Here is a 115343-nt window from a genome sequence, read left to right as displayed (position 1 = left end):
AAGGAGGGTCGATAAATACGAGTGAAAACTCTTGCTGATTTTTTTTTAAAAAGTCGATGGCGTTAGCTGACAAAATTTCGATATTGCTCGCTTTTAACAGTGTTTTGTTAGCGTTTAGTTGTTGCGCCGCTGCTTTATTGAGTTCGATAAAGGTAACTGACTTAGCACCGCGTGAAAGTGCTTCAAAACCTAAACCGCCTGAGCCGGCAAAACAGTCTAAACATGTCGCATCTTGAATGTAGGGTATTAACCAATTAAAAACCGTTTCTTTGACTCGATCAGTCGTTGGACGCAGACCATCAGCCATTAATACCGGCAATTTTCGACCGCGATGTTGACCAGCAATGATACGAATATGCCCTTTTGCGGCATTTTTATTTGGTTGTTTTTTGAGTTTGCTCATAACTTCAACAGCTTTTGTTTTTTGTCGGCAGGTAAGGTGATACTATATCGACAATTTTATCCTTGTTTGGTAGCGAATACCAACTGAACTCATGAATAGATTAACGATTTAAGTTCGTGCTATTCATTAAATTAGTGCTGTAATACATTTATGTCGAAGAAAAAAGGTATGTTTTCCTGGTTAGGTCTTGGGAAAAAAGAACAAGTTGCTGCCGTTGAAACAACGGAAGAAAATACGCAAAACATTGAATCTAATGATGCTGTTACTGAAGTCGATTCAGCAGCAGAATTAGCGGGTATTTCACAAGATAATACTTGCGAAGAATTGCCTATTGAACAAACTGCTGCAGAGCCAGAGCCAGAGCCAGAGCCAGAGCCAGAGCCAGAGCCAGAGCCAGAGCCAGAGCCAGAGCCAGAGCCAGAGCCAGAGCCAGAGCCAGAGCCAGAGCCAAAACTTGGCCTTTTTGCCCGTTTAAAGCAGGGCTTAACCAAAACACGGCAGAATCTTGGTGGTGGAATTTTTAGCTTATTCCGCGGCAAAAAAATTGACGAAGAGTTATTTGAAGAATTAGAAACACATTTGTTATTAGCTGATGTGGGTGTTGAAACAACCACTAAAATTATTGATTCATTAACTGAATCAGCATCTAGAAATCAATTAAAAGATGCCGAAGCTTTGTATGACTTATTAAAAACTGAATTGAAAAAAGTGATTGAGCCGGTCAGTAAACCTTTGGTTGTTAAATCAGAAAATGGTCCATTTGTGATTTTGATGGTAGGTGTCAATGGCGTCGGTAAAACCACCACTATTGGTAAGCTAGCGAAGCAATTTCAGGCTGAAGGTAAATCGGTAATGCTAGCTGCTGGTGATACCTTCCGTGCCGCCGCTGTTGAGCAGTTGCAAGTATGGGGCGAACGTAATGATATTCCGGTAGTGGCACAACATACTGGAGCTGACAGCGCTTCAGTAATTTTCGACGCTATTAGTGCCGCTAAAGCGCGTGGTGTCGATGTACTGATTGCCGATACTGCAGGGCGTTTGCAGAATAAAGGCCACTTAATGGAAGAGTTAAAGAAAGTGGTTCGGGTAATGAAAAAGTTAGATGTTAACGCACCACATGAAGTGATGTTGACGATAGACGCAGGCACAGGGCAAAATGCCTTGAGTCAAACCAAATTATTTGATGAAGCAGTAGGTTTAACCGGTTTAGCATTAACAAAATTAGACGGTACGGCTAAAGGTGGCGTGGTTTTCGCTGTTGCTGATAAACATGCCATTCCAATTCGTTATTTGGGGGTTGGTGAAGGTATTGATGATTTACGTCCGTTTAATGGCGATGATTTTATTGATGCACTATTTACCGAAGAAAATTAATTTATTCACGCTTTGGCATAAAAAATTAAACAATAAGAATAATAATGATCCGATTTAATAACGTTAGCAAAACATATCCAGGAGGATTCCTAGCACTGAAACAAGTGAGCTTTGCTATTGCTCCTGGTGAAATGGCGTTTTTAACCGGACACTCGGGCGCAGGCAAAAGTACCTTACTCAAATTAATGAGTGTGATGGAAAAGCCTAGCGCTGGTAGCATTGAAATTAATGGTACCGAATTGTCATCAATAAAGTACCAGCAAATACCCTATGTGCGTCGTGGTATCGGCATGATTTTCCAAAACCATAATTTACTGATGGACCGTACGGTATTTGATAACGTCGCTCTACCTTTGGTTATTGAAGGTTATAGTCATAAAGAAACTCGTAAGCGCGTTGAAGCTGCGCTTGATAAAGTACACCTTGCTAGCAAACTTAAATGTTTTCCCTATATGCTTTCTGGTGGCGAACAGCAGCGTGTTGGCATTGCCCGTGCCATAGTTAATAAACCACCAATTTTATTAGCCGATGAGCCAACGGGTAACTTAGATCCTAAATTATCATTAGATATTATTCGTTTGTTTGAAGAGTTTAATGATATGGGCGTCAGTGTCTTAATTGCCACTCATGATTTAGGCCTGATTGCGCGCATGAAGTATCGGACGCTAACCTTAAAGCAAGGTCATATGATAACAGATGGTATTATCGATGGCCTGCAAGCAGATGGTGATACATATGGAAACTAACCATACTCGCCATAGTAATAGCCAACTAGGCTGGACAGGTCGAATTACTGCCTATTTTATCCGTCATCTACAGCAGGCTATCGGCAGCTTAGGCGATTTATGGCGCACGCCATTTACCTCGATAATGACGGTATTAGTTTTGGGGATTAGCCTAACTTTACCTGCTACATTACACCTTTTTGTCAAAAATACTAAAACGGTTACTGAGCAATGGGACTCAGCCTCTGAGATCACCTTATTTTTGAAGTTATCAACGTCAAATAAAACCGCGCAAAACTTTGTCCAGCGAGTACAACTTTACCCTGAAGTCGATAAGGTTGTTTACATTTCTGCAGAGCAAGCATTAAGTGAATTTAAACTTATTTCAGGCTTTGGACAGGCGTTAGAATATTTGGATGATAACCCACTACCTGCCACTGTGCTGGTAACGCCGACTAAGCGTTTTAGCCAAGCGCAATCGGCACGTGAGCTACTGATAAAGCTAGAAAAAGAAAGAGAGGTTGAACAAGGCAAGCTTGATTTGGAATGGCTGACCCGATTGGAAGCCATGGCTGAACTGATTGAAGATATAGTGCTCGGTATCGCCTTATTACTGTGTTTATCTGTGGTATTAATTATTGGCAATACCATTAGATTAGCAATATTGAACCAAAAAGACGCTATTGCCGTGATGAAATTAGTTGGTGCAACTGACAGTTTTATTCAGCGACCATTTTTATATGTTGGTGTTTGGTATGGTGTGCTAGGAGGCCTAATTGCTGGCGTTTGTGTTGCCATTTTAGCTAGCTATTTTTCCGGTGCGTTAGCGCAGTTAACAGATTTGTATCAAAGCCAGTTTGTGCTAGCGGGTTTATCTTTTAATGAATTTATGTTGTTGCAACTAGTGGCGGTAGGATTAGGTTTACTGGGCAGTTTTATTTCTGTTCGTCAGCATATTCGCGCTATTGAGCCAACGGCAGACTAAATATTGTCATAGTTAGGATCTTTAACGATCCCAACATCATCTTGTTATTTCTATTGATTTTCACCTCGGTGACAAATTTTAACAAATTTTTGATAGAAAATTCGAAAGAGAGTATTGTTTCCCCCTGTCTTCTAAGCTAATGTTGGCGTATTAAATCGCGATATGATGGAAAGATATGTTATAATCGCGAGCTAGGTTAGATAAAGAGGTTATTAAATGAGTGATACAATGCAAACAATGGCACTAACAGTTCCACAAAGTGGCAGCATTGAAACATACGTGCAATCGGCGTACAGCATTCCTATGCTGACGGCTGAGAGGGAGCATGAATTAGCGACTCGTTTATATTCAGAAAATGATTTACAAGCGGCACAAGAACTTATTATGTCGCACCTGCGCTTCGTGATACATGTTGCTAAAGGTTATGCTGGTTATGGTTTACCACAAGCGGATTTAATTCAAGAAGGCAATGTTGGGCTGATGAAAGCGGTTAAGCGTTTTAACCCTGAAGTTGGTGTACGTTTAGTATCGTTCGCAGTACATTGGATCAAAGCTGAAATTCATGAATTTGTTTTGAAAAACTGGCGTATTGTTAAAGTGGCGACAACAAAAGCGCAACGTAAACTATTCTTTAACTTAAGAAAGAATAAAAAGCGCTTAGGTTGGTTTAGCAATGATGAAGTTAACAATGTTGCTGAAACGCTCGGGGTCAGTACCAAAGATGTGCTTGAAATGGAATCTCGTATGAGTAACCAAGATCAGGCTTTTGAGCTCTCTACTGATGATGACGATAATGTTGGTGCCGGTAGTTACTCGCCAGCGCAATACCTTGAAGACAAGCAATCAGATTTAGCAACCGAAGTTGAAGATGAAAACTGGGAACAGCATGCTAACCAAAGGTTAAGTAATGCATTAGTTGGTCTTGATGAGCGTAGCCAAGATATTATTCGTACCCGCTGGTTAGCTGACGATAAGTCTACTTTACAAGAACTTGCTAACAAGTATGACATCTCAGCAGAGCGTGTTCGTCAATTAGAAAAGAATGCCCTAGCGAAATTAAAAGGTGCTATGGCGGCATAATTTGGCGTCTAAATAAATAGATTTGAAGAAACCGGCTATTGCCGGTTTTTTTATGGGAAAAATTCAGCCCTATGTCACTTTAATTACCGTAATTTGTTAGTGAACTGTAAAGCTTTAACGCTATTTAACATCGTCATGCCAGCCAATATAACTCTCCAACATTAAATAACAAACTATGTTTGCCGTTATTTTACTTGGCTTCTAGTATTGTTTTGATGTTAAAAACGCTGGTATTGTCACCGTTTTGCCTGTTTTTGTAGGTAAATAATTATGGCTAAAGTGACATATGTGATTAATCACACAGATTAATTTCAACTCGGGTCTAGCCAAATAATTTTATTTTGTTAGACTAAACGTACAAAAATAATACTAATAAAAAGATGGAATTTAGATAATGGGACCGAGGGCGAAGGATAATATCCACGCGATACGCCAACTTCCAAAATTAAAGTCGTTACTGAAAAAGTATCGGCAACTTAAAGCCATGCAGTCAGGTTTATTACAGCTGTCAGAATTAGCCAGCACAGTAACCGATATGGATGCGTTTTATCATGCTCTTGAATCCGTCATTAAAACCTTATTAGTCACTGATAGTTTCCACATAGCCTTATTAAATCCTGCCGAGGATTTGCAACTTAGCTATTGCCATAATCCCGTTGAAATGAGGTTACGAGAACATGTTGATCTTGCCAACTGGCGTAAAAGCCTGACCGGTTTAGTTTTACTGCAACAGCAACCTTTACATTGTTCAGCAGAGGAACGCATGGCGCTTGCCAAAGCCGAGAAGATCGTATTATATGGCTCGGTATGCGTGGATTGGTTAGGTGTACCACTGATGCGCGGGCAACAGGTTATCGGTGTTATTGCCTTGCAAAGCTATGATGAAAAGCTGCATTTTTCAGAGCGTGACTGTCAAATTCTAGAATTTATCGCCGAGCATCTGGTGACCGCGATCGATCGTGTACGTAGTCGAGAGTTATTAGAATCGAGTATCAGGCAACGGACCTTGAAGTTAACTGAAACAAATCAGCAGTTACAACAGGAAATTGTTGAACGACAGTTAGCGGTAAAAACTCATCAAGTGCTACTCAATATTTCTGAATTAACCGCTAAAACGCAATTAATTGAACATTTTTACCAAGCGTTGCACCACGAAGTTAATAAATTGCTAGCGGCAAATAACTTTTATATTGCTTTGTTATCTGAAGATAAAAGTGAATTAGAGTTTCCTTATTATTGTGATGAAAAAGTCGCTCCGCCGAAAACGAGAAAATTGAGTAATGGTTTATCTGAGTTAGCAATTAGCACAGCAAAGCCAGTGCTATTAACGGAGAAAACGGTTTATACCTTAGCTGCGCAAGGTGAGATAACCCAACGTGCTTTTACGTTATGTTACCCTGAGAATGAATTACCTCAAGCTTGGTTAGCGGCACCTTTAACCGATCAAGGTGAAATTTTCGGTGTTATTGCCATACAGCATTACCAAGATGAAAAAGCCTATAAAAGTAAAGATTTAGAGTTGATGCGTTTTGTTAGCCACCATATTGCGGTGGCCATTTTGCGTCATAAAACCCAGCAGCAAGTACTACAAAGTAATGAAGCACTCGAACAGGTTATTAATAAGCGTACTCAGGAATTACAAGCTACCAATCTTAATTTGCGTATGCAAATCGAAGAACGCCGTAAAGCTGAAGCACGTTTGTACCATGAAGCTCACCACGATGCCTTAACACAATTACCGAATAGAGCGATGTTTTCTGACCGATTAACTTACTCTATTCGACATTTAAAACGTCACCCCAACCATAGATTTGCCGTGTTATTTATTGATTTAGACCGTTTTAAAATGATAAATGATACCTTGGGACATCATGCTGGTGATCAATTCTTAATCGAGATTTCACAGCGTTTGCGTGAGTGTGTGCGTGATAATGACATACTCGCTAGATTGGGCGGTGATGAATTTGTCGTGTTATTAGATTCGTTGCAGTCAATTGAAGATGTTGAAGAAATTGCCTCTCGGATCATTAGCTCTATTGAACAACCTTTTGAATTAGAAGGTCACACCCTGTATTCGAATGCCAGTATTGGTATCGCGCAAAGTCGGGTCAGTTATAAAGACGCCAATGAGATCCTTCGTGATGCTGATGCGGCTATGTATCAAGCGAAAAGTTTAGGTCGCGGGCGTTATGTATTTTTTGATGACAGTATGCGTGAGCAACTGATTGCCAGTATGACCTTAGAGCAAGAATTAAGGCAAGCCATCAAAAGTAAGCAATTTGAGTTACATTACCAACAAATTTCCGATTTAACGTCAACAAACACCTTAGGTTTTGAAGTGTTATTACGTTGGCAGCACCCAACCAAAGGCTTGCTTACGCCAAGCGAATTTCTATTTATGGCTGAAGAAACCGGCATGATCTTGGAAATTGAAACTTGGGTGATTGAGGAAGTATGCTTACAACTAAAAGCATGGAAGCAATCCTGTGAATATCAACATGCCTATATTGGTGTAAACCTTTCCGGTCGGCACTTAACTCAGGCAAACCAGTTGGCAAGGCTGATTGAGTTAATTAATGCAAATACCATTGAGCCTGAGCGACTGATCTTAGAATTTAATGAGTCTGCTTTTGCGCGTCATACTGAATTAGCGTTAAAAGGTTTACGTAAATTGAAAGAATTTGGTGTTAAGTTAGCGCTTGATGATTATGGCGCTGGACTTTCGTCTTTTAATTTTTTACATAACTACCCTTTTGAGTTTATCAAGCTTGACCGCAGTTTTGTTCGGACATTAAATCATAATGAAAAGAACTTATCGCTGGTGAAAGCCTTACACGAATTGGGCACTAATTTCGGCTATCGCTTAGTTGCAGAAGGTATCGAATCAGAAGAAATGCTGAAGAAGTTGCAAGCCGTTGGTTGCGAATTTGGTCAAGGCTATCATATCAACCGCCCTGGAAAGATGGTTAAAGAAAAAGTTGAAGATAACGTGATAGAGATGTATCGCGCTTAGGCTAACCAGCAAACTAAGATCCTGATATTGGCTTAGCCTTTGTGGAAAAAGCCTTCAACTCGCAATGCAATACCTGGCGTCGTGCTATAGTTTTCTTGTTCGGGAAACTCTAAAAATGGCTCCACTTCAAAAAACAACCAGTCACGTAAGGCATTAAATCGATAGCGATAACCTAAGGTGTATTTATCAATAATAAAACCGCGCTCGCCATTGCGCTCTCCTTCTACCTGCATACTCCAGACTGAAGCCGTTGTTTCATTAATTTGTTTAAGTTTATAAAAACCATGTTTCCAGCGAATACCGCTAAAGGCGGCAGAGCCACGGATACTATAGTTAATACGAAATTGAGATTTTTTACTTAACTGATAGTCATACTCAAGTAATAATTTGGCACCTAAGCCATCATCAAGATAATAATATACTGAAGGCTCAACTAAAAATCCTTGCCTTTCACCAATATCAAGGCTGCGTTTATGCTTTGCTCGAAAAAATATGTCGCCGCCAGATATGCCGAGCCGATAGTTCATCAAACGGTTTTTACTTTTGTCTTGGGTATAGTTGAGCGCTAATGAAAATTTTTCATCTTCGGTTTGAGGATTAGTATTTGCAGATTCTAGTGGTAAGTTGTTGAGTTCATCATCGGTTTCATCTGACAATATTAAACTGGCTTTATTTTGCAGATGTGGCAGCTTAACCCTGACGCGAAAGCGGGTTTTAACTTCACTCCAGTCGCGACTTTTCGGCAACCAAGCAAAGCGAATTTTTGCGGTTGTGGTGGGTAATTGCTGTTGCTCACTATCATTTGCGATAAAAAAGCTATCAAACCATTGCGCAGACTGGAAAACGGAATCGGAAACCGTTTCATGCAATCCTTGCATCCAGTGATCATCTTTTTGTTCAGTAGACTTATCTGCTTGTTGTGCGTCATATGCCAATACTGGAATTGCAAATGCAAAGTAAAATAAAGCTAGGCTATACAGCCAACAACATAGATTTTTACAATACATTCTTATCAAAATTTGTTTTACCTCATTATTTAGCATATCAGTTGGTGATTTTTTTTCTATAAACTTTATAATGAATTCAATTAAATTATAGGGGTTTTTTATGGGTGGTATAAGTATTTGGCAATTATTAATTATTGCAGTGATTGTTGTATTGTTGTTTGGCACGAAGAAACTACGTAACTTGGGCTCTGATTTGGGTTCAGCGGTAAAAGGTTTTAAAAATGCGGTAACCGATGATACAGCCAAAAAAGAAGACGAGACAGCTGATGCTGATAGCTTAACGGATAAGTCTGTTGAGCAAAGTAAGGTCGCGGAAAAAGAGAAAGACCAAGCCTAATGTTTGATATTGGCTTTTGGGAATTATTATTGATCGCTATTATTGGCCTAGTGGTACTTGGGCCAGAACGATTACCCGTGGCAATAAGAACTGTTCGTGGCTGGATGAATAGCATTCGTAGCTTTAGTGAAGGTGTGAAGAATGAACTTTCTGAAGAGTTGCGTATCCAAGAATTGCACGCCAATTTAAAAAAGGCCGAACAATCTGGCATGAAAGATCTTTCTCCAGAAGTGGCGGCTTCCGTTAAGTCGTTACAAGATGCCGCTGAAATGGTCAATAACCCGTATCAAACAGCTGAGAAAAAAGACAGTTCTGCAGAAGAAACTGAACAGCCGAACGATAATCAAATTGAAAAGCAGGATAAATGAGTTCAGCCGCGAAACAGAACTACACATTGTTTGATCATTTACTAGAACTAAGAACACGATTGTTACATGCCGTTTTAGGGGTATTGGTGGTGTTCTGTTGTATGATCTACTTTGCCCAAGATATTTATCAATATGTTGCGCAACCCTTATTAGAGGTAATGCCTACGGGTACGCAGATGATCGCGACGGATGTTGCATCGCCTTTTTTCACTCCGTTTAAATTGACGATAGTGTTAGCTATTTTCATCGCGATGCCATATATTTTATTTCAGTTGTGGTCATTTATTGCGCCGGGTTTGTATCAGAACGAGAAGCGCTTAATTGCACCGTTAATGTTTGGAAGTACATTATTATTTTATGGCGGTATAGCTTTTGCCTACTATATTGTTTTTCCAGTAGCATTTGCTTTTTTCTCTTCAGTTGCCCCTGAAGGTGTAACGATTGCAACTGATATCAGCAGTTACTTAGATTTTGTTCTAAAATTGTTTTTTGCTTTTGGTATGGCATTTGAAATACCGATTGCTATTATATTGATGTGCTGGACTGGCATGACAAGTCCGGACAGTTTACGTGCTAAACGTCCTTATATTGTTGTTGGCGCCTTTGTTATGGGTATGCTACTAACTCCTCCTGATATTATTTCACAAACCATGCTAGCAGTACCTATGCTGTTACTCTTTGAAGCAGGCGTTATTATTGCCTCTTTCTATCACCGTGAAGAAGAATCAGAATCAGAACCAGAAATAAAGGAAAAATAATAATGAAAAAAACACCCCTACTTTCAATTGCCTGTTTGGGCTTAGCATCAATGTCTGCTAATGCAGATACCTTAGAGACTGAATTGGCGAAATGTGGCCAAGTTAAAGATAGTTTAGCGCGATTGGTTTGTTATGATGATTTAGTTAAAACTGCATCGCTGCCAACTGTTAGTAAAAAACAATCAGTTGTTACAGTACCAAGAACTAAGACTGTACCTGTTACTGCTCCTGTCGTGAGTAAAGAAGAAAATTTTGGTGCCGAGCACTTGAAAAAGAAGAATGTTTCTGAAGAAGACCTACAGGTTGTGTTTGTTGTTGAGAAACTGAAAAAAGATCAATACGGCAAGTGGCGCTTTACTTTTAAAAATGGCCAACAATGGAAACAAACCGATAGCAATCACTTTAGAGTGAAAGTGGGTGAAAGTGTGATATTGAAAAAAGGCGTTATGGATGCGGTTTATTTGAAGAAAAATATGGTAGATTCACACAAAAAAATTCGTGTTAAGCGCGTTAAATAAAATCTTTGGTGTATTAACTTTTGATTGATATTGGCGTTAACTTAACCAATGCACGTTTTGATAAAGATCGTTTTGAAGTTATCGCGCGCGCTAAACAAGTAAACATTGGTGCCATGCTAGTTACAGGCACTAATGTAAAGGAAAGCCAGCAAGCCGTCTCTCTATGCCAGCAATACCCTGACTATTTATATGCGACCGCTGGCGTTCACCCACATGATGCCGATCATGTGGATGAAAATTATCTTGAAACTTTGGGCGAATTAGCAAAAAACAATTGTGTGAAAGCGATTGGAGAATGTGGTTTAGATTTCAATCGTAATTTTTCAACGCCAGAAAATCAGCAACGAGTTTTTAGAGAACAAGTTGCACTAGCGCAACAGCTAAAACTGCCTTTGTTCTTGCATCAACGTGATGCTTTTGAACCTTGGTTTGATATTTTGGCGCCACATATTGGTAATATCCCCGCCTTAGTTTCACATTGTTTCACGGGTAGCAAAAATGAGTTGCAACAATGCTTAGATGCGGGGATGTATATAGGTATTACTGGTTGGATTTGCGATGAACGTCGTGGGCAAGCTTTACGCGACATCGTAGCTATGATCCCATTAGAGCAATTGATGATTGAAACCGATGCGCCATATTTGACTCCTAGAACTATTCGCCCTAAACCAAAAAGTAGCCGCAATGAACCCAGTTATTTGCCCTATGTTGTTACTATGTTGGCGGAGCTTATCGGCTGTAGTGAAGCCGACTTGATTAAGCAAACGACGATTAATAGCGAAAAGGTTTTCAAATTAAGTGCCAAATATGAGTAAAATAATTTCGCTGGTGATTTTTGGTGCCATTTTGCTCTGTCCGGAAGTTGTGTATGGTCAAGTGGCGACAATGACCATGATTGCTGATGAAACTTCGCTATTGCCAATGTCAATGCATTTGCATCTGCAGCATACCTTTATAGGTAGTAGCTTAATTTTGACGCTAATGTGTTTTGCATGGGCTAGGGCCCTGCGTAGCTACAGTATGGGGCTGCTAGCATTATATTTTCCAATAAAATCATTGTGGATATTGGCCGATGGCGGTATCTCGATTATGGCGATATTTACCGATATTAGCTCGTTGTTGAAAATTGAAAACACCTTACTGGCAACGCTGTCTATGGTGGTCTTAATTAGCTTTACCGCTAAACTATTTGCACTTAAAAAGCATAACTATTTGCATAGCCTCTTGTTGCGTCGCTTGTCTTACCTTTTTGTACTAGTTATACCGATCAGCTACTTCTTAAGCCGCTTAGATATTTGGTTATTGACACAAGTATTAAGCAGTTTCGGTTTACTTGCGCTGTTATATGTCGCAAGAAAACAGCCAGAAAATAATGGCCCTCTGCCATTTATTTATTCTGTCATGTTGTTAGTGCAATTGAGCTTTAATTTTATTGGTTATGTCTTACACTATGGACGTGTCTCTGCAGAAATAATTAATTGCCTTGATATGTTGGCATTCTGGTTAATGGCAATTATGGTTACCTATATTATGGGCCGTCGTTACTTTGGGCATTTGCAAGATGAAAAACTGGCGCAACAGCGAGCTATTGCGAGCGCTACAGCCTCTAAAGAAGCACAAGAAAAATTGTTAGCTATGCAGCAAGAAGGACAAGAACTATTGGAAAGTCGAGTACAAGAAAGAACACTCGAACTCAATATAGCCTTGCAAGAATTAGAAAATGCTAATCACGAGTTACAAGAAAAAAACACCTTTGATGAGTTATCTGGGCTCTATAACCGTCGACATTATGATCAGAAAATATTGGCAGAATTTCGACGCAGTCGTCGCAACTTAACGCCATTGAGCATTATATTAGTCGATATTGATCATTTCAAAAATGTTAATGATAGTTATGGTCATTTAACAGGTGATAAATGTATTGTTGAAACAGCTAATATTATCAAATCTTTATTGCGACGCAGCACTGATATTGGTTGCCGATATGGTGGCGAAGAGTTTTGCTTAATTTTACCTGAAACAGATGCTCAAGGTGCTCTGGCATTAGCCCAAGAGGTGTGTGTCAGTGTTAGCCAACAGAAAATATTTAGTAATGATAACTTTATTGATTTGACGGTTAGTTGTGGTGTTACCACCTATCAGCAAGAGAAAGATGTCACGCCTGAAGCTATATTCGCGAGTGCAGACAAAGCACTGTATAAAGCTAAGCAAGCTGGCCGTAATCAAGTGAAAGTAAGTTTGTTACGCGAAACTTAAATTATTGTAGGAACGAAATATGAATAACACCTTTGGTCAATACCCTGCACGTAGAATGCGTCGTATGCGCAGTGATGATTTTTCACGACGCTTAATGTCAGAGCATCAACTTAGTGTTAATGATCTTATTTACCCTGTTTTCGTTTTAGAAGGCGAGAATCAACGTGAAGCCATAGCTTCTATGCCTGGGGTTGAACGCAAAAGTCTCGATCTTTTGCTTGAAGAGTGCCAAGAGCTTGTTGAATTAGGTATTCCAGCCATTGCTATTTTTCCGGTCACGCCAGCAGATAAAAAGTCTTTGATGGCTGAGGAAGCATATAATGCTGATGGTCTTGCCCAGCGTACTGTTCGAGCAATAAAAGCAAAATACCCTAACTTAGGCGTGATCACAGATGTTGCCTTAGACCCATTCACCACACATGGACAAGATGGCATTATCGATGATGAAGGTTATGTCTTGAATGAAGTCACCAAAGATATTTTGGTTAAGCAGGCATTGTCTCATGCGCAAGCAGGTGCAGACGTAGTAGCACCATCTGACATGATGGATGGACGCATTGGTGCAATTCGTCAAGAATTAGAAACACATCATTTTGTTAATACCAAAATACTCGCTTATTCCGCCAAGTACGCGTCAAATTATTACGGCCCATTTCGTGATGCTGTCGGCTCTGCGGGTAATATTAAAGGTGGCAATAAGTTCTCTTACCAAATGGACCCCGCCAATAGTAATGAGGCGATGCACGAAATAGCACAGGATATTCACGAAGGCGCTGATATGGTTATGGTAAAACCCGGCATGCCGTATTTAGATATTGTCCGCCGAGTGAAAGATAATTTTCAAGTACCGACCTATGCCTATCAAGTCAGTGGCGAATATGCCATGCACATGGCAGCCATTCAAAATGGCTGGTTGGCTGAAAAACCATGTGTAATGGAAGGGCTGTTAGCATTCAAGCGTGCTGGCGCTGATGGTATTTTGACCTATTTTGCCAAACAAGTTGCCCGTTGGTTAAAGGAAGAAGGTTAAACAAACTGAGTTAGGTCATTGATACTCAGTTATCGAACAGCAATGACCGTACTACATAGTGCGGTCTTACTATTTGCCCTATCGGGTTTATTTGGTAAGTGGTTAACGCTATCCCCTAGCCTGATAGTTTTTGGCCGAGCATTTTTTGCCGCCATTGCCCTCGCTATTTTTATTCGAATTATTAAACGCCAGTCACTAAAACTATCTCGAAAGCTTCTTTTTGCTATGGCCTTAACGGGCGGTATTTTAGCATTACACTGGTTAACTTTTTTCCAATCAATTCAAATTAGTAATGTTGCTATAGGCTTAATTACCTTTGCGACTTTTCCGGTCTTTGTCAGTATACTTGAACCGTTATTTTTCAAAGAGCCTGTTAGAAAAAATTCGTTACTACAAGCCTTACTTACCTTAGTTGGTGTTGCACTTGTACTACCTTTGCAAGAACTCTCTGTTAGTGTGTTAGAAGGAATATACTGGGGAGTATTGTCGGCACTGCTCTTTGCTGTGCTTGCCCTCTTAAATCGCAAGTACGTGCAGCAAGTTTCTGCTAAGCATGTTGCTTTTTATCAAAATTTATTTGCTAGTATTGTACTGTTGCCTTTCGTTTTGCTAGTTGATGTCGAGATAACAAGGACGCAATTATCATTATTGATAATATTAGGGGTAATATTTACCGCAGTTGCTCATACGCTTTACAATTTAGCGTTAATACGATTAAGGGCGGCAACCGTCAGTATCGCGGTATCATTAGAGCCCATTTATGGGATTGTCGCAGCTTACGTATTTTTGAATGAGCCGTTAACACTCCATATGGTCTTTGGTGTTACTTTAGTCATTTTAACGAATATTTGGTCGGCAAAAAGTGTCAGTTAATTATTGATCGTTAATGAAAAGTCTACGCTACTAAGATATTGATTTTCTTGCATCAACTCATCGGCAATTAGCGGGTGTTGAGCAAGCCAATTTTTTGGTAATGATAGCTGAATTGTTTGTAGGCAAACATTAATATGATAATCAGGTAGAGTGACATCTGCACGGCGTCGACACAATATAACTGCCAGTCGTAAAAGTATTAATAATTTTTTTGCCTTAACGGCTTTGGTAGCCGATTGCTGAACAAGTAAGTCGCTATCAATTTCACCTTTGTAAAGCGTCACAAACATAAGTAGTAATTGTCGATCAGGATAACTAAAGCCAGCCAAATCTGCATGGGCTAAGATATAGGCACTGTGCTGTTGGTGAGATTTATATGACAATAACAAACCAATTTCATGCAAATCACAACTGGCTAATAAAATTTCAAAAGCATTATCTTCGCTTAGCTGCCAAAACGGGGCTAAGTGGCTAAATAGCTTTATTACTTGTTGTTTTACACGACTTGCCTGATCTTTATCAATGTGAAATCGTTGTGAAAGCGCGTTTACTGTCCGTTGACGAATATTGGTTTGTCGGCTGTTTGCTAGCATTTCGTAAAGCAAACCTTCACGTAATGCGCCACTAGAAAGGGCCAAGCTTTTTATGGAAAGTTGTTGAAATAACGCAATGAGAATGGCTAGGCCACTGGCGATAACTGGACTGCGCTCTGGCGTTAAGCCTGGGATATTAATCTCTTCAATATTGTCAAAATTCAGTAACTGGTTTTGAATTTGGTACAAATAATCTAAGGTCAGTGTAGAAGGCTTGTGTTGATAAATTAATATCTCAGCCAATGCTTGCATGGTGCCTGAGCCACCTAATACGCACTGCCAACCAATATGGCAATACTCTTCGCTAATGGGGGCAATGATTTTTTCTGCCGCGGCTATGGCGTGGCAAAAGTTATCTTTGCTAAGTGTACCATTGGCAAAGTATTTCTGATTAAAGGTAACACAGCCAATGTTGAGACTAATGGCTTTTTTTACCTCAAAACCATGACCGGCAATAATTTCTGTACTAGCGCCGCCAATATCTAAAATTAGTCTTTTATCGGCGCTACAACTTGTATGGGCAACACCTAAATAAATATTCTCTGCTTCTTCAATGCCACTTAATAGCGTAATTTTATGGGCCAATATTTGCTCAGCTTGCACGATAAAGTCAGCCCGATTTTTGGCTAATCTCAATGTTGCGGTGGCAACGACACGAATATTTTTTGTTGGGATATCTTGCAGGCGTTCGGCAAAAAAACTTAAACACTTCAAGCCTTTTGCCATAACTGATTCAGATAAAACATTGTCGCTATCTAAACCAGACGCTAGGCGAACCTTACGTTTAACTTTGTCGACAACTTGCACACTATCGGCAAGTTGTCGGGTGATCAGCATATGAAAACTGTTAGAGCCTAAATCGATCACCGCATACAGAGGCGATAAAGTCTCTTCTTCGGTGAACGCCATTTACTAACGGTTCCTTTGTTGCCTATTTCCTGCACTACGGTTGCGATTTTGACCGCCATTATGGGGTTTATGACGACGTTGGCGAGGTTTAGGTCTAGGTAGATCAGTTAATAGTGCTTCATGATCATACTTACTGACCGGTAATTCATGTTCAATATAACTTTCAATTGCGGGTAAGTTAAAGACGTATTGTTCGCAGGCCAAGCTAATTGCATGCCCTGTTGCTCCTGCTCTACCCGTTCGTCCGATACGGTGAACATAATCTTCACAATCATCAGGTAAGTCATAGTTAAATACATGGGTAACTGCTGGAATATGCAAACCACGAGCAGCGACATCAGTAGCAACTAAAACATCTAACTGCCCTGCGGTAAACTGTTCTAAAATTTTCAAACGTTTCTTCTGAATCACGTCACCTGTAAGCATACCAACACGAATTTTATCGGCTTCAAGGTGTGCATGTATTTTTTCACAAACATGTTTCGTATTGGCGAAAATAATCGCTTTATCAGGCCAATCTTCTTCAATCAGTGTTTGTAATAAAGACATTTTATCTTCATTAGAAGGATAAAATAGCTCTTCGGAAATACGAATGTTGGTCTTTTGGTCAGGCTCAACCTCAACACTGTCAGGTTCATTCATATGTTCAAACGCGAGTTCTTTGACGCGGAAAGATAACGTCGCAGAAAATAACATGCTTAAGCGATCGCTGGCTGCCGGCATTTTTCCAAACATATAGCGAATGTCTTTAATAAAACCTAAATCGAACATACGATCAGCTTCATCAAGTACCACAGCTTCAATATTGTTGAGGTTATAGATGCCTTGTTTCAAGTAATCAATTAAACGACCACAGGTACCGATTAAGATATCAACGCCTTGTTCTAACTCTTGACGTTGACTTTCATAACCTTCGCCACCATAAACCACACCTAAGCGTAAGCCGGTACTTTTCGCCATTTCAATCGCGTCACGATGAATTTGAATGGCTAGCTCGCGTGTTGGCGCCATAATAAGGGCACGTGGCTGGTTGTGTTTTACGTCTTTCTTTTGCAACAAATGATGGAATGTTGCCGCTAAAAAGGCGATGGTTTTACCTTCACCTGTTTGTGCTTGACCCGCAATGTCTTTGCCGGCCAGTAGAATAGGAAGAGACTTTGCTTGAATTGACGTGCAATATTCAAAGCCCATAGATTCGAGACCAGTAACTACCGTTGGCTCGAGCTTAAGTTCAGAGAACTTTATTTCAGTTAAGTGTGTTTTTTTCATACCGCTAGCTTAACAGGTTACGCTATTTAATAGAAATGAGATTTAGTAAAATTGCCGGATATATTTGCTGTATTAGTTGATTTTGAAATTAAATGCCCATAACTGTTATATATGATTGTTGGTAATTCAAGATGATGAAGGTATAATCTTAACCAATTGGCATAGTGCCACCATTAATGGAGATATAAATGAGCGATAAAATTGTTCAGTTAACTGATGATAGTTTTGACTCTGATGTGATCAATGCATCAGGCCTTGTTCTAGTTGATTTCTGGGCTGAGTGGTGTGGTCCATGTAAAATGATCGCGCCGTTGTTAAATGACGTTGCTGAAGAATACGCTGACAAGGTGACTGTTGGTAAATTAAACATTGACCAAAACTCAAATACCCCACCTAAGTATGGTATTCGTGGTATTCCAACCTTGTTACTTTTTAAAGACGGTGTTGTTGCAGATACCAAAGTTGGCGCATTATCAAAGACTCAACTTAAAGAGTTTATTGATAACAACTTATAAGAAAAAGGTCCGATTTTCGGGCCTTTTTGTTTTTTAGTCAAAGATCAAGCATGTGATCCTTTACCTGTTTTGTTTTTAGTGCTAAGTTTAACATTCGAAAGAAAATAACATTTCAAAATCATACTCAAACAATCCTAAATTGCCAAACGGCACAGCATAACAACCTAAATAGTTTAAGAAACCCCCACTATGAATCTTACCGAACTTAAAGAAAAGTCTATTAGCGAGCTAGTAAAACTCGCAGAATCAATGAAATTGGAGCATCTAGCTCGTAACCGCAAACAAGACATTATTTTTGCTATTTTAAAAGCCCACGCTAAAAGTGGTGAAGATATTTTTGGTAGCGGTGTTTTAGAAATTCTACAAGACGGCTTTGGCTTTTTACGCTCGGCTGACTCATCGTACTTAGCTGGACCTGATGATATTTATGTATCACCAAGTCAAATACGCCGATTTAGTATGCGCACCGGTGACACTATTGCCGGTAAAATTCGTCCGCCAAAAGACGGTGAGCGATATTTTGCTTTATTAAAAGTTAATGAAGTTAACTTTGACCGTCCAGAAAACTCTCGTAATAAAATTCTTTTTGAAAACCTAACACCTATTCACCCAACCGATCGTTTAACGATGGAACGTGGTAACGGTTCGACTGAAGATATTACCGCTCGAGTATTAGATTTAGCATCTCCTATTGGTAAAGGCCAACGTGGTTTGATTGTTGCTCCGCCTAAAGCGGGTAAAACGTTATTATTACAAAACATCGCTCAAAGTATTGCTCATAACCATCCTGATGCTGAGTTGATGGTATTGCTAATTGATGAACGTCCAGAAGAAGTTACCGAAATGCAACGCCTTGTAAAAGGTGAAGTAGTTGCGTCAACTTTTGATGAGCCGGCTAACCGTCACGTGCAAGTGGCAGAAATGGTGATTGAAAAAGCAAAACGTTTAGTTGAGCATAAGAAAGATGTGGTCATCTTACTTGATTCAATTACCCGTTTAGCCCGTGCATATAACACGGTTATTCCTTCATCAGGTAAGATACTTACCGGTGGTGTTGATGCCAATGCATTGCACCGTCCTAAGCGTTTCTTCGGTGCAGCACGTAATATCGAAGAAGGTGGCAGCTTAACAATTATTGCGACGGCTCTGGTAGAAACCGGTTCTAAAATGGATGAAGTTATCTACGAAGAGTTTAAAGGTACAGGCAATATGGAATTACACCTTTCACGTAAAATTGCTGAAAAACGTGTATTCCCAGCCATTCACTTTAACCGCAGTGGTACTCGTCGTGAGGAGCTTTTAACTAAGCCTGATGAATTACAAAAAATGTGGATTTTGCGTAAAATTGTTCATGAGATGGGCGAAATAGACGCCATGGAATTCATGATTGATAAGCTTGCTATGACGAAAACGAATAACGAATTTTTTGATTCAATGAAACGTCAATAAACTCAGTTTTGAAAACTAAAAAATGCCAGCAATTGCTGGCATTTTTTATGTCCGATCCGCTTATTTGTTGATGACTTTTTTATAAAGACCATCAAACGATGTTTGCCAGGTTTTCCCTTGATCTTGACTAACCTGCCAATGCTGGCGAACAGAGCCATCTTCGTTTGGTGTCCAGCTGATTTTATTGATAGTAGCTTGTTGGTTTGCCGCGAAGGTTTTACCTATCATCACCATAGCGTTGTTTTCAATACCGCCTTGCAATTGCAATAATAACCCTGAGCTATCAGTCCAAGTTTGGTGCCATTGTTTTGTTTGTTGATCATAGATATTGAGACTTTTACCAACATAACCACTTGGCGAAGAGTACTCTTCCAAAATGGTACAGCCGTTGTTTATTTTGCTAATATTATTAAAGCGGATGATATCATCAGTGTCGCTAGTAACTTGCCAATGCCCGAGCCAAAAATCAAATGCTTGGTAGTTTTCATCGGTACAATTTGCCTGAGCACTATTTGAGTAAATAAAGAAAATAATTATCGCGCAAAGTATTTTTTTCATTAAGGTCTTTCCTTGTAATAAACTTTTCGTCTGCATTAGATTATATCTGTATGAAATTTATACGACAAACGGTACTGAATGATGTAGTATGCGCGTTTTTTAAAATTCATCTGCTGTTATTTTAACCGATTAAAGGGCGATTTATGCGTCGTGTTTCTATTTTTTGTTTTTTGGTATCGCTTTATGGTTATTGCACCGTTGCTTTGGCAAGTGAGCAAGAAGCCAATATTCGCATTAAAGTGGTGACAGAAGATACTTTTCCGGTGCAATACTTTGAAAATGGAAAGATGTCAGGTCCAGCGACAAAATTGGTAGAACAGGTGCTTTCTACCGCCGGTCTTAGGTATGAAATTGAAGTGTTACCTTGGGCTAGGGCTTATCATTTAGCATTAAATGAACCAAATGTTTTAATATATTCAATGGCTAAAACTACGCTTAGAACGCCACAGTTTAAATGGGTTGGACGCATAATGGCGTTAGAGTATTACTTATATGGTGCAGTTGATGCAAATATTGATTTTACAACGCCGATAAGTACGCTAGCTAAGTATCGGGTTGGTACTGTCCGTGATAGTGCTGTTGACCAATATTTAAAAGCCAACGGTTTTAAAAACTTAACCACAGTTATTAAAGGTACGCAGAATTTTCACCTGTTTGCGCAAAACCGTATTGATTTATTCCCCGCCAATCAATCAAGCTTTCAGGCTGTTTGCTTGCAGTATGCCTTTAACTGTCAAGCACTCAAACCAGTACATAAACTAGACATATCATCGGTAGATTTGTATATGGCGTTTAGTCAGCTTACAGAGCAGACATTGGTTGAAAAAGTCCAAATAGCCTATAAGAGTGTTATGGCACAACGAAAAGTATTACTAGAGCCTATTGATGAATGATTATAATTGGCATTAGGGTTTTTAGCTTTCTTCCCGTTATAATGCATGACAAATTTTTAGTCAAAATCGAATATGAAATATAGTGATTTAAGAGACTTTATCGATCAGCTTGAGAAATTAGGCCAACTAAAGCGTATTAGTCAGCCAATTTCGACTGATTTAACCATGACGGAAATCAGCGATCGCACCCTGCGTCAAGAAGGTCCTGCGTTGCTTTTTGAAAATCCCGTTGATAAAGATGGTCATCCACATGGTATGCCAGTGTTAACCAACTTGTTTGGTACACCTGAGCGTGTTGCACTTGCGATGGGGCAAGACAATGTTGCTGCCTTGCGCGATGTGGGTACGTTATTGGCGACCTTAAAAGAGCCTGAGCCACCCAAAGGTTTTCGTGATGCCATGGATAAATTGCCGCTATATAAACAAGTGCTAAATATGCCGGTTAAGGTCATTAAGAAGCCTGTTTGTCAGCAAGTGATTATCGAAGCTGATGATGTCGATTTAACTAAACTGCCTATTCAAAAATGCTGGCCGGGTGATGTTGCCCCTTTAATTACTTGGGGCTTAACGGTTACCAAAGGCCCGCATAAAGAACGACAAAATTTGGGTATTTATCGCAATCAATTATTAGGTCGAAATAAAGTGATCATGCGTTGGTTGTCACACCGTGGCGGTGCGTTAGACTTTCAAGAATTTAAAAAGGCCTTTCCTGGAGAAAAGTATCCAGTTTCTGTTGCCTTAGGTGCAGATCCTGCAACGATTTTAGGTGCGGTAACACCTGTTCCAGACACCCTATCTGAGTATGCTTTTGCAGGCTTGTTACGTGGTAGTAAAACCGAGGTAGCAAAATGTATCAGTAATGAACTTGAAGTCCCTGCCAGTGCTGAAATTGTACTTGAAGGTTATATTGACCCTGAAGAAACAGCTCCTGAAGGTCCTTATGGCGATCATACTGGCTATTACAATGAAGTTGATGATTTCCCAGTATTTACTGTCACTCATATAACACATCGCAAAGAGCCGATTTACCATAGTACCTATACCGGACGACCGCCTGATGAGCCAGCTATTTTAGGTGTGGCACTGAACGAAGTGTTCGTACCTATTCTGCAAAAACAGTTTCCAGAAATTCAAGATTTTTACTTGCCACCGGAAGGTTGTTCGTACCGTTTAGCTGTGGTGACGATTAAAAAACAATATGCTGGGCATGCTAAGCGAGTCATGATGGGGGTTTGGTCATTCCTACGTCAATTTATGTACACCAAGTTTGTTATTGTTTGTGATGATGACGTCAATGCGCGTGATTGGAAAGATGTGATATGGGCGATGACCACACGCATGGATCCAAGCCGCGACACTGTGCTAATAGAAAATACTCCAATAGACTATTTAGATTTTGCTTCGCCAGTGTCGGGTTTAGGCTCAAAAATGGGTTTAGATGCCACCAACAAATGGCCGGGGGAAACTGATCGAGAATGGGGCGAGCCGATAGAAATGACACAGTCAGTTAAAGACCATGTCGATGATATCTGGGATGAACTTAATATCTCTAAAAACGATTAAGTAATTTATAAAATAGTAATATACCTGCTAAATATTATGCGGGCAGCGATAAGGTAAAGAATTAAATGAATGAGATCACATGTCAGGTAGCAGCAATCACGCCGTTAACAGAATATGTTTATAAGGTACTGCTAAAGCCGAGTAAGGCTGTTGATTTTGCTGCTGGACAGTATTTAAATTTTGTTATGAGTGATGACGACAAAAGGCCATTCTCTATTGCCAGTGCACCGGGTGCTGAATTGATTGAATTACAAATTGGTGCCTTTGGCTCTGATAGTTATCCTATGCAAGTTATTGAACGCATAAAAGCAAACACAGAAGTTGCCATTGAAATGCCATTTGGTGGCGCACAATTACGTGAAGACAGTGTACGACCTTTGTTGTTAATTGCTGGTGGCACGGGCTTTTCATATATTAAGTCTATGTTTGAGCATTTAGTAAATCAAAATTCTCAACGTGAAGTTATTGTTTATTGGGGCTTACGTGATCCAAGTGCCTGTTATGAGCTTGATGAAACGGCAGCAATGATCAATAAATTGGCTAATGGAAAATTTATTCCGGTCATCGAAACCCCGCATGATGATTGGCAAGGGCAATTGGGTATGGTTCATAAAGTTGTGATGAATGATATCGACAATCTCGCTGATTATGATATTTACTTAGCAGGCCGATTTGAAATGGTTGGCGCCGTTCGCCAAGACTTTGTTAAACAAGGTGCATTAGTTGAGCATATGTATGCCGATGCTTTCGCCTTTATCTAAATTACAATATTAGATTTCTTAAATAGCAGCTGAACATGTGAATGTTCAGCTTTTTTATATTCAGGAAGCAAGTTCAGTTTTTGTTCCAGATAAAAACTAAGTACTGACATCTATTTAGGGAATGGCGTGGTTTTGTCTATATGGACACTATGTCGATGTGCAGCTAAACCTAGCACTACAAGTTAACAATATTTTTTTTTGCTTTTGCTAAGTAATCATTTGCTAACACCACAAAGTTATTAATTGGGCCATTTAAATTATTGGCCGAGATAAATAAATGCGCGCCAAGTGCTTGGTGTAATACTTGGCTATGATGTAGAAAAGCCGCTAAAGGCCCTTTAATGATTCGACCATTACTGAGTTGATAAGGCTCAAAGTTTATAATGCCTTGTTCAAGCGTGATCAGCTGATTTTTGATGCAATAATGGAGCAGTGGTTTTTGTTCGTGGATCATTCTGTTTGCCAAGCGCAGTGATATGTTGTCTGCAATCATCTCGATAGAATTTAGTTTAATGCCCACATAATTTAACTCATCCTTGGTAATACCAACGGTGTTTGTCACGCTATGTATATTACGAATTTGCTGCCAGTTAAACTGCCAATAACCATAACGGTGATAAAAGGTAAGTATGTCAGGGGTTACTATTAAGCTGTGTTTAGGCTCTGCGAGCTTAAGAAGGCCAATAAAAATAGTGACAAAACACGCCAGCAGCATAAACATTAACGGCAAGCGTGCCTGTTGCCAAAAATAACTGCAAAGTATTGCTACCAATAGTAAAGCGATAAAGCCCGATAAGGTAATGAACATGCCATGATGTCGAGCAATGGCTTTAATTTTTATGGTTTCTGTGCTGTTTTGAACAGGCGCTGTCATAACTTGTTGTTTAAAGGAAAACTGAACGAGTACTGATATATTACGCATATTTTGTCGCTTAAGATATAATGCACTACGCGAATAAGAATAAAGTGTTTATTCGTGGTTTAAAATAATTAATCAATAAATAAGGAATAGCTTTATGGCTAAACATAAACGAAAGCAAGCTCAGCAAAATAATGTTGAATGTGACTTAGGTCGAGGTGTTATTAAAGATAATTTTCTTGCGGCAATAGTCACTTCTAAACTTTATAAGCAACAAGTTGTTAGTGCTAAAAAAGGTAAAGGTTCATACCAGCGTAAACTAAAGCATAAAGGACAAGAGTCCTATTTAATAGCGGCATAAGTACGTCGTTATTAAATAGGGCTTTTAGATTAATATGCTATGGCTAATTTTCAACCTAACATTGTTGAAAGTCGCTAAAGTAGACAACTACATAGCACTCTTTCACCTTGTTATCTTTAAAATTAGCCTATAGCCGAGATGCTTAAAACTTCTCAATATTTATGTATGAATTCTTCGTAACACTTGATTGGCTTTTTCAAGCTGACTTTGTTGCTCTAAAACTAAAGCAAAGGCTAGCAAATCAACATTATCGTATTGTGAACCTTCAAGATTAACTAACGTATTAAAGGCTTTTTCTGCCAACGGCCATTGTTGGGAAAATACCGCAAAGTGAGCTACTAATGATAACCATAAAGCATTATGTGGGTCGCTATGTAGATGTTTTTGTGCCGCAGTAATTAGTTCGTTTGCTTGTGTTATCGGTAAATTTCTGATTGATTTTAATAACTGAGTATTTGCGCCTTTCTTAATTACAGGTAATAAGATTTTCGCCAATGGCTCATTAATATTGTTTTCTGCTAATACTCGACAATAGGCAAGTACCACAATTTGCTCTTGTTTAACTTTCTTCGCTAGTTGCTGCCAATATTGCATTAGGGCATTGTTATCGTGCTGTTTAATTTGGTTATTGAAAGCGCCATAAAATGCTAGTTGCTGCCATTGTGAAATAGTTTCGCTAGTAATTGCTTTTTGTTTCTTAGCCGCATTAAGTTGCTTAATAACATAATCAAAACGCTGCTCAATAAGACTTAAATCAATTTCCAATGACAACAATCGTGCGTCGTGACCAATGTGCTTATGATGTTGATCAATGACTTCTCGTGCTTGTTGATAATTTTGCTGACCGATCAGTAATTTTATTTTAATTAAAATTGCCTCTAAACCTGCTTCTTTCAAAGTATCAGTGCTTTTTTCTAGTAACGCTAAGTAATGCTCAGTATTCGGTTTTAAGGCTTGCTTTTGTGCGGCATCAGCAGCGACTAAATAGGCGATATGTTCTAATGACGATGCTTCAGCAGACTTAGCCAGTAAATGTTCTGATTGCTGGTAATCGCCCAGCACATAGGCGGCAATACCTTTGTTCAAATCTCTAAGTGCACGTCGACGACTGGCAAAGGCGATTTTGTTCCAAGCGGCAAAACTAAAATTTAAACCGCCGCGAAATACTTTTAGTGTAATTAGTAACGTGATAAAGGTTAGCACTAGCATGATAGAGGCAGTGACAACGGTAGATTCTATGGTTAAATCGCCCATCGCGATCAGAATATAGCCTTTTTCACCAATCAACATTGGGCTCAATGCAACGGCGGCAAAGATCAAAAGCAATAATAAAAGTAATCGTTTCATTACGCCTCCTCACGCTGTTCAGTCTGCGCTTCTTCATTTGACTGTTCTGGTGTCGATGGCTGTGAAGACTCAAGATCAACAGCGTCATCCTTTTTTTCAGCTGCCGGTATTATTGGTACAATATTACTAGAAAGTAAATCACGAATAGCGGCTAGTGACGCCAATTTATTTGGGTAGGAAACGTTGATAGTTTCACTTTTCAGCGCTAATAACGCTTCAGCAAAATTTTGATTGCTGGTTTCTGCCATATCAAAATAGTCGTTCAACCACATTTGTATATCAGCTAATGATTGACGATAAATGTCAGTATTGCCTTTACTCGCCGCCCATATCGCAGTTTGTAATTTTAAGTTTAAGTTCTCACGTAAATTTTGTTTAAATTCTGGAGATGTTAAAGGGCGTGCATTAACATTTTCTCTATTTATTGTGAGAAACATAGCAGCAAATCTTTTTAGTGTTTTAGTTAAGTTTTCGTACCAATCTTCAACATTGTCGGTTAATTCAAATTGAGAATAATCATCGTCATCATCCGGTAGAGATATTTTAGGGAAAGGTAACTGCTTACTTTGATGAGCAAGGGCCATTAATTTTAATATTACTTCATCGGTGTTTAACTTGGGTAGTAATTGTAAGCTAGCAATATCTTGTTGAATTATCTGACGTAGCGGTAAAAATTGTGGGTCATTGAGTTCCTGAATACGATGTTCGGCATCGTCTAGTAGACCGATAGCAGCGGTAGTATCTTTTTCTAACCATAAGCTGCGTGATGCCACGCGAATTAAATATTCCGCTTCGTGCAATAACCAATCGCTCGGTTGGCTTTGGCTTAAACTCGCCATTTGCTGTTTAAGTTGACTCAATTGTTGTTGAAGCTGAATTGTCTCGTTTTCCGTTTCTTTTTGGAGCTCGCTTTTAATAGTTGCTAATTGCGAACTACGGTTCTGCGTTTGCTGCTGTAATTGCTTACTTACTTGGGCTTGGTTTAATTGCAATTGTTTTTGGAATTCATTATTTAACTGTTGTGAAAATTGTGCTTTTTGTTGTTCATTCCAGTAGTAATGTCCGGCACTTGCGGCAATGGCTAATAATGCCATGAGTAGCGCAACAATTGCTGTTTTGGATAATTTGTTCTTTTGTTCAGTTGCGATGGTAGCACGCGCTTTTGGCGGCGTGGCTGCAGAAGTTTTTTTCACAGGAGTGGTACTCTTTTCACTATCTTTCTTTGGGACGGATTTTTTTTCATGGTCGCTGCCGACAGTTTTATTATCTTGTACGGCAGGTTTTTCATCAGCAACTGAAGGCGTTAGGCTAATTGATGCAGATAAACCTTGCTGATCATCGTTATTCGTCACTGAAGCGTTACTTGATGTCGCATTATCGTCAGATGGCTTATCTTGCTCTGATTTGTTTTTATCGCTCATGAACTGATCCTATCTTACATGTTGGCGCCGGCATTTTCGTACCATATTAACTTGTTAGCAGTTTACAAAATTTATGGTGGTTATATTTTTATTTAATAGCTTATAGGCTGAGTGTGAATAGTGCCTCGGTAATCGCTTGCTTATTGGCACCATGAGTATTAATCACACGCTTCAGGCCATGCTTTTTCGCTTGGTTAGCGATTCTGTTACTAGCAACGAGCCAAATACAATCTTGTTTCCAATAAGCGTCTGAATCTTTTATTAAGTTTACTATGAATTCGAGTAAAGCGTTACTGGTAACTAAGATACAATTTATCTGCTGTTGTTGCCACGTTTTGATGAGGTTAATCGATGAATTTCGCCAAACACGTCGATAACTTTCAAAATAATGTACAGATGCACCACGATTAGATAATTGTTCTGCGATTAATTCTCGACCGCCATCGCCACGAACTATCAGTACATCTTTAGCATCAACCTGCTGCAATGCGGCTAATGCGAGTAGACCTTCACTGTCATGTTGTATTGGGGTAATGGCATTTACACCAAGGGCTTTGAGCGTACGTTCAGTAGCACTACCAACGGCAATAACTTGTTGCGTTGACCATGAGGTAACAGGTAAGAGTTTATTGGCAAACTCAACGGCGGCAACACTGACAAAAATAACAATAGGTGTCGTTAATTGATTTTGTAGGCTGGTTAATTGCTCAAGTGTATCTTTAGCTTGGTAATCAAAAAAAGGTTGGCAATAACTGACAATACCTTGTTTTTTTAGGTGTTGTTGAAGCTCACGCCCAGCAGATTCCGGGCGTGTGATTAAAACATTAACATTATTGTTGGTCATAAACCTGACGAAGAATTTTATCAGCGCCATCAGCTAATAACGTTGCCGCTAGATCAGTACCTAACTGTTCAGCATCGGCAATTTTTCCGCGTACTTCGCTGGTTAGTATTTCGCTACCGTCAACCGCACCCACTAAACCACGTAAGAATACTTCTTGGTTTTCGATAATGGCGTAACTACCAATCGGTACCTGACAGCCGCCTTCAAGGGCTCGGTTCATTGAGCGTTCGGCAATTACGCGAATACGTGTTTCTTCACAGCCTAAGGGGGCTAATAAGTTTTTGATGGTTTCATCATCAGTGCGACATTCAATACCTACAGCCCCTTGACCATTTGCTGGCAGCATAACTTCTGGGGCAATATGTTCACGAATCCGTTCGGGCATTTCTAAGCGAATTAAGCCGGCAGCGGCTAAAATAATCGCGTCATATTCACCGTTATCAAGCTTTTTAAGGCGAGTATTCACATTACCGCGTAAATCTCGAATGTCTAAATCTGGGCGTAAGGCTTTTATCTGGCATTGACGACGTAAGCTTGAGGTACCGACAATAGCGCCTTGCGGTAAATCAGCAAAACTTGCAATGTTATTTGAAACAAAAGCATCGCGCGGGTCTTCTCGCGGGCAAATCACTTCTAAGCCTAAACCTGCTGGAAATTCTACCGGTACATCTTTCATTGAATGTACGGCAATATCAGCACGATTTTCTAACATCGCCACTTCAAGTTCTTTAACAAATAAACCTTTACCACCGACTTTGGCTAGTGGTGTATCAAGAATAATGTCACCTTTGGTGGTCATAGGGACTAATTCTACGTTAATACCAGGGTGAAAGTGCTCAAGCTGCGCTTTCACATACTCTGCTTGCCAAAGTGCTAGGGCACTTTTTCGCGTTGCAATACGAACTGTTTGTTGAGTCATTTCGGTTACCTTATATACTTATTTATTGTGCAGACAGGACAATAGTTTCTTCTGCTTGTTTGCTGACCGCGTCAGATAAGAACTGCCATAACTCATCACCGCCGCGCTTATCAAGCCACTGATCATTTTCAAAATGAAAGTGGTGACCGTTAAATTTCGTTGCTACCCATATTTCATGTAAGGGCGCTTGTTTGTTAATAATGATCTTAGTCGCATTTTTAAAGGTTAGGGTAAGCAAACCGCCTACACCTTCGTAATCGATATCACAACCGCACTCTTCAATGGCTTCTTCCACTGCCAGTAAAATATCATCAGCGGCTAAATTGTATTGACTATCATTCATTAACTATTCCTTTTTACCTAAGTGTTATGATTGTTTAATCTTTGCTTGGTAATTGTTGGTCATGGGATTATAAAACGTCTATCATGGGAAAAAAATCGAATAAATCAATTATGCGTAAACAAATTACAATTATTTTCATCAGTTTTCTTGGTTTAGCCACAATAGCAGGATGTGGTATTAAAGGTCCTTTATACCAAACTCCCGAGCAACAGCAAGAAAACTCGTCTAAAACAGATGATGAAAGCACTAAAAACTAGGAAATAGTCTCTTGGATTTTTTCAATCGTCAGCAAACGTCATTATTTGCCGAACAATGTCCGGTATCTGAATTAGCTCAAACATACGGTACACCACTTTATGTTTATTCCAAAGCTACCATTGAGCGTCATTGGCAAGCCTTTGATCAGGCAGCGGGTGAACGCCCTCATCTGGTGTGTTATGCGGTAAAAGCCAATAGCAATATTGCGGTACTCAATGTCATGGCACGTTTAGGCTCGGGCTTTGATATTGTTTCTAAAGGTGAATTGCTACGCGTACTTGAAGCCGGTGGCGACCCGAAAAAGGTGGTGTTTTCTGGTGTCGGTAAAACTTCAGATGAGATCGCTTTTGCGCTTGATTTAGGAATCTACTGTTTTAATGTTGAGTCAGCTGCTGAGCTAGACCGAATTCAACAAGTTGCTCAATCGTTAAACCTAGTGGCACCAATTTCTTTGCGGGTGAATCCCGATGTTGACGCCGGTACTCACCCTTATATATCAACGGGCTTAAAAGAGAATAAGTTTGGTATTAGTATTGAGCAAGCACCTGAGCTTTATGCGTACGCTGCAACCTTATCTCACATAAATATTCAGGGGGTTGATTGTCATATCGGCTCACAACTGACTGAAATTTTACCTTTTTTAGATGCGCTTGAGCGGGTGTTAAGTTTAATTGACCGATTATCAGCACAAGGCATTGTGATATCGCATCTTGATGTTGGTGGCGGTTTGGGGGTTTGTTACGATGATGAACAACCACCGCACCCAAATGAGTATGCAAAAGCCATTGCCGATAAGTTATCTGGACGAGCGTTAAGCTTAATTTACGAGCCTGGTCGAGCGATAATGGCCAATGCCGGAATTTTGGTAACCGAAGTAGAATATTTAAAAGCCAGTGAGGATAGGAATTTTGCCATTGTTGATGCCGCAATGAATGATTTAATTCGCCCGTCGTTATACCAAGCTTGGCAAGCGATTATTCCTGTTGAACAAAGATATGACGTTGCTGACCAGCAATATGATGTGGTTGGGCCAATTTGTGAAACCGGTGATTTTCTCGGGAAAGGGCGTAGCTTGGCGATAAAAGCGGGCGATTTATTGGCGGTGCGCAGTGCTGGTGCATATGGTTTTACCATGAGTTCCAATTATAATAGTCGACTGCGAGCAGCGGAAGTGATGGTTGATGGTGATAAAAGCCACTTAATTAGACAACGTGAAACCTATAGCCAATTGTGGCAAGGTGAACACCTGTTACCGTGATAGTGTGAGAACAAAGAGTAATGTTAGTAAATTTTTCTAAAATGCACGGCTTAGGTAACGACTTTCTGGTACTTGATAATGTCACGCAAAATGTTTATTTATCAAATGAGCAAATAAAACAACTCGCCGATAGAAATTTTGGCGTTGGCTTTGATCAAGTACTGGTTGTAGAACCGCCTTATGATCCTGATTTAGACTTCCATTATCGTATTTTTAATGCCGATGGCCGTGAGGTAGGACAATGTGGCAATGGTGCTCGTTGTTTCGCCAAGTTTGTGCGTTTAAAGAACTTAACCAATAAAAACAAAATTAAAGTCTCGACCCAATCAGGGAAAATGACCTTGTTTATTGAACGTGATGGTAATATTTCGGTCAACATGCCAGTACCGCAATTCGAACCGAGTAAAATTCCATTTACTGCCCAAAAAGCAGAAGGTACCTATATTTTACGTAGTGAAGAAGAAACTGTGCTGTGTGGTGTGGTGTCGTTAGGTAACCCACATTGCGTGTTAACGGTTGATGATGTAAAAAAAGCGCCAGTTGCAGAGCTTGGCAAAGCATTGTCATTCCATGAACGCTTCCCCAAACAAGCCAATATTAGCTTTATGGAAGTGGTATCGGCAGAATATATTAAGCTGCGCGTTTATGAACGTGGCGCGGCAGAAACCCTTGCCTGTGGTAGCGGTGCCTGTGCTGCTGTTGTGATAGGGCAAATGCAAAAGAAACTTAATCGACAAGTATTAGTTGACTTACCTGGCGGGCAATTGAAAATTTATTGGAAAGGCCCAGGTAACTCAGTAAAAATGACCGGCCCCGCTGTGCACGTATTCGACGGGCAAATTAATTTATGACACAAGATAAAAATAAATCTATGCAATCAAATGAATCTCCAATAGTTGAAAATGACATCAGTTTAACTGATGAATTAGTCGTAACCTATTTACAAGATCACCCAGAGTTTTTTAATCGCCAAGCTGAATTTGTTACGGAGTTGCGTTTACCTGATCATCAACGAGGTGCAATTTCTTTAGTTGAACGACAGTTGTCACAGCAACGACAAAAAATTCATAACTTAGAAGAAGAAATTACCCAACTGATGGTGATTGCTAATCAAAATGAGCAATTGTTTGCCCTGTACAGTGACCTATATTTGCGCTTGCTTGATTGTGCAACAGCGGCTGAATTATTAGATTGCTTGCATTTAGCAACCACACAATTGTTGTCGTTAGACGCCTTGAAACTTTGGTTGGTTAAGCCAACTGAAGTGGAGCATAGCTCGATTGTCAAAGCTGATTGTTCAGACGTTATAGAAAATAGGTTAACTAAAGACGGTTATTACTTTGGTCGCTTGCAACAAAGTGAACAAGAACTGATTTTCGCTGAGCCAACGCAAGGCTCTGTGGTTTTAGTGCGTTTAAGCCATCATGATGAAGAGATAGGGTTCTTAGCGATTAGTAGCCGAGATGCCGAACACTTCGACCCGCGAATGGATACTTTACTACTGAATCAATTTAAAAAGCTGGTGGCAAAACTTTTACATCAGCAGCTTTATTAGGCGATAGGCTGGTGAGGTTTTATCGTCGTTTATTGCCATTTCATGCGATTAGTTTTGATTTGGACGATACGCTATATAGTAATCATCCAATAATGTTAGCAACGGATAGCAAAATGGTTCGCTATTTTCCTCGGATATTGGCTGACTATGGCATCAACACGACTGATACGATATATAACTTTCGTTTTTGGTTTCCTTTTCGCCGACAAGCGATTGCGCAATGGCCACTGTTAAAACACGATGTTGGCTTATTGCGGCAAAAAAGCTATTTGCTTGGTGCGCTGTCGTTAGGTCTTAATAATATCGAGGCGGAAGAGTTTGCGAATGCGGCCTTGGCTTATTTTGTTGAGCAGCGTAGTAATTTTACTTTACCGCAGCAGACCCACGATTTTCTTACTTACCTTAAAAGCAAAAGGCCACTGGTGGCGATCACCAATGGTAATGTAGATACTGACAGAATTGGTATTGCACCCTACTTTACTCACCACTTTCATGCCTCGATTGAAAATCGTTTAAAGCCTGATGCTGATATGTTTAATAAAACCTGCGTTGCTTTGGCTATTAAGCCCGCGCAGCTTTTGCATGTTGGCGATTGTGGCAAGAATGATGTTTTGGGTGGTATTAATGCCGGTTGCCAAACCGCTTGGCTTAATCGGTATCATGTCGGCAAACCCTTAACGGTTTTACCAACCTTAGCGCTTGATCATGTTGAGCAACTCAGCAATATTGTCAGTTAGTACTCAGCAATTTGTAGCTTACATTTCGTATTTAATATCTTGTTATAAACAACAATAAAATTGCTATTAGCGTTATTAAAAAACTACTGAACTTGCTATGATATCGAGATATTTTTGTTATTAATTTTTACCTTTCTATGGATGTTTCCCAATTACTCGATTCGTTAAACGATAAACAACGCGATGTTGTTGCGGCACCTTTACAAAACATGTTGGTGCTAGCTGGTGCTGGTAGTGGCAAAACACGGGTTTTAGTACAACGAATAGCTTGGCTAATGAAGGTTGAACAAGCATCCCCACACAGTATTTTAGCGGTTACCTTTACCAATAAAGCGGCGGCTGAAATGCGTGCCCGTGTAGAGCAAACGGTTGACGGTAATGTTCATGGTATGTGGGTAGGTACTTTCCATGGATTAGCGCATCGCTTATTGCGTATGCACTTTCACGAAGCAAAATTGCCGCAAAGCTTTCAAGTTTTAGACTCTGATGACCAACTTCGTATGGTGAAGCGCATTGTGCGCTCATTAGAGCTAGATGAAAAGCGCTGGCCGGCGAAACAATTTCTTTGGTATATCAATGGTAAAAAAGATGAAGGCCTGCGTCCGCAACATATTGACACTCAATTCGATGTTACCGAAGAAATGTTTGTTAAGGTCTATCGAGTCTACCAAGACACCTGTGATCGTGCTGGCTTAGTCGACTTTGCTGAATTATTACTGAGAGCTCATGAGCTTTGGTTAAATAACCCCGCCTTATTGCAGCACTATCAACAACGTTTTTCTCATGTCTTAGTGGATGAGTTTCAAGATACTAACGCCATTCAATATGCTTGGTTAAATATGCTTGGCCAGAAAAGTGGCAATGTGATGATTGTGGGCGATGATGACCAATCAATTTACGGCTGGCGTGGCGCGAAAATAGAAAATATTCAACGCTTTTTACAAGACTTCGATGGCGCTAAAACCATCAAGCTAGAGCAAAACTATCGCTCGACAGCTAACATTCTAAATGCCGCTAACCAACTTATTGGTAACAATAATAATCGCTTAGGTAAAGATTTGTGGACCGAAGACGATGCTGGCGAAAAAATCTCTATCTATACTGCATTTAATGAAATAGATGAAGCACGTTTTATTGCTGGCCGCATTGCTGAGTGGCGAAAAAATGATGGCTCGCTTGACGATGTTGCCATCTTGTATCGTAGTAATGCACAATCACGCTTAATGGAAGAAGCGTTAATACAAGCGCAATTACCTTACCGCATCTATGGTGGCTTGCGATTTTTCGAACGCCAAGAAATTAAAGATGCTCTGGCCTACTTACGGATACTGAATAACCGAGATGATGACGCTGCTTTTGAGCGCGTTATTAACACCCCAGCTCGGGGTATTGGTAATCAAACGCTTAGCTTAGTGCGTGATGCCGCACGTAGTTTGGACTGCACGTTATGGCAAGCTTGTCAGCATATGATGCAGAACGAACAACTTAAAGGTCGCAGTGCTAAAGTTATTCAGCAATTTATTCATCTAATTGACCAATTAGAAGATGATTCATGTAACTTAAATTTAGACCAGCAAGCAAATTTTGTTATTCAGCATTCCGGCTTGAAAGCCATGTATCAAGCGGAGAAAGGTGAACGAGCGGAAGCTCGGATTGAAAACTTAAATGAGCTAGTGACCGCCTGTCAAACCTTTGAAGTTGACCCTGAACTAGAGGAAGAGCAAAGTGAACTAACGGCATTTTTAACCCATGCCGCGTTAGAGTCTGGCGAGTCACAAGCGGATGATTATGAAGCGGCGGTACAGCTAATGACCATGCACTCAGCAAAGGGCTTAGAGTTTCCGTTAGTCTTTATTGCTGGTTTGGAAGAAGGCATGTTTCCTTCGCAACAGTCAGTTGAAGATATTAGCCGCTTAGAAGAAGAGCGTCGCCTGTGTTATGTCGGCATGACACGCGCGATGGAAAAACTCTATTTATGCCATGCAGAAAGCCGCCGTTTATACGGACAAGAAAAATATCATAAACCGAGTCGATTCCTTAGAGAATTGCCAGACGAGTGTACCGAAGAAATTCGACTGCAGAATCAAGTGAGTCGACCGAAAACTACCGGACGCTTTGCATCAACAATTACCTTAGAAACCTTTGAGAATACCGGTTTTAAACTTGGGCAAAATGTTCATCATAAAAAGTTTGGTGATGGTGTAGTATTAAATTATGAAGGCAGTGGTGCGCAAAGTCGTATTCAAGTAAATTTTGCTGATGTTGGTAGCAAATGGCTTGTTGTCGCCTATGCTAACTTAGAAGCGCTGTAAAAATAACGAGGAAGTAGGATAATTTATGTCAAAAAAATTGTTAGTAGTGGAAGACAGTCGTCCGATAGCTCGTGTGATAAAACAAATTGGTGAAGCTCTGAATTATCAGGTAACCATTGCAACTAGCCTAGCAGAAGTGGAAGCGATACTGCAGGGTGGAGAAAGTGAATTTTTTGCCGCAACCATAGATTATGCGCTCCCCGATGCTAATGATGGTGAAGCTATTGCTTGTGTACTCTCACACGGTATTCCTGGTGTAGTTATGACCGGAAAAATGGATGAGTCAACACGACAGAAGATATTATCCCAGCCAGTTATTGATTATATTCCAAAAGAAAATAGCCAAGCATTTTTGTATTTAAAGCGTATTTTGCATTGGCAGTTAACCAACCAAGGTAATGGTATTTTAGTGGTTGATGATTCATCTTCCGCACGTAACCATATTGTTGAGCTCTTAAAACGCCGTAACTTTAATGTTTATGTTGCTGAAAATGGTGAGCGAGCGCTAGCAGTACTTGAGCAAAATAATGATATCAAGATGGTGATCACCGATCTTGAAATGCCCGTGATGGATGGCATTGAACTGACCAATGAAATTCGCAAACTCTATAACCGAGATCAATTGTCTATTATTGGTATTTCTGGTGCCAGTAACGGTGTTCATTCTGCACGTTTTATTAAAAATGGTGCCGATGATTTCTTAAGAAAACCATTTTGTCCTGAAGAGTTTTATTGTCGGATCACGCAAAATATTGAAAGCTTAAACAATATTGAGCAAATTCAAAAAGCGGCTAATACCGATTATTTAACGGATTTACCGAATCGACGCGCTTTTATTCGTGATGCGCAAGCCAATATTGCCGAGTTTATTGCTAATAAAACCCCGTATGCCTTAGCTATGTTAGATATCGACTTCTTTAAGCAAGTTAATGATAACTATGGCCATGATGCTGGCGATCATATATTAAAAGTTTTAGCACTTTATTTACGTAAGCATTTTGGCGCAGGCCTGATCGCTCGTTTAGGTGGTGAAGAATTTGCAATCTTGTTGTCGGGTTTAGATGAAGATCAATTGTATAACCGTTTAGACGATTTTCGTCGTGCAATTTCCGTGGCGCAAATTGCCTTTGAGCAGCAACAAATCACTTTCTCTGTGAGTTTAGGGGTCATCTTCAATAGTGAAGAAAGCTTAGCAAAACAAATGAGTTTGGCAGATGGCGCACTCTACTACGCAAAAGAAAATGGTCGTAATCAGGTCAGTATCGTTGGTGCGTTAGAAGAATCTTAGAGTCTTGAAATCATAGATAATTATGCTTGGTAATCATTATCATCAATGTGATCGTGACATACTGTGCGTCCTGAACATAAGAGTGCCTTAATGGCACTCTTTTTTCATTAATAAAAAATTAGCTAACAATCTCTTTTTGATGTTTTCTTCTTGCTTTAATCGAATCAAAACTAAACACCGCTAGTGCGGTCCATATGCAGGCAAAAGTGACTAACTTGGCAAGGTAGAGTGGTTCTTGGTAGTAGAATGTCGCCAAAATAAACATGATGCTGGGGCCTATGTATTGAAAAAAGCCTAAAGCGGATAACGTCATACGTTTGGCGGCAGCGGTAAAGCATAGCAAAGGCGCTGTTGTGACAATGCCGGCACAGATTAATATGGTGTTTAAAGACCATTCATTTAGCAACATGTTGCTAGTTGTGGTTTCTAAAAATAGCAGCCAATAGACCAACGCTATCGGTAGCATCATTAATGATTCGATCAATAAGCCAACGAAGGAATCAATGGGCATCTGTTTACGTAATAAGCCATAAATACCAAAAGTACCGGCCAACGCTAAGGAAATAATAGGCAATGAACCAACCATAATAAGTTGAATAATCACGCCAATTAACGCTAACGCGACCGCAAAGAGTTGCCAAGGCCGTAGGCGCTCACCAAGAAATATCACCCCTAAAGCGACGCTTAATAACGGGTTAATATAATAGCCTAAGCTAGCATCGAGTAGATGGTCGTTATTCACAGCCCAAATAAACATAAACCAATTAACGCCTAAAAAGGCGGCTGAAATAGTCAGGCGTAATACTATGCGAGGTTGAGAAATAACCTTGATAAAACTTCGCCATTTGTTTGATAGCAACACCACTAACAACAAAAGTATTGTCGACCATACCACACGATGAACAAGAATTTCGTCAGCGCTAATGTGTTGGATTAACTTGAAATACAGCGGCGCAATGCCCCACATTGTATAGGCACTAACGGCACTGATTATACCACCACGTAAGGCAGTTTGTTGAGTTGTCGGCATGAGGTTTTAATTAGTTGAGCATGACATTTTTGGGAACTGTCATGATACCACTAATCACTTAGGTAGCATATTCAGCTAGGCAGAATAATCAAGGATTCTTTAACCAACCATATAAGTGCCAGTACCAAAGGCGATATGATCGCCCTGCTCATTGTGCATTTCCATGCGGGCTACCGCGACTTTATTACCGCTGCGAATGATTTTTGCCGTGGCGATAAATAATTCACCACGGCCTGGCCTAAGAAAGTCAGTTCGTAAATCAATGGTGCTTAAACGGCTTAAGCTTTGTGAAATTATCTCAGGCGATAATTCTGGTAACTGACTTAAGATATTGGCAGCAGCAACGACACCACCTGCTAGATCAAGTGCTGAAGCCGTAACACCGCCATGGAGAATTTTCTGTTGCGGGTTGCCGATGAGCTTGTCATGCCAAGCGATACTCACCGCTGACTCTTGGGCATCAAAACGCGTGATTTCTAAGCCCAATAGTTTATTAAACGGCATCGCCTGATTCCAATACTCGGCAATCTGTTTGAATGTCTCTTCTTGTGTCATAAAATTCCCTTTGGAGTTGCTGAGTTAAAAAAGAATAACAATAAAAAGGGCGATTATGAAAATAATTCTCTGCACTGTGCACTGACTAAGGTAAAATATTGTCTGATTTCATTTATCGAAGACTGTCTGTTGCAAGCCATTTCCCCGACAACACTAACTGAAGCTTTGAAGCATCATTTTGGCTATCAAGCTTTTCGCCCTGGCCAAGAAGAAATTATTCAACAGGCATTGCAAGGTCGCGATAGCTTAGTGTTGATGCCGACCGGTGGCGGTAAATCTATGTGCTATCAGTTGCCGGCAACGATTATGCCGGGAGTCACTATTGTTGTTTCACCATTGATCGCGCTGATGAAAGATCAGGTTGATGGTTTGATACGGCAGGGAATTTCCGCAGCTTATGTTAATTCTTCACTTGATAGCGATACCATTAATGATATTTTTAAGCGCTTAGGACAAGGTGAGATAAAACTACTTTATGTCGCACCTGAACGTTTAAAAAACTACTATTTTCGACAAGGTTTGTCACAACTTAACATTAGTCTTTTTGCTATTGATGAAGCACATTGTATTTCACAGTGGGGCCATGATTTTAGACCTGCCTATACGCAACTGCATATGCTTAAGCAGAATTTCCCTAATATACCGGTAATGGCGTTAACGGCAACGGCTGACGTAACTACACGAAGAGATATTTTACAGCAACTTGCTTTGCACGATCCTTATATTCACCTTGATAGCTTTGACCGGCCAAATATTCGCTTTACCTTGGCGGATAAGTACCAAGGTGAACAGCAAATTTTGGGTTACATTAAAAAACGTAAAGATGAATGTGGCATTATTTATTGCAATAGTCGCTGGCAGGTGGAAAAGTTATCCAAATCATTGGCGAGTTCAGGGATTAATTGTGCTGCTTATCACGCGGGTTTAGAGCCAGAAATTCGTAATATTATTCAAGACAAATTTGCTAAAGATGATGTGCAAGTTGTGGTTGCAACCGTGGCATTTGGCCTAGGGATCAATAAGTCGAATGTGCGATATGTTATTCATTATGAGCCGCCGAGAACGTTAGAGTCATACTATCAAGAAATCGGCCGAGCCGGTCGAGATGGCTTACCCGCTGAAGCGCTGTTTTTACATGATGATAAAGATGTTGAACGGATCAGTAAGCGTATTGCTGAAGGAGAAAATGAAGAGCGAGTTAACGTTGAAATGCAGCGTTTTCAAGCGCTGCGTGGCTTTGTTGATGCGCAAACTTGTCGCCGCCGAGTCGTGCTAAATTATTTTGCTGAGTTTACTGAGCAAGGCTGTGGTAATTGTGATATTTGTTTAGATCCGCCCAGCCAATTTGATGCCACACAAGCGGCACAGAAAGTCTTATCTTGTGTTTATCGAATACAGCAAAGTGGTGATATTGAACATGTTATTGCCGTTTTGAGAGCTGACATTAGCAGCGAAAAAATTCGCCAGTTAGCACATGATAAAGTTTCGACGTTTGGTATTGGTAAAGACAAAACGCCGGGCTATTGGTTCTCTATTATCCGACAGCTAATTCATTTAGGGTATTTACAACAAGATATCGCGGCACAATCCAATCTGTGTTTAACACAGGCCGCAGGTTCGGTTTTAAAAGGACAAGAGCCGTTAATGTTAGCAGCGCCGCGTTTACAAAAAGCAAGTTATTGGCAACGAAATAAGCAAGGTAAAGTATACGATAGAGTGTTATTCTCAAAATTAAGATCACTACGTAAAGAAATTGCTGAGCTTGAAGATATTGCCCCTTTTATTGTTTTTAATGATGCAACGCTAGCGGAATTAGCGCGAGTGCAACCAGTTACCTCGGCCCAAATGCTGAATATTAGTGGTATAGGTGATACAAAACTTGCTCGTTATGGTGAGCCATTTTTATCCTTGATCAAACAACATTTGGTATAGGGGCTGTTGATCTTTCGAGATTACTTTTTCAGCATTTTGTTGGCTATTCATACAAGGCAGAGGCTTTGTCATGTGGTTATTCCACATAAAAAGGTGATAACGCTGTAAAAATGGTCAACAAATGTTGCCCGAAGGATTTGGCCAAAAGCGCTTTACTCTTTGTTGCCTACACGATGTTGGTACTTAGCGTGAGCAGGACGCGAAAGCTGTGAGTCGTATTTGCTTACGACTGCATGGACGCAGAAGGCAGGGCGACTCAGGAGATAAAGCCGAGAATGACTAGGCCACACACAACTCGCCGCGATTAAAACGCTTTTATCTCGAACAAAATTTAACCGCGAAAGATCAATAGCCCCTAGGTTTACAGAAACAAAAAAAGCGCTAATTAGCGCTTTTCTATCACAGCTGTGCTTAATGTTACTTAAGGCTTGCGTAGTATGCTGCAATGTTAGCAACGTCTTCGTCAGATAAAGCCATAGCCATAGGTGCCATTACTGGATCTTTACGGGTGCCCGCTTTAAAATCTTTTAATTGCTTAGCTAGGTATGCTTCTTTTTGGCCAGCAAGATTAGGATACATAGGTACTGCAGAAATACCAGCAGCGCCATGACATGCAGCACACATGCCTGATTTAGCTTTACCAGCAGCAGCATCGCCAGCGAATACAGGTGAAGCCATCATAACCGTAGCAGCAACAGCTAAAGTAAGTTTTTTCATAAATATTATCTCTCTTTGATAAATAATTTTAAAGGATCCTTACCTGATTATATGTAAAAAGTAATCAATTGTCCTTGCTTTTTTTGGTATCGTGCCAGTAAGAAATTTTATCTAATATTTTGTTGCGCTAGCACAAGTTTTAGCCAATAAAATAATATTAATAGGAATATAGCTTATTCATGAATAAAGCAGCTGAAATTAACATAGTCTCGTTAGAGTTAATTAGCGCTATGGTATTACAAATTCAATTTAGCTCTGATTGGTCAATGGAAGATTGTGAAACGCTCAGCGAAAAACTGTTAATGCTAACATCTGCTCAGGTCATTGAACGTGTTCAAGGTGCTGACTTGTATAGTGTTCGTGTGCAGTTTCAGCACTCAGAGTTATTGCTAAATTTTGAAGAGTATAGTCATTCGTGCTGGCTTGAATGTGCAACAGAGTATGACGCCGTGGGTCTGTTAGCAATCAAAGAAATATTAGTACAATCAACTGGATAACATGGAAAAGTGTAGAGAGATTAGCTTGGATAAAATATTGATCAGTAGTTGCTTTTTAGGCAACAAAGTTAGATACGACGGTAAAGATAATTTATTAACTGAAAGTGTTATTCAACGCTGGCAACGACAGCAGCGATTAGTGGTGATTTGCCCTGAGTTGGCCGGTGGTTTAGCCACTCCGCGAGCACCGGCGGAAATTCAGCATAAAACAGACATGAGTATTCAAATCATCACAGATACAGGTGAAGATGTTACGACCGCGTTTGAACGCGGTGCTAATGAAGCATTGCGTTTGTGTCAATTGCATGGGGTTCGTTACGCATTGCTAAAAGAATCAAGCCCTTCATGCGGTAGTACAATGATCTATGATGGCTCCTTCAGAAATAAAAAAATACCGGGTCAAGGTTTGACGACTCAGTTATTAAAAGCCCATGGCATCAAGGTTTATTCAGAGACAAATATGCAGGAATTGTTTGCTGACATGGCGGTTATTGACGCAAAGCTTTAGGTAAGAATGGTGCTTTAATTTTAAGGAAAAAGATTGAGCTATGCTTTGGCAATATTGACGTGGTTAGTGAGGTTGCTGGTCATATGATCAATAAGTTGTCTTGTTTTTGTGATGATAGCATTGGCATTGGTGGCAACATTATAATCACTTACACCAATACTTAGGGTCATTTGTGGTAAGCGAGTGCCTGATTTACTACTAACAAATCTTAACTTCTCGACACCTTGTCGAATTTTTTCCGCAATTTCGCCAGCAATACTGCGTTCAACGTCGGGTAATAATATTAAAAACTCATCACCGGCTGATCGCACAGGTAAACCGCTTTCACCAACGTAACTACTGATCTTATTGGCAACTTTTGTTAGTAAGACATCACTAATTAATGGACCAAATTGATCATTCAATTGTGAGAATTGATCAATATTAACCATGATCGCAGCCACTTGTTTATTTGGGTCATCTGACAACCAAATGTCTAAATGTTTACTCATGGCTTTACGGTTATATAACCCAGTTAACGGATCTAAGTAAATTTCTTTTTTAACATCGTCTAATTCAGTTCTTAAGGCATCTGTAGATTGCTGAGAGGCAAGTAACTGTTCGGTCAGTTGTTGCTGTTCTGCTTTAAACTTTTGGGTGGCATGACGTATTTGCTTGATCGCGGTGAATATTTCACGTTTGTTGGTCGACTTCAAATTGGCAATATTTTCATCTAGCTGGTTCACCAAGTGCTCAGTGCAGTGTGTAGATTTCTTATTATTGTTTTGCATGTCGACAAGCACTTCGTCGAGATCGTCGATCAGTTCACCATTAAGTGCGCTTTGGCCTAAAACAAACTGGCGGTAAACTTCCTCTAAAAAAAAGTTATCGAGTTTTTTACCCGTGACCAGTTGTTCTTCAATGGCGTTATTAAGCGCCTTCGAGCTTTTATTCAGATAGTCATAACTAACAGCGTAATTTATTGGCGTCGCGGGTATATGCCATAATTGTAATTGTTTTATGGCGGCATGCATTTTCTGTTCGGCTTGTACTATGGAATCATGGTACTTCACTATTCCAACCTTTAAACCTGACTATCTTCGTTTATTAAAGTAAGTATTCTCTAGTAAATTGTGCAAAAGTGCCATAGTTAAATACGCTAATTGGTGATTAAAACGCCATTTTTTAATATTAATTTGTAAATAATTTTTTGTTAAGCGAAATATCACTTAATACTTTATAAATACCTTTGTTTTGTTATGGTTATTAACTTTGAAATAGTTTTAATTGTTTATCGTTGGGATTTTTAATGAAAGTATTTTTTTCTATCGCCGTCATGGTGTTTTTTTTAGCGGCTTGTCAAACTAGTCATGTGCAAAAGCCAGCTGTAACGAGTGAACTTGACGAGGTGATCAGTGACTATCAATCTTTTAAAGATCATCAAAGTCCGTTCAATCAAGATCTCGCCGGTAAAACCAATAATCAGCTACCTGACTTGTCTCCTAGTAAGCTCGAACAACAGCACCAACTATTACTCGCTATATACCAACGTTTAACTGCAATAGATAATAAACAGTTAGATCGAGCCGCACAGATTAATTATTCCGTACTGTCTTATACCATTAAAAATCAGCTCGATAGTTACATTAATAAAGAACATTACATGCCGTTAACGGCAGAGTCTGGTTTTCATGTTTGGATCAGCCGTATTAATCAACAAGTCAGCTTTAAAACAGAGCAAGACTATCGCGACTATTTAATGCGATTATCAGCACTTCCGCAGTATTTTGCTCAACAAATGGCGTGGATGGATAAAGGTATTGCAGAAGGCATAACTCAACCACAAGTGGTGCTGATGGGTTTTGAAGACTCTATCAAAGCTTTTATCACAACTGATGCAACGACTAGCAGCTATTATCAGCCGTTTGTCACTATGCCAAAGTTGTTTTCAAAACAACTTCAAGAAGAATTAAGAATTGCAGCTGCCCAGATTATTTTACAATCAGTTATTCCAACATACCGTGAATATTATGATTATATGGTGGAAAAGTATCAGCCCAATGCACGGAAAAATATCGCGGCAGTTTCACTGCCCAATGGTGATAGCTATTACTTAAATAGATTACAACATTACACCACATTGCCAATGAGTGTTGAGCAAGTTCATCAAACAGGCGTGAAAGAAGTGAAACGTATTCGTCTTGAAATGGAGCGTATAATTGAGCAAGTTGGTTTTGACGGCAGTTTTGCTGATTTTGTTCAATTTTTACGTACCGATAAGCAATTTTACGCCACTAGCCCTGAAGGTTTGCTAAAAGAAGCATCATTTATCGCGAAGAAAATGGATGCACAACTGCCTAAGTTCTTTAAAACCTTACCAAGGACACCATATGGCGTTATAGAAGTTCCAGCCAATATTGCGCCTAAATATACCACCGGTCGATATTCAGGACCGTCCCGAGATGACCAACCGGGCAACTATTGGGTTAACACCTACCGATTAGATCGTCGTCCCTTGTATGTATTAGAAGCTCTGACATTACATGAAGCGGTGCCTGGGCATCATTTGCAAGGTTCAATCGCGCGAGAAATGGAGAACGTACCGAAATTTCGTAACAACACATATATTTCTGCGTTCGGTGAAGGTTGGGGTTTATATTCAGAATATTTAGGCATTGAAGCGGGATTTTATCAAAGTCCATACAGTGACTTTGGCCGTCTTACTTATGAAATGTGGCGAGCTTGTCGATTGGTTGTTGATACCGGTATGCACGCAAAAGGTTGGAGTCGAGAGCAAGCTATGGATTTCTTAGCCAGTAACACGGCTTTGTCATTGCATAATGTTAAAACCGAAATCGATCGCTATATTTCTTGGCCTGGGCAGGCGTTGTCATACAAAATGGGTGAATTGACAATTAAACGCTTACGTAAAATGGCCGAAGCGCAGTTAGGCGAGTCATTTGATTTAAGAGATTTTCATGATCAAATTTTGAAAAATGGCTCTATGCCATTATCTATGCTTGAAGAAATTATTACTGACTATGTTAAGGCGCGTAAAGCGCTACACATAACTGAAAAAGAAGAAAATAATTGATAGACAAAGGAAGGCACGCAAAGTTACCGATGGTTATGATGGCGAGCTGGTCAATGAAGACAAGCCCCCACTATATCTAAATTTGGCAGTCCCGCTATCATAGGTTTCCCCTTAGATCGGTAACTTTGCGTCTCCAGTTTTCACTGGGTTTGCCCTTGTCGAGCTTTAGCAGCTCAAGGACGATTATAGATAAAGAATTCTATTTGTAAACTAATTTTAATGTAATCTGATAGATTCTTGCGTTAACATATTAATTATTAGTCAAAAGTACTAAAAAATATTTAGTTGCAACGCCGAACTTTTTAGCGCAAAACTGCGCTATTTTTTAAAATGTATTACCCCAACTGAATGGTCTTAAATATTCAACATGGAAGTTTTTACTAAATGATAAGAATGTTGATGTGCATTATGTTGAGCTATTGGCTTGCTTTCGCTAGTCATGCGACGGCGCAAAGCGATAATAAAAATTATCGCATGTTGCTGAACAACTATTATGCTCAGGATAAGGAATCATTAATTTATCAAGATGTGGTAAAAGTTTCCCAAGCCATTGTCAATGATAGGAAAAACTATAGCCGAGATATGGTTGCTAAAGCATTTTCTCTGTTATCTGATATTGCTTTTAATCGTGGTGATTTGGCAGCCGCACAGCAGTTTGCCCAGTATGGTAGTGAGGTTGAAAAAATTGATGTACTAGTCAAACTAGATTTATTGCTCAAGGTCGCTCGTGGTTATTATTCCCAGGGAAAATACAGCCGACTTAGAGATATTTCACAAGAAATTGTTTGGATGGCCGAGCAAGCTGGCAATATGAATTTCCATCTACAAGCAAGAGCATATTCCGTGGTCGCGTATGCACTGAACGCAGATTATGCCTTGGCGACAAGTGAGCTAAAGAAAGTTGAGTTGTTGCTTGCGCAAAATCAGCAACGGGTAGCACAAATTGAATTGCTTGAAATTATTGCCGATGCGCATTTTTATTTGGCTGAGTATGACAATGCTACGCAACTTTTGAACCGAGTATTAAAGTTGCGTGTTGAAATGTCTAAAATGAAAGGCATTGCGAGAACATATCATTTACTTGCTGCAGCTTATTTTCAACTGCATCAGTATGATGATGCCTACCATGCTTATCGAGAGTCTAAGCAGTCTGCTGCCAAATATGGCCTAAATATTCGAGCTTCTTATGCTGAGCTTGGTTTAGGGCAAGTGTTATATCAGCAACAAAACTTCTCACAAGCTAAAGAGCATTTGTTTGCGGCTTTAACCATTTTTGAACGCTACAATTTGCCACGCACTAAACTCTCTGCACAAATTGCCTTAGCAAAGGTTCATTTTGCCTTAGATGAGTCAAAACAAGCTGTTCAACTTTTGCTGGCTGCGGAACAATTGGCGGCGACATTAGTCTTAACCCCTCAGCAAATAGAGTTATATTTATTGTTGAGCGAGCATTACCAAACAACTAATCAATTGCAGCATGTTATTGACGTGCAGCAACGTTACATTGAATTATATCAAGAGTTTAATTCCGATGTGAAAGTGAAAAATGCCATCGCGACGGTAGCCGATAATACCAGTAATCAAACTAGAAATTTAGCATTGAATTTAGCGGAAAAAAGTGAATTAAGCATACGCTTTGGAGAAAAATATCACCGACAAGAGCTGCAAATAACCCTCATGTCAGTGCTGTTAAGTGTTATTGTCGTGTTGTCTATTTGGCGACAGTTTCGTCGTTATCGTCAAAAATTATATCAAGGTTATGACGAAGTCGAATTACCTAATAATCAATTAGCACGACCAGTAAAGACTAAACATTGGTATCAACAGCAATATAAAATAGCGCGCAAATACCAATATAATGTTGCAATTGCTTACTTGGTGGTTGAAAACTGGCAAGAGTTAAAATTTCATTTCAGTAGCAAAACATTGGCAGATGTTTATCAAGCGATTGCCATTATCATTAATGAAAATTTAGATGAAGAGGATTACTCAGGTGAAATAAGTGCAGGAGAGTATTTATTTTTTTGCCCCCATCAAGATGTTGAGCAAGTACAAATTAAATTGACGCGTATTAAACAAGCAATAAATACTAGATTTTTTGCCAACTTAGGTGATTATTCAGTTAAAATTAGCTTTTCCGTTGATTCGCCCAATATCCAAGATATTGACCCCTATGTTTTCCTTTCGCGTTTAAGTGAAGGAATTAGTAAATAATTTAGCAAATAATTAAAGGTAGAGAATGATATTTTTTTTAGCGGTCATCGCAATATTTGTTGCGGTTAGTATATATTTCTTTTTTAAAGCAGAAAGTCTACAACGTGAAATTATTCTAATGAAAAGGGAGGTTTCAGCAGCCAAAAAAGAAAATAAAGTTTACTTAGAAACCGTTGCCATTATTGCCCAACGCTATGAAGAAATTGCTAAGCAAAAGCTAGTTGATTTAAGGGATAGTGGCAATATAGATGCAAAATTGCTGGAGTTGATTTCTCCCCTAGTAAATAACTATGCGGTAATTTTCAATGATAGTATTCGCGCCAAAGGTAAACTGCAGTCGGCAGTTAAGAAGGTATATGAAGGCTATCAAAAAGGTTCATACAAAGCGTTTTCTAGCCATATTAGCCAATCCAATAGTGAAATCAAGCGAGCGTGGTCAAGTAATAACATCAATGGTTGCATACTATTAGTCGATGCTTTATTGCAAAAAGAGAAGAAAAAATAGTCACTTAGTCACAAAAGAAGGGCTGTTTAAATATTAAAAAATCCACATACAATGGTGGATTTTTAGCAGTTTCGATATCGTTTGTATTAAGGTCGAATGGTTATATCTGGTGCGGTATCAATCTCACCATCGTCACTAATGGTTGCTGCATTATTATCGCATAATAACACCGCTATATTACCGGCTCGACTATTGCGAATAAATGCTAAGTCATAACCAAATTGCGTCAAACTGCTGGTGGCAAATTTCTGTGCAAGTGACAACTTATCCCATAAATTTGATTGTTCTGGGGTATATTGACGTCTTTCTAGTAAAACTTCGCGTTTAAGAACTGCTTGCACAATTGCCTCTTTGTTAATTTTTCATCGAATAATTTTGTTGTTACTAAAAGCAACTTATATTAGATGTTAATTAAATTCAACACTAAAGTGGTAATATTTTGTTTATTTATTCAACAATGAGCTTAATTAAATCGTTCAGTTACTCGATAAAATTTTAGTTTCTACGCCAAAAGCGTTATAAATTATGTCTTTGGTGGTTATAATGTCGGCAATTGTAGTCAATAAAATTAAGAGTTTGTATGAGTCAGGTGTTGAATGATTTATCGGCATTATTAAAGCTGGAAGTGATAGAGCAAGGAATTTATCGAGGTAATAGTCAGGATTTAGGCTTTCGCGCATTATTCGGTGGTCAGGTCATGGGACAAGCCCTATCTGCAGCACAAGAAACAGTTGCTGCCACTCACCATGTTCATTCATTACATTCTTATTTTTTAAGGCCTGGTGATGCCAGTAAGCCGGTTGTTTACCAAGTTGAAAATATTCGAGATGGTCGCAGTTTTAATACTCGACGTGTTAATGCTATTCAAAATGGTAAAGCTATTTTTTATATGACAGCGTCGTTTCAACAGCAAGAAACCGGCTTTGACCATCAAGATGTTATGCCGAACGTGCCAGGACCGGAAGCATTAAAATCTTATACCGATTTTATTTTTGATAATCAGGCAGCTATTCCAGAAGAAATTCGCGGTAAATTTTTATCGGAAAAACCAATAGAAATCCGTCCGGTTGAGCAATATAACTGGGTTAAGCCGGCAAAAGCAGAAGCTAAATGCCAAATGTGGATAAAGTCCAATGGCTGTTTACCAGATGATTTGCGAATTCACACTTATTTGCTTGCCTATACGTCAGACTTTCTATTTTTGCCAACTGCACTTTATCCGCATGGGCTGAGTTATTGGCATCCGAACTTTCAACTAGCAACCATAGATCATTCCATGTGGTTTCATCGGCCATTTCGTTTAGATGAATGGTTACTTTATAGTATTGACAGTCCATCAGCTAGCGGTGGCCGAGGACTTGTGAAAGGGCAAATATTCAATCGTGATGGCTTACTTGTGGCTTCAACCATGCAAGAAGGTGTTATGCGTCAGCGCTAGAATTAGCACTTTGCCAATCATAGCCACTTGGGTGTTGAAATATTCGTAAATCAAACATGGGTGCAGCAGCATACAGGTGGTCAAATATATCAGCCTGTATCGCTTCATAGTTAACCCAATTCTTGTCATTACTGAAGAAATATAATTCCAACGGTAAACCAACCTCTGTTGAGGGTAGCTGTCTTACCATACAGGTCATTTCTTGATGAACTTTACTGTGTTGCTGTAAATAAGCGGTGATATATGCCCTGAATGTGCCGATATTGGTTAACTGTCGAGTGTTTAATGTTGCTAACGTTAAAGGGGATTGTTCAGTAACAGTACCAGTTGTTTGCGAGATTTCTTGTTGCTTACCGGCTAAGTAATCACTAATTAAATGTACTGATTTAAGCGTTTCAATTTTTTCTTGCTTGTAAAAGTGAATGCTACGTACATCAATCACAATTGCGCGTTTAATACGTCGCCCCCCAGAATTCAACATGCCTCGCCAGTTTTTAAATGAACCACTGGTTAATGCATAAGTGGGTACTGTGGTGATGGTATTGTCAAAATTTTTCACTTTCACGGTATTTAAACCGATTTCAATGACATCACCATCGGCACCGTATTTAGGGAGTTCAATCCAGTCACCCGGCGCCACCATTTTATTGGCGGAAATTTGAATACTAGCGACTAGTCCCTTGATTGTATCTTGAAAGACTAAAATAAGTACGGCGGTTAAAGCACCTAAACCGCTGAGTAAATATAGTGGTGAACGGTCTAGAACGAGTGATATTGCCAAAATGGTTGCCACTAAGTAAACCACAAGCTTAATGACTTGCAAGGTCGAATTTAATGGTAAATAGCGCTCACTGGCGGTTTGTCTATAAACGCTATTAATAACATTGAGTACCGAACTAATGCTGCGAGCTATCTGAAAGCAAATCGCAACTTTGGCAAAAATGATTAATATGCTGGCCAGCAAAGATTCAACTTCAATAAATATTGGCGTTAATAGCAGTAACAGGACAAAAGGAACAAGTAGCGCGATACGAGAAAAAACTTGATGATCAAATAATAAATCATCCCAAGTATTTTTTGATGCAGTAATCAGCTTGTGGATAATCACTAGCACTTGATGTTTTGTTAGGTAAAAACTCATGCTGCATAACAGCAATATTATTGTGCAACCTATCGCGGCAGTGCTAAGTGCTATATAAGACGCATTGACACCTTGTTCCGTTAACCATGAAGTGATTATCGCTTGCATTACATTTCCTTGTTGGCCTTTTCTTCAAGTTGCAGCATTTTTTGGTCTTTATCAAGCCAAAGTTGATTTACCCACTTTTGAAATTGGATCTTGTAGGCACGATCATTAACATAATCACCTTGAAGCGTTTCATCGATATCTTGTGTTTCAATCGCGATATCTACTTGCGTAACACGCCCCGATAAAAAGTCAATAAAGCTAGGTGTACCCTCAGGATAATAAATGGTTACGTTAACCACTTTGCTCAGGTTGCCTTTCATTGCCTGTAAAACAAAGCCGATACCACCGGCTTTAGGTTTTAGTAAGCGTTGAAATGGTGAATTTTGCTTTTGGTGTTTCTCTTTAGTAAAGCGAGTCCCTTCAATAAAATTCATTACACTTACTGGCTTATGCTTAAACTTCTCACAGGCTTTTTTTGTGGTTTCAATATCTTTGCCCTTTAAATGCGGGTTCTTTTTTAAAAAGTGCTGGCTATAACGCTTCATAAAAGGAAAGTCGAGGGCCCACCATGCTAAACCCAACAAAGGCACGTAGATTAATTCTCTTTTTAGAAAGAATTTCAAGAATGGGATTTTGCCGTGCAAAACACGTTGTAAAACCACAATGTCTACCCAGCTTTGATGATTACTAACCACTAAATACCAGTCTTTCATCTTTAATTTTTCTAAACCAGTAACGTTAAGCTGTGTTTTAGTAAACAATTTTTGATTCAAGGTATTAAATAAAACCCAGTTGCTTGCCATTTGATCGAGCAAGTAACTAAAGAATTTTTGCCATAAATTTAACGGCACTAACGCCTTCAATAGTGAACATATTAGTATCGGCACTAGCCATAATATGGTGTTAGCTATGTATAAAATAAGCGAGAGGCAACTAATAACAGGACTAGGTAAAAAATGTAGCATAGAACAAAAACCAAAAAATTAAGACCATAATTACTGGCGTTAATCTTAATGGGTTTCATACTGATTTTCAGTAAAAATCGTTAAAAATTAATCGATAATTAGCCAGAAGTCTTTATGCATTTATTTACTATCAGGTGATTAATTGTGATGAAAGTCACAAAAGCAGTATTTAATTTATGTTTTTTTAGCTGAAGTTGGTCATGATTCATTACCTGTTGGTGTTGGCAAGGCAAAAATAAATTGGATAAAAACGCAACATATATTTATTGCTAAGGATTATTGATATGTAAATCACGCTTTTAGCGTAACAAAATCATAACTTAAGCAAGCTAATTCCATAAAGCATTAGAAAATAGCAAACAAGTCTAGATTAAATGCAAAAGTTGATTGCAAATCAACCGCCTTTCAAGGCAAGCTTAATGAACACTAAATAGAGGGGTCGTCATGAAGTTTAATCGTGCGGTTATTAAAGTGGGTAGTGCTTTGGTTTCTCCAGATGCCATGGGATGTAGTGGTAAGTATTTACTTGCCATTGCTCGCTTTATTACCGAATGCCAACAAGCAGGTAAAGAAATAATTCTGGTCTCATCTGGCAGCGTTGCTGCGGGCAGAAATTTAATTGCGCACGGTTCTCCCAACCCCTCAATTCCCACCAAGCAAGCCATGGCTGCGGTTGGACAAATGAAAATGATGGCTAATTGGCAACGCTTTTTTGATGTGCCATGTAGCCAGTTATTGATAACTCATGGCGACTTAAAAGACCGGGAACGTTATATCAATATTAAAAACACCTTAAGAATATTGTTAGAGAATGGTGTGATCCCAATTGTTAACGAAAACGATACTGTCGCCACTGATGAATTAAAGGTTGGTGACAACGATAACTTGGCGGCTTTAGTTGCCTTAGTTAGTGAAGCCGATAGTCTCTTTATTTTAAGTGATGTGAATGGCGTATACGAGCAAGATCCACGGATAAATCCACAGGCAAAATTACTGCCTGAAATTACTAAAATAGATCAATCAGTGTATGCCATGGCTGGCGCTACGAGTAATCATATCGCTACTGGTGGTATGAAAACAAAAATACAGGCCGCAGAAAAAGCGGTAGAAAACGGCATTGAAACCTATATTTTAAATGGTAGCCGCGGTGATGTTTTTGAAAAAATACTGCGAGGCGAAAACCCAGGAAGCCACTTTATCGGTAAACAAGGTGCAACGCGCGCCCGAAAACATTGGTTAAAACACACGTTAAAAAGTAGCGGCAAAGTCATGTTGGACGAAGGAGCTGTGCAAGCCTTAACGAAGAAGGGGGCATCTTTGCTACCGTCAGGTGTTGTTAGCGTAGTCGGGGCATTTAAAGTTGGCGATTGTGTCGATATTTTTGACCATGCTAGTGGTCAACATATTGCCAAAGGGATCAGCCAATACAGTGAGCGTGATTTGAAGCGAATTCAAGGCAAGAAAAGTGACGAAATCATTGTGTTATTGGGTTGCTGTCCGAGTAAAGTTGTCGTTCATCGTGATGATATGGTTGTGAACTCGTAAACAGAAATTAGGGTAAAATTCATGTTTGATATAACAAAGAGTGCAGTATTAGCTAAGCGTGCTGCGTTAGCCGTAGCGCAATTAACCAGCCAAGAAAAAAATGAATTATTGTTAAAAATGGCTGATGCCATTGTTGCAAGTTCTGCAGCAATTATTATTGAGAATGGCAAAGATATAGCAGCGGGTAGAGACAAGGGCTTATCACCTGCCATGCTTGATAGATTGTTATTAACTGAGCAAGGTATTACTGATATTGCGGACGCTATTCGAGACATTGTACATTTAGATGATCCCGTTGGTCATATTAGTAACTTGTCACTAAGACCTAACGGAATTCAAGTGGGAAAAATGCGCATTCCACTCGGCGTTATTGCCATGATTTATGAGGCGCGACCGAATGTCACTGCCGAATCAGCAGCCTTATGTTTGAAATCTGGTAATGCAGTAATTTTACGCGGCGGCTCGGAAGCGATTCATAGTAATATTGCCTTGGCGAAATGTTTACACCAAGTATTAGAGCAAGCCAATTTTGATAAAAATTGCATTACCGTTATCCCTGATACTAGTCGTGATGTCATTGAACGCTTGTTGAAGCAGCGTGAAAGTATTGATTTAGTGATCCCACGTGGTGGTGAAGGCTTAATACGCTACGTCACTGAGCATAGCCAGATCCCCGTTATTCAGCACTTTAAAGGCGTATGTCATTTATTTATTGATAAATATGCTGATTTTGACAAAGCGCTCAATATTCTTGTTAATGGTAAAACCCAAAGGCCAAGTGCCTGTAATGCACTAGAAACGGTATTAGTACATGCTGATATCGCTGCTCAGCTGCTGCCTAAAATGGCATCCGCATTATTGCCTGCGCAAGTGAAAGTTCATGCCTGCAGTGAAAGCATTAGCTACTTTCACGATGCGGAGTTAGCAACAGATGCTGATTTTCAAGCCGAGTACTTAGCGCAAGAAATTGCCGTGAAAGTAGTGCCAAGTTTTGCTCTGGCTATTGAGCATATTCAAAGCTATAGCTCAGACCATACCGAAGTTATTGTTACTCAAGACAGCAGTCGCAGTCAGCGCTTTGTTCGAGCAATTAATTCATCTGTGGTGATGGTCAATGCTTCTTCGCGTTTTTCTGACGGCGGCCAACTAGGTTTAGGTTCAGAAATAGGTATTTCTACCAGTAAATTGCATGCTTATGGGCCTATGGGCTTAGCCGCTTTAACCACTGAAAAATTTGTCGTACTAGGTGACGGGCAAGTTAGGGATTAACTTTAAGTTCAGGTTAAGTTATCTATTGGCCATATTACCGACAATAATAGCTATTGTCGGTGATTTTTGGCTAGTGCAATGAAACTAGCTTTAAGGCCGAGCAGCGGTTTAACTAATGCAGTTTTTGGCGACTTTTATTGGGCTTTTGTTTAGGGCTATTCAGCTGTAAGCGCTCTGGCCAACGTCCTTGGTGTTCTCGTGTGCATGACTCTTCACTGTCAAAATGAATATTCTGACGCACATTCTTGAGCACAACTCCGACTTTTAATAATTGCTTTTGAATAGTTTTCCGCAGCTGCTCGTCTAATGAGGCTTCTTTCATTGCGATAACTTCAGCGTCTGTTTCAAAAACACAGGTCACCACTAAGCTTGCTGGAAAATTGGTATAATTTGCGCGATGTGTTAACCACGAAAACCCGTTAATTTCGTGCAAGGTACTTTCACACGCAATGGTTAGTGCTTTGCAGATATTGTTATCGAGTTTTTGTGTGGTTTTATTAAGTTTCATTTATTGCTATCGCTAGTCACTATTTAATAGCATGAATTTTTTCATTAACCGTGGCTTATTGATAGTAAATTAAATAAATTTATCAGGAATAAAATGAAAACGGCACTGGTTAATTACCAATGCCGTTAAAATCGTATTGCCTAGCTGATTGCTAGTAAGCCTCTGATAAAGGTTAGCTATTGGCTTCTACAATACGTTTCATATCTGTCATATAGCCGCGTAGCTCTTTACCTACCACTTCTACTTGATGGCTGCGGATAGCTTCATTAACTTCAATCAAGCGCACATTATCAACACCTGTGCTAGTTGCTGGAAGACCTTCACCTAATTGCTCTAACGTTAAGTTACTAGCGTAATCAGCTAATAATGGTACCGCGGCATGAGTAAATAAATAGTTACCATATTCGGCAGTATCAGAAATAACCACGTTCATTTCATATAGTTTATTACGAGCAATACAGTTGGCGATTAACGGGGTTTCGTGTAGTGACTCATAATAGGCTGATTCTTCAATAATGCCTGCAGCCACCATAGATTCGAATGCTAACTCAACACCTGCTTTGATCATAGCAACTACGAAAATACCTTTGTCGTAATACTCTTGTTCAGTAATTTCAGTCTCGCAATCTGGTGCTAATTCAAAAGTAGTTTCGGCTGTTTCTGCGCGCCATTTTAATAAGTTGGCGTCATCATTCGCCCAATCTTCCATCATAGTTGCAGAGAAGCGACCTTCAATAATGTCGTCCATATGTTTTTCAAACAATGGGCGTAAAATCACTTTTAATTCTTCAGACATATCAAACGCTTTGATTTTTGCCGGATTTGACAGACGATCCATCATGTTGGTGATACCACCATGCTTCAAACCTTCAGTAGTAGTTTCAATGCCATATTGTAGTAATTTACGAGCGTAAGCCGCATCCATACCTTGGGCAATAAGTTGTTTATGCCCTAAAACAGCGGCGGTTTGTAACATGCCGCATAGAATCGTTTGTTCACCCATTAAGTCAGATTTTACTTCGGCAATAAATGATGATTCCAATACACCAGCGCGATCGCCACCGGTCGCCGAAGCATAAGCTTTTGCAATGGCTAAACCGTTACCTTGAGGATCATTTTCAGGGTGGACAGCAATTAGCGTTGGTACACCAAAACCACGTTTGTATTCTTCACGGACTTCAGTACCCGGACATTTAGGCGCTACCATCACTACTGTGATGTCAGGGCGAACTTGCATGCCTTCTTCAACGATATTAAAACCGTGTGAATAAGAAAGTGTTGCCCCTTGCTTCATTAGTGGCATAACCGCACTAACGGCCGAGGTATGTTGCTTATCAGGGGTTAAGTTCAATACTAAATCGGCCTGTGGGATCAATTCTTGGTAACTACCAACCTTAAAGCCATTCTCGCTCGCCCACTGGTATGACTGACGTTTTTCGGCAATGGCAGCATCACGTAGGGCATAAGAAATATTTAAGCCAGAATCACGCATATTCAACCCTTGATTCAGGCCTTGAGCACCACAACCGACAATGACAATACTCCAATCTTTAATGAAATTACAACCGTCGCTGAACTCTTCACGTTGCATAAAGCGGCATTTGCCTAATTGTGATAATTTCTCACGTAAACTTAAAGTATTGAAATAGTTAGCCATCTTGCTCTCCTGTACTTGGTGATGAACCAAGCAATCTTAATAAATTTATCAATTTTATGATCTGAGCAATATCCTAACGTAAATTTAGTGTTGCCTAAAATGATATATTTGCATTGCAGTGTTGCGTAAAACGCAATATTGTATTGGCAAATACTGCAAGATAAGCGTTATTAGTTAATTTAAGGTCGAGTATGGAATTTAAGTCATTACGCATGTTTGTTGATTTGGCAAAGTCACTTCATTTTGGTAAAACTGCCGAGCTTCATCATGTCAGTCCTTCGACGTTAAGTCGTGCGATTCAGCGCCTAGAGCAAGAATTAGGTAGCTCTTTGCTGCATCGCGATAACCGCACTGTTGTGCTTAGTGAAGCGGGCAAACAATTTCGCCAGTTTGCCGAGCAACAACTTGAGCAATGGCAAATGCTACAATTGTCGTTGAACCAAAAGCAGGCTGAATTACAAGGTAAATTACATATTTACTGTTCTGTGACCGCCGCCTATAGCCACTTGCCACCGTTGCTTGAACGCTTTCGACGTCAGCATCCACTGGTGGAAATTATGCTGACCACAGGTGATGCCGCAGATGCCCTAGAGCAAGTGGAAAAACAAGCAGTTGATTTCGCCATTGCCGCCAAACCAGAGCAATTATCAAGAATTTTTACTTTTCATCACTTGGCTGAAATTCCTTTGTCTGTGATTGCGCCGACTATGGTCTGCCAAGTTCAGCAGCAAATTCAGCAAGACTTTACTTGGTCTGAGGTACCAATTATTTTGCCTGAGCATGGGCCAGCGCGAAAACGTTTTGAATATTGGTTTCGTAAAAAACAGCAAGGTAAAGCCCATATTTATGCGACGGTTTCAGGCCATGAAGCCTTGGTTAGTATGGTGGCATTGGGTTGTGGTGTTGGCATTGTGCCGCGAGTGGTGGTAGAAAATAGTCCGGTGAAAGATCGGGTGCAGTATCTAGAAAATGTAGGTGAAATTGAACCTTTCGATCTGGGAGTATGTTGCTTGAATCAAAGTAAAGATCAACCACTAATCAAAGCCTTCTTTGAGGCGATTAAATGAGTTGTTAAAGGGATATTGCCTCGGTTAAATGCCGTAATATTCTGTCCATTGCCCGATAAGACAAGGCTTCGGTTAAGTGTTTACGCTCGATATTTTCTAGCGCTTCCATGTCGGCGAGAGTACGAGCAATTTTTAAAATTTTATGGTGTGCTCGAGTTGATAAATTCAACTTTTCGATTGCTAATTCCAAAAACTCATTATCATCAGCATTTAGTCGGCAAACGACTCGTAACTCAGCACTACTGAGTTGCGCATTGGCTTTTTCTTGGCGTAGCATTTGCCGTTGATGACAGACAAAAACACGTTGCTGAATAATCTCACTAGATTCGCTCTTTTCAGTACTATTTGCCCACATGCCTTTTGGTAGTCGAGTGACTTCTATTTGAATATCAATACGGTCGAGAAAAGGGCCAGAAAGGCGATTTAAATAACGTAAAACCTGTTCTGGACTGCTACGTTTATCATTGTAAAAGCCGGTTGGGCTAGGGTTCATTGCCGCAACTAATTGAAATTGTGCTGGGAAAGTTTGTTTAACCAATGCACGTGATATTGTCACTTCTCCTGATTCCATTGGCTCACGTAATACATCAAGTACTTTACGTTCAAATTCAGGTAATTCATCAAGAAATAATACTCCGTTGTGCGCTAGAGATATTTCACCTGGTTGTGGATGGCTACCACCGCCAACCAGCGCGGCTGATGAAGCGGTATGATGTGGCGCTCTAAATGGCCGAGTTAGCCAAGAGTCAGGATTAATATTTTTATGGCAAATGGATTGGATCGCAGCACTATCAAGGGCTTCTTGCTCTGTCATCGGCGGTAGTATGCCCGGTAAGCGACTGGCCAACATGGTTTTTCCTGTGCCTGGAGGACCAATAAATAATAAGTTGTGTCCACCACTGGCCGCTATTTCTAAAGCCCTTTTTGCCAAAGGTTGGCCAACAACATCAGCAATATCATGTGGATTATTGCTGGTTGTGTGCTCGCTCATTCTTGCACTAACAAAGGGTAAAGTTTGTTGATTCATAAAGTGAGGAAATAACTGGGTTAAATGTGACAAGCTCAATATTTTTGCCTGTTTTACCCAGCCCGCTTGTTCGGCATTTTCACTGGGGATAACCAAAGTCCGGCCACTTTTCTGGCAAGCCATCGCCATCGGAATTTCACCAATGATAGGTCTAAGTTCTCCTGATAAAGCCAACTCGCCGGCAAATTCATATTGCTTTAAATTGGTTTCTGGTAGTTGTGATGCTGCAGCCAAAATACCAAGAGCGATAGGCAAATCAAACCGTCCCCCTTCTTTAGGCAAATCAGCGGGGGCTAAATTGACCGTAATACGTTTGGCAGGAAATTCATAACCACAGTTGATGATAGCGCTGCGGACACGATCTTTTGCTTCTCGTACTGAAGTTTCCGGCAAGCCAACGATGTTGAAAGCGGGTAAACCGTTAGCCAAATGCACTTCTACGGTGACTAACGGTGAGTCGAGGCCAATTCTAGCTCGACTATAAACACAGGCCAAGGTCATAAAAATCCATTTTTAGTGTACCAAGTTATCAGGAAATTGTAGTCAAAGAATGCTGTTTGTGCGAAAAATAGCCCATTAATATTAAGGTGTTTATAACCAATTAAATAACCTTGTTAAAAAAAACTATAATAAAAATGCTTGCGTTGAAGATTAGAGCTATGGTACTAATTTAAATAGGCTGAAAACAGCGCAACTAAAATTAATAAACTTACAGAAAAAATAAATAAAAATGCAAAATTATAGCTCAGTGATTATTAACATTCTCGTCGTGGTGATTATTAAATCGTCGCGAGGTTGTTTGTTGAGCTAAAGAAAAATAATTCAAAATAACAAACCCCTCGCTCCGAAAGGACCGAGGGGTTTGTTGTTTTTAGGGCTTAAATAATTTACGTGCACTGTAACTGCATCATTTATCTTGGAGAATACTGGAAAATTACTAAATTTTAGAACATTTTATCAACTTGAATGGTTTTTGAATAAAGGGTAGTTGGAAAGTTAAACAAAACATGGCAACAGAAAAAAAATTAACCGGTGGAAATTTGCTATTCAACGTCTTGGAACAGCACGGCGTTGAGCATGTTTTTGGCTACCCAGGTGGGGCCATTATGCCTATTTATGATGCGTTATATGACAGCAATGTCGAACATTTTTTATGCCGTCATGAACAAGGCGCAGCTTTTTCTGCGGTCGGTTATGCAAGGGCATCGGGTAAGGTTGGAGTATGTTTTGCCACCTCAGGTCCTGGTGCGACTAATTTAATTACTGGATTGGCCGACGCACTTGCTGATTCAATTCCTGTGGTTGCAATAACCGGTCAGGTTGCGACATCTGCGATGGGCTCTGATGCATTCCAAGAAATCGATATTTTTGGTTTGTCATTGGCTTGCACTAAACATTCCTTTCAAGTCACTGATATTAACGATTTAGCAAAAGTGCTACATCAAGCCTTTGCCATTGCGCTTGAAGGACGACAAGGTCCCGTATTAGTTGATATTCCAAAAGATATTCAGCTGGCCGAAGTTAACGGCTGTTTAGATGAGCTAGTGAGTTTGAAAAATAAAGTTAAGTTGCCTCCAGCCAATGTTGGTAGTGCTATTGCACTGTTAAATCAATCGACACAACCGGTATTATATGTCGGTGGTGGCGTTGGTATGGCCAATGCGATTGATGAACTTAGAGCCTTTTCGAAAACTACAGGTTTGCCAAGTGTTTCAACTTTAAAAGGTTTAGGGGCTATTGACCCTGAAGATGAAAATTATTTAGGCATGCTGGGCATGCACGGCACTAAAGCTGCCAATATTGCGGTACAAGAATGTGATTTACTAATTGCCGTTGGTGCACGTTTTGATGACCGAGTTACCGGCAAATTAAATGAATTTGCCCCGAATGCGAAAGTGATCCATTTTGATATTGATACTGCAGAAATCAATAAGCGTCGTTTTGCTGATGCGGCAATTTTAGGTGACTTAAAAGTTAACTTGCCAGCATTAGCTATTCCCTTATCTATTAGTAATTGGCAAGAACAATGTCAACAAATGAAAGTCGATTTTGCTTGGGATTATAACCACCCGGGAGAGTCAATTTTTGCGCCTGCGGTATTAAAAGAAGTTAGCGATAAAATGCCGAGTAATACTTGTGTAACCACAGATGTTGGGCAGCATCAAATGTGGGCAGCGCAGCATATGTTATTTGATGACCCCAGTAACTTTTTAACCAGTGGTGGTATGGGCACTATGGGGTTTGGCATTCCAGCCGCTATTGGCGCACAGGTAAGTCGCCCCACTGATTGTATTATTGCGGTATCAGGTGATGGTTCATTTATGATGAATGTGCAAGAGCTTTCGACCATCAAACGTTTCCAGTTACCGGTTAAAATTGTTTTGATAGATAACGCTAAGTTGGGCATGGTTCGGCAGTGGCAAGATCTATTCTTTAATGGCCGATTAAGTGAAACAGACTTAGCTGATAACCCCGATTTTATTATGTTAGCCAATGCCTTTGATATAAAAGCGCAACAGATCACGCAAAAATCGCAAGTGAGTGCGGCGATCGAAGAAATGATGAATCATGATGGACCGTATTTGTTACAAGTTAAAATTAATGCCCAAGATAATGTTTGGCCACTAGTTCCGCCGAATACTGCTAACGATAAAATGATGGAGAGCACGTAAATGAACAATTATCAATTGATGATCAAGGCTGATGATAAACAAGTGGTACTTGAACGTATTTTACAAGTGGCTCGTTATCGTGGTTTTTTAATTGCTGGCATTAATGCCCAAGTGAATACCGGCACTCATATTGGCACCATTGAATTATTGGTCAAAAGTGAACGCCCGATTGAACTTTTAGTTGATCAAATTAATAAACTAATCGACATCAAAGAAGTCAGAGTAGACAATAGCGCATCACAGCAATGTATCGCATAATGCTGGGTTAAAATATACCGCAACAAGTAATAAAAACTAAATCAGGAAACCCTGTTCAATTCAGAGTTATCTGATTGATATGAAATAAAATTTAGGAAACGAAAATGGCTAAAGTTAATGCAGAACTAATTTGGTTTAATGGTGAACTCATGCCGTGGCAAAATGCCACCGTTCATGTAATGAGCCACGCACTACATTATGGTTCATCAGTTTTTGAAGGCATTCGTGCTTATAACACCCATAAAGGCACCTGTATTTTCCGTTTGGAAGAGCACATAAAGCGCTTATTTGATTCGGCAAAAATATACCGTATGAACATTCCTTTTACTCAAGAAGAAGTGGTTCAAGCGTGTAAAGATGCGGTGGTTAAAAATAATTTAAAATCAGCTTATTTACGCCCATTAGCTTTTTTAGGTGATATTGGTATGGGTCTTCGTCCGCCAATTGATGCCGTAGCAGATGTGATGATTGCCGCATTTAGCTGGGAAGCCTATTTAGGTGCTGATGCCATTGAAAATGGTGTTGAAGTTGGAGTATCTAGCTGGAACAGATTGGCACCAAATACCATGCCTACTGCTGCTAAAGCCGGTGGTAACTACTTGTCTTCACAGTTAATCTCAACCGAAGCTGCTCGACATGGTTATGCAGAAGGTGTTGCTTTAGATGTCAATAATATGGTCAGTGAAGGTGCAGGCCAAAACTTATTTTTAATTCGTAAAGGCGTGATTTATACGCCACCGGGAACGGCTTCAATTTTACAAGGTTTAACTAGAGACACAGTATTTTTCCTTGCTGAGCAATTAGGTTATGAAGTGCGAGAAGAGCCTATTTCTCGTGAATCTTTATATCTTGCCGATGAATTTTTCATGTGTGGCACGGCAACCGAAGTTGTTCCGGTGAAATCTGTCGACGGCATGCCGGTAGGCGATGGTTCTCGTGGCCCGATTACCAAATCATTGCAAGAAGCATTTTTTGGTATTTTTGACGGTACTACTGAAGTCCCTGAAGGTTGGTTAGACAACGTCGAGTAAGGTTAAATTAAATTTAGTGCTCGCTGATGATAGCCCAGCTACGCGTTCTGCGTAGTGGGCTAATTTAACCTACCGCATATATCTCATTTAACGTTGCAGTTTGAACAAAGCTTACAAGTGATTTATTCAAATTGACTTGTTATTTAGAAGTTTAGATTATTTTAAAAGTGCATTGAGTTAGTGCCTTTTTAAAATAACCCAATTAATCACATTAAAATTAACGCATTTAGGGAATTTGTCATGCCAAAATTACGCTCAGCAACCTCGACTCAAGGCCGAAATATGGCAGGCGCTCGTGCGCTCTGGCGTGCAACTGGCATGACAGATGGCGATTTTGGTAAGCCGATTGTGGCGGTAGTTAATTCGTTTACGCAGTTTGTGCCGGGTCATGTCCATTTAAAAGACATGGGGCAATTAGTCGCTGGCGCTATCGAAGAAGCTGGTGGGGTTGCAAAAGAGTTTAATACTATCGCCGTCGATGATGGTATTGCCATGGGCCATAGCGGTATGCTTTATAGTTTACCGTCTCGTGATTTAATTGCTGATTCTGTGGAATATATGGTTAACGCTCATTGTGCCGACGCTATGGTTTGCATCTCTAATTGCGACAAAATCACTCCAGGTATGTTAATGGCCGCTATGCGCTTAAACATCCCAGTAATTTTTGTTTCGGGTGGCCCAATGGAAGCGGGTAAAACGAAACTGTCAGACCAAATTATCAAATTAGATTTAGTCGATGCCATGATCCAAGGCGCTGATCCGACCGTATCGAATGAGCAGTCTGAGCAAGTAGAGCGCTCAGCATGCCCAACCTGTGGTTCATGCTCAGGCATGTTCACCGCTAATTCCATGAACTGTTTAGCAGAAGCATTAGGCTTAGCCTTACCGGGTAATGGCTCTATGTTAGCGACCCATGCCGATCGCGAACAATTATTCTTAAAAGCCGGTAAGCAAATTGTTGAGCTAACTAAACGTTATTATCAAGATAACGATGCGTCGGCATTACCACGTAATATTGCTAGTAAAGAAGCGTTACATAACGCTATGTGCTTAGATATTGCAATGGGTGGCTCAACGAATACCATATTGCATTTACTTGCCACAGCACAAGAAGCTGAAATAGATTATACCATGGAGGATATGGATAAACTATCTCGTATCGTGCCACAGTTATGTAAAGTTGCACCATCTACGCCGAAATATCATATGGAAGATGTTCATCGTGCTGGTGGCGTTATTGCCATTTTAGGTGAGCTGGCACGCGCTAACTTATTAAATACCGATGTTCCGAATGTGTTAGGGACAACTTTAGCTGATGTTATTGTGCAATATGACATTAAAGTGACTGATGATGAAGAGGTTAAAAAGTTCTACCGTGCCGGCCCAGCAGGTATTCGTACCACGAAAGCGTTTAGCCAAGATTGTCGTTGGGATACTTTAGACGACGACCGTGAAAATGGTTGTATTCGTAACATTGACCATGCCTTTTCCACAGAAGGTGGCTTAGCGGTTTTATCCGGTAATATTGCTGTTGACGGTTGTGTTGTTAAAACTGCTGGTGTTAGTGATGACAACCTAGTCTTTACCGGGCCTGCTCATGTATTTGAAAGCCAAGATGAAGCAGTAGCAGGTATTTTAGACGGCAAAGTTGTGGCAGGTGAAGTGGTTGTTATCCGCTATGAAGGCCCTAAAGGTGGTCCGGGTATGCAAGAAATGTTGTACCCAACGACTTATTTAAAGTCGATGGGGTTAGGTAAAGAATGTGCGTTGTTAACTGATGGTCGTTTCTCGGGGGGGACTTCAGGTTTATCTATCGGTCACGTTTCGCCGGAAGCGGGAAGTGGTGGCGTGATTGCGTTAGTTGAGCAAGGTGACATTATTGATATTGATATTCCTAATCGCACAATTAAGTTAAAGGTAGATGAAGCCATATTGGCTGAACGTCGCGTTAATATGGAAGCTAAGGGGAAAGATGCTTGGAAGCCCCTCGCTCGCGTTCGTCCAATTAGCTATGCGTTAAAAAACTATGCCATGCTAGCCACTAGTGCCGATAAAGGTGCGGTACGTAATCGTGCCTTACTTGACGGTGAAGAGTTTGGTGGTGATGCCAATGACTGAAAGCGAGCAGCAAGCATTAGTTCAGGCTAAGGCAAGGCAAGAACAGGCGCTTGACTATTTGCGAAGAATATTGCTTGCGCCGGTTTATGATGTTGCCGTTGAAACGGAATTAACACCGCTAACAAAATTATCGTCACGCTTGGGCAATCAGATCGCTCTTAAACGTGAAGATCAACAACCGGTGCATTCTTTTAAACTACGTGGCGCCTATAATAAATTAGCAAACTTGTCAGAAGAACAGTGCATTCATGGTGTTGTTGCTGCATCTGCAGGTAATCATGCGCAGGGGTTAGCGTTAGCGGCAAGTAAACTTGGCATTAAAGCCACGATTGTAATGCCGATCACTACACCCGATATAAAAGTGGATAATGTTCGTCGCTTTGGCGCGGAAGTACGTTTAGTAGGCAAAAGCTTTAACGAGGCACAAACAGCTTCTTTAGCCTATGCTCGAGATGAAAATAAAACCTTAATTCATCCTTTTGACGATGTTGATGTGATTGCTGGTCAAGGTACGGTTGCGAAAGAGTTACTGCAACAACAACCTAAAACCGATGTGGTTTTTATTCCAGTTGGTGGTGGTGGTTTATTGGCCGGCATGGCTGTTTACTTAAAACAGTTGCAACCTAATATTAAAGTGATTGGTGTTGAAGCCGAAGATTCTGCCTGTTTACAAGCGGCGATGGCGGCGGGTGAGCCAGTTGACTTAGCACAAGTGGGTTTATTTGCCGACGGTGTGGCCGTTAAACGTATTGGTGAACATAGCTTTAGTTTGATCAAACATTATTGTGATGACGTGATTACCGTTACCACAGATGAAATTTGCGCATCTATTAAAGACATTTTTGAGCAAACCCGTGTTATTTCTGAGCCTGCAGGGGCTTTGTCATTGGCGGGCTTACAAAAATATTGCAAAACCAGTCAAGGTGAGGAGTCGTTAGTCGCCATTCTTTCTGGTGCCAATATGAATTTTCATACCTTGCGCTATATTTCTGAACGTTGTGAATTAGGTGAACAAAAGGAAGCGGTATTCTCGGTTAAAATTCCTGAAGAAAAAGGCAGTTTTAGAAAGTTCTGTCAAGCACTTGCTGGGCGAGTGATCACTGAGTTTAACTATCGTTATGTTGATAAAATTATTGACTCTGCAAAGGCTCCGCAAGCGAATATATTTGTTGGTGCAAGGTTAGGTGGCGATGCGAATGATAGAGTGCAGTTGACGAAAAGTTTGCAAGCAAAAGGTTACCATTTAACTGACTTTACCGAGAATGAATTAGCAAAGTTACACGTACGTTACATGATTGGCGGTCAAAATACCTTGTCAGCACAAGAGCGTATTTTTCGCTTTCAGTTTCCAGAATACCCTGGCGCTTTGGAAAAATTCTTAGATACACTGGGTGAGCTTTGGAATATTACTTTATTCCATTATCGCAACCATGGAGCAGCCTTTGGTCAGGTGCTGGCAGGCCTTGAAGTGCAAAGTGATCAAGAGTGTGATTTTTTTGCCCATTTGCAAGCACTGGGCTATGAATGGCAAGAGGAAACTGACAATGAAGCTTATCAAGCTTTTCTGACCTAACCATTGTATAGGTAATAATTTTTCATAATAAAAAGCAGCTTATAGCTGCTTTTTTTTTGCTGAAATGATTTATATTGGCAAGATGAAATAAAATAATAGCAAGAGAAAAGGAAATTTTATGTCAGATATTCAAGCTGATAGGCATGGAAATCAGCCAATAAACCTGCCTGTCACTGAAAAACTAACCCCAATAACTGTCGGCGAACGTATTGATGCCATCGACATACTTAGAGGCATAGCATTGGTTGGTATTCTTCTTATGAACATTGAATGGTTCAACCGTGCTATTGCGGGTTTAGGTAGTCAAGATACCAGTTTAACTGGGCTAGATCATACGGTAGGCTGGTTAGTTCGATGTTTTGTTGAAGGTAAATTTTATACATTATTTTCTTTGTTATTTGGAATGGGGTTCGCCGTTATGCTACTTAGGGCTAAAGAGCTTGAACGCCCTTTTGCTGCTTGGTTTTCGCGTCGAATGCTAGTGTTAATCGTTTTTGGCATTTTACACATGGTGTTTTTATGGAGCGGCGACATTCTTCATGATTATGGTTTTGCCGGGCTTTTATTATTGGGTGGGGTGACTCTGCTGAAAAAAGAGCGTTTTAAGAAATATGATAGCCCTAAGCTATTTTTTAAATTGTCGCTGATTTGGTTATCTGTGCCGATTTTGGTTTCTGTGATGACAGGCATTAGCATTGGCGTCTTGCAAGATACTAAGGAGCTGACAAGGCAATGGCATGAAGAAATTAAAGTGGCTGCGCGTGTTGAAGCAATTCAATTAGAAAACAACAAAAAAACACACAAAAGTGAAATGGTGTTGGGTTCGAATGCTCAAGAAGCTGTTGGCGCTGATAGGATCATTGACCCTATTGAGTTCTCAGCAGAAGAGTCAATAGAACAGCAGGCGCAAGCTATTGTTGCTCAGCAACAAGAATTACAAGCAGATGCAGCGGAAGAAGTGACGGCTTTTACTCAAGATAGCTATTGGACCGCAACTGAATTTCGTTTGAACTTTATGTTTTTCATGTTGATGTTTACTATTCCCTTTTCTTTTACCCTGTTATTGCCAATATTTATTTTCGGTTACTGGTTAGTTGCTAGCGGCATAATGAAAAATTATCGACAACATGTTAATGCCTTTAAAATTGCAGCCTGGCTTGGTATTGGCATGGGGTTAGTGATGGAAACGGCTGGCTTGTTAGTTGCGCAGCATCCTGTTGCAAATCAAACTTCATTACTATTAATGGTAGGAGAAACGCTGTTTTATATCGGCCAACTTGTGATGACGGCCGGCTATTTTGGCCTAATTATGTTTTTACTGGCTGATGAAAAATGGCATAAAAGGTTATCGGTATTCTCGCCGATGGGCAGAATGGCATTAACCAATTACATTAGTCACTCGATAATATTAACCAGTATTTTTTATGGTTATGCTGGTGGGTATTTTGGTGAAATATCTCGAGCGCCACAAATGTTAATAGTTTTCGCTATTATAATCTTTCAGCTATTTTTCTCACGTTGGTGGTTAAATAACTACGCCTTTGGGCCTCTTGAATGGCTGTGGCGCTGTTTATCTTATAAAAAGGTACAGCCAATGCGTATCATAACCAGTTAGTATCATTATGAAATGTTAATGGCTTGGAGTTTATATCTTCAAGCCTTTTTATTTATACTATTCAGTAGTGAACTTAGATTCCAGCTCAGCAACTTTAGCTTCAAGTTCGGTTAATTTCGCCCGAGTTTTGATAAGCACTTGTGTTTGTACATCAAACTCTTCGCGAGTGACGACATCAAGCTGAGATAACTTACGTTGTAAAACTACTTTAGTTTTATCTTCCATTTCGTTAGCAAATTCTTTTAACCCTGCTGGAATTGAATCTGTGACTTGCTTGGCGATATCTTCAATTTTTTGAGCATTAATCATCTAAGTTCTCTATCTAAAAGGATAAGCAATGAGGTTATTGTAACCAATCTTAGTGTTATTGATAATTAATTCACGCATAAAGAATGTAAGAAATTACCTATCATCAAGAAAGTTGATGTTGTCTTGGCATAAAAGCAGGTAAAATTGGCGGCCGATTACCTTATTCACGAATTTGAGTTACAACGCAGCAATGAAATTAAACCCAGGTCAAAACGAAGCAAAAAAATATGTTAGCGGCCCATGTCTAGTATTGGCAGGCGCTGGTAGTGGTAAAACTGGGGTTATTTGTCAGAAAATTGCCTATTTAATTCAAAACTGTGGTTATAAGGCAAAAAATATTGCTGCTGTAACATTCACCAATAAAGCCGCACGTGAAATGAAAGAGCGTGTGGTTAAAATGATGGATAAGTCATTAACCCGCGGGTTAACGGTATGTACTTTTCACTCATTAGGTTTAGATATTGTTCGTCGAGAATTAAAAACCTTAGGCTATAAACCTGGCTTTACGCTTTTTGATGATCAAGACACGCTGGCGCTATTAAAAGAGCTTACCCAAGAGCAACTTGATGGTGATAAAGATCTATTAAATAAGTTACAGATGATGATTTCCAACTGGAAAAATGATTTGTTACTTCCCGATGCCGCTATTAAGCAAGCTGGCGACGCTGATACTAAACTATATGCTGAATTTTATGCTATGTATCAAAAGCATATGAAAGCTTATAACGCGTTAGATTTTGATGACTTAATTTTAATTCCAACCTTGCTATTGCGTAACTATCCGGAAGTTCGTGCGCGTTGGCAGCAAAAAATTCAATATATGTTGGTCGATGAATATCAAGATACCAATGCCAGTCAATATGAGTTGGTAAAGCTGATCACAGGTGAAAAAGGCTTGTTAACTGTGGTGGGGGATGACGATCAGTCTATTTATTCTTGGCGTGGCGCAAAACCACAAAACTTAGTGTTACTGGGGCAAGATTACCCTGAACTTAAATTGATCAAACTTGAGCAAAATTATCGCTCAAGTGGTCGCATTTTAAAATGTGCCAATATCCTAATCGCCAATAACCCGCATGTTTACGATAAAGCCTTGTTTAGTGAGCTTAATTATGGGGTTGAATTACGGGTACTACAAACCAAAAATGAAGAACATGAAGTAGAACGTGTGGTGGGTGAATTAATTGGCCATCGCTTTTTAAATAAGAGTAAATTTAAAGATTACGCTATTTTGTACCGCGGCAACCATCAATCGCGTTTACTTGAAAAAGCCTTAATGACTAATCGTATTCCATACAAAATTAACGGTGGCACATCATTTTTCTCCCGCTCTGAAATTAAAGATATGATGGCGTTTTTACGGGTGCTAGTGAACCCTGATGACGACAATGCTTTTCTTCGTATCGTCAATGTGCCACGCAGAGAAATAGGCCCAACAACGCTAGAAAAATTAGGTAGTTATGCCAACATGCGACAAATCAGTATGTTTGCTGCCAGTTTCGAGTTAGGTTTAGAGCAACACCTTACTGGCCGTGGTTTGGTGAGCGTACAAAGATTTACCCAATGGCTAGTTGAAACGGCGGATCATGCTGAACGCGGCGAAACGTCTGATGTGTTGCGTTCTATGGTGCGAGAAATTAATTACGAAGATTGGCTTTATGATACTTCTCCAAGCGCAAAAGCGGCGGAGATGCGTATGAAAAATGTCACGCAATTGTTTAGCTGGGTCACGCAAATGCTTGAAGGCGAGGATGATGAAGAGCCGATGACCTTAGCGCAAGTGGTTACTCGCTTAACCTTGCGTGACATGATGGAGCGAAATGAAGATGAAGAAGATACTGATCAAGTACAGTTAATGACGTTACATGCCTCGAAAGGCCTTGAATTCCCCTATGTCTTTTTAATTGGTATGGAAGAAGGTTTATTACCGCATCAAACCAGTATGGACGAAGGTAACGTTGAAGAAGAGCGGCGTTTGGCCTATGTAGGTATCACACGAGCGCAAAAAGAGTTGATATTTACCTATGCCAGAGAGCGTCGCCAATTTGGTGAAGTAGCTCGTACAGAGGCAAGTCGATTTTTGCATGAGCTTCCACAAGATGACTTAAGCTGGGAATTAACACAAACTAAGCAAAGCATTGAAAAGAAGCAAGCGACGGCGAAAATGGGCGTGGCTAATTTACGTGAAATGCTGAAAAAAAAGCAGCAAAGTTAATTGAGAATATAATTAATTTAATTATTCGATTTTTTCAACATGGGCGGTTAATATTTAGACAGGTGTTTTAAAAAGCTAAAAAATTTCCTAGGAAGGGATTAACTTCATGATAAAGCGCACGACATCAGAAACCATGCTACTGATTTTAAGTGCACTCTCTGCTTTTTTAATCGCTCCGTTTGTCTATTTACGTTTTCATGAAGGAGACTATATTGTTGCCTTAATTGATGCGTTGATTATCGTTATTCTAATCGCATTTTTTATCTTTGTTTATATCACTCGAAAAGTTGAAACTGCTAAATTACTCTTAGCCTCTTTTTTAGCGGTTGCTATCGCAACCGTTGTAATTATTAGAGGTTTGCCACATTTATATTGGTTATATCCGGCGGTAATTGCTTTTTACTACATCTTACCCGAGCGTTTCGCGGGGCTTATTTGTTTGTTTGCCATTACCGTTATATCCATACAGATATATCCACAAATAAGTTTGATTGATTTTGTCACTATTGTGATGTCGTTATTATTAACATCACTTTTTTCTTTTATGATTTTTAGTAATTATCGTAAAACCAATGAAAAGCTAACCTTGCTGGCAACAATTGATCCGCTAACTTTGTGTGGTAACCGCCGGGCTTTAGATGATCGGCTATTAAATATTTTGTCTGATCAAAAACGGCAAGTTTCACCGGTTTGTTTGTTGTTGTTCGACTTAGATTTATTTAAGCAAGTAAATGATAAGTGCGGTCATGCTATTGGTGATCAGGTGTTGGTTGAAATTTCCGAATTACTGTCAAATCATACTCGAGCCTTAGATACCTTATATCGCTACGGTGGCGAAGAATTTCTCATCGTCCCGCTAAAAATTACGCTAACTGAGGCGGTTGTTGTTGCAGAGAAGCTTAGAGTTTTAGTCGAACAGCATCAATTTGTTAATGATGTTTTATTAACTATTTCTGTTGGTGTTGCTGCGTATCACCCCTATGAGTCAGCAGAAACTTGGATTCATCGCGCAGACTCAGCACTTTATTTAGCAAAAAAACGTGGTAGAAATCAGGTGGTGGCGGAAACTGAAATTACTGAGGTGCCTGAAACTTAAGTACTACTCATTATTAACTAGGGGCTGTTGATCTTTCAGTTTATAACTCCGTTGCTCTTAAAAAGATGGCTATTAAGGCACTTAATGTAAAATTAGGTTATTCCAAATTCTTATTAAGTACAGGTTATTAGTTCCAAACATAACCTAAGTACCTACATCCTTGTAGGCAGCACACGGAGGCAATTTTTCAAGGCAACCCTAAGGGCTATGACTAATTTGCAACCTAACTTCGTTGAAAAACGTTAAAGTAGAATAACTACATTGCACGTTTTTCGCCTTGTTATCTTTAAAATTAGTCTATAGCAGAGACAAAAATGAAAGAGCAACTGCCCTAAGCTATAAATCGTATTTAGTTAGTATTTCTTGGTAAATACCTGATTTTTTTATGGCCATTAATGCTTTGGTTAGCTGTTGCACGGTGTCTGCAGAAGTTGTTAGTCCCGTTGCAATATTGAGTTGGTTAGGGAAGTTTACCAGTGATAGATAAGGTGAAATACGTTGGGCATCAAAACCTGCCATTTTAATATCTCTGTCTAATGCCATGTAATTTGTTAATACCAGATCTATTCGGCCATTAAACAGCATTGCCCACATATGTTTGCTAGTGACACTCAGAGATAAGTTATTGCTTTCTCGAAAACCTTCTTTATGTAAATAGTGATCGGAATGGTAACCGCGTATTGTGCCAACGGTAAATAATTTTGCATCTTCAAGTGCTGATAACTTGATATCCTCACGGTTTTTTATACCAACCAGCACAGCGTAGCTTCTGTACATCTCGCCAATCCATTGGAATTGTTTGCTGCGATTAGGGGTTTTTAATAAAGAAAACATAAAAGTATTAGCGTGTGTTTTTGTCGCTTGCACACTGCGAGCAAAAGGCTGAATACTTATTGAACCCTTTAAATTTGCCTGTTTCAGCACCGCTTGTACAACTTCAACTAGCGCACCGTCGGCTTGACCATGGCTATTGGTGAAATGATAAGGTGGAAGCTCTTCGGCAAGAAAAAGCAAAGGTTTTTGCGATGCAAAAGACGTGTGTGCGAATAGCAAGCACATTAAGAGCAATAATCTTGGCATCAACACTTCCAAAGCTGGCATTTGATAACTACGACAAACTGTTATTGTTGATAATATAACCTAGTCGCTGTAACAGGTAAACCAGCAAGAATATGATTCAGCTAGGTTTACCATTAGCATTGGATTTTTAAGGACGAGAAAAATGGGCGCTATAATAGGCGAAGTGATTTGCTTATTATTCCTTGATGTCTTTAACCGCTTGTCGATGCTTTATGTGTAAGCCATTAAAAAATTTGACTAAAGTTTCATCATGACACGGACGATAGTGCTTATGTTCAGGCTTTCTAAAAAAGGCACTTAACTCATGCTTACTGAGCGTTAACTCGGCAGAGGCTAGTAATTCAATGATATCATCAGCTTTTAGCGCTAACGCGATTTTAATTTTATTGAAAATAATGTTGTTATTAATTTCTTGATTTAATTGCGCTTGAGCGCCTTCTTTTTTACCTCTAAGCTCAATGATTAAACCGTCAAGAAAGCTGGCTAGGGTATTATTTTGCACGCGAGAAAATTGGCGATCGCCATTTTTACGTAGATAGTTTTCAATTTGTTCTGCCGATTGCGGGCATTGTGCATGCAAAAATAAAGTCGAAATTTTTTCACTGTTTAAAGCAAATATATAACGAATGTGCTGTAAAACTTCGTTGTTAGTCATGTATGTTCCTGTTGTAAACACCCACTGTAAAGCCCTTGCTTGATTTCGCTAGACTTGAATACGTGAATATTAACTGAATAAGAGTTAAGTAAAGGCAATGGTAAGACAAATAGCCAATGTTGCGATGAATGTTAAGCTGGTTATTTTCTTACTGTGTTGGTTTTGTTGCTGTTGCAATTTTTTTAGCATCAGCAATTGTTGGCGTTGAGCTTCGCGATTAGTTTTTAAATAGTCGTACACTAAGTCAGGAATTTCAGGTAATTTTTCATTCCAAAAAGGCAGGTTGTCTTTTACTTTATTAAAAACCGCTTTGACACCCATTTGTTCTTTTACCCAGTTTTCTAAGAATGGTTTTGCGGTTTGCCATAAATCGAGTTGAGGGTATAGTTGACGGCCCAACCCTTCAATATAAAGCAATGTTTTTTGTAATAAAACCAGTTGCGGTTGTACTTCCATATTGAAGCGACGGGCGGTATTAAATAGGTTCACCAACACTTGGCCGAACGATATCTCTGATAAAGGTTTGTTAAATATCGGTTCACAAACCGTGCGAATGGCAAATTCAAATTCATCGACACTGGTATCACTAGGCACCCAACCAGAATCAACATGCAATTGCGCTACTTTGCGGTAGTCTCGATTGAAAAATGCGACAAAGTTTTCCGCTAAATAACGTTTGTCTTCACGGTTTAAGGTGCCTACAATACCGCAGTCGATAGCTATCCATGTTGGATCGTCGGGTATAGTTGCATTAACAAAGACATTGCCAGGATGCATATCGGCATGGAAGAAACTATCGCGAAATACTTGCGTGAAAAATACTTCCACGCCGCGTTCAGCGAGTAGTTTCATATTCACATTTTGTGCAATTAACGCTTCTACCTCACCAACACCTATGCCGTAGATTCTTTCCATGACCATCACGTTTTTGGAGCAATATTCGCTATAAACTTTAGGAACATAGAGCACTTTGTCGCTATCTCGGCCTTGGCTGAAGTTACGATTTAACTGGATTGCATTGGCCGCTTCTCGATTCAAATCTAACTCTTCTAAGATGGTTTTTTTGTACTCAGCAACCACTTCGACCGGGCGTAATCGTTTACCATCAGGCAACCAACGTGCAACAACAGCAGCAAATCGTGACATCACCTTTATATCGGCCAAGATGGTTTTTTCAATCTTTGGCCGCAGGACCTTGATAACGACTTCATGTTCTTGATCTTGATGCAGCATAGTCGCAGTATGTACTTGTGCGATAGAGGCGGATGCTAATGGCGTTAAATCGAAGTCTTTAAAGTGCTGAGTAAAAAGCTCTTGTCCCATTGCGGCAATGATGATTTGCTCAGCGCTTTCGCCAGAAAAAGCCGGTACTTTGTCTTGCAGTAGCGTTAGCTCATTGGCGAAATCTTCAGGTAATAAATCTCGGCGCGTTGACAGCATTTGACCAAACTTAACAAATACCGGACCAAGTGATTCGATGGCAATGCGAAAACGTTGTGCTTTAGTTTTATCTTTATGTTTATTTCGCAACCAAAATAAAGAATAACGAGCTATTTTTACATACCAAGGCAGGTATTTTTCGGGCACCAGCTCATCGAGGCCAAATTGCAAAAATGTTTTTACTATTTTGTATAAACGTTTGCTACTCACTGTTTGCCTTATTATTTTGTTGTTTAATTAAATTTTCGATGCGCTGACTGACAAGCTCAACCTGAGCTGATGTTTGTGCAACTTGCTGATAGAAGCTTGATAGTTCGCTGCCGGTTACCATAAGTTTTTTTTCATGAACTAACCATTCACTAGCATCTGCTTGAATTTGTTGCGCGGCAAAGTTCAGCTTATTCGCGAGACTTTTGCCCAACTGACCTATTTTGTAGGTAGGAATATCTCCGATACGTTTTGCTAATTCACTTCGCCAATCAATATCGAGTGATTCAGCAATCGCAGCAAAGCGTTGCGCAATTTTAATATCACCATCGATATCTAATTTATCTTGCTTAATTAACGCCGCTAGCTTTTGTTGATTTTTTAATTCAACCAATGTTTTTATGCTGGTCGTTAATGTGCAGTCGCTCTCGGGTAAGTCACCTGTAGTGAGATGAATTTTTTCCGCATGCACTGAAAAGTTCAAAGGAAAACCCAATTCTGCTAATTTTAAGGTTAAGGTTTTCTCATTCAATGGTATTAGCGCTTGAGTACCGTGTAGGTTATAGACTAACGCTTGGTTGAAAAGCGTCTCTATCACGGCACTAAGGGCTTGAGCAAACATGAGCTGCTGGCTAAGAGGTGACTGCATATTGCTAAAACTTGTAGCCCTTATGTAGGGCTACAACGCCACCGGTTAAATTTTTGTAACTGGTTTGCTCGAAGCCGGCTTCGTTCATCATAGATTTTAATGTTTCTTGATCTGGATGCATGCGAATTGATTCCGCTAAATATTGATAACTATCACCGTCTTTCGCTACAAATTCACCCATTTTAGGCAAAATATTGAAAGAGTAAAAATCGTAGGCTTTATTGACAATTTCATGCTCAGGCTTTGAAAATTCTAATACTAATAAACGGCCACCGGGTTTTAGTACTCGGTACATAGAGCGTAACGCCATATCTTTGTCGGTAACGTTTCTTAAGCCAAAGGCGATGGTGATGATATCAAAAGTATTGTCTTCAAAAGGCAAGTATTGTGCGTTGGCTTGTACATATTCAATATTTTGCACTAAGCCTTTATCACGCAGTTTATCGCGTCCTACGTTAAGCATTGAACTGTTGATGTCAGCCAGTATCACTTTACCTTCTCGGCCAACGAGCTGGGAGAATTTAGCGGTTAAATCACCTGTACCACCGGCTAAATCTAATACTTTATTGCCAGGACGTACGCCACTGGCATCTATGGTAAAGCGTTTCCATAAACGGTGAATACCAAAAGACATCAAATCATTCATTACATCATATTGTTGAGCAACGGAATGAAAAACACCGGCGACTTTCGATTCTTTTTCACTTTTGTCGACGGTTTGAAAACCAAAATGAGTGGTGTTTTCATCGTTATTAGCATTATTGCTGTGATGATTTTGATCGTGTGCTGACATCATGAGTTCACTATTAACTTAAATTAGTCTTAGTTTACCGTATTTTCTTTGATTAATTAACCATTGAGATCAAGGCAGTAGTTAATAAGCCTGTGGCTATCTAAATGCGATAGTTGTGCATGAATTTATTTTGTGTTGCTTATTGCGCTGAAAACCATTTATCAGCAATTGATTTTATTTCGCCATTAGCTTGTAACTGCGCATAGGCATGTTTGATTTTGTTACGAATTCTAAGTGAAGTATCATGACTGGCGGCAATATAAAGTTCATCATTTTGTTGGGTAAATTGGAAAACTTCAACGAAGTTTTTCTTATCTATATTGGCAAATTTTAAGCGCCAATTCAGAATAAAATCGTTCGCCATAAAATAGTCTGCGCGCTGTTTGGCGACTAGAGCAATGGCTTGCTCTTTTGATTTGGTGAATAAAAAGTTCTTATTGGTCAAATTTGGATAATTTTTTAAGGTTAACTGATGATGATCATGACGGTTGATAGCGATGACTTCATTGGTGATTTCTGCGAGCGATGTTATTACCTTAGGATTATCTCTATAGCCCCACAAGCTGGTTTGGCTGTCACTTAACTTGATGAGCCAGTGGAACATTTTTTCACGTTCGGGTTTACGCACCATTGAAAGCACCAAAGTATTAGGCTTTTTTTGTCCTATGCTATATGCGCGATCCCAACCCATTGGCACGATTGCATAGTCAATGTGAGCCAGTTTTAAGGTCGATTTTAAAACTTCGACGCTATAACCTTCAACAGGACGTTTAGGGTTTTTATCAATAATTTGAAATGGTGGCATGTGCTCGGTTACAACCATTAGGGTTTCATTCCGCGCCGAAACGGTTCCGGAAAACAATGCCATGAAAGATACGGAAATGAAAAATAATAAAAAGTGTTGCATGTGTTGCGGGTGCGTCGTTTGAAATTGAGTAGCACAAATTATAATCGATTTTATTTTCTAGTAATTTACAGATTTGTTATTACTTTGTAATCATCTGTAGTGGTATGACATTAAGCATTTGAGTAATGTTCACGATTTGCTAACCAACGATTAATAAGCGCCTTAGCGTGTTCAGGGTATTGTCGCCAGATGACAAGAGCTTGTTGTTGTACTTCGGGGATTAAATGCGCATCGCGTTGTAAATCCGCTATTTTTAGGTCAGCGAGGCCTGTCTGCTTAGTGCCGAGCAATTCACCTGGGCCTCTAATTTCTAAATCTTTTTGTGCGATAACAAAGCCGTCGTTACTTTCTCGTAATACATTTAAACGCTTAGTTGCCGTTTTCGATAATGGTGCTTTATACATTAAAACACAATGGGAAGCGATTGAGCCTCGACCAACGCGGCCGCGTAGCTGGTGCAATTGGGCAAGACCAAGTCGCTCAGGGTTTTCAATCACCATTAAGCTCGAGTTTGGCACGTCAACTCCGACTTCGATAACCGTGGTTGCCACCAGCAAATCCAACTCAGCACGCTTAAATTTTTCCATTACTGCTTGCTTTTCATCTGCTTTCATTCTGCCGTGAACTAGGCCTATATTTAATTCGGACAATTGGGTCTGTAGATAAACTGCAGTGTCTTCAGCTGCTTGGCATTGCAGCACTTCCGACTCTTCGATAAGTGTACATACCCAATAGGCTTGGCGATTAACATGGATACACCCTTGGCGAATACGTTCAATAACATCGTCTCGTCGACTGTCAGGTAAGGCGATAGTTTTAATCGGGGTGCGACCTGGAGGTAACTCGTCAATAACTGAGGTATCAAGGTCGGCATAGGCGGTCATGGCTAATGTTCGCGGAATTGGGGTTGCCGTCATGATGAGCTGGTGTGGGTAATTACCTTGCCAAGCGCCTTTTTCTCTAAGCGATAAGCGTTGATGAACGCCAAACCTATGTTGTTCATCAATAATGATCAAAGCTAACTTATTGAATGCTACTTGCTCTTGAAATAATGCATGGGTGCCGATAACCATTTGCATATCACCGCTGGCAATATGCTCCAATGCCTGACGTCGTGCTTTGGCTTTAGTTTTTCCTGCAAGCCAACCGACCGAAATGGATAAAGGTTCAAACCATTTTTGGAAGTTTATCGCGTGCTGCTCTGCTAAAATTTCGGTTGGTGCCATTAACGCCACTTGGAATCCCTGACCGATTGCAGTAAGTGCTGCAAGGGCGGCAACTAAGGTTTTACCTGAGCCAACGTCTCCTTGTACTAAGCGCATCATAGGCAAAGGTTTTTGCAAATCTTGCTGTATTTCTTCTGTCACCCTAGCTTGTGCGGATGTCGGAGAAAAAGGTAAAGAGTTGAGAAATTTTTCATTCAGTGTTTTATCTAGCTGCAGCGTTACGGCTTGATGCTGATCACTTGCGGCGCGTAACTTCAGCATACTTAAGTTATGTGCTAACAGCTCTTCTTTAATTAACCTGAGCTGTGCTGGGTGTTTGCCTTCTTCCATTAACGTCACTGAGGTGTCAGGTGGTGGGCGATGAATTAAAGCTAGTGCCTCGGATAATGCGTATTGCTGATGACTAATTTCTTGTGGTAATAATTCTTCGACATGGCCACGCTGCAAGCGTTTTAACGCTTGTTCGGTTAAATTTCGCAATGAAATTTGTCGTAAACCATCAGTGGTTGGGTAAACCGGTGTTAAGGTTTCTTCCACTGGGGTTAAGGCTTGGTCTTGATCTAAGGGCTTATATTCAGGGTGTACGATTTCAAATCCGCGCATGCCACGATTAATTTCACCGTAGCAACGGATACTTAACCCGACAGCTAAGCTATTTTTTTGACTGGCGGAAAAATGAAAAAACCTCAGGTTAACACTGCCAGTACCATCATTAATGGTGACTAACATCATTCTTCGTTTGCCTTGTATTATTTGATTTTGGGTAATTTCACCAATGATATTAGTATATATGCCTGGCACAAGGTCACGAACTGAGGTAATTCGTGTGCGATCTTCATAGCGTAACGGTAAATGGAAAAGTAAGTCTTGTAGGCTGACCAGCGCAATTTTTTCTAATTTGCTGGCCATGCCGGGCCCAACGCCTTTTAATGTTGTGACAGGAATTTGAGCTAAATTGGTCAGGGCTTCCATTTGACGCGGCACGGCGAAATTTCCTTGTTAGCAGAATATTAGCGGTTACTCGTCGTCGATATTTTGCCAAGCATCTTGAGTCATTTGCATTTGTTGCCACCATTGTTCTGAAGCGACTATTTGACCTTCTTCATTGATTTCAGGGTAAGGTAAGCCTTTGCGTTGGCACGCTTTAGCAAAAATAGGGTGTCCGCCTTCAAATAAAGTTCGCTGACGGCGTTCATGGCTGATGCTAGGTTTGTTATATAATCCTGCTGCTTGGCGTTGGCGCTGCGCCTCGTAAAGTACCACTGAACAAGCGACTGAAACGTTCAATGACTGCACCATGCCGACCATAGGAATAATGATGTCTTGATCCGCTAATTCAAGCGCTTTTTCTGAGGCACCGAATTTTTCTTGACCAAGAATGATTGCCGTCGGTTTAGTGTAATCAATTGCTCGAAAATCTACGGCGGTGTCAGATAAATTAGTTACTAGTACTTGCATGCCTTGTTTTTTCAACTCAGCAATAGCATCTTCTGTCGCACTATAATTATGAACATCAATCCAGTTTTGACTACCGGCAGCACTGCCCCCAGACACGCGCATTTTTTCATTTTTCCAAACGGCATGTACATCGCTAACCCCTATGGCGTCTGCGGTGCGAACGACTGCTGCTAAGTTATGGCTTTTATGTACACCTTCCATACATACGGTTAAATCTGGCTGACGTTGATCTAACATGCTGTTGATTCGTTGAAGTCTATCCGGGCTCATATACTGGTTCTAAATTTGAGTTAACTAATGACAAGTTATTGCTTATGCAACTTGCCGTTTATATGTTCATTACTGCTAATATTTAGCTGTAATTTGGTAATTCCATGACGCCATCAATTTCAATGGCAACATCTTTTGGTAAACGTGCAACTTGCACTGCAGCACGCGCTGGGTATGGCTGGTTGAAATATTGGCTCATAATTTCATTAACCGTGGCGAAATTGGCTAGGTCTTGCAAGAAAATATTTACTTTTACCATATCGTTAATATTACCGCCGGCCGCTTCACATACTGCGACTAAGTTTTTAAATACTTGTTGTGTTTGCTCGGCAAAATCTTCAGAAACAATTTCCATGGTTGCTGGCACTAACGGAATTTGTCCCGATAAATAAACGGTATTGTTCACTTTCACGGCTTGGCTGTAGGTGCCAATAGCACTCGGTGCGTTGTCGGTATTTATGATAGTTTTCATTGTTTTTCCTAATTAGGTCTATTTGTTACGAACAACGCGCTGAACGTCAACCATAACTTTGATTTTTCTAATAATATCAGCAAGGTGTACTCTGTCTCGGCACGCTATTTCCATATCGATCAAGTATAGTCCGGAGTCTTTCTCGCCTGAATTTAGTGAGTGCACATTAGAGCCACTTCTGGCAATGACATTGGTTAAAGCTGCCAAAGCCCCTTTATGATTGAGTATTTCTATACGAAGTTTAGCAATAAAGTCACGGTCAATATCGGTATCCCATTTCACTGGGAATAAGCTACCTTGTTCGTGGCCTTTATGATTACGACAGCCTTGTTGGTGCACCATTAATCCTTTACCCGGACTTAGGTAAGCGACAATAGTGTCACCAGGAATTGGTCGACAACATTTACCATAACTTACCATCATGCCTTCGGTGCCTTTAATTGGCATTTTCGCTTTGGCAGTTGTTGGTGGCAGATCAGATTCTTCAGAGAATTCATCTTTTAAGCGTTTAGCAATACCTATGCTAAGCGCGTTGCCTAAACCAATATTAATCAGTAAATCTTCGACGCTGTCGTTACCTGAATCGCTAACCACTTGTGCCAGCTTGTCTTCAGCAATATCTTCAAGCTTAGTTGAACCTAAGGCATGGCTAAGTAAACGTCGGCCTAAAGCCAGAGATTCTGTTTGCTCTTGTGACCGTAAGAAGGTTCGTATTTGTAATCTTGCTTTAGAGGTAACCACAAAGTTGAGCCAGGTTGCATTGGGTCTGGCTGCTGTAGAAGTTATAACTTCGATAGTTTGGCCTGAGTCGAGTGGTTGGCTTAATGGGTAAGGTTTACGGTCAACTTTAACGCCAACACATGAATTACCAACGTCGGTATGTACCGCGTACGCAAAATCAACCGCGGTGGCACCCATTGGCAATTCGATAATACGACCGTCAGGGGTAAATACGTAGATTTCTTCAGGGAACAAATCTGATTTTACGTTTTCGATAAATTCAAAAGAACTGCCGGCACTTTGCTGTAATTCCAATAAACTTTGCATCCAACGACGTGCTTTCATTTGCGCCGTGGTGCCTGTGTCTTCACCATCTTGCTTATACAACCAATGTGCGGCAACGCCCTTGTCAGCCATTTGGTCCATATCATGGGTTCGAATTTGGATTTCTACCGGAATACCGTGCGGGCCGATAAGCGAGGTATGAAGCGATTGATAACCATTGGTCTTCGGAATAGCGATATAATCTTTAAAGCGTGATTCAATCGGTTTAAACAAGTTATGGGCGGCACCCAATGCCCGATAACAGTTGTCAATTTTATCATCGACAATAATTCTAAAGGCGTAAATATCCATCACTTCATTGAACATTAATTCTTTGTTCAACATTTTGCGATAAATTGAATAAAGGTGTTTTTCGCGGCCAATAACTTGCGCCTTAATGCCGCTTTCTTCTAAACGACCCGCGACCTCGCTTTGAATATTATTGATAATTTCCTTACGATTGCCGCGCGCTTGTTTTACTGCTGACTTTAGTGCGCGGGAACGCATCGGGTAGAGGGCTTCAAAGCCGAGAACTTCTAATTCATTTTTAACATCATGAATGCCTAAGCGGTTGGCAATAGGGGCATAAATATCAAGGGTTTCTCGGGCAATACGACGACGTTTGTCAGGGCGCAAGGACTCCAGCGTTCGCATGTTGTGAGTACGGTCGGCAAGCTTGATTAAAATAACGCGGATGTCCTGCACCATGGCTAAGACCATTTTGCGGAAGTTTTCCGCTTGCATTTCTTCTTTGTTATCAAATTTTAATTTATCGAGTTTACTGACACCTTCAACGAGTTCTGCAACGGTATGACCAAACAGCTCCGCTAATTCATCTTTAGTGGTCGCGGTATCTTCAATAACATCGTGTAATAACGCTGCCATTAAGGTTTCGTGGTCTAAATTCATTTTGGCAAGGTTTAGTGCAACCGCGACCGGATGAGTGATGTAAGGTTCACCACTTGAGCGCATTTGACCATCGTGTGCTTCGCGCGCGACAATATAAGCCTGCTTTAGTAGGTCAATCTGTACTTTTGACAGATAGCTCGATACATGTTCTTTTAGTGGTTCAAAAAGGTACACCCAGTCATTCCTTAATGATAATTGTGATTCTGTCTTATTGTTAAAGTTAGAATACGACTATTTTGCCACGATGCCAATGTTTTAGCATGCTAGCATAGGTTTTTGTTGTTAATACGCTAAAAAATGTACAGATAATAAAAAACGCGTAAATTACCCAGTAGGTAGTTTACGCGTTTTTCGTGTTGCGACTAACTAGAGGTTAGTTATTTTATTGGTTACCACCAACAATTGCCGCAACCGCTGCTAATTCAGCAGAATCTTGTTGTATTTGCTCGTGACGTTCTGAATTGTCCATTACTTCAGTAGTAATGAGACCTGCTTCAATTTCACGTAAAGCTAATACTGTAGGTTTGTCGTTTTCAACTTCAACCAAAGGATCTTTTCCACCCGTCGCAATTTGACGAGCACGACGTGATGCAATTAACACCAAGTCAAAACGGTTACCGACTTTTTCTACGGCACCTTCAACAGTTACGCGAGCCATTTGGTCACTCCAACAATTAAATTTAATACAAAATAGTGGCGTAGTTTACTCGATCCATACCTAGGTAAGCAAGCCTTCTACGCTAATAAATCGGCAAATAAGCTTTGATACTCGTGTGCCTGTTGGCTGCGCTTTAACCTTTGGTTATTTACTATGGTGGTTAAATCTACTAATGCCTGCTCAAAGTTATCGTTGACAATAATATAGTCGAATTCTTGATAATGAGAGCATTCAGCTTGTGCTTGTGCCATTCTGCTTTGAATAACTTCTTCACTATCTTGACCGCGATTTCGTAATCTTTGCTCTAATTCTTGTTTAGATGGTGGGCTAATAAATATGCTTGTGACGTCAGGTTTTTTCATTCTGACTTGTTGTGCACCTTGCCAATCAATGTCTAAGAAAACGTCAATACCTTGGGCAAGTTGCTGATCAATCGCTACTTCACTGGTGCCGTAGTAATTATCAAAAACCTCGGCATGTTCATAGAAGGTGTTATCATTAATGGCTTGCTCAAATTGTTTTTTAGAAACAAAGTGGTAGTGCTGACCATCGATTTCACCAGGACGAGGCGATCGAGTCGTATGAGATACCGAAACTTGCATAGGACGTACCGATGCTTGCTTAAGTAAAGCCGAAATTAAGCTCGACTTACCGGCGCCACTAGGGGCGGATAATATGAATAAGTTGCCTTTGGTGGTCAAAATGTATCCTTTGTAGCTGAGTAGGTGACAGCTAACCATAATCTGTATTAATTGCGCGCACTATAGCTAAATCTGGCGCTAAATTCGATAGTTTTAACCATTATTTGTTGTAGCAAAATTGATAATGGACGAGTTTAAGAGATATCGAGTGATATTTGCTGCTGGTCGACATTGAGGTCAAGAAAATTGACTGCGTTTCGAGTACTGTTTTTCACGACATAAAGCCTTTCATCTGCTTGTTGCATGATTTGCTCTACAGAAAGCTGCTCATTGGGGATCACTTGTATCGCGCCAATACTGACTGAAACCTGGGTATTAAAGTTGATCGCATGGTGCGGAATGGCTAATTGTTCGACACTTTTTAGACAAGCTGCTAACGTTGTTTCGGCGGTATTTTGTTTGTTAACCGGGAAGTAGAAATAGAATTCTTCACCACCACAGCGGAAAATCGCGCCACCATATTCAAATAGCGTTCTTCTGATGCAGTTTGCTATTTTACGTAAAACCACATCACCTTGCTGGTGTCCGTAGTAGTCATTATATTTTTTAAAATGATCGACATCGATAATACCGTATACCATTGGGCTTTGGGCATTTTTAGATGAGAGCCAATAATCAACACTATCTTGCTGCCATTTTCGTCGATTTGGCAATTCCGTTAAGCTGTCGAATAATGCGAACTTTTGCAGGAGATTGCGCTGACGGACGATTTCTAGATGGGTATTGACTCGGGCACGGACAATGCCATAGTTAAAGGGCTTTTGGATATAATCACAAGCCCCCATTAATAGGCCTTTCTCTTCGTCTTCAGCATCTTGTAAGCCGGTAATAAAGATGACCGGGATATTAGTAAGCTTTGGGTGCTGTTTGAGTTTTTCCATCAGCTCAAAACCATTTTCATCGGGCATTAGGACATCAAGTAAAATAATGTCAGGATTTTCTTGTAGTGCGCGCTGAAAACCTTGCTTCGCGCTTTTGCAAACCACGACGTTATACTGACCTTTAAAAATAGAGGCCAAAACTTTTAAATTGACGCTTTCATCATCAATACACAATATTGTGTAATTTTGCTCGCCAGCCCGGCGATTTTCTTCCTTGGTGTATGAGTGCATTTTTACTACTCCTTTAGCAATAACACTAACCATTAGTTAACGTTAACTAGCTCTTGCTCTAGGGCTAATAATGCCGTTAAAGCATCATCAAAGTCAAAGTCATTGACCAGTTTTTGAATTTCGACGATTTGTTGATGATAAGAAGTTTCGTACCCTACAGCCATCAATTCTTGTGCGATGTCTTCCGAGTGAATATTCGCCGATGCTAAGCAAGGCTTTAATTTTGTTATAATTTCACTTGCATCTTTGACATTGAAGTTCTGGTCATTTTTGCTGCTATCTACGTGGTGATAAAGACGATTTAGCTGCGCCAAAATAAAATCTAAATGGGTGGTGACTTCGTTCAATTTTAATCTAACATGGCTGCCATTTTTATGAATTTCATTTTCAAGATCAGATGCTGACGCTGCTAATTCATATGCGCCAATATATTGCGCGGTTGATTTTAATGAATGAGCGGCTCGATATAATTGCTCTGATTGTTCAGCGTTATGATGTGTGGTCATTTCCTCTGAAAGGTCTTGGTATTTATACCAAAAATCATAAATTAATTCAGTATATAGCTTTTCTTTGCCTTGCAACTTTTTAACTGCGTCATCGACTGCTAGACCGGTTTGTTGTCTAAGCTTATTGAGTTTAATCTGGATGTCGTCAACTTTAGCTTGAGTATTTATTTGGCTTTTTACGGCTATATCTTGCTTGCTTAAGTACTGCTTTAAGGTTTTATAAAGCAATTCTGGTTCAATGGGTTTAGTTAAATGTTGATTCATGCCAGCGATAACACTTTTCTCAATATCCCCTTCCATCGCATGTGCGGTCATGGCAATGATAGGTAAATCATGCAGCTGTAATGTTTGACGAATTTCTGTTGCGGCAGTTAGCCCGTCCATTTCAGGCATTTGAATGTCCATCAAGACAATATCGAAGCTTTGTGTCGCTATTTTCTCTAAGGCAATTACGCCATTTTCAGCACACTCGATTGATATATTGGTGTCGGAAAGAAATTCTTTTGCCACTTGTTGGTTGATCATATTGTCTTCAACTAACAATACTTTATATGCGCTTAAATCAGGTGGTGGCAGATCTGCTTGTGTATTGTCCACGGTTATTCGTTTACTCTCTTTACTCAATAATTCGACAATGGCATCAACAAGTACAGATTGATTAATCGGCTTTTCAAGAAACTCGTCAATACCTGCATGTTGCGCTAATTCTTTTGCTTCATCTTTGTCGTAGGCCGAAACCATCAGAATATGAGGCAGCTTTCCTTGGGCTTTTGCATGGATCTGCTTCGCCGCTTCAATGCCATCCATTTCAGGCATTTTCCAGTCCATTAAGACCAGATCATAAGGTACGCCATTTTTCTCGGCAGATAATACCGCGTCTAATGCTTGCTCGCCATTTTCAACACCGTCGGCGGCAATTTCTATATGGGCAAGTGCTTCGATAAGTACTTTTCTTGCGATTTCAATATCATCGGCAACGAGAACTTTTAAGTCGGTAAGCATTTGACGGTTTACGGCATTAACTATGGTGACTTCTTGCTCACTAGGCTCAAAATTGGCGGTAAAACTAAAGGTAGAGCCGACATTGAGTTTACTCTCTACAGAAATTTTCCCGCCCATTAATTCAGTTAATTGCTTACTGATTGCTAGCCCTAAGCCGGTGCCACCATATTTGCGGGTGACAGAGGCATCTGCTTGGGTAAATGACTGGAATAGTCCTTGTTGTTGTTCTTCGCTCATACCGATACCGGTATCATGTACAGAAAACTTTAAGGTATTGGTTTTTACATTTTGAGCCGCCATTTCTATGCGAATTTGAATCGACCCTGACTGAGTAAATTTGACCGCATTATTGGCTAAATTGATAATGACTTGCTGTAAACGTAATGGGTCTCCTACCAAGTTTTTAGGGACATCTGGCGCAATGTCAATAACAAACTCTAAACCTTTTTCATGCACTTTAAAGGTACAAACATTAACAACCCGTTGTAATATTTCATGTAGTGAAAAATGTACTTGTTCAAGGGTTAATTTTTGCGCTTCAATTTTAGAAAAATCTAATATGTCGTTGATAAGTCCTAATAAAGACTTAGACGAGTCTTGGATTTTTTCCAAATAGTCTTGCTGAGTGTCAGATAATTTAGTTCGCAGAGTTAATTGACTTAAGCCAATAACGGCATTCATCGGCGTTCTAATTTCATGGCTCATGTTGGCTAAGAAATTAGACTTGGCTTGATTGGCTTGTTCTGCTTTGATTTTCTCCGCGGCCAACTCTTTGGTACGTTCGTGGATCTGATTTTCTAAATTACGATTGTAGCCCAAGACTTGCTGATACAGTTTTGCATTATCAAACGATATTGCGGTTTGATCCGCTAACAGTTGTAATACATTGACTCTATCGTCACTAAATGCCCCTTCAATATCATAATGCTCAAGATAGACAATGCCTTGTAAGTTGCCTTTAACAATACTTGGAATACAGATCAGCGATTTTGGTTGATGACTTTCAAAATAAGGATCTGATAGAAATTGTTCATGTTCATCCACTTTACTGAGTACTTGTGCAGTCAATGTCCGGGAAACTAAGTTGATAATGGAATAGGGTAATTGTTGACTTTTATTGCTTTTGCCATCACTAGATAGGGCAATTTCAACATTTAATATCCCATCACTTTGCAGTAATAGTGCGCCACTTTGGGCGCCAGCATTCTCAATAATAATCACCATCATTCGATGTAAGAATGCGGTTAAATCCGCCTCGCCACTTAAGGTTTCAGAGGCTTTAAGTACTGAAGCAAGGTCAAGTACTTGGGTGTTGTTGTCTTGCTTTTTCTGCTTGGCATGTTGAGGTTGAAGCTTTATTCGGGCCAATAGTGTTTTATGCTGAGCTGAAAGTTGCGCGACTTTATGTAACGCGCCCCATGCTTGATATGCGTTGACGGCAGCTTGAATATGTTCGCCGGCAATAGCTTTCTTCTTGGTCGACAACCAATAGTTACCGGTAAGTTCATGAGCAAGGGCTAAATGGTTGCTTAAATGATATTGGTCTGCCAGTTCAATCGCGGCATCATAGTCTTGCCATGCACTGGCATTATTTTGTAGCGCTTTGAGTTCAGCGTTAAGTAATTTCGCTTTATAACTATAATTTTCAGGTGCGCTGGCAGCCCATTGCTCAAGAGTTTTTATATTTTCTTCTAGTGTTGAAATTTGTTTTTGAAACTCGTCCTCAAGCTTGTCTTTTTTCAGCTGATGACAATGGCGAGCAATGATTAGGCTGGCGTAAAAATGGAATTCACCAAAATGATATAAAGATACGACAGAGCCCTGGTATTGCTGTGCCAATTGCATTTGTTCAATAGCCTGTGCAGTATCATTAAATATATATGCTTGAATCATGCGGGCTAAATGATAGGTAAACAAGGTGGTGATATTTTGAGTTTCTTCTAAAATACTAACTTGCGTTGCTTCATCAAAATACTTACCTTGTAGGCAAGATATATCGGCCCCATCCTGTTGTAAATTCGCAATAAGTTGTTGCGAAACTTGCATCATCACTAGCTGATAATTCTGTTTTTTATTTGTCATGGTTTCAACATGCTGAGCAAATACCGCTTTGCATGAGGTTAACGGCTCACCGCTTAGCAAGCTATACATACTTTGGAATAAAGCGGAATGAAATGCATATTCAATGCTGCCACATTCAATGCCATGATAAAAATTATGCTCAAGTGGTTTGAGGGTATCTTTTAATGATGATGTCCAATGAATAATGGAGGCGTTACGGGTAAATTCGATTTCAACTTGGATTGATTCTGAAGGGTATTGTTGGTTAACTTTTCTCGCAAGTGTCGCAAAGGCTAAACCTTCTTCAAATCGACTAAAAGCACCACAAAGTAGTAATCCATGAGTAATAAATATTTTAGCACTTAATGTTGATAGACCAGCGGTTAAGCATAGCTCTAGTGAGCTATATGCAATACGCATAAATGCCACAGGACTCAATAAGTAAGCCGGTGTGTGAATGGCATTGAGAATATCTAACGCTAGCAACTGACTTTCATTAGTCATAGGTTGTAAGTTGCTCAAATCATCAATACTTTTGTCTTGGTAGTGCTGCTCTATAGTTAAATAATTTAGTGCCTCTTGTTCCGTCGGCAATGCGATACCAATAGTCTGAATGATTGAAATACCCAGATCGAAGGCTTGCTGCATTTTGTTTTGAGCAATAAGTGATAGTACTTGTATTTTGGCAAATTGAGCTTGGTCGATAAGCTCGCTTAAGAGTGCGCTATGGCCCTGGAAATGTTTGTTTCCTAATTGATATTCTTGCGTAAAATAAAGCACTTTTGCTTTGCCGAGGGCGATCTGAAAGCACAGTTGGTATTCTGTTTGCCAATACTGGCTATTTAAATAGTTTTCTGCCTGTTCAAAGTAATACAAAGCACTATTATAATCGTTTGTTTCTAAAGCCTTTTGACCGGCGATATTATTATAGTATGCCAGTAAATTTTGTTTTTCTTGCTCAAGATATAAAGACGATGCAAGATTGAGGTGTTCGATATAATCAAATATATTTTCTTCAACTAATTGAGAGTCAACAGTCTCGCTAGATGACTCCGCTAAATAGTATTGGGCAACTTTATAATGAATTAGCGATTTTGGTACTGGATTTGTTAATAGATAGGCCGCTTGCTGAATTTTATCATGAGAAAACCTTATTTGTTCAATAGCATCGGTTTTATGCTCTTGTGAATAGGCATTCAATAAACCATCTGCGATTAGAGGACGTAGCTCACGTTCGATATCTTTATTTGAAACATCAATAACTTGTGATAATAATTGCAAAGACGACTGGTTACCTATACAAGCCGCATGATGTAATATATTTTGGCCCAACTTGGAAACATGGGTTAAGCGTAATGCCATTAATTCGATAACATTATCTGTGGCAGCGAGAGAGTGAGATAAATCTTTATCCCAGTGCCATTGGTTATTTTTGTTCTTTGCTAATATTCCCTGTTCCGTTAATGACTTAATGAATTCTTTTAAAAAGAACGGATTACCAGCCGTTTTTTCAATCACAACATCGGCTAGTGACTTTATTTCTTCTTGTTTTAAAGACAAAGATGCCGCAATGAATTGACTAATGGCGACTTCGGTAAGTGGCAGTAAGTTTATATGACTGTGAAATGCCGCCGTTGTTTTTAGATCTGCTAGCAGTCGATGTAAAGGGTGCGTGGCTGATACTTCATTATCGCGATACGCCAAAATAAACAGTAACCCAGACTCTTCATTAGCTTCGATAATATGCTGAAGTAATTGCACTGTTGCAATGTCTGCCCATTGCATGTCGTCAATAAAGATTGAAATTACTTTATTTTGCTGGCCTAAGGCGTGAAAAAAACTGGTTAAGGTACTATGAAAAAGATTGCGAGCGTCTTCAATGGCCAATTCAGGCAGTGCTGGTTGTGGTCCGATGATAAGCGCTAAATTGGGCACAAGGTCAATTAAAAGTTGGCCATTGCCTTGTAAAGTGGTTTCAAAAACTTGCTGCCACTGAGCTAGACTCTCACTACTTTCGCCGAGCATTTGTTCGACAAGTTCGCTTATTGCTTGTGTTAATGCAAAGTAGGCGTTGGTTTTTTTATATTGCTCATATTTTCCTGAAACACTATAGCCATGTTGCTCAATAATTGGGCGTTGAACTTCTTTTACTAACCGAGACTTTCCGACACCCGAGTAGCCGCTTATCACGCAGACTTTAGTGTGTTTATTTGTTGATACTTGGCTGTAGGCATCAAGCAAAGTGGCTTTTTCTGGTTCTCGGCCAAATAAAGCGGGGGAAAACATGAGTTTATTATTGAAATCTTTTTTGCCAAGGGTAAAAACGCTTATTGTTTTGCTTGTTGCGAATTCTTCGGCACAGCGACTAAAGTCTGCCAGTATCCCTTGGGCTGTTTGATAGCGGTGATTAGCATCTTTTGCTAATAGTCGCGCTAAGATCGTTGCAATTTGCTTAGGTAGGTCTGCATTATATTCTGTCGCACATTTAGGCGTTTTAGCAATATGTGCATGAACTAACTCCATATCATCATCATATTCAAATGGCAGTCGACCAGTAAATAATTTGTAGAGGCAGGCTCCTATGGAGTAAAAGTCGGAATACACTTCCACGGCTCTATTCATACGGCCACTTGCTTCAGGAGATAGCGTGCATAAATACTGACGTTCGACACCAATATTTGATGCTCGTTTGTGTAACGCTGAAATCTTTGTGGCAAAACTTAAGTCAAAAATGCGTGTTTGCAAATCGGGGTCTATATAAATATTGTCTGGTGAAATGTTATTGACGATAAAGCCGAGTTGGTGCAATTCGCTGTACATTTGGCAAATATTGATGGCTATTTTTATATTGTTTGCCAACGAGCTTGACTCTTGAGTGTAGTCAGTTAGTGATTTAGTTTGTGCAGAAAAAGGAAAAATAGCATAACAATATTGTTGTTCTTCAATGATTTCTGCAGGGGAAACTAATTGGCTAATGGGTAGTTTGGCTTGTAATTCGGCAAATTTTTTAAAACGGTTAACAACTTGGTTGTTATTGCTTGTTTCAATACGCTTAACTAAGAAATTTTGCTTTGACTCATTTTTAACAATAAAAACTTGCGTTGAGCTCGAAATTTCTTGTTGCTCCTTGATTAGTGTATATCCTTGAAAATCTACCATTTGTATTATTTCGACCTTGCTGAATCTATATTAAAAAATGACTAATGTTGTCTGTATATGATTGCTAGAATAGAAGTTATTTCAAAATAAAACCTATCATTTTTGCGTTTGAATAGCTTAGCACCACCAGAAGTAATGTACAGATGTAAAGGTACACTCAAGATAAAAAAACAACTTTATTAGTTAACTTTGTTTCTAAATGTGGCTGAATTGTTACAATAGTTGCTATTGCTACATTTTCTTTAGATAATGGCCGCATAATTTAGCTTTTTCGCTTACAAATAGGATTTGAATTTTCTTTAAGGAAGCTTTGGCGATACCTATGCAGGTGCGTAGACTAGCAGTGACAAAATATATTTAAGCCATGATAACAATGGATAAAAATAAAATTCTTGAAGGGAAATAAATGTTCAGGTCAACTCATCTCTCTGTGGCTGTTAGTGCCGCATGCTTAACCTTATTGCCTCTTTTTGCTTTTGCTGAGTCAGCTGTAGTTAAAAATCAGCAGCTAACGGTTTCATCTGATGAAAAAAATATTGAAGTAATAGAAGTTTATGCACAAAAGCGTAAACAAAAAATTAGTGATGTTAGCGTTGCCGTCTCCATTATTGACGGAGAAGGCATTGATCGCCAGCAATTGAAAGACACCACTCAACTTTCTGCCCTAGTTCCAAATTTAAAAATTACCAATAATGCCGGCGAAGGCACACCTCCAGCGTTCAATATTCGTGGTGTCGGTATGATTGACTACAACACTTCGACTATTTCACCTATTGCCGTTTATTCAGATGGTATTGTGAGCGGTAGTGCAAATAATTTGTCGGTAAACTTATTCGATTTAGAGCATGTTGAAGTTTTGCGTGGCCCGCAAGGTACGTTATTTGGCCGTAATACTACCGGTGGCGCTATTTTATTGCGCTCTAAGCAGCCTGAGCATGAATTTGGTGGTTATGTTAATGCCAGTATTGCTGAGCACGATACGCTGTCGTTAGAAGGCGCGGTCAATATTCCAGTATCCGATAGCACGGCAATGCGCTTTGCTGTTAGTCATCAAGATTATCAATTTTCTACGGATAATCAAATGACAGGCCAACCGGATGGTGGCTTGAAGCAAACTAACCTACGTTTAATTGTGAAATCTGAATTTGATAATTTAACCATCACCAGTAAGTTTCATGCAGAGGATTGGTCAGGTAAGCCAAAGCCTATCGCCAGTTTAGGCGTTAATCGTATTGACGGTAATGGCACATGTACACCTTCGCAGGCCGGCTCTAGTTTATGTATGGATAACTTTGGCAATCAAGTTGGTGGCAATGATTTTTGGGATGTCAATGCTGATACCGCTGATAGAGAGCATGATACCGAAAGTTGGGGCGCGAGTGTACAGTTAGAGTGGCAACTTAATGATGATATCTTGCTAACATCAATCAGTGGTTATAGCTCGTTAGAACGCTTTCATTCTTGGGATTCTGATGGACCGGGTAACCTAGTTGAAGGTTCTATGGGTACTGATGATTCATTCTTCAGCCAAGAAATTAACCTTGGGGTTGATTTAGGTGATACCTATTGGGTTAGTGGCTTGTTTTATGTCGCTGAAGAAATAAAGCAAAATAATGATTTTGATTTGTTTCGAGATTTCCGTCCAGTGCCTGAATTAGCGGCAATTCCAGCGCAGTTTTTTTATGACAATAAATTAGAAAATGAATCAATTGCGGTTTATTCACAAGTTGATCACAAACTTAATGAAACATTCACCTTAACAGCGGGTATTCGTTACACCGATGAAACGACCGATTATAATGCGAATGCCGATTTAGACACAGTTAGTGCTTTTATTCCGGATTTTTGGCATGTAACCGGTAGTGTTGAAGATGATGAATTTTCTGGAAAATTAGCGTTAAATCAGCAATTGGATGAGCACTCATCTTTGTATTACAGCTATTCACGTGGTTATAAAAGCGGTGGTTACAATGCTGGCTATTCCACAAGTCCTGCACAAGCGGCGGAATCTGAATACGCTCCTGAGAAGCTTGATGCCTATGAAATTGGCGCTTATTTACAATTTTGGCAACAAGATGCTCGTTTGCATTTAGCGGCATTTTACTATGATTACAAAGACCAGCAAGTTTTTGTCAATCAAACCCAAGGTGTTGCCGTTGATCATGTATTAAAAAATGCCGGTGATTCAACAATTTATGGGCTAGAATCTGAGCTTGTATTAACACCAAGTGTCGATTGGGAGTTACGTTTAAACGTTGGTTATTTACCTGAAGCCAATATGGGCAAGTTTAATCAACACGGTGTGGTGGTTGAAGACAATCGCCTACCTTTTGCTTCTAAGTGGAATGTTAGTGGCGCTATTATTCATGAAATGTTGGTCATGGGTCGTGATTTAACTGCTCAGCTGAGTTTTGATTATCAATCTGACTTTTATTTTGACCAAGAAGAAAATCCATATACTGAGCAAACAGACTTTGTTGTTGTTAATGGCTATGTTAGTTATGAGTTAAACCACGCGTTAACGTTGACGGTATGGGGTAAGAATTTAACTAATACTGAATATAGTGAATTAAGGTTTAATTCTATTGCCGCGCTTGGTGCGGTAACAGAATTGAAGGCTGAAGCAAGACAAATTGGCCTTGAAGCGAGTTATAAATTTTAGTCGCAAAATACTAGGGGCTGTTGCTCTTTCAGTTTATAACTCTGTTGCACTTGAAAAGGTGGTTATCAAGGCACTTAATGTAAAATTTGCTTATTCTAAATGCACATTTTTCGCCTTGTTATCTCTAAAATTAGTCTATAGCAGAGACAAAAATCAAAGATCAACAGCCCTAAGTAAATAACAAATAAAAAGCTGGGTATATCTCAGCTTTTTTTATGGCCGCAATTTAAATGGTCAACCAGATTAGTGACTTTTATTGAGCTAATATGAAAATTCACTAAGTTATTCTATTACTTTATATTTTTATTGGTTTGTCGAAAGCCCTTTTTCTGGTTTACAATGTTATAAGCGCTTGATAGTTTATCAAGACTAACCGCATGAATAATAATAACAAGAGAGAACTCTAATGAAATGGAAGTTACTGTGGCCAGTTTTACTGACCTTATTAATCCCTCTTATCGTCGCTTGGTTTATTTACCCAAGTCATTTACCGCCTAAGTTTGGTGTATTTCCACCACAATTTGTTGCCAGTGCCCCTGGTTTTAGTCTGCCTTATTTTTTAGTCATGCTGGCCGGAGTGCTGTATATTGGTGGCTTGATTTTAGTGCCAAAATACTTTGGTTTCAAAGGCGCACCTGTAGTTCCTAGGCCAAAATCTACTAAGTCTTTACCTTGGTGGTTTTGGGCTGGTGGTGCGGTTATGGGCTTCTTCTGGTGGCTTATGTGGACTCGAGTGACGCCGTTTGGCGACTTAGTTCATTGGGCTTTTACGCCGCTATGGTGGGGCTTTATCTTTTTCTTAGATGGTATTGTTTATCAACGAAATAATGGCGCATCTCTATTTTCCAAAAAACCATTAACATTATTAATTGCCGCCGGTGTTTCAATCGTCGGTTGGCTATATTTTGAATACTATGACTATTTTGTTTTAGGTAATTGGTATTACCCAAATGCTGATAAAGTGGGCTGGTCTCAAACTGTAATAACGATTGAATTTCTAATTACCTACTCAACGGTAACTCCTGTGCTATTTCAATGGTTTAACTTATTGCATACTTTTCCAAAAATGAAAGCACGCTACCAAAATGGCCCTAAAATGGCGCTTAATGGTAATCATATGATCTTTATCGGCTCTGTATTAATTGCCGCTATGGTTTATTGGCCATACGAATTATTTTGGGCAGTGTGGATCGGTCCATATGCGGTGATGACAGGTATTTTAATGCGCTTAAATATATGGAACCCGTTTACCGACATCGCAAAAGGCAACTGGACCGCAGGTGTCCTTATTGGTGTTTCATCATTGCTCAACGGGCTATTTTGGGAAATGTGGAACTATGGCAGCAATGTTAATGCGGCATTACCAGTTACCAATCCGAATTATTGGATTTATGACATCCCATACGTCAATGTTATTCATATTTTCTCTGAAATGCCGCTATTAGGTTACTTTGGTTATATCCCGTTTGGCGTGCTGGTTTGGCAGGTATTTATTTGGAGTGGCAAGTTTATTGGTTTTGACTCCGATATCTTGATAGAGCCAGTACCGGATTCAAATGCCGAGCAAAACGCTACTGCTGTATCGACGTAAGACCTATGGCAGATATGAACTACGATCCCTTACCTTCATGGCACGAAGGTAAGGTTAAACAGCGCATCATAGAATTTATTGAGCAGGTAACGACACCTGATTCTGAGCATTTTGTTACAGAAGATGAGCGTATTGCGACCTTTGATAATGATGGCACCTTATGGGTGGAAAAACCTTTACTTGCACAAATGGCTTTTTATAAAAAAGAGCTGCTAGATGCTGATGTGCTGGAAAATGCTTCTAAGTTTAAACGGGCGTTGAATTGGAGCATAAAAGGCATTAAAGACCTTGGTGGTTTGACAAGAATGCTTGTTGGTTATTTCCGTGCCGGTATCACAACTGATGAATATCGTGCTCGGGTAGCGCAGTGGATAGCGGAAGCAGAGCATCCAAGATATAAGCGAAAATATACCGAACTTGTCTACCAGCCTATGCAAGAAGTAATGCAGTTATTTGCTGAACATGGTTTTACTAATTATATAGTTTCAGGCGGTAGTGCTAACTTTATTCGGCCATGGGCTGACGATGTGTATAACGTGCCTGAAAACCGCATTATTGCGAGTAGCAGTAGAACTCGTTTATCAAAACGCGGTGATGAATTGGCGGTAAAGCTTGAAGCTGTTCCGTTTTCTTTTGAATACCGCTCGGGCAAGGTACTTGGTATTGAACGTCGACTTGCTAAACGACCTATTGCCGCATTTGGTAATAGTTTAGGTGATGTTGAAATGCTACGCTGGGCGCGCACGACTCAGCAATCTTTATGTGTGCTCATTCATCATACTGACGACGTTCGTGAATATAAATATGGCCCTGATCCTCGCTTTCACTTTGGTAAAAGTACCCTGAAATTTGCTAAAGAGTTGGATTGGCAAGTTGTTGATATGAAAAATGACTGGCAAACCATATTTAACTTCGAAAATTCAGCTAACACCAAGGAGGGAACATGAATTCTGTGCCTGTACATTTTACCGTTGTGCTTAACTTTATTTTGGCATTTATACCTTTTGCATTAGCATTTTATTTATTTAAAGTTAGTCATCATCGCAGTGTGTTGTGGTGGTTATTAAGTCTAGTGTTTATAGCGTTTTTACCTAACAGTGCCTACGTGCTTACTGATATCATTCATTTTATCGCAGCGGTAAAATCTCCTGATATTTCAACGGCATATTTGTTGTTGGTGTTAGTGCCTTTTTATAGCATTTTTTTATTGGTTAACTTTGAATTTTATGTAATTTCAATTCAATGGGCTGATAAGTATTTAAAACAAATAAATCAAGGTTTGTTAAGTAAAGTGTTTGTGCCTAGCATTCATTTTTTAGCAGCAATTGGTGTTTATTTAGGGCGTTTTCAACGTTTAGAAAGCACCGATATTATTCATCATCCTATTATTGTATTTCGTGATGTTTTAGTCGATATTTCGGGTGGTAAGAGCTTGTTAATTATACTTGGCTTGTTTGTTTTGTTTTATGCCTTATATGAGGTTTTTAGGCTCATTAACAATAGATTAGCTAGCAAAATTAATGCAAAGATGGCGACACACCCAATGAAACTTTCGAGTTCACAATAATTCAGGAACGTTTCATTGTAAGCAGAAAAAAGCCGCTGATAACAGCGGCTTTTGTTCACGAAGAAGAACTAGTTTTTTTGTTTCTGACAAAAACTAACTACCTACATCCATGTAGGTAATGTCACGTCACATGAATGTGAATGAGTGACGAGTATCCACTAATGCCAATATGCTATAGCACTTTCGCGATAGACTTAGCTAAGTAATCTACATTGCTATTAGCAATGCCTGCAATACTCATGCGGCTTGAGCCAACCATGTAAATACTGTACTCAGTTTGTAGCTGCTGAACTTGCTCAGGTGTTATGCCTAAGAATGAGAACATACCTTTTTGACGAGGAATGAAACTAAAGTCTCGAGTTACACCATTTTCAACAAGCTTATCAACTAAAAGTTGACGATTGCCGTTAATGCGATCACGCATTTCTTTCAGCTCACTATGCCATTGGTTACGCAATTCATCAGAATGTAAAATAGTTTCAACTAATGCCGCGCCATGAGCTGGTGGCATAGAATAAATACAACGAATTACTGTTAATAGCACTGAATTTGCCACATCAACACTATGTGAGCTTTCACCAATAATGGTACAAGCGCCAATACGTTCACGATATAAGCCAAAGTTTTTAGAACATGAGCTACATACAATCATTTCTTTAACGCTGTCAGCCATTAAACGCAAGCCGTAAGCATCTTCATCTAAGCCTTCACCAAAACCTTGGTACGCCATGTCTACTAACGGTAGGAAGCCAATATCTTTTGCAACTTCTGCAACTTGCTGCCATTGTTCTTGGCTTAAATCCATACCGCTTGGATTATGACAACAAGCATGTAATAGCACGGCATCTTCAGCTTTGACTTCTTTTAATGCCGCTAGCATGCCATCAAAATCAAGATTCTTGTTTTCATAGTCATAATACGGGTAAGTTTTTACTGTTAAACCCGCAGCTTGAAATAAACCGGTATGGTTTGCCCATGTTGGATTACTGACCCAAATGGTTGTGCCGGCTTTACATGAATTAATAAATTCAGCGGCCACACGTAGTGCACCCGTGCCGCCTGGTGTTGAAACGGTGCGCGCACGATTTTCAATTAATACTTTATGATGACCGAAAACTAATTTGCTCATTTCTTCGTTAAAAAGTGGTGAGCCAGTAGGGCCAATGTAAACCTTGGTATCTTCGGTTTCGAGTCGGTGTTTTTCTGCGGCTTTAACGCAATCTAAAACAGCGGTATGCCCTGCTTCATTCTTGTATACACCAACACCTAAGTCGATTTTTTGAGGATTTGAATCTTCACGATATTTAGCCAACAAGCCTAAAATAGGATCGGCAGGCAACGCCGTTAAGCTACCAAACATTTCTGGGTTTACCTTTTACGAAGAGAGGGAGTTTAGCGAATTAACACCGATGTTGAAGTCGCTGTATTAATCCCTGTGATTAAAGGGCAAGCATAACGGCAATACGGCGAAAATTAAAGCATAAAAATTAAAAAAAGTAGCAGAAAATAGTTGAAAAGAATCTAGCTGATAACCTATCGCTATTTACTAGGTACTTAGTAGACCAAGCTGCTGAATTTAATCAATTTATTTTAAGTGTTGTTATAGATTTTTTGCTGTCAATTAGCCTGTAATGTTAACTGAACACTCGTTTTGATTTTGTATAATGAAAACTAATTTTTCAACACATGAGCTCCATCCAACACTTTAGCTTTCACTTTTCTGCTATTAAAGTCTGTCCTTTGTTGCTTATATACGGGTAGAAAGCTGCAGTAGTCATGATTATTTTACCCGTTCAAAGAGCAGTATAAAGCGATCAGTTTTACGTCTCAGCTCAGGGGTAAATACCGAGGCGTTATAATTATCCTGCTTATTTTCGAGAATCCTAGATTGTTTAACTAAACGAAAGCCAAACTTTTTTAGATCATTAATCACAAAATCAGCCTCTATTCTATGTAAGGTTTTTGTGTCTTTGGAGCCTCGACCGTTCGCAGCTTGATGATCGACAACGAGTAATTTTCCACCTAATTTTATGGCCTTAGCAACCTGTGGCATGACAGTTGTTGTCGGAAAGTGCCAGTCGCCATCAGTAAAAAACATATCGTGGTAACCTAATACCAAAAAGACACTGTCATAAGTATTTGTTGGTAGCTGTAAATTAGGCGCTTCACTTAATAAATAGTTAACATTTGGTAAGCGATTATTTGCTAGGCGTTTATCTAATTCATCACCAATAAAGCTTAAGTAAGCTTTAGGAATTTGTAAGGTAACTTTGCCATTTTTGCCAACTGCACGTGCAAGCAATTCTGAATAATAACCGCCGCCAGCCAGCAAATCTAAAACATTATCACCTGGCTTGATATCAACGAAATTAATAATTTCGGCGGGTTTACGATGTTTATCAAGTTGGCTATCACTTTTTGTTCTGCCTGTTAAATCTAACTCACTCGCAAATGCGTGATTGGTATTGATAAATAAAGGGATTGCGATAAAAATACTGGTCAGTAAAACAGATAACTTGGTCATTTAGTGAGGTCCCTAATGCGCTATTATTTTTAGTATTATATTTTTCAGTCAATTGAGAGTTTAATTAACTTGACTGAAAAATATACCGATTAACTGTTTCAAATTATGTAACTTTGCTAGAAATTCCCTGTTAGCGCAGCAATAAAGCCAATAATTGCCCCGAAAACGCCGCCCCAAACCACCAGCCAGCCTAAATGTTCATGGATCATTTTCTGTACTATTTCTTTGACTAATTGCGGTGTTAGTTCATTTAAGCGCTTTTCAATAATATCACTGACTTTATCCCGCATACCTGCCATAACACTAGGTTGCTCTAGTTCTTCGCGCAAAATGGCATTAAATTCTTCGCTTTGGCTAATATCAACAACTGATGCGCGCATTTTTTCGATAAAAGGTTCGCGCATTGGTTGTAGCGCTTCAGTGCCACCAACCATAGCTAACATGCTGCCAAAAGATGATTGTTCTACAACGGTGACTAAGTTATCAAATGCTGGTGACAGGTCGACCTTGTTTATGACAGGCGTTAAGTCAATGGAGCTGGCGGGATTATCATTACCTGCTAAAAAGCGGTCGATATTTTCTTCGGTAAAAAATTGCTCCATCATTAAATTTCGAATCGCCAGTTTAAAGTCCTCAAAACGGGCTGGGATAACCCCAGAGCCATATAAAAAGGGTACGCGCTCAAATAACATGTATACGGCGAGCCAGTTGGTAACTGCACCAGATAAGGCAAATAAGCCGATAGTAAAAAGAATGTTATTGGCAAAAACATAGCCACAAACAACCGCTAAGAGTGCTAGAAAATTAGTGATAAAGCTCTTATTCACGAAAACTCCGTAATTTTTATCATTGCATAGAGAATAGTTTAATAAACGATATGGTATCAATTGCCTACGGTTACGCCAATATTTGATTTTTTTCAAACCTTTTTTAGGAAAAACTAGCACCAAAATCTCTGATCTGATTTACTAGCTAAATAAGTGTTGAGAAGAAAGCACACGTAGCGAAAATACCGACAACTATAATAAAAATAATCAAGGGAACGCATGAAATTTCAAAAAGTGTTTACTAGCCTATTAATGGTTATTAGCAGCGTAAATTTATCTCTAAGTGCCATGGCCAATGCCGAGCAAAGTGTGCAAGAGCAAATAATGGCGAAAGTTGCAGCGGAAAACGCCATCACAAATAAAGATGAGTGGCGAGCAGTAGCGATTGAGAATATGGTTATGATGACGTTACCACACGGTAAAGTCGTGATTGAATTGGCGCCTCAATTTTCACCAAAACATGTTGAACAATTTATTCGTTTAACAAAAGCGTCTCATTATGATGATAATAAATTTTACCGTGTTATTGATGGCTTTGTTGCGCAAGCCGGCCCAGAAGATGGTAGCAGCGCAGATAGCTCAGTCGCTGAGTTAGATCTTGAGGGAGAATGGTCAACCGATAAAGATTGGTCATTTACCTTAGTACAAAATAACGATTTATTTGCCGAGCAAACCGGTTTCAAAGATGGTTTTGCCTTAGCGCATAATCCGAGTGAGAAAAAAGCTTGGTTAACCCATTGCCCTGGGGTAATTGCCATGGCGCGTGGTAATGATGCCAATTCCGCTTCTAGCCATTTTTATATTACTAATGGTCAAGCACCAAGGTATTTAGATCGTATTATGACCATATTTGGTCGAGTAATTTATGGCATGAATCATGTGCAAGCCATAACCCGCACCGCGACTATTGAAGGGGAAATGGCAGTGCCTAATTCAGCCCATACCCCTATCGTCTCAATGAAAATGATGGCCGATGTACCGAAAGCCGAACAAATTCACTTAGAAATAAAAAATACTGAAAATCAGTTGTTTACTACTAAATTGCAGGAGCGAATTAAGCGTGATAATGCCTTCTTTTTTAAGAAGCCACCGCCGGTGCTAGACGTTTGTCAAACACCTGTGTTAACTCGTATCGTAAAAAAGTAGCGCTGATTTAGTCGCAGCGCTACAAGTTGGCATTACGTTGTTTGTATTGTGCTTTTGCTTTGCGGCCTTTGCGATAAAGTGCAGGCCGTAAAGCTCTTCGCAAGGTTGGAAATAAGTAGGAAATAGTGGTTAGCCAACCACTCGCCCGTGGTAATGAAATCTCAACAGCTTCACCGCGGGCACAACTGACAATAGCATCGGCGACTTGTTGAGCACTGCTCATTGGCTGTGAGAAAACAATATCTTCTACTCGATCAATTTCCGACATAATAAAGCCAGTATCAATTGGGCCTGGCGAAACCACACCGACATTAATATTGCTTCCCTGTAATTCATCTGATAACGAGTAAGTGAACGCTCGCAAACCTGCTTTTGTTGCCGCATAAGTTGCGGCACCTTGTAGCGGTGTTCGGCCCGCTAGCGAGCCAACATTAACGATTGCGCCACCACCGGCTTTGCGTAAGTAGGGTAATATCAGCGCAGATAATTGAATGGGTGCACGCAAGTTAACATCAACCATTTGCGCTAAGTCTGCTGCTTGATTACGTTCAACATCACCTCGTTGATGAAAGCCCGCGTTATTAACTAACACATCAACTGAATTAAACCGTTCAGCAGCTTTTTCCAGTAATACTTCATTTGCAGCGGCATCATTGATATCCATTGCCACCGTTAGCACTGAGGTAATGTTTTCAAGTTCTTTAGCAATATTATCAAGCCCTGCTTGCCCTCGAGCAACTAACACTAAGTTAGCACCCAAATTAGCAAAAGTTCTTGCCGTTGCAGCACCTACTCCGGCCGATGCACCGGTAATAATGACCGTTTTACCCTTGAAATCGCTATTCATAAGAAAGTTTCTCTATGTTGTCAGTGTTAAAGCGTATGTATTCTGTTACAGATTTTTTTGTAAATTTGTTGTGAAAGTGATGAAAAACCCTGATGAGTTTCATAAGATAACAGCATAACAATAAAGGGATCGACAATGAAAATTAAATATTTAGCAGCGGCCATAGTAGCTAGCTTGACTCTCTCCGCTTGTGTCGCAACACAAAACAACCAAAATTCAACGCCAGAAAGTGCAGCCGTTGAAACTAACACTAATAAAGTATTCAGCCAGAACTATGTTTTTAAAGAACTAGAAAATGGCTTAAGAGTACTCATTGTAAAAACAGATTACCCAGATCTAGTGTCAGTACAAATTCCAGTTTCTGTTGGTTCTCGTGATGAAGACGAGGCAGGACGAACAGGCTTTGCGCACTTTTTTGAACATATGATGTTTAAAGGCTCAGAAAAATTCCCACAAGACGTTTATGCCGACTTATTCAAAAATGCCGGTGTTGATAACGGCGCTTATACCACCAATGATTACACTAACTACCACTTAGATTTTTCTAAAGATCATTTAGATAAAGTATTAGAAATTCAAGCAGACCATTTTAAGAACCTTAAATATACCGACGCCCAGTTTAAAACCGAAGCGTTAACGGTAAAAGGTGAATACTTAAAAAACAATGCTAGCCCGATTCGCAAGTTGTTAGCGGCGGTGCGTAAAGAAGCTTTTGACACTCATACCTATAAACATACCACTATGGGCTTTTTTGAAGATGTTGAAGCTATGCCAGAGCAATTGGCTTATGGTGAAAAATTCTTCAAACAGTTTTATAAACCAGAATATGTATCTCTAGTTATTGTTGGTGACGTTGCACCTGAAGCCACCATGGCTATGGTTGAAAAACACTGGGGTAACTGGCAAAAAGGTGATTTTGTTAACGATATTGCCCAAGAGCCAGCACAAACGGCACCACGTTATGTGCATGAAAAATTTGATGGTTTACCAGGACACTGGTTATTAGTGTCTTACAAAGGCACTGACTGGCAACCGAAAAAGAAAGATCGTGCTGCGTTAGATTTAATCTCTGAACTGTATTTTTCAAATAACTCGGCGTTATATCAAGAATTAGTGGTTGATAAACAGTTGGCCAGCCAAATGTTTAACTATAACCCTGAAACTAAAGATGCCGGCTTACGTCATGTTTTTATAAAAGTTAATGAAGAAAAAGACTTAGCGACTGTACGTGACGCCATTAATCGCACTTATGCTCAAGCCCGTACTGAATTGGTTTCAGCGGAAAAATTGGATAATTTAAAATCTAATTTGAAATATAGCTTTGTTAATAGTTTAGATTCTTCAGAGTCAATCGCATCAACCCTAGCAAGTTATATGCATTTTGATCGTGATCCGGAAACCATTAACTACCTATACAACAGCTTTGACAATATTTCCGCAGAAGATATTAAACGCGTAGCGAATAAATATTTTATTGACGAAAACCGCACCACAGTCACTTTATCAGCGTTAGATAAAGTTGATGCCTTTGCTACAGAAGTTGATTTAAATGCCGCGGTAGCAAAAATTGAAGCCGACAATGCTCAGCCTAAAACCGCACAATTTACCGTGTTAGATAAAACTAATGATTCACCATTAATCGATGTTAACTTTTTATTCTACACAGGTGCTGCGGCAGACCCTGTCGGTAAAAAAGGTGTAGCAGCATTAACGGCTAGCATGCTAACTCAAGGTGGCTCCGCAACACGTACCTATAAAGATATTCAAAAAGGTTTATATCCATTAGCCGGTCAATTTTCTTCACAACTTGATAAAGAAATGATGTCGTTTACGGGTCGAGTTCATAAAGATAATGCTGAGCAATGGTACCAATTAATTAGCGACCAATTATTGAATCCAGGCTGGCGTGAAGATGACTTTAAACGTCTGAAAAAAGAATTGATTGACGGTATTAAGTCAGGTTTAAAATCTTCAAATGATGAAGAGCTAGGTAAAGAAGTGCTTTATAGCGAATTGTATCAAGGCCACGCCTATGAGAACTTTAACAGTGGTGACTTGTCTGATTTAGAGCAAATTACCCTAGAAGATGTCAAGGCATTCTACGCAGAGCAATTAACTCAAGCTAAGTTGCATTTAGGTATTACTGGCGCTATGCCAAGCGATTTAAAAGCACAGCTAATGACAGATTTAACAGTATTGCCTGTAGGTGATGAAAAACGCTTAACTATTGCTAAAGCGCCAGTATTAAAAGGTCACCATGCAACCATAGTTGAAAAGAATGCACAATCAACGGCAGTTTCGTTTGGTTTCCCGATTGATACTATTCGCAATGATAAAGATTGGGCTGCACTTTGGTTAGTACGTTCGTACTTTGGTGAACACAGAAGTTCAAACAGCTACCTATACCAACAAATACGCCAAGCGCGTGGTATGAACTATGGTGACTATTCTTATATTGAGTATTTCCCACGTGGTATGTTCCAAACCAAGCCAGACGCTAACTTAGGGCGTTCTAGCCAAATTTTCCAAGTGTGGTTGCGTCCATTACGTTCAAATAATGATGCACACTTTGCTACACGTGCCGCTTTATATGAATTGGACAAGCTAATTGAAAATGGCATGAGTGAAAAAGACTTTCAAGCAACACGTAATTACCTAACAAACTACGCACCGCAATTGGTGGCTAGCCAAGATCAGCAACTAGGTTATGCACTTGATAGTGAATTCTACCAAACTGATGAGTTTGTTAAGTACGTACGTGAACAGTTTGCAAAACTTTCATTAGCAGATGTTAATCGCGTGATTAAAGAAAACTTACAAACTGATGATATTCATTATGTATTTATTTCAGGTGATGGCGAAGATATGAAGAAACGTTTGTTGTCTGAGCAGGTATCACCATTGAAATACAATTCTGAAAAACCAGCGGAGTTATTAGCTACTGATAAAGTTATCGAAAGCTATAAACTAACACTACCAGCAAAAAATGTTGAAGTGATTGCGGTTGATTCAGTATTTGAATAGTTAATTTATAAAATGTATAAACACCACGCTAGTCGTGGTGTTTTTATATCTAAAGTATTAAAATAATCGTTAATTTCGATCACTTGATGCCATCTATAATTCCCGTTCATCAACTATTCAGTTTGAGTTGGTAAGATGGCAATAAAACTAGTCTCTTTAGGATACTTATCATGCAGTTGAACAAATCCACGTTATCACTTAAAAAACCATTTATGGTGTCACTAATTACACTTTCATTGGCAGTTACCAGCTGTGCTAGTACAAATGCCGAAAAAGGTGCCGCAATTGGCGCTATTACTGGTGCCGTGTTGGGAAAATCGACCAGTAACCATAAAAATAAACGTGCGGTTTGGGGCGCAGCGATTGGTGCTATTGCTGGTGCTGCTATTGGTGATTATATGGATAAACAAGAGCAAGAGTTTCGTGAAGAATTATCTGGCTCAGGTATTGAAGTGGTGCGTGAAGGCGACAATTTACGCTTAATCATGCCAGCTAATATTACTTTTGCTACTGGCCAAGCTTATATCACCTCAGGTTTTTACAATACATTAGATGATATCGCTCGAGTACTAAATAAGTATGAGAAAACTTTGCTAAGTATTGAAGGCCACACTGACAGTCAAGGTGCAGAGCAGTTTAATCAGAATTTGTCTGAACAACGTGCCGGTAGTGTTAAGCAGTATTTAACTAATAAAGATATAATTGCTAGCCGTTTAAAAACAATAGGTTATGGCGAAAGCCGTGCAGTTGCTGATAATATGACTGCTAACGGTCGAGCGCTTAACCGTCGTGTAGAAATTCAAATTATCCCGAACCAAGCATAGTTCTTTTCAAGATATTTTATACCAATAAAATACCGCGCTCTGTCGCGGTATTTTTTCATCAATTAATCACTTTCCCGTTATTTGACCGCTGACTGTTCGCACACCTCATTTAGCGAACACATTTTTGTTCGCACAAAAATAAAAAAACATTTTATCCATTAATATTAATGACTTATGTTTTGGCATTGTTTGTGCTATATCACCAGTAAATCAATACCCATATGTTAAAAGTTTCAGGGAAAAGAAGATGTTAAAAGATACTTCTGGTCAAGATGTACAGATCAGCCAAACCGGCAAGAAAAAATCACTCATGATTAAAGTGGCCGCTGTGGTGCTAGTGATAGCGGTTATCGGCATTTACGCTGGGCCGAAATTTAATAATATGTTTTCGTCGGATATGGCGATTTCAAAAGAACGCTTGCGCTTTGCTGTCGTCGAGAAAGGTAATTTACAACGTGATATTGGTGTGCAAGGCCGTATTGTTGCGGCAAATAGCCCGACCTTATATGCAACAGCGCCTGGTATTGTTAGCTTGTTTGTTAAAGCAGGCGATACTGTTAGCAAAAATCAAAAACTCGCTGAAGTTGATAGCCCACAATTAAAGAACCAATACGAACAGGAACTAGCAATGTTAGAGCAATTAGAGCTAGCCGTTGGTCGCCAGCGTATTGAAATGAAAACAACGCAATTAAATAACCAGCAAACGATAGAAATGTCGGCGGTTAATTTAGAGGCGGCAAAAGTTAATAAAGATCGTGCAGTCACTAGTATTAAAGATTCGCTGATCAGCAAAAAAGAATATGAAGAAAAAGTTGCTGAGTTTAAACGTGCTAGTTTATCGCACGAACATGCCAAGCAGAGTTTTGACTTGCAAAAAGAGAGCATGGAATTTGAATTAAAAACCCGCCAATCGCAACTTAATCGCCAGCAGTTTGTGGTTAATGACCTGCAACGACAAGTGAATGAGCTGACCTTGTTTGCTCCTACCGACGGCATTATCGGTAGCGTCAATATTCGCGAAAAAGACAGCGTAGCGAGTAATACCTCATTAATCACCGTGATTGATCTGAGCGCTTTTGAAGTGGAAGTCAATATTCCTGAAAGTTTTGCTGATGACCTTGGTGTTGGCTTAGCGTCAGAAATCAGCTTTAACGGCGAAACCCATGATGGCCAATTAGTGGCAATTTCTCCTGAAGTGACTAACGGCCAGGTGGTAGGTCGGTTGCGCTTTAACGCAGAAACGGTGGCAAGTTTACGTCAAAACCAACGGGTTAGTGCACGTATCTTAATTGAATCAAAAGAGAATATTTTAAAAGTTCGCCGTGGCGCTTTCGTCGAAAGTGGTGGTGGACGCATTATTTATCAAGTTAACGGCAGCAATGCTACTCGTCAAAAGGTCACTTTAGGTGCCCGTAGTATTGGCGAAATAGAGGTGGTTTCAGGGCTAAAAGCCGGTGATGAAATTGTTATCTCAAGCATTGATGTTTTCAATAATCGCGAACAAATCTATCTGACTAATTAGGAGAATAACAAATGTTAAGAATGGAAAATGTCAGCAAAATATATCGTACAGAATTAGTAGAAACACACGCCTTACGTAAGGTGGACTTACACATTAAAAGTGGTGAATTTGTTTCAGTTACCGGCCCTTCAGGGTCAGGAAAAACAACATTTTTAAATTTAGCCGGCGCATTAGAAACCTTCGAAGAAGGTGATTACTTTCTTGATGGCCATAACGTAAAAGGACTCAGCGATGACAAACTCTCAGAAATTCGAAATCAAAAAATCGGATTTATTTTTCAAAGCTTTAATCTTTTGCCTGATTTACCCCTCTTTGACAATGTTGATGTTCCATTACGTTACCGCGGGATGAGTGCAAAAGAACGAAAAGAGCGTATTGAACATGCACTAGAAACCGTCGGTCTTGCTTCTCGTATGCAGCACTTGCCGACTCAGCTTTCTGGTGGTCAACAGCAGCGTGTTGCTATTGCCCGTGCCATTGCGGGTGATCCATTATTTTTATTGGCGGATGAACCAACCGGTAATCTAGATTCACTCATGGCACAGCAAGTAATGGAATTACTTGAAGACATTAACAGCAAAGGCACCACCATTATTATGGTGACCCATGATGATCAATTAGCGCGTCGTGCCCATCGCAATATTCAAATTTTTGATGGCCAAGTCAGTGACATTGAAAAGTCTGTTGCTGATGACGTTATTCGCAGCGCATAGGAGTTAATTATGTTCAGCTATAATTTACAGCTAGCGCTGAAGAGCTTGAAAGAACGCCCTGCGTTGACTTTGCTCACCATATTAGCAATTGCCACTGGCTTAGGTTTATACACCACAGTTAAAACCATGAGTTATCAAAGTAGCCAAGTGCCACTGGCACATAAAAGTAAGAATATATTTTTACTACAAATGGATAACCGTGAAATTACCGCAGATGCAGTAGAGCACCAGTCACGTATGGGCGATACCACCTATAAAGATATGGTGAATTTGATGGCTATGGAAATACCAAACGTATCAAAAGTTGTTAATTGGTCAACTTATGGTGTGTTAAATGTTGAAGATGAAAATATTAACCCAATACGCACTTTTGCTTCAGTAACCAATCACGCATTCTTCACTACGTTCGAACCACCATTTTTATATGGTAATGCTTGGGACAAGGCCACAGAAGAAAGTGGTGAAGCGATTATTGTGATTAGCAAATTGATGAACGATCAACTTTTTGGTGGCCGTAATAGTGTTGGTGAATATGTACGTATTAACACCCATGTTTTGAAAATTATCGGCGTACTAGATACTTGGCATTTAAGCTATAGATTTTACGATCGTAGTTTTTCTCGAGCTCGGCCACATAATTTCTTTATTCCTTACACATATGCATTAGAAAATGATTTACCGCGTCGGGCGCGCTTTAATTGTTGGGCAGCGAATGCAGATTTTGTTCGCTCATTTCAAACCGAGAATAAAGAGCGCTTGCTAAATTCGGAGTGTACGTGGATTAAATTTTGGATCGAAGTGCCAGATGAAAACATTGCTGACTATCGCGAGCAAATTACCAGCTACATAGAAAGCCAAAAAGCCCTAGGCCGTTTTCCTCGAGAGTTAAAAGTATATTTAACTAACTTAACAGATCAATTTACGTATGTTCATAATCGTAATACATTTTTAAATACCTTTTCAGTGTTAGCGACACTATTTTTTGCGGTATGTTTATTAAATGCTGTCGGTATTTTATTGGCTAAATTCATGCGCCGGAAAAAAGAAGTGAGCTTACGCCGTGCCTTGGGGGCGAAAAAGAAAACCATTATTATGCAGCACTTACTGGAAGTGATTATTATTGGCTTTTTAGGTGGTGTACTTGGCATTATTATTTCCTACTTTGGCTTGCAAGGCATGATGAGCATTCGTCTTTATTCATCTGATTACACAGTACGTGTTGAAGATGTGGCTCCATATTTTCAGCTTAATTGGTTGATGATAGCTAACGCATTTGTCACTGGCATTATTTGTACTATTGTTGCCAGCATTTATCCGATTTGGCGTTTGTGTAATATTCCTCCCGCTAGCCAACTGAAGTCACAATAAGGAGAAAAGTATGGATATTAAACCTATCTTTCTTGGACTAAAACAAAATAAATTTATGGCGATGCTGATGATTATTCAGATTGCCTTCACCATGGGCGTGTTAAGTAGTTCAGTGCTAGTTGCAACCACAACGTTACAAGAATGGAATGTACCTTCAGGTATTCCGCATGAAGACATAGTGCGGATTTCACCAGAGTTTTTTGACGATAGCCAAGATGTTGGTCAAGCCATGTTTAATGACCTTAAGCGTGTCAAAGACATTCCAGCTGTTATTAATGCGGCACCGTCAAATGCTGTGCCGTTTACGGCTGAAAATATGATTGATGTTTACTTGGCAACAGAAGAAGATGCGCAAGGTTATAAAACCGTGGTTTTTGAATCGGATGAACAAATCTTTGATGTTCTGCAATTGTCATTGGTTGATGGGCGTTTAATTACCGCCAGTGATGTTGTTAAAGGTGAAATTTCTGTAACACCTCAAAATGCTTCGGAAGTGATGATAAGCGAAGATATGGCGAAAGTGCTATTTGGTGATGATTCTGCTATTGGCAAAACTATCTGGCTAGCAAAAAATGCTGATCCGGTAAAAGTCATTGGTATTTATAGTAACTTTATGACCGGAGAACGTTTAAATGGTCGTAGTAAATCATACCATTCAATTATTCGTCCTCAGGTTAAGTGGAGTTATAATCAACAGCCCCATTACTTAATGCGAGTGGAAAAAGGTACTGCTGTGGCCCTGTTGGAAGATATCATCGATGTTTTCTATCAAGAGCGTGGTCGTTATATTAATTCCAGTGAGTTATTAAAACGCACACAAAAGCGTATGTATGATGGCCGTGGCAGTCGAGCGTTAACTTTCTTAGTGTTAAGTGTGGTTTTATTGATTATCACAGGTCTTGGCATCACGGGGTTAACCGCTTTTCAAGTAACGCAAAAGCGTAAGCAAATAGGTACACGCCGTGCATTGGGTGCCAAGAAAAGCGATATTATGCGCTATTTTCTTACCGAAAATAGTGTACTAACCTTGATAGGATTGCTCATTGGCGTGGTAGTAACGCTTTCGATTACCTTTGAAATATCTGAGCAAGCAGGCCAAAACTTTTTTAATTTAGGCGTCCTGTTTATGACGGCATTGTTACTTTGGATTGTGAATATTCTAGCGGTTTGGTTTCCGGCTAAACGTGCGGCCAATATTGCCCCTGCCATAGTGACACGCAGCGCATAAAAACGCTGATATTTAGCTGAGTCATCTAGCTTAAGATAGGGCTGTTGAACATTCGAGATTGTTTTAACAGCCCTTAATTGAATTTTAAAGTTTAACGACATACGTTACTATCACACAGTATCGAAATTAAAAGGAATGAAATGAAAGCTCGAATACTCGTTATTGATGATAACCCAGATATTGCCCATGCACTTAAAGTACTATTTACTATTAATCAGCTGGAATGTGATCATCGTTTAACGCCAGAAACCGGGCTTTTAGCACTTGAAAAAGCTCACTATGATCTTGTTATTCAAGATATGAATTTCACGCAAGACACTACCTCAGGTGAAGAAGGCATTGCCTTGTTTAATGAGATTCGCCGCCGTTTTGCTGACCTTCCCATCATTTTGATGACCGCATGGACACACTTAGAAACTGCGGTAGATTTAGTGAAATCTGGCGCCAGTGATTATATTTCAAAACCTTGGAATGATGACAAGCTTATTGTCACGGTTAATAATCTGATCGAGCTGAGTGAGTTACAACAAGCACATCGTAAAAGTGCCTTAAAACATAATCGCCAACAGCGAGAATTGGCACAACAATATGATTTATGCGGTATTCGCTACCAAAGTGATGCCATGTTTAATTTATTGCAGATCACCACACAAGTTGCCCATGCCGATGTTTCGGTATTAATCACCGGCCCTAATGGTGCGGGTAAAGAAAAAATTGCTGAAATTGTGCAAGCCAATTCGAGCTGTAATCAAGGCCCATTTATTAAAGTCAACGTAGGTGCGCTTTCGCCTGAATTGATGGCGGCAGAGCTATTTGGTGCTGAGGCGGGTTCGTATACTGGTATTACTAAACGCCGCATTGGCCGTTTTGAATTAGCCGATAACGGTACGTTATTCCTTGATGAAATTGGTAACTTATCTTTAGACGGACAAGCTAAGTTGTTAAGAGTGCTGGAAACAGGTGAGTTTGAACGCATTGGTGGTAGTGAAACCTTAAAGGTGAAAGTTCGCATTATCAGTGCAACCAATGCTGATATTAAAAGTGCTATTGCCAAAGGTGATTTTAGAGAAGATTTATATTATCGCTTAAATGTTATTGAACTACCTTTACTGGCGTTGAACGAGCGAAAAGCCGATATTTTACCTTTGGCCGAACATTTTTTAGGAGCAGATTTTCAATTGACCGAACAAGCGAGTTTAACCTTGAAACACTATGCTTGGCCCGGCAACATTCGAGAATTAAAAAATGTTATGCAGAGGGCATCATTACTTGCTCGAGATAAAATTATTGATGAAAAAATACTGGCCTTAAATGTTAAATTACCTGAATCAATTTCCTCACCCGTTAATAGCGAAGAACTTACTGTGGAAGAAATTCAGCAAGCGATTGCCGATGCCAGTGGTGTTATTTCTGAAGCGGCAAAATTGTTAGGGCTTAGCCGTTCAGCACTTTATCGACGCATGAAGAAGTTTGAGATTACCGGTTAATGATCAAACGTTCGTTGTTTCTGCGCTTATATCTTGCTTGTACCGTTAATATGGTGCTTTATGGTGTTATTTTGGCGAATTTACCCGGAGAGTTTGAGTTTTTTAGCGCATCAGTGTTGTTGATTACTTTTGGTTTTTTATTAATTTTATTATTGCTCTCAAAATGGTGCTTAGCGCCATTAACCAACACCTTATCAGCGATAGATAACGGTATTGATGCCTTTAAAGATAACGATTTTAGCCTCACTATTCATAATCAAAATTACAGCGAAGTATCAAGCCTAGTAAAAATTTATAACGAACTTGCCACCGTATTGCGTAATGAACGTATGGATATATTTCAACGTGAATTACTGCTTGATACTGTAATACAAAGCACGCCAGTTGCTATGGTGTTGGTAAATAGTAGCAACAAAGTGGTTTATAGTAATTTAGCGGCCAAAGAAATGTTTCAACAAACTCGTAAGTTAGAAGGCGGCGACTTTCCGCAATTATTAGCTAATCTTACGCCTGAATTGCAAACCGCGACACGTGAACAAAGTGAAGGCTTAGTGACTGACGTGCAAGAAGATCAAGCCTTGGTTTATAACATTAACTGTCAGCAATTTATGTTGAATGGTCGTGAACATCAGTTATACCTTTATAAAAATATGACCAGTGAAATATCTCGCAAAGAAACCGATATGTGGAAGCAGGTTATTCGGTTAATTAGTCATGAGCTAAATAATTCATTAGCACCGATATCGTCATTAACACGATCGGCACAAAAAATTATTGCTCAGCCTGAGCATAGCCATATGCTTAATGATGTATTAGAAACTATCGGCAATCGCGCTAGTCATTTACATGGTTTTATTGAACAATACGCGAGTTTTTCTCGCTTACCTAAACCAAATTTAAAAGCGGTGAAGTTAAAAAGCTTCTTCCAGCAAATTGAAACTTTGGTTGGGGTAACTTGTTACTTTGATGTGGTGCGCGAAAAAGCCATGTTTGACGCAGGCCAAATTGAACAAGTGATCATCAATTTAGTGAAAAATGCTAAAGAGTCGGGCTCACCGTTGGAAGATGTTGGTTTTGAAATGAAGCAACAAGGCCGACAATTATCCTTTAACATTTTTGATCGCGGTACTGGGCTGAGCACACAGCAACAACAGCAAGCGCTGTTACCTTTTTTTACCACCAAAGCCACAGGTACTGGTGTAGGTTTAGCTTTATGTAATGAAATTGTTATGGGTCACCAAGGTAAGTTACGGCTTTACAATCGTCAACATGGCGGTTTATGTGTTAGTTTTAGCCTAGAATTAACAGACTAGCGCAGTGTTACATTTCACTATATTATCAGCTACTTCGCTTATGACCTTATTAACATCACTACACTGGTATTATGAAAACGAAATTAATTACCCGACCTGGCTATGTTTTATTACAGCAAGAACTAGATAAATTATGGCGAGAAGAACGACCGGAAACAACACGGAAAGTCTCTTGGGCGGCGAGTTTAGGTGATCGCAGTGAAAATGCGGATTATCAATACAATAAGAAACGTCTGCGTGAAATTGACCGTCGTGTCCGCTACCTTCGCAAGATACTCGAAGAGCTAAAAATTGTAGATTACGGCCCTCAACAAGAAGGCAAAGTATTTTTTGGTGCTTGGGTTAGTTTAGAAAATGATGATGGTGAAACCCTAAAGTTCCGCATTGTCGGCCCAGAAGAAATATATGGCCGTAACGACTACTCATCAATAGATTCTCCTATTTCACGGGCATGTTTGAAAAAACAGGTTGATGATGAGGTTGTAGTGAATACCCCCACCGGTGAGAAAACTTGGTATGTTAGTGCTATTGAGTATGAGAAATAGCTTTTAGCTGATTATAATTTTCGGGAAAAGTATGAGAATTGAAACACCATTAAAAACTGATTATATTGATTTGATTACTGTTTGGGAGGCGTCTGTTCGTGCGACTCATCAGTTTTTAACTGACGAGCATATTTTGTCACTAAAACCGTTAATTTTAGCACACTATTTTGATGCGGTTGATCTTCGTGTTGCTAAGTGCGACAGCGATAATATTATTGGTTTTATTGGCGTTGCGGAAGAAAATATCGAAATGCTGTTTGTTGCACCTGAGTTTTTTAATCAGGGTGTTGGCAGCCATTTATTGCAGTATGCCATTGAAAATCAACAGGCGAAAAAAGTCGATGTCAATGAACAAAATCCGGCCGCAGTTGGCTTTTATCAACATCTGGGTTTTCGTATTGTTGCTCGCTCTCCATTAGATGGACAAGGGCAACCGTTTCCGTTACTTCATATGCAGCTCTAACGGGAAACTAAAAAGCCAACTTTTTAGGTTGGCTTTTTCTGCGTTATTTATAACGGTATTA

Annotated in this window: 100 protein-coding genes and 1 riboswitch (2 of these 101 cut by a window edge); of the genes, 59 read left to right on the top strand and 41 right to left on the bottom strand. The window is 39.8% G+C overall.

Annotation, left to right across the window (positions count from 1 at the left end; all coding sequences use genetic code 11):
* Window positions 1-403, bottom strand: the 5' portion of a protein-coding gene (gene rsmD, locus AC27JP_RS06405) for a 16S rRNA (guanine(966)-N(2))-methyltransferase RsmD (protein ID WP_487113141.1). It extends 188 nt beyond the left edge of the window; only the first 403 of its 591 coding nucleotides appear in the window; the start codon lies at window positions 401-403; the stop codon falls past the left edge of the window.
* Between the two features lie 150 nt (window positions 404-553).
* Here rsmD and ftsY point away from each other — a divergent pair, with 150 nt between their 5' ends.
* The 5 genes from ftsY (at window position 554) to AC27JP_RS06380 (ending at window position 7580) form a co-directional block, all read left to right on the top strand.
* Complete coding sequence (gene ftsY, locus AC27JP_RS06400) at window positions 554-1777, top strand: signal recognition particle-docking protein FtsY (protein ID WP_487113140.1); 1224 nt, start codon at window positions 554-556, stop codon at window positions 1775-1777.
* Between the two features lie 44 nt (window positions 1778-1821).
* Window positions 1822-2523 (top strand): cell division ATP-binding protein FtsE, encoded by a 702-nt coding sequence (ftsE, locus tag AC27JP_RS06395; protein ID WP_487113138.1) that lies wholly within the window; start codon window positions 1822-1824, stop codon window positions 2521-2523.
* Complete coding sequence (ftsX, locus tag AC27JP_RS06390) at window positions 2513-3487, top strand: permease-like cell division protein FtsX (protein WP_487113136.1); 975 nt, start codon at window positions 2513-2515, stop codon at window positions 3485-3487. The genes ftsE and ftsX overlap by 11 nt, the downstream gene beginning before the upstream one ends.
* A 216-nt stretch (window positions 3488-3703) precedes the next feature.
* Window positions 3704-4567 carry an RNA polymerase sigma factor RpoH gene (rpoH, locus tag AC27JP_RS06385; protein WP_487113134.1) on the top strand — a complete coding sequence of 288 codons (864 nt, stop codon included), beginning with the start codon at window positions 3704-3706 and terminating at the stop codon, window positions 4565-4567.
* 394 nt (window positions 4568-4961) lie between these two features.
* Window positions 4962-7580, top strand: a complete 2619-nt coding sequence (locus AC27JP_RS06380; RefSeq protein WP_487113132.1) for a sensor domain-containing diguanylate cyclase — start codon at window positions 4962-4964, stop codon at window positions 7578-7580.
* Window positions 7581-7612: 32 nt separating this feature from the next.
* On the opposite strand, the gene AC27JP_RS06375 is transcribed toward AC27JP_RS06380, so the two are convergent.
* Entirely contained in the window at window positions 7613-8515 is a 903-nt protein-coding gene (locus AC27JP_RS06375) for a hypothetical protein (protein WP_487113131.1), read from the bottom strand.
* 172 nt (window positions 8516-8687) lie between these two features.
* On the opposite strand from AC27JP_RS06375, the gene tatA reads away from it, so the two are divergent.
* Genes tatA through AC27JP_RS06335 form a run of 8 tightly spaced genes read left to right on the top strand, consistent with a single transcriptional unit; the run spans window position 8688 to window position 14727 of the window.
* A complete protein-coding gene (gene tatA, locus AC27JP_RS06370; RefSeq protein WP_487113129.1) occupies window positions 8688-8924 on the top strand; it encodes a Sec-independent protein translocase subunit TatA in 237 nt (78 codons plus the stop codon).
* Window positions 8924-9292, top strand: coding sequence for a Sec-independent protein translocase protein TatB (gene tatB / locus AC27JP_RS06365; RefSeq protein ID WP_487113127.1), 369 nt, complete (start codon window positions 8924-8926; stop codon window positions 9290-9292). The genes tatA and tatB overlap by 1 nt, the downstream gene beginning before the upstream one ends.
* Window positions 9289-10050 carry a twin-arginine translocase subunit TatC gene (tatC, locus tag AC27JP_RS06360; protein WP_487113125.1) on the top strand — a complete coding sequence of 254 codons (762 nt, stop codon included), beginning with the start codon at window positions 9289-9291 and terminating at the stop codon, window positions 10048-10050. The genes tatB and tatC overlap by 4 nt, the downstream gene beginning before the upstream one ends.
* Before the next feature lie 2 nt (window positions 10051-10052).
* Window positions 10053-10568, top strand: a complete 516-nt coding sequence (locus AC27JP_RS06355) for a hypothetical protein (RefSeq protein ID WP_487113123.1) — start codon at window positions 10053-10055, stop codon at window positions 10566-10568.
* Window positions 10569-10588: 20 nt separating this feature from the next.
* Window positions 10589-11383: a TatD family hydrolase gene (locus AC27JP_RS06350; RefSeq protein ID WP_487113121.1), complete on the top strand. Its 795-nt coding sequence runs from the start codon at window positions 10589-10591 to the stop codon at window positions 11381-11383.
* A complete protein-coding gene (locus AC27JP_RS06345) occupies window positions 11376-12824 on the top strand; it encodes a GGDEF domain-containing protein (RefSeq protein ID WP_487113119.1) in 1449 nt (482 codons plus the stop codon). Before AC27JP_RS06350 ends, AC27JP_RS06345 begins: the two co-directional genes overlap by 8 nt.
* Window positions 12825-12843: 19 nt before the next feature.
* Window positions 12844-13854 carry a porphobilinogen synthase gene (hemB, locus tag AC27JP_RS06340; protein ID WP_487113117.1) on the top strand — a complete coding sequence of 337 codons (1011 nt, stop codon included), beginning with the start codon at window positions 12844-12846 and terminating at the stop codon, window positions 13852-13854.
* Window positions 13855-13896: 42 nt separating this feature from the next.
* Window positions 13897-14727 carry a DMT family transporter gene (locus tag AC27JP_RS06335; protein WP_487113115.1) on the top strand — a complete coding sequence of 277 codons (831 nt, stop codon included), beginning with the start codon at window positions 13897-13899 and terminating at the stop codon, window positions 14725-14727.
* Here the strand turns inward: AC27JP_RS06335 and AC27JP_RS06330 are convergent.
* The gene (locus AC27JP_RS06330) at window positions 14724-16229 is read right to left on the bottom strand and encodes a Ppx/GppA phosphatase family protein (RefSeq protein ID WP_487113114.1); all 1506 of its coding nucleotides are present in this window, start codon (window positions 16227-16229) and stop codon (window positions 14724-14726) included. The two genes, AC27JP_RS06335 and AC27JP_RS06330, sit on opposite strands and share 4 nt — an antisense overlap.
* Window positions 16230-16232: 3 nt before the next feature.
* Window positions 16233-17498 carry an ATP-dependent RNA helicase RhlB gene (gene rhlB / locus AC27JP_RS06325; RefSeq protein WP_487113112.1) on the bottom strand — a complete coding sequence of 422 codons (1266 nt, stop codon included), beginning with the start codon at window positions 17496-17498 and terminating at the stop codon, window positions 16233-16235.
* A gap of 188 nt (window positions 17499-17686) precedes the next feature.
* Between rhlB and trxA the strand changes: the two genes are divergently transcribed.
* The gene (gene trxA / locus AC27JP_RS06320) at window positions 17687-18013 is read left to right on the top strand and encodes a thioredoxin TrxA (RefSeq protein ID WP_085300150.1); all 327 of its coding nucleotides are present in this window, start codon (window positions 17687-17689) and stop codon (window positions 18011-18013) included.
* Between the two features lie 189 nt (window positions 18014-18202).
* Complete coding sequence (gene rho, locus AC27JP_RS06315; RefSeq protein WP_487113110.1) at window positions 18203-19462, top strand: transcription termination factor Rho; 1260 nt, start codon at window positions 18203-18205, stop codon at window positions 19460-19462.
* A 60-nt stretch (window positions 19463-19522) separates the two neighbouring features.
* Here the strand turns inward: rho and AC27JP_RS06310 are convergent, their stop codons facing one another.
* Window positions 19523-20020 carry a hypothetical protein gene (locus tag AC27JP_RS06310; RefSeq protein ID WP_487113108.1) on the bottom strand — a complete coding sequence of 166 codons (498 nt, stop codon included), beginning with the start codon at window positions 20018-20020 and terminating at the stop codon, window positions 19523-19525.
* 143 nt (window positions 20021-20163) lie between these two features.
* Between AC27JP_RS06310 and AC27JP_RS06305 the strand changes: the two genes are divergently transcribed.
* The 3 genes from AC27JP_RS06305 (at window position 20164) to fre (ending at window position 23237) form a co-directional block, all read left to right on the top strand.
* Entirely contained in the window at window positions 20164-20913 is a 750-nt protein-coding gene (locus tag AC27JP_RS06305) for a substrate-binding periplasmic protein (RefSeq protein WP_487113106.1), read from the top strand.
* A 72-nt stretch (window positions 20914-20985) separates the two neighbouring features.
* Window positions 20986-22476 (top strand): 4-hydroxy-3-polyprenylbenzoate decarboxylase, encoded by a 1491-nt coding sequence (ubiD, locus tag AC27JP_RS06300; RefSeq protein WP_487113104.1) that lies wholly within the window; start codon window positions 20986-20988, stop codon window positions 22474-22476.
* A 65-nt stretch (window positions 22477-22541) separates the two neighbouring features.
* A complete protein-coding gene (gene fre / locus AC27JP_RS06295) occupies window positions 22542-23237 on the top strand; it encodes an NAD(P)H-flavin reductase (protein WP_487113102.1) in 696 nt (231 codons plus the stop codon).
* A gap of 175 nt (window positions 23238-23412) precedes the next feature.
* Here the strand turns inward: fre and AC27JP_RS06290 are convergent, their stop codons facing one another.
* The gene (locus AC27JP_RS06290) at window positions 23413-24159 is read right to left on the bottom strand and encodes a DUF2982 domain-containing protein (protein WP_487113100.1); all 747 of its coding nucleotides are present in this window, start codon (window positions 24157-24159) and stop codon (window positions 23413-23415) included.
* A gap of 94 nt (window positions 24160-24253) precedes the next feature.
* On the opposite strand from AC27JP_RS06290, the gene arfA reads away from it, so the two are divergent.
* Entirely contained in the window at window positions 24254-24457 is a 204-nt protein-coding gene (gene arfA, locus AC27JP_RS06285) for an alternative ribosome rescue factor ArfA (RefSeq protein ID WP_487113099.1), read from the top strand.
* 159 nt (window positions 24458-24616) lie between these two features.
* Here the strand turns inward: arfA and AC27JP_RS06280 are convergent, their stop codons facing one another.
* The 5 genes from AC27JP_RS06280 to cyaY form a co-directional block, all read right to left on the bottom strand.
* On the bottom strand, window positions 24617-25804 hold the full coding sequence (locus AC27JP_RS06280) for a heme biosynthesis HemY N-terminal domain-containing protein (RefSeq protein WP_487113097.1): 1188 nt from the start codon (window positions 25802-25804) through the stop codon (window positions 24617-24619).
* Window positions 25804-27225, bottom strand: coding sequence for a uroporphyrinogen-III C-methyltransferase (locus AC27JP_RS06275; protein WP_487113095.1), 1422 nt, complete (start codon window positions 27223-27225; stop codon window positions 25804-25806). Before AC27JP_RS06275 ends, AC27JP_RS06280 begins: the two co-directional genes overlap by 1 nt.
* A 100-nt stretch (window positions 27226-27325) precedes the next feature.
* Complete coding sequence (locus tag AC27JP_RS06270) at window positions 27326-28069, bottom strand: uroporphyrinogen-III synthase (protein WP_487113093.1); 744 nt, start codon at window positions 28067-28069, stop codon at window positions 27326-27328.
* Window positions 28056-28988: a hydroxymethylbilane synthase gene (gene hemC, locus AC27JP_RS06265; protein WP_487113091.1), complete on the bottom strand. Its 933-nt coding sequence runs from the start codon at window positions 28986-28988 to the stop codon at window positions 28056-28058. The genes AC27JP_RS06270 and hemC overlap by 14 nt, the downstream gene beginning before the upstream one ends.
* A 22-nt stretch (window positions 28989-29010) precedes the next feature.
* The gene (gene cyaY, locus AC27JP_RS06260) at window positions 29011-29331 is read right to left on the bottom strand and encodes an iron donor protein CyaY (RefSeq protein ID WP_487113089.1); all 321 of its coding nucleotides are present in this window, start codon (window positions 29329-29331) and stop codon (window positions 29011-29013) included.
* A gap of 110 nt (window positions 29332-29441) precedes the next feature.
* On the opposite strand from cyaY, the gene lptM reads away from it, so the two are divergent.
* The 7 genes from lptM (at window position 29442) to AC27JP_RS06225 (ending at window position 36739) form a co-directional block, all read left to right on the top strand.
* Window positions 29442-29588: an LPS translocon maturation chaperone LptM gene (gene lptM / locus AC27JP_RS06255; protein WP_487113087.1), complete on the top strand. Its 147-nt coding sequence runs from the start codon at window positions 29442-29444 to the stop codon at window positions 29586-29588.
* Window positions 29589-29599: 11 nt separating this feature from the next.
* Window positions 29600-30847, top strand: coding sequence for a diaminopimelate decarboxylase (gene lysA / locus AC27JP_RS06250; protein WP_487113085.1), 1248 nt, complete (start codon window positions 29600-29602; stop codon window positions 30845-30847).
* 20 nt (window positions 30848-30867) lie between these two features.
* The gene (gene dapF, locus AC27JP_RS06245; RefSeq protein WP_487113083.1) at window positions 30868-31698 is read left to right on the top strand and encodes a diaminopimelate epimerase; all 831 of its coding nucleotides are present in this window, start codon (window positions 30868-30870) and stop codon (window positions 31696-31698) included.
* Complete coding sequence (locus tag AC27JP_RS06240; protein WP_487113081.1) at window positions 31695-32402, top strand: DUF484 family protein; 708 nt, start codon at window positions 31695-31697, stop codon at window positions 32400-32402. Before dapF ends, AC27JP_RS06240 begins: the two co-directional genes overlap by 4 nt.
* An 11-nt stretch (window positions 32403-32413) precedes the next feature.
* Window positions 32414-33139: an HAD-IA family hydrolase gene (locus AC27JP_RS06235; RefSeq protein ID WP_487113079.1), complete on the top strand. Its 726-nt coding sequence runs from the start codon at window positions 32414-32416 to the stop codon at window positions 33137-33139.
* Window positions 33140-33276: 137 nt separating this feature from the next.
* Entirely contained in the window at window positions 33277-35451 is a 2175-nt protein-coding gene (gene uvrD / locus AC27JP_RS06230; RefSeq protein ID WP_487113077.1) for a DNA helicase II, read from the top strand.
* Between the two features lie 25 nt (window positions 35452-35476).
* Window positions 35477-36739 carry a diguanylate cyclase gene (locus tag AC27JP_RS06225; RefSeq protein ID WP_487113075.1) on the top strand — a complete coding sequence of 421 codons (1263 nt, stop codon included), beginning with the start codon at window positions 35477-35479 and terminating at the stop codon, window positions 36737-36739.
* A gap of 118 nt (window positions 36740-36857) precedes the next feature.
* On the opposite strand, the gene rarD is transcribed toward AC27JP_RS06225, so the two are convergent.
* Window positions 36858-37769 carry an EamA family transporter RarD gene (gene rarD, locus AC27JP_RS06220; RefSeq protein WP_487113073.1) on the bottom strand — a complete coding sequence of 304 codons (912 nt, stop codon included), beginning with the start codon at window positions 37767-37769 and terminating at the stop codon, window positions 36858-36860.
* Window positions 37770-37868: 99 nt separating this feature from the next.
* Window positions 37869-38324 carry a thioesterase family protein gene (locus tag AC27JP_RS06215; RefSeq protein ID WP_487113071.1) on the bottom strand — a complete coding sequence of 152 codons (456 nt, stop codon included), beginning with the start codon at window positions 38322-38324 and terminating at the stop codon, window positions 37869-37871.
* Window positions 38325-38453: 129 nt separating this feature from the next.
* Here AC27JP_RS06215 and recQ point away from each other — a divergent pair, with 129 nt between their 5' ends.
* Window positions 38454-40256, top strand: coding sequence for a DNA helicase RecQ (recQ, locus tag AC27JP_RS06210; RefSeq protein WP_487113069.1), 1803 nt, complete (start codon window positions 38454-38456; stop codon window positions 40254-40256).
* 417 nt (window positions 40257-40673) lie between these two features.
* On the opposite strand, the gene AC27JP_RS06205 is transcribed toward recQ, so the two are convergent.
* Window positions 40674-40973 carry a c-type cytochrome gene (locus AC27JP_RS06205; protein ID WP_487113067.1) on the bottom strand — a complete coding sequence of 100 codons (300 nt, stop codon included), beginning with the start codon at window positions 40971-40973 and terminating at the stop codon, window positions 40674-40676.
* 179 nt (window positions 40974-41152) lie between these two features.
* On the opposite strand from AC27JP_RS06205, the gene AC27JP_RS06200 reads away from it, so the two are divergent.
* Both AC27JP_RS06200 and AC27JP_RS06195 read left to right on the top strand, forming a co-directional pair.
* A complete protein-coding gene (locus tag AC27JP_RS06200) occupies window positions 41153-41470 on the top strand; it encodes a DUF3630 family protein (RefSeq protein ID WP_487113065.1) in 318 nt (105 codons plus the stop codon).
* 25 nt (window positions 41471-41495) lie between these two features.
* The gene (locus tag AC27JP_RS06195; RefSeq protein ID WP_487113495.1) at window positions 41496-41978 is read left to right on the top strand and encodes a 2-thiouracil desulfurase family protein; all 483 of its coding nucleotides are present in this window, start codon (window positions 41496-41498) and stop codon (window positions 41976-41978) included.
* Between the two features lie 38 nt (window positions 41979-42016).
* Here AC27JP_RS06195 and AC27JP_RS06190 read toward each other — a convergent pair whose 3' ends face one another.
* Window positions 42017-43030, bottom strand: a complete 1014-nt coding sequence (locus AC27JP_RS06190) for a GGDEF domain-containing protein (RefSeq protein WP_487113063.1) — start codon at window positions 43028-43030, stop codon at window positions 42017-42019.
* A gap of 236 nt (window positions 43031-43266) precedes the next feature.
* On the opposite strand from AC27JP_RS06190, the gene AC27JP_RS06185 reads away from it, so the two are divergent.
* The 3 genes from AC27JP_RS06185 (at window position 43267) to AC27JP_RS06175 (ending at window position 47770) form a co-directional block, all read left to right on the top strand.
* Complete coding sequence (locus AC27JP_RS06185) at window positions 43267-45051, top strand: DUF885 domain-containing protein (protein WP_487113061.1); 1785 nt, start codon at window positions 43267-43269, stop codon at window positions 45049-45051.
* 81 nt (window positions 45052-45132) lie between these two features.
* Window positions 45133-45215: riboswitch (cyclic di-GMP riboswitch) on the bottom strand.
* Window positions 45216-45450: 235 nt separating this feature from the next.
* Window positions 45451-47265 (top strand): hypothetical protein, encoded by a 1815-nt coding sequence (locus AC27JP_RS06180; protein ID WP_487113059.1) that lies wholly within the window; start codon window positions 45451-45453, stop codon window positions 47263-47265.
* Window positions 47266-47290: 25 nt separating this feature from the next.
* Window positions 47291-47770 carry a hypothetical protein gene (locus AC27JP_RS06175; RefSeq protein WP_487113057.1) on the top strand — a complete coding sequence of 160 codons (480 nt, stop codon included), beginning with the start codon at window positions 47291-47293 and terminating at the stop codon, window positions 47768-47770.
* A gap of 86 nt (window positions 47771-47856) precedes the next feature.
* Here the strand turns inward: AC27JP_RS06175 and AC27JP_RS06170 are convergent, their stop codons facing one another.
* Entirely contained in the window at window positions 47857-48111 is a 255-nt protein-coding gene (locus AC27JP_RS06170; RefSeq protein ID WP_487113055.1) for a hypothetical protein, read from the bottom strand.
* A 239-nt stretch (window positions 48112-48350) separates the two neighbouring features.
* Between AC27JP_RS06170 and tesB the strand changes: the two genes are divergently transcribed.
* Window positions 48351-49208, top strand: a complete 858-nt coding sequence (gene tesB, locus AC27JP_RS06165; protein ID WP_487113053.1) for an acyl-CoA thioesterase II — start codon at window positions 48351-48353, stop codon at window positions 49206-49208.
* On the opposite strand, the gene AC27JP_RS06160 is transcribed toward tesB, so the two are convergent.
* On the bottom strand, window positions 49192-50457 hold the full coding sequence (locus AC27JP_RS06160) for a mechanosensitive ion channel family protein (protein WP_487113051.1): 1266 nt from the start codon (window positions 50455-50457) through the stop codon (window positions 49192-49194). The two genes, tesB and AC27JP_RS06160, sit on opposite strands and share 17 nt — an antisense overlap.
* Window positions 50457-51362, bottom strand: a complete 906-nt coding sequence (locus AC27JP_RS06155) for an acyltransferase (RefSeq protein ID WP_487113049.1) — start codon at window positions 51360-51362, stop codon at window positions 50457-50459. The genes AC27JP_RS06160 and AC27JP_RS06155 overlap by 1 nt, the downstream gene beginning before the upstream one ends.
* Before the next feature lie 444 nt (window positions 51363-51806).
* On the opposite strand from AC27JP_RS06155, the gene proB reads away from it, so the two are divergent.
* Together proB and AC27JP_RS06145 are read left to right on the top strand one after the other, a co-directional pair.
* Window positions 51807-52907 carry a glutamate 5-kinase gene (proB, locus tag AC27JP_RS06150; RefSeq protein ID WP_487113047.1) on the top strand — a complete coding sequence of 367 codons (1101 nt, stop codon included), beginning with the start codon at window positions 51807-51809 and terminating at the stop codon, window positions 52905-52907.
* 21 nt (window positions 52908-52928) lie between these two features.
* On the top strand, window positions 52929-54176 hold the full coding sequence (locus AC27JP_RS06145) for a glutamate-5-semialdehyde dehydrogenase (RefSeq protein WP_487113046.1): 1248 nt from the start codon (window positions 52929-52931) through the stop codon (window positions 54174-54176).
* A gap of 112 nt (window positions 54177-54288) precedes the next feature.
* Here AC27JP_RS06145 and AC27JP_RS06140 read toward each other — a convergent pair whose 3' ends face one another.
* Together AC27JP_RS06140 and ilvC are read right to left on the bottom strand one after the other, a co-directional pair.
* The gene (locus AC27JP_RS06140) at window positions 54289-54684 is read right to left on the bottom strand and encodes a Fis family transcriptional regulator (RefSeq protein ID WP_487113044.1); all 396 of its coding nucleotides are present in this window, start codon (window positions 54682-54684) and stop codon (window positions 54289-54291) included.
* A 172-nt stretch (window positions 54685-54856) separates the two neighbouring features.
* Window positions 54857-56341, bottom strand: coding sequence for a ketol-acid reductoisomerase (ilvC, locus tag AC27JP_RS06135; protein ID WP_487113042.1), 1485 nt, complete (start codon window positions 56339-56341; stop codon window positions 54857-54859).
* 191 nt (window positions 56342-56532) lie between these two features.
* On the opposite strand from ilvC, the gene ilvY reads away from it, so the two are divergent.
* Window positions 56533-57408 (top strand): HTH-type transcriptional activator IlvY, encoded by an 876-nt coding sequence (gene ilvY / locus AC27JP_RS06130; RefSeq protein ID WP_487113041.1) that lies wholly within the window; start codon window positions 56533-56535, stop codon window positions 57406-57408.
* Between the two features lie 4 nt (window positions 57409-57412).
* Here the strand turns inward: ilvY and AC27JP_RS06125 are convergent, their stop codons facing one another.
* Window positions 57413-58936 carry a YifB family Mg chelatase-like AAA ATPase gene (locus tag AC27JP_RS06125; RefSeq protein ID WP_487113039.1) on the bottom strand — a complete coding sequence of 508 codons (1524 nt, stop codon included), beginning with the start codon at window positions 58934-58936 and terminating at the stop codon, window positions 57413-57415.
* Window positions 58937-59442: 506 nt separating this feature from the next.
* Here AC27JP_RS06125 and ilvG point away from each other — a divergent pair.
* The 6 genes from ilvG (at window position 59443) to AC27JP_RS06095 (ending at window position 67702) form a co-directional block, all read left to right on the top strand.
* Window positions 59443-61107: an acetolactate synthase 2 catalytic subunit gene (gene ilvG, locus AC27JP_RS06120; protein ID WP_487113037.1), complete on the top strand. Its 1665-nt coding sequence runs from the start codon at window positions 59443-59445 to the stop codon at window positions 61105-61107.
* Window positions 61108-61365, top strand: a complete 258-nt coding sequence (gene ilvM, locus AC27JP_RS06115) for an acetolactate synthase 2 small subunit (RefSeq protein ID WP_487113036.1) — start codon at window positions 61108-61110, stop codon at window positions 61363-61365. It abuts the gene before it with no gap.
* Window positions 61366-61469: 104 nt separating this feature from the next.
* Complete coding sequence (locus AC27JP_RS06110; protein WP_487113034.1) at window positions 61470-62396, top strand: branched-chain amino acid transaminase; 927 nt, start codon at window positions 61470-61472, stop codon at window positions 62394-62396.
* A gap of 240 nt (window positions 62397-62636) precedes the next feature.
* Complete coding sequence (ilvD, locus tag AC27JP_RS06105) at window positions 62637-64514, top strand: dihydroxy-acid dehydratase (RefSeq protein ID WP_487113032.1); 1878 nt, start codon at window positions 62637-62639, stop codon at window positions 64512-64514.
* Window positions 64507-66087 carry a threonine ammonia-lyase, biosynthetic gene (gene ilvA, locus AC27JP_RS06100; protein ID WP_487113031.1) on the top strand — a complete coding sequence of 527 codons (1581 nt, stop codon included), beginning with the start codon at window positions 64507-64509 and terminating at the stop codon, window positions 66085-66087. Before ilvD ends, ilvA begins: the two co-directional genes overlap by 8 nt.
* A 118-nt stretch (window positions 66088-66205) precedes the next feature.
* Window positions 66206-67702 (top strand): DUF418 domain-containing protein, encoded by a 1497-nt coding sequence (locus tag AC27JP_RS06095; RefSeq protein WP_487113029.1) that lies wholly within the window; start codon window positions 66206-66208, stop codon window positions 67700-67702.
* A gap of 57 nt (window positions 67703-67759) precedes the next feature.
* On the opposite strand, the gene ubiK is transcribed toward AC27JP_RS06095, so the two are convergent.
* Entirely contained in the window at window positions 67760-68011 is a 252-nt protein-coding gene (gene ubiK / locus AC27JP_RS06090) for a ubiquinone biosynthesis accessory factor UbiK (RefSeq protein ID WP_487113027.1), read from the bottom strand.
* Between the two features lie 190 nt (window positions 68012-68201).
* Here ubiK and rep point away from each other — a divergent pair, with 190 nt between their 5' ends.
* Both rep and AC27JP_RS06080 read left to right on the top strand, forming a co-directional pair.
* A complete protein-coding gene (gene rep, locus AC27JP_RS06085) occupies window positions 68202-70226 on the top strand; it encodes a DNA helicase Rep (RefSeq protein ID WP_487113025.1) in 2025 nt (674 codons plus the stop codon).
* A gap of 106 nt (window positions 70227-70332) precedes the next feature.
* Window positions 70333-71322 (top strand): GGDEF domain-containing protein, encoded by a 990-nt coding sequence (locus tag AC27JP_RS06080; RefSeq protein WP_487113023.1) that lies wholly within the window; start codon window positions 70333-70335, stop codon window positions 71320-71322.
* A gap of 336 nt (window positions 71323-71658) precedes the next feature.
* Here the strand turns inward: AC27JP_RS06080 and AC27JP_RS06075 are convergent, their stop codons facing one another.
* From AC27JP_RS06075 to AC27JP_RS06010, 14 genes are all read right to left on the bottom strand, one after another.
* Window positions 71659-72402 carry a substrate-binding periplasmic protein gene (locus AC27JP_RS06075; protein ID WP_487113021.1) on the bottom strand — a complete coding sequence of 248 codons (744 nt, stop codon included), beginning with the start codon at window positions 72400-72402 and terminating at the stop codon, window positions 71659-71661.
* 175 nt (window positions 72403-72577) lie between these two features.
* Entirely contained in the window at window positions 72578-73057 is a 480-nt protein-coding gene (locus AC27JP_RS06070; protein WP_487113019.1) for a DUF1456 family protein, read from the bottom strand.
* A gap of 84 nt (window positions 73058-73141) precedes the next feature.
* Window positions 73142-74707, bottom strand: a complete 1566-nt coding sequence (gene ubiB / locus AC27JP_RS06065) for a ubiquinone biosynthesis regulatory protein kinase UbiB (protein ID WP_487113017.1) — start codon at window positions 74705-74707, stop codon at window positions 73142-73144.
* Complete coding sequence (locus AC27JP_RS06060; RefSeq protein WP_487113015.1) at window positions 74700-75353, bottom strand: ubiquinone biosynthesis accessory factor UbiJ; 654 nt, start codon at window positions 75351-75353, stop codon at window positions 74700-74702. The genes ubiB and AC27JP_RS06060 overlap by 8 nt, the downstream gene beginning before the upstream one ends.
* Window positions 75354-75357: 4 nt before the next feature.
* Window positions 75358-76146 (bottom strand): bifunctional demethylmenaquinone methyltransferase/2-methoxy-6-polyprenyl-1,4-benzoquinol methylase UbiE, encoded by a 789-nt coding sequence (gene ubiE, locus AC27JP_RS06055; RefSeq protein WP_487113493.1) that lies wholly within the window; start codon window positions 76144-76146, stop codon window positions 75358-75360.
* Window positions 76147-76285: 139 nt separating this feature from the next.
* A complete protein-coding gene (locus AC27JP_RS06050) occupies window positions 76286-76969 on the bottom strand; it encodes a substrate-binding periplasmic protein (protein WP_487113013.1) in 684 nt (227 codons plus the stop codon).
* A gap of 194 nt (window positions 76970-77163) precedes the next feature.
* Entirely contained in the window at window positions 77164-79242 is a 2079-nt protein-coding gene (gene recG, locus AC27JP_RS06045; protein ID WP_487113491.1) for an ATP-dependent DNA helicase RecG, read from the bottom strand.
* A gap of 54 nt (window positions 79243-79296) precedes the next feature.
* Window positions 79297-80007, bottom strand: coding sequence for a tRNA (guanosine(18)-2'-O)-methyltransferase TrmH (trmH, locus tag AC27JP_RS06040; RefSeq protein ID WP_487113011.1), 711 nt, complete (start codon window positions 80005-80007; stop codon window positions 79297-79299).
* Between the two features lie 82 nt (window positions 80008-80089).
* Window positions 80090-80479: a RidA family protein gene (locus AC27JP_RS06035; RefSeq protein ID WP_487113009.1), complete on the bottom strand. Its 390-nt coding sequence runs from the start codon at window positions 80477-80479 to the stop codon at window positions 80090-80092.
* Between the two features lie 18 nt (window positions 80480-80497).
* Window positions 80498-82606: a bifunctional GTP diphosphokinase/guanosine-3',5'-bis pyrophosphate 3'-pyrophosphohydrolase gene (gene spoT / locus AC27JP_RS06030; RefSeq protein WP_487113007.1), complete on the bottom strand. Its 2109-nt coding sequence runs from the start codon at window positions 82604-82606 to the stop codon at window positions 80498-80500.
* 208 nt (window positions 82607-82814) lie between these two features.
* Window positions 82815-83090, bottom strand: a complete 276-nt coding sequence (gene rpoZ / locus AC27JP_RS06025) for a DNA-directed RNA polymerase subunit omega (protein ID WP_487113005.1) — start codon at window positions 83088-83090, stop codon at window positions 82815-82817.
* A gap of 77 nt (window positions 83091-83167) precedes the next feature.
* Window positions 83168-83791 carry a guanylate kinase gene (gmk, locus tag AC27JP_RS06020; protein ID WP_487113003.1) on the bottom strand — a complete coding sequence of 208 codons (624 nt, stop codon included), beginning with the start codon at window positions 83789-83791 and terminating at the stop codon, window positions 83168-83170.
* 134 nt (window positions 83792-83925) lie between these two features.
* Complete coding sequence (locus tag AC27JP_RS06015; protein WP_487113001.1) at window positions 83926-84903, bottom strand: GGDEF domain-containing response regulator; 978 nt, start codon at window positions 84901-84903, stop codon at window positions 83926-83928.
* 32 nt (window positions 84904-84935) lie between these two features.
* Window positions 84936-91631: a response regulator gene (locus AC27JP_RS06010; RefSeq protein ID WP_487112999.1), complete on the bottom strand. Its 6696-nt coding sequence runs from the start codon at window positions 91629-91631 to the stop codon at window positions 84936-84938.
* Between the two features lie 406 nt (window positions 91632-92037).
* Here AC27JP_RS06010 and AC27JP_RS06005 point away from each other — a divergent pair, with 406 nt between their 5' ends.
* From AC27JP_RS06005 to AC27JP_RS05990, 4 genes are all read left to right on the top strand, one after another.
* Window positions 92038-94293: a TonB-dependent receptor gene (locus AC27JP_RS06005; RefSeq protein WP_487112998.1), complete on the top strand. Its 2256-nt coding sequence runs from the start codon at window positions 92038-92040 to the stop codon at window positions 94291-94293.
* A gap of 406 nt (window positions 94294-94699) precedes the next feature.
* Entirely contained in the window at window positions 94700-95884 is a 1185-nt protein-coding gene (locus tag AC27JP_RS06000) for a hypothetical protein (RefSeq protein ID WP_487112996.1), read from the top strand.
* A 5-nt stretch (window positions 95885-95889) separates the two neighbouring features.
* Complete coding sequence (locus AC27JP_RS05995) at window positions 95890-96831, top strand: HAD family hydrolase (RefSeq protein WP_487112994.1); 942 nt, start codon at window positions 95890-95892, stop codon at window positions 96829-96831.
* A complete protein-coding gene (locus AC27JP_RS05990) occupies window positions 96828-97451 on the top strand; it encodes a DUF1361 domain-containing protein (RefSeq protein ID WP_487112992.1) in 624 nt (207 codons plus the stop codon). The genes AC27JP_RS05995 and AC27JP_RS05990 overlap by 4 nt, the downstream gene beginning before the upstream one ends.
* A gap of 172 nt (window positions 97452-97623) precedes the next feature.
* Here AC27JP_RS05990 and AC27JP_RS05985 read toward each other — a convergent pair whose 3' ends face one another.
* From AC27JP_RS05985 to AC27JP_RS05975, 3 genes are all read right to left on the bottom strand, one after another.
* The gene (locus tag AC27JP_RS05985; RefSeq protein WP_487112990.1) at window positions 97624-98811 is read right to left on the bottom strand and encodes an amino acid aminotransferase; all 1188 of its coding nucleotides are present in this window, start codon (window positions 98809-98811) and stop codon (window positions 97624-97626) included.
* Between the two features lie 420 nt (window positions 98812-99231).
* A complete protein-coding gene (locus AC27JP_RS05980; protein WP_487112988.1) occupies window positions 99232-99975 on the bottom strand; it encodes a class I SAM-dependent methyltransferase in 744 nt (247 codons plus the stop codon).
* A gap of 116 nt (window positions 99976-100091) precedes the next feature.
* Window positions 100092-100802 (bottom strand): DUF445 domain-containing protein, encoded by a 711-nt coding sequence (locus AC27JP_RS05975; RefSeq protein ID WP_487112986.1) that lies wholly within the window; start codon window positions 100800-100802, stop codon window positions 100092-100094.
* A gap of 219 nt (window positions 100803-101021) precedes the next feature.
* Here AC27JP_RS05975 and AC27JP_RS05970 point away from each other — a divergent pair, with 219 nt between their 5' ends.
* Window positions 101022-101948: a peptidylprolyl isomerase gene (locus tag AC27JP_RS05970; protein WP_487112984.1), complete on the top strand. Its 927-nt coding sequence runs from the start codon at window positions 101022-101024 to the stop codon at window positions 101946-101948.
* Window positions 101949-101967: 19 nt separating this feature from the next.
* On the opposite strand, the gene AC27JP_RS05965 is transcribed toward AC27JP_RS05970, so the two are convergent.
* Window positions 101968-102795, bottom strand: coding sequence for an SDR family NAD(P)-dependent oxidoreductase (locus tag AC27JP_RS05965; RefSeq protein WP_487112982.1), 828 nt, complete (start codon window positions 102793-102795; stop codon window positions 101968-101970).
* A gap of 135 nt (window positions 102796-102930) precedes the next feature.
* On the opposite strand from AC27JP_RS05965, the gene AC27JP_RS05960 reads away from it, so the two are divergent.
* The 10 genes from AC27JP_RS05960 to AC27JP_RS05915 all read left to right on the top strand — a co-directional run bounded on the left by AC27JP_RS05960 (window position 102931) and on the right by AC27JP_RS05915 (window position 115282).
* Window positions 102931-105819, top strand: coding sequence for a M16 family metallopeptidase (locus tag AC27JP_RS05960; protein WP_487112980.1), 2889 nt, complete (start codon window positions 102931-102933; stop codon window positions 105817-105819).
* Window positions 105820-106031: 212 nt separating this feature from the next.
* Window positions 106032-106643, top strand: a complete 612-nt coding sequence (locus AC27JP_RS05955; RefSeq protein WP_487113490.1) for a YiaD family glycine zipper/OmpA-like lipoprotein — start codon at window positions 106032-106034, stop codon at window positions 106641-106643.
* Between the two features lie 247 nt (window positions 106644-106890).
* Window positions 106891-108165 carry an efflux RND transporter periplasmic adaptor subunit gene (locus AC27JP_RS05950; RefSeq protein ID WP_487112978.1) on the top strand — a complete coding sequence of 425 codons (1275 nt, stop codon included), beginning with the start codon at window positions 106891-106893 and terminating at the stop codon, window positions 108163-108165.
* Window positions 108166-108176: 11 nt separating this feature from the next.
* Window positions 108177-108878 carry an ABC transporter ATP-binding protein gene (locus AC27JP_RS05945; protein ID WP_487112976.1) on the top strand — a complete coding sequence of 234 codons (702 nt, stop codon included), beginning with the start codon at window positions 108177-108179 and terminating at the stop codon, window positions 108876-108878.
* 9 nt (window positions 108879-108887) lie between these two features.
* Window positions 108888-110246 (top strand): ABC transporter permease, encoded by a 1359-nt coding sequence (locus AC27JP_RS05940; protein ID WP_487112974.1) that lies wholly within the window; start codon window positions 108888-108890, stop codon window positions 110244-110246.
* A 10-nt stretch (window positions 110247-110256) separates the two neighbouring features.
* Window positions 110257-111474 carry an ABC transporter permease gene (locus tag AC27JP_RS05935; protein ID WP_487112972.1) on the top strand — a complete coding sequence of 406 codons (1218 nt, stop codon included), beginning with the start codon at window positions 110257-110259 and terminating at the stop codon, window positions 111472-111474.
* 140 nt (window positions 111475-111614) lie between these two features.
* The gene (locus AC27JP_RS05930) at window positions 111615-112961 is read left to right on the top strand and encodes a sigma-54-dependent transcriptional regulator (protein ID WP_487112970.1); all 1347 of its coding nucleotides are present in this window, start codon (window positions 111615-111617) and stop codon (window positions 112959-112961) included.
* Window positions 112961-114274, top strand: a complete 1314-nt coding sequence (locus tag AC27JP_RS05925) for a sensor histidine kinase (RefSeq protein ID WP_487112968.1) — start codon at window positions 112961-112963, stop codon at window positions 114272-114274. Before AC27JP_RS05930 ends, AC27JP_RS05925 begins: the two co-directional genes overlap by 1 nt.
* A 71-nt stretch (window positions 114275-114345) precedes the next feature.
* Window positions 114346-114819 carry a transcription elongation factor GreB gene (gene greB / locus AC27JP_RS05920; RefSeq protein WP_487112966.1) on the top strand — a complete coding sequence of 158 codons (474 nt, stop codon included), beginning with the start codon at window positions 114346-114348 and terminating at the stop codon, window positions 114817-114819.
* A gap of 31 nt (window positions 114820-114850) precedes the next feature.
* A complete protein-coding gene (locus AC27JP_RS05915) occupies window positions 114851-115282 on the top strand; it encodes a GNAT family N-acetyltransferase (protein ID WP_487112964.1) in 432 nt (143 codons plus the stop codon).
* Between the two features lie 58 nt (window positions 115283-115340).
* On the opposite strand, the gene AC27JP_RS05910 is transcribed toward AC27JP_RS05915, so the two are convergent.
* Window positions 115341-115343, bottom strand: partial view of an RNA recognition motif domain-containing protein gene (locus AC27JP_RS05910; RefSeq protein ID WP_487113488.1) — the 3' portion only. The gene runs 234 nt beyond the window's last position; only the last 3 of its 237 coding nucleotides appear in the window; the start codon falls outside the window, past its right edge; the stop codon is at window positions 115341-115343.

The organism is Colwellia sp. SU-HH01172, assembly GCF_057553355.1.
This window is presented reverse-complemented; position numbering and strand designations above follow the sequence as displayed.

What these genes read in the sequence shown, in the direction of transcription:
- ftsY (WP_487113140.1), top strand. Translation starts at nt 554, where the DNA reads ATGTCGAAGAAAAAAGGTATGTTTTCCTGGTTAGGTCTTGGGAAAAAA.
- ftsE (WP_487113138.1), top strand. Translation starts at nt 1,822, where the DNA reads ATGATCCGATTTAATAACGTTAGCAAAACATATCCAGGAGGATTCCTA.
- ftsX (WP_487113136.1), top strand. Translation starts at nt 2,513, where the DNA reads ATGGAAACTAACCATACTCGCCATAGTAATAGCCAACTAGGCTGGACA.
- rpoH (WP_487113134.1), top strand. Translation starts at nt 3,704, where the DNA reads ATGAGTGATACAATGCAAACAATGGCACTAACAGTTCCACAAAGTGGC.
- AC27JP_RS06380 (WP_487113132.1), top strand. Translation starts at nt 4,962, where the DNA reads ATGGGACCGAGGGCGAAGGATAATATCCACGCGATACGCCAACTTCCA.
- tatA (WP_487113129.1), top strand. Translation starts at nt 8,688, where the DNA reads ATGGGTGGTATAAGTATTTGGCAATTATTAATTATTGCAGTGATTGTT.
- tatB (WP_487113127.1), top strand. Translation starts at nt 8,924, where the DNA reads ATGTTTGATATTGGCTTTTGGGAATTATTATTGATCGCTATTATTGGC.
- tatC (WP_487113125.1), top strand. Translation starts at nt 9,289, where the DNA reads ATGAGTTCAGCCGCGAAACAGAACTACACATTGTTTGATCATTTACTA.
- AC27JP_RS06355 (WP_487113123.1), top strand. Translation starts at nt 10,053, where the DNA reads ATGAAAAAAACACCCCTACTTTCAATTGCCTGTTTGGGCTTAGCATCA.
- AC27JP_RS06345 (WP_487113119.1), top strand. Translation starts at nt 11,376, where the DNA reads ATGAGTAAAATAATTTCGCTGGTGATTTTTGGTGCCATTTTGCTCTGT.
- hemB (WP_487113117.1), top strand. Translation starts at nt 12,844, where the DNA reads ATGAATAACACCTTTGGTCAATACCCTGCACGTAGAATGCGTCGTATG.
- AC27JP_RS06335 (WP_487113115.1), top strand. Translation starts at nt 13,897, where the DNA reads ATGACCGTACTACATAGTGCGGTCTTACTATTTGCCCTATCGGGTTTA.
- AC27JP_RS06330 (WP_487113114.1), bottom strand. Translation starts at nt 16,229, where the DNA reads ATGGCGTTCACCGAAGAAGAGACTTTATCGCCTCTGTATGCGGTGATC.
- rhlB (WP_487113112.1), bottom strand. Translation starts at nt 17,498, where the DNA reads ATGAAAAAAACACACTTAACTGAAATAAAGTTCTCTGAACTTAAGCTC.
- trxA (WP_085300150.1), top strand. Translation starts at nt 17,687, where the DNA reads ATGAGCGATAAAATTGTTCAGTTAACTGATGATAGTTTTGACTCTGAT.
- rho (WP_487113110.1), top strand. Translation starts at nt 18,203, where the DNA reads ATGAATCTTACCGAACTTAAAGAAAAGTCTATTAGCGAGCTAGTAAAA.
- AC27JP_RS06310 (WP_487113108.1), bottom strand. Translation starts at nt 20,020, where the DNA reads ATGAAAAAAATACTTTGCGCGATAATTATTTTCTTTATTTACTCAAAT.
- AC27JP_RS06305 (WP_487113106.1), top strand. Translation starts at nt 20,164, where the DNA reads ATGCGTCGTGTTTCTATTTTTTGTTTTTTGGTATCGCTTTATGGTTAT.
- ubiD (WP_487113104.1), top strand. Translation starts at nt 20,986, where the DNA reads ATGAAATATAGTGATTTAAGAGACTTTATCGATCAGCTTGAGAAATTA.
- fre (WP_487113102.1), top strand. Translation starts at nt 22,542, where the DNA reads ATGAATGAGATCACATGTCAGGTAGCAGCAATCACGCCGTTAACAGAA.
- AC27JP_RS06290 (WP_487113100.1), bottom strand. Translation starts at nt 24,159, where the DNA reads ATGCGTAATATATCAGTACTCGTTCAGTTTTCCTTTAAACAACAAGTT.
- arfA (WP_487113099.1), top strand. Translation starts at nt 24,254, where the DNA reads ATGGCTAAACATAAACGAAAGCAAGCTCAGCAAAATAATGTTGAATGT.
- AC27JP_RS06280 (WP_487113097.1), bottom strand. Translation starts at nt 25,804, where the DNA reads ATGAAACGATTACTTTTATTATTGCTTTTGATCTTTGCCGCCGTTGCA.
- AC27JP_RS06275 (WP_487113095.1), bottom strand. Translation starts at nt 27,225, where the DNA reads ATGAGCGATAAAAACAAATCAGAGCAAGATAAGCCATCTGACGATAAT.
- AC27JP_RS06270 (WP_487113093.1), bottom strand. Translation starts at nt 28,069, where the DNA reads ATGACCAACAATAATGTTAATGTTTTAATCACACGCCCGGAATCTGCT.
- hemC (WP_487113091.1), bottom strand. Translation starts at nt 28,988, where the DNA reads ATGACTCAACAAACAGTTCGTATTGCAACGCGAAAAAGTGCCCTAGCA.
- cyaY (WP_487113089.1), bottom strand. Translation starts at nt 29,331, where the DNA reads ATGAATGATAGTCAATACAATTTAGCCGCTGATGATATTTTACTGGCA.
- lptM (WP_487113087.1), top strand. Translation starts at nt 29,442, where the DNA reads ATGCGTAAACAAATTACAATTATTTTCATCAGTTTTCTTGGTTTAGCC.
- dapF (WP_487113083.1), top strand. Translation starts at nt 30,868, where the DNA reads ATGTTAGTAAATTTTTCTAAAATGCACGGCTTAGGTAACGACTTTCTG.
- AC27JP_RS06240 (WP_487113081.1), top strand. Translation starts at nt 31,695, where the DNA reads ATGACACAAGATAAAAATAAATCTATGCAATCAAATGAATCTCCAATA.
- uvrD (WP_487113077.1), top strand. Translation starts at nt 33,277, where the DNA reads ATGGATGTTTCCCAATTACTCGATTCGTTAAACGATAAACAACGCGAT.
- AC27JP_RS06225 (WP_487113075.1), top strand. Translation starts at nt 35,477, where the DNA reads ATGTCAAAAAAATTGTTAGTAGTGGAAGACAGTCGTCCGATAGCTCGT.
- rarD (WP_487113073.1), bottom strand. Translation starts at nt 37,769, where the DNA reads ATGCCGACAACTCAACAAACTGCCTTACGTGGTGGTATAATCAGTGCC.
- AC27JP_RS06215 (WP_487113071.1), bottom strand. Translation starts at nt 38,324, where the DNA reads ATGACACAAGAAGAGACATTCAAACAGATTGCCGAGTATTGGAATCAG.
- AC27JP_RS06205 (WP_487113067.1), bottom strand. Translation starts at nt 40,973, where the DNA reads ATGAAAAAACTTACTTTAGCTGTTGCTGCTACGGTTATGATGGCTTCA.
- AC27JP_RS06200 (WP_487113065.1), top strand. Translation starts at nt 41,153, where the DNA reads ATGAATAAAGCAGCTGAAATTAACATAGTCTCGTTAGAGTTAATTAGC.
- AC27JP_RS06185 (WP_487113061.1), top strand. Translation starts at nt 43,267, where the DNA reads ATGAAAGTATTTTTTTCTATCGCCGTCATGGTGTTTTTTTTAGCGGCT.
- AC27JP_RS06180 (WP_487113059.1), top strand. Translation starts at nt 45,451, where the DNA reads ATGTGCATTATGTTGAGCTATTGGCTTGCTTTCGCTAGTCATGCGACG.
- AC27JP_RS06175 (WP_487113057.1), top strand. Translation starts at nt 47,291, where the DNA reads ATGATATTTTTTTTAGCGGTCATCGCAATATTTGTTGCGGTTAGTATA.
- tesB (WP_487113053.1), top strand. Translation starts at nt 48,351, where the DNA reads ATGAGTCAGGTGTTGAATGATTTATCGGCATTATTAAAGCTGGAAGTG.
- AC27JP_RS06160 (WP_487113051.1), bottom strand. Translation starts at nt 50,457, where the DNA reads ATGCAAGCGATAATCACTTCATGGTTAACGGAACAAGGTGTCAATGCG.
- AC27JP_RS06155 (WP_487113049.1), bottom strand. Translation starts at nt 51,362, where the DNA reads ATGCTACATTTTTTACCTAGTCCTGTTATTAGTTGCCTCTCGCTTATT.
- proB (WP_487113047.1), top strand. Translation starts at nt 51,807, where the DNA reads ATGAAGTTTAATCGTGCGGTTATTAAAGTGGGTAGTGCTTTGGTTTCT.
- AC27JP_RS06145 (WP_487113046.1), top strand. Translation starts at nt 52,929, where the DNA reads ATGTTTGATATAACAAAGAGTGCAGTATTAGCTAAGCGTGCTGCGTTA.
- AC27JP_RS06140 (WP_487113044.1), bottom strand. Translation starts at nt 54,684, where the DNA reads ATGAAACTTAATAAAACCACACAAAAACTCGATAACAATATCTGCAAA.
- ilvC (WP_487113042.1), bottom strand. Translation starts at nt 56,341, where the DNA reads ATGGCTAACTATTTCAATACTTTAAGTTTACGTGAGAAATTATCACAA.
- ilvY (WP_487113041.1), top strand. Translation starts at nt 56,533, where the DNA reads ATGGAATTTAAGTCATTACGCATGTTTGTTGATTTGGCAAAGTCACTT.
- AC27JP_RS06125 (WP_487113039.1), bottom strand. Translation starts at nt 58,936, where the DNA reads ATGACCTTGGCCTGTGTTTATAGTCGAGCTAGAATTGGCCTCGACTCA.
- ilvG (WP_487113037.1), top strand. Translation starts at nt 59,443, where the DNA reads ATGGCAACAGAAAAAAAATTAACCGGTGGAAATTTGCTATTCAACGTC.
- ilvM (WP_487113036.1), top strand. Translation starts at nt 61,108, where the DNA reads ATGAACAATTATCAATTGATGATCAAGGCTGATGATAAACAAGTGGTA.
- AC27JP_RS06110 (WP_487113034.1), top strand. Translation starts at nt 61,470, where the DNA reads ATGGCTAAAGTTAATGCAGAACTAATTTGGTTTAATGGTGAACTCATG.
- ilvD (WP_487113032.1), top strand. Translation starts at nt 62,637, where the DNA reads ATGCCAAAATTACGCTCAGCAACCTCGACTCAAGGCCGAAATATGGCA.
- ilvA (WP_487113031.1), top strand. Translation starts at nt 64,507, where the DNA reads ATGACTGAAAGCGAGCAGCAAGCATTAGTTCAGGCTAAGGCAAGGCAA.
- AC27JP_RS06095 (WP_487113029.1), top strand. Translation starts at nt 66,206, where the DNA reads ATGTCAGATATTCAAGCTGATAGGCATGGAAATCAGCCAATAAACCTG.
- ubiK (WP_487113027.1), bottom strand. Translation starts at nt 68,011, where the DNA reads ATGATTAATGCTCAAAAAATTGAAGATATCGCCAAGCAAGTCACAGAT.
- rep (WP_487113025.1), top strand. Translation starts at nt 68,202, where the DNA reads ATGAAATTAAACCCAGGTCAAAACGAAGCAAAAAAATATGTTAGCGGC.
- AC27JP_RS06080 (WP_487113023.1), top strand. Translation starts at nt 70,333, where the DNA reads ATGATAAAGCGCACGACATCAGAAACCATGCTACTGATTTTAAGTGCA.
- AC27JP_RS06075 (WP_487113021.1), bottom strand. Translation starts at nt 72,402, where the DNA reads ATGCCAAGATTATTGCTCTTAATGTGCTTGCTATTCGCACACACGTCT.
- AC27JP_RS06070 (WP_487113019.1), bottom strand. Translation starts at nt 73,057, where the DNA reads ATGACTAACAACGAAGTTTTACAGCACATTCGTTATATATTTGCTTTA.
- AC27JP_RS06060 (WP_487113015.1), bottom strand. Translation starts at nt 75,353, where the DNA reads ATGCAGTCACCTCTTAGCCAGCAGCTCATGTTTGCTCAAGCCCTTAGT.
- ubiE (WP_487113493.1), bottom strand. Translation starts at nt 76,146, where the DNA reads ATGTCAGCACACGATCAAAATCATCACAGCAATAATGCTAATAACGAT.
- AC27JP_RS06050 (WP_487113013.1), bottom strand. Translation starts at nt 76,969, where the DNA reads ATGGTTGTAACCGAGCACATGCCACCATTTCAAATTATTGATAAAAAC.
- trmH (WP_487113011.1), bottom strand. Translation starts at nt 80,007, where the DNA reads ATGAGCCCGGATAGACTTCAACGAATCAACAGCATGTTAGATCAACGT.
- AC27JP_RS06035 (WP_487113009.1), bottom strand. Translation starts at nt 80,479, where the DNA reads ATGAAAACTATCATAAATACCGACAACGCACCGAGTGCTATTGGCACC.
- rpoZ (WP_487113005.1), bottom strand. Translation starts at nt 83,090, where the DNA reads ATGGCTCGCGTAACTGTTGAAGGTGCCGTAGAAAAAGTCGGTAACCGT.
- AC27JP_RS06015 (WP_487113001.1), bottom strand. Translation starts at nt 84,903, where the DNA reads ATGCACTCATACACCAAGGAAGAAAATCGCCGGGCTGGCGAGCAAAAT.
- AC27JP_RS06010 (WP_487112999.1), bottom strand. Translation starts at nt 91,631, where the DNA reads ATGGTAGATTTTCAAGGATATACACTAATCAAGGAGCAACAAGAAATT.
- AC27JP_RS06005 (WP_487112998.1), top strand. Translation starts at nt 92,038, where the DNA reads ATGTTCAGGTCAACTCATCTCTCTGTGGCTGTTAGTGCCGCATGCTTA.
- AC27JP_RS06000 (WP_487112996.1), top strand. Translation starts at nt 94,700, where the DNA reads ATGAAATGGAAGTTACTGTGGCCAGTTTTACTGACCTTATTAATCCCT.
- AC27JP_RS05995 (WP_487112994.1), top strand. Translation starts at nt 95,890, where the DNA reads ATGGCAGATATGAACTACGATCCCTTACCTTCATGGCACGAAGGTAAG.
- AC27JP_RS05990 (WP_487112992.1), top strand. Translation starts at nt 96,828, where the DNA reads ATGAATTCTGTGCCTGTACATTTTACCGTTGTGCTTAACTTTATTTTG.
- AC27JP_RS05985 (WP_487112990.1), bottom strand. Translation starts at nt 98,811, where the DNA reads ATGTTTGGTAGCTTAACGGCGTTGCCTGCCGATCCTATTTTAGGCTTG.
- AC27JP_RS05980 (WP_487112988.1), bottom strand. Translation starts at nt 99,975, where the DNA reads ATGACCAAGTTATCTGTTTTACTGACCAGTATTTTTATCGCAATCCCT.
- AC27JP_RS05970 (WP_487112984.1), top strand. Translation starts at nt 101,022, where the DNA reads ATGAAATTTCAAAAAGTGTTTACTAGCCTATTAATGGTTATTAGCAGC.
- AC27JP_RS05965 (WP_487112982.1), bottom strand. Translation starts at nt 102,795, where the DNA reads ATGAATAGCGATTTCAAGGGTAAAACGGTCATTATTACCGGTGCATCG.
- AC27JP_RS05960 (WP_487112980.1), top strand. Translation starts at nt 102,931, where the DNA reads ATGAAAATTAAATATTTAGCAGCGGCCATAGTAGCTAGCTTGACTCTC.
- AC27JP_RS05955 (WP_487113490.1), top strand. Translation starts at nt 106,032, where the DNA reads ATGGTGTCACTAATTACACTTTCATTGGCAGTTACCAGCTGTGCTAGT.
- AC27JP_RS05950 (WP_487112978.1), top strand. Translation starts at nt 106,891, where the DNA reads ATGTTAAAAGATACTTCTGGTCAAGATGTACAGATCAGCCAAACCGGC.
- AC27JP_RS05945 (WP_487112976.1), top strand. Translation starts at nt 108,177, where the DNA reads ATGTTAAGAATGGAAAATGTCAGCAAAATATATCGTACAGAATTAGTA.
- AC27JP_RS05940 (WP_487112974.1), top strand. Translation starts at nt 108,888, where the DNA reads ATGTTCAGCTATAATTTACAGCTAGCGCTGAAGAGCTTGAAAGAACGC.
- AC27JP_RS05935 (WP_487112972.1), top strand. Translation starts at nt 110,257, where the DNA reads ATGGATATTAAACCTATCTTTCTTGGACTAAAACAAAATAAATTTATG.
- AC27JP_RS05930 (WP_487112970.1), top strand. Translation starts at nt 111,615, where the DNA reads ATGAAAGCTCGAATACTCGTTATTGATGATAACCCAGATATTGCCCAT.
- AC27JP_RS05925 (WP_487112968.1), top strand. Translation starts at nt 112,961, where the DNA reads ATGATCAAACGTTCGTTGTTTCTGCGCTTATATCTTGCTTGTACCGTT.
- greB (WP_487112966.1), top strand. Translation starts at nt 114,346, where the DNA reads ATGAAAACGAAATTAATTACCCGACCTGGCTATGTTTTATTACAGCAA.
- AC27JP_RS05915 (WP_487112964.1), top strand. Translation starts at nt 114,851, where the DNA reads ATGAGAATTGAAACACCATTAAAAACTGATTATATTGATTTGATTACT.